Source organism: Paracoccus alcaliphilus (assembly GCF_028553725.1).
Lineage (GTDB): Bacteria > Pseudomonadota > Alphaproteobacteria > Rhodobacterales > Rhodobacteraceae > Paracoccus > Paracoccus alcaliphilus.
On sequence record NZ_CP067124.1, the window covers coordinates 446,855 to 558,642 of the forward strand.

Annotated in this window: 102 protein-coding genes and 13 pseudogenes (2 of these 115 running past the window's edge); 65 read left to right on the top strand and 50 right to left on the bottom strand. The window is 62.7% G+C overall.

From position 1 onward, the window contains the following. From JHW40_RS02385 to JHW40_RS02395, 3 genes are all read right to left on the bottom strand, one after another. Window positions 1-1,210, bottom strand: the 5' portion of a protein-coding gene (locus JHW40_RS02385) for a vWA domain-containing protein (RefSeq protein ID WP_170851964.1). Its footprint begins 1,073 nt before the window's first position; 1,210 of the gene's 2,283 nt are visible here — the first part of the coding sequence; it begins with the start codon at window positions 1,208-1,210; its stop codon lies off the left edge, out of view. A 23-nt stretch (window positions 1,211-1,233) separates the two neighbouring features. Continuing rightward, window positions 1,234-2,172, bottom strand: coding sequence for a hypothetical protein (locus JHW40_RS02390; RefSeq protein WP_244519373.1), 939 nt, complete (start codon window positions 2,170-2,172; stop codon window positions 1,234-1,236). A gap of 146 nt (window positions 2,173-2,318) precedes the next feature. Then, window positions 2,319-3,284, bottom strand: a complete 966-nt coding sequence (locus JHW40_RS02395; RefSeq protein ID WP_211657434.1) for a helix-turn-helix transcriptional regulator — start codon at window positions 3,282-3,284, stop codon at window positions 2,319-2,321. A 352-nt stretch (window positions 3,285-3,636) separates the two neighbouring features. On the opposite strand from JHW40_RS02395, the gene tnpA reads away from it, so the two are divergent. The 3 genes from tnpA to tnpC all read left to right on the top strand — a co-directional run bounded on the left by tnpA (window position 3,637) and on the right by tnpC (window position 6,040). Further along, entirely contained in the window at window positions 3,637-4,053 is a 417-nt protein-coding gene (tnpA, locus tag JHW40_RS02400) for an IS66-like element accessory protein TnpA (protein ID WP_119752218.1), read from the top strand. After that, window positions 4,053-4,406 (top strand): IS66 family insertion sequence element accessory protein TnpB, encoded by a 354-nt coding sequence (gene tnpB, locus JHW40_RS02405; RefSeq protein ID WP_119752217.1) that lies wholly within the window; start codon window positions 4,053-4,055, stop codon window positions 4,404-4,406. The genes tnpA and tnpB overlap by 1 nt, the downstream gene beginning before the upstream one ends. Before the next feature lie 68 nt (window positions 4,407-4,474). Continuing rightward, window positions 4,475-6,040, top strand: a complete 1,566-nt coding sequence (gene tnpC / locus JHW40_RS02410) for an IS66 family transposase (protein WP_272848971.1) — start codon at window positions 4,475-4,477, stop codon at window positions 6,038-6,040. A 413-nt stretch (window positions 6,041-6,453) separates the two neighbouring features. Here the strand turns inward: tnpC and JHW40_RS02415 are convergent, their stop codons facing one another. From JHW40_RS02415 to JHW40_RS02445, 7 genes are all read right to left on the bottom strand, one after another. Next, window positions 6,454-9,786 carry a DUF499 domain-containing protein gene (locus JHW40_RS02415; protein WP_090617184.1) on the bottom strand — a complete coding sequence of 1,111 codons (3,333 nt, stop codon included), beginning with the start codon at window positions 9,784-9,786 and terminating at the stop codon, window positions 6,454-6,456. A 12-nt stretch (window positions 9,787-9,798) separates the two neighbouring features. Then, the gene (locus JHW40_RS02420) at window positions 9,799-12,594 is read right to left on the bottom strand and encodes a DUF1156 domain-containing protein (protein ID WP_090617186.1); all 2,796 of its coding nucleotides are present in this window, start codon (window positions 12,592-12,594) and stop codon (window positions 9,799-9,801) included. Then, window positions 12,591-12,998 carry an ASCH domain-containing protein gene (locus tag JHW40_RS02425; RefSeq protein ID WP_090617188.1) on the bottom strand — a complete coding sequence of 136 codons (408 nt, stop codon included), beginning with the start codon at window positions 12,996-12,998 and terminating at the stop codon, window positions 12,591-12,593. The genes JHW40_RS02420 and JHW40_RS02425 overlap by 4 nt, the downstream gene beginning before the upstream one ends. Then, window positions 12,995-16,495: a protein NO VEIN domain-containing protein gene (locus tag JHW40_RS02430; RefSeq protein ID WP_090617190.1), complete on the bottom strand. Its 3,501-nt coding sequence runs from the start codon at window positions 16,493-16,495 to the stop codon at window positions 12,995-12,997. Before JHW40_RS02430 ends, JHW40_RS02425 begins: the two co-directional genes overlap by 4 nt. Window positions 16,496-16,549: 54 nt before the next feature. Further along, a complete protein-coding gene (locus JHW40_RS02435; RefSeq protein ID WP_170851957.1) occupies window positions 16,550-17,422 on the bottom strand; it encodes a WYL domain-containing protein in 873 nt (290 codons plus the stop codon). A 61-nt stretch (window positions 17,423-17,483) separates the two neighbouring features. Next, on the bottom strand, window positions 17,484-17,897 hold the full coding sequence (locus JHW40_RS02440) for a hypothetical protein (protein ID WP_170851958.1): 414 nt from the start codon (window positions 17,895-17,897) through the stop codon (window positions 17,484-17,486). A gap of 223 nt (window positions 17,898-18,120) precedes the next feature. Then, on the bottom strand, window positions 18,121-18,768 hold the full coding sequence (locus JHW40_RS02445; protein ID WP_090617194.1) for a TetR/AcrR family transcriptional regulator: 648 nt from the start codon (window positions 18,766-18,768) through the stop codon (window positions 18,121-18,123). A gap of 189 nt (window positions 18,769-18,957) precedes the next feature. Here JHW40_RS02445 and JHW40_RS02450 point away from each other — a divergent pair, with 189 nt between their 5' ends. Beyond that, a complete protein-coding gene (locus JHW40_RS02450; protein ID WP_090617196.1) occupies window positions 18,958-19,653 on the top strand; it encodes an O-methyltransferase in 696 nt (231 codons plus the stop codon). Between the two features lie 168 nt (window positions 19,654-19,821). Here the strand turns inward: JHW40_RS02450 and JHW40_RS02455 are convergent, their stop codons facing one another. The 7 genes from JHW40_RS02455 to JHW40_RS02485 form a co-directional block, all read right to left on the bottom strand. Further along, complete coding sequence (locus JHW40_RS02455) at window positions 19,822-20,781, bottom strand: sugar phosphate isomerase/epimerase family protein (RefSeq protein ID WP_090617198.1); 960 nt, start codon at window positions 20,779-20,781, stop codon at window positions 19,822-19,824. Next, window positions 20,778-21,797 (bottom strand): Gfo/Idh/MocA family oxidoreductase, encoded by a 1,020-nt coding sequence (locus tag JHW40_RS02460; RefSeq protein ID WP_090617201.1) that lies wholly within the window; start codon window positions 21,795-21,797, stop codon window positions 20,778-20,780. Before JHW40_RS02460 ends, JHW40_RS02455 begins: the two co-directional genes overlap by 4 nt. A 28-nt stretch (window positions 21,798-21,825) precedes the next feature. After that, complete coding sequence (locus JHW40_RS02465; protein ID WP_090617203.1) at window positions 21,826-22,800, bottom strand: ABC transporter permease; 975 nt, start codon at window positions 22,798-22,800, stop codon at window positions 21,826-21,828. Continuing rightward, a complete protein-coding gene (locus tag JHW40_RS02470) occupies window positions 22,800-23,576 on the bottom strand; it encodes an ATP-binding cassette domain-containing protein (RefSeq protein WP_090617204.1) in 777 nt (258 codons plus the stop codon). Before JHW40_RS02470 ends, JHW40_RS02465 begins: the two co-directional genes overlap by 1 nt. A 17-nt stretch (window positions 23,577-23,593) precedes the next feature. Beyond that, a complete protein-coding gene (locus tag JHW40_RS02475; protein ID WP_090617206.1) occupies window positions 23,594-24,550 on the bottom strand; it encodes an ABC transporter permease in 957 nt (318 codons plus the stop codon). 87 nt (window positions 24,551-24,637) lie between these two features. Next, on the bottom strand, window positions 24,638-25,111 hold the full coding sequence (locus tag JHW40_RS02480) for a type 1 periplasmic-binding domain-containing protein (protein WP_211657427.1): 474 nt from the start codon (window positions 25,109-25,111) through the stop codon (window positions 24,638-24,640). A gap of 84 nt (window positions 25,112-25,195) precedes the next feature. Further along, window positions 25,196-26,128: an IS5 family transposase gene (locus tag JHW40_RS02485; protein ID WP_272849102.1), complete on the bottom strand. Its 933-nt coding sequence runs from the start codon at window positions 26,126-26,128 to the stop codon at window positions 25,196-25,198. 240 nt (window positions 26,129-26,368) lie between these two features. On the opposite strand from JHW40_RS02485, the gene JHW40_RS02490 reads away from it, so the two are divergent. Beyond that, a complete protein-coding gene (locus tag JHW40_RS02490; RefSeq protein WP_090616541.1) occupies window positions 26,369-28,459 on the top strand; it encodes a 3'-5' exonuclease in 2,091 nt (696 codons plus the stop codon). A gap of 248 nt (window positions 28,460-28,707) precedes the next feature. Here JHW40_RS02490 and JHW40_RS02495 read toward each other — a convergent pair. After that, a protein-coding gene (locus JHW40_RS02495; RefSeq protein WP_090616544.1) for an IS3 family transposase occupies window positions 28,708-29,897 on the bottom strand; the annotation gives its coding sequence in 2 pieces (ribosomal slippage) (window positions 28,708-29,645 and window positions 29,645-29,897; 1,191 coding nt in all). A 308-nt stretch (window positions 29,898-30,205) separates the two neighbouring features. Here JHW40_RS02495 and JHW40_RS02500 point away from each other — a divergent pair. From JHW40_RS02500 to JHW40_RS02515, 4 genes are all read left to right on the top strand, one after another. Further along, window positions 30,206-31,468, top strand: coding sequence for a site-specific DNA-methyltransferase (locus tag JHW40_RS02500; RefSeq protein ID WP_090616605.1), 1,263 nt, complete (start codon window positions 30,206-30,208; stop codon window positions 31,466-31,468). Beyond that, window positions 31,465-32,796: a site-specific DNA-methyltransferase gene (locus JHW40_RS02505; protein WP_090616546.1), complete on the top strand. Its 1,332-nt coding sequence runs from the start codon at window positions 31,465-31,467 to the stop codon at window positions 32,794-32,796. The genes JHW40_RS02500 and JHW40_RS02505 overlap by 4 nt, the downstream gene beginning before the upstream one ends. Before the next feature lie 330 nt (window positions 32,797-33,126). Next, window positions 33,127-33,804: a hypothetical protein gene (locus JHW40_RS02510; protein WP_139208238.1), complete on the top strand. Its 678-nt coding sequence runs from the start codon at window positions 33,127-33,129 to the stop codon at window positions 33,802-33,804. Beyond that, on the top strand, window positions 33,768-34,343 hold the full coding sequence (locus tag JHW40_RS02515; RefSeq protein ID WP_139208239.1) for a hypothetical protein: 576 nt from the start codon (window positions 33,768-33,770) through the stop codon (window positions 34,341-34,343). Before JHW40_RS02510 ends, JHW40_RS02515 begins: the two co-directional genes overlap by 37 nt. A 166-nt stretch (window positions 34,344-34,509) precedes the next feature. Here the strand turns inward: JHW40_RS02515 and JHW40_RS02520 are convergent, their stop codons facing one another. After that, window positions 34,510-35,058, bottom strand: a complete 549-nt coding sequence (locus JHW40_RS02520) for a DUF3489 domain-containing protein (RefSeq protein ID WP_090616550.1) — start codon at window positions 35,056-35,058, stop codon at window positions 34,510-34,512. Continuing rightward, the gene (locus JHW40_RS02525) at window positions 35,055-35,288 is read right to left on the bottom strand and encodes a hypothetical protein (RefSeq protein ID WP_090616552.1); all 234 of its coding nucleotides are present in this window, start codon (window positions 35,286-35,288) and stop codon (window positions 35,055-35,057) included. Before JHW40_RS02525 ends, JHW40_RS02520 begins: the two co-directional genes overlap by 4 nt. Before the next feature lie 119 nt (window positions 35,289-35,407). On the opposite strand from JHW40_RS02525, the gene JHW40_RS02530 reads away from it, so the two are divergent. From JHW40_RS02530 to JHW40_RS02570, 9 genes are all read left to right on the top strand, one after another. Next, window positions 35,408-35,944, top strand: coding sequence for a hypothetical protein (locus JHW40_RS02530; protein ID WP_090616554.1), 537 nt, complete (start codon window positions 35,408-35,410; stop codon window positions 35,942-35,944). Then, the gene (locus JHW40_RS02535; RefSeq protein WP_090616556.1) at window positions 35,892-37,931 is read left to right on the top strand and encodes a phage terminase large subunit family protein; all 2,040 of its coding nucleotides are present in this window, start codon (window positions 35,892-35,894) and stop codon (window positions 37,929-37,931) included. The genes JHW40_RS02530 and JHW40_RS02535 overlap by 53 nt, the downstream gene beginning before the upstream one ends. Beyond that, window positions 37,931-38,146 (top strand): phage head-tail joining protein, encoded by a 216-nt coding sequence (locus JHW40_RS02540; protein ID WP_090616558.1) that lies wholly within the window; start codon window positions 37,931-37,933, stop codon window positions 38,144-38,146. The genes JHW40_RS02535 and JHW40_RS02540 overlap by 1 nt, the downstream gene beginning before the upstream one ends. A gap of 3 nt (window positions 38,147-38,149) precedes the next feature. Continuing rightward, window positions 38,150-39,661, top strand: a complete 1,512-nt coding sequence (locus tag JHW40_RS02545) for a phage portal protein (protein ID WP_090616560.1) — start codon at window positions 38,150-38,152, stop codon at window positions 39,659-39,661. Continuing rightward, entirely contained in the window at window positions 39,661-40,986 is a 1,326-nt protein-coding gene (locus JHW40_RS02550) for a S49 family peptidase (RefSeq protein ID WP_090616562.1), read from the top strand. The genes JHW40_RS02545 and JHW40_RS02550 overlap by 1 nt, the downstream gene beginning before the upstream one ends. Before the next feature lie 95 nt (window positions 40,987-41,081). Beyond that, entirely contained in the window at window positions 41,082-41,462 is a 381-nt protein-coding gene (locus JHW40_RS02555; RefSeq protein ID WP_090616564.1) for a head decoration protein, read from the top strand. A gap of 57 nt (window positions 41,463-41,519) precedes the next feature. Further along, entirely contained in the window at window positions 41,520-42,542 is a 1,023-nt protein-coding gene (locus JHW40_RS02560) for a major capsid protein (protein WP_090616565.1), read from the top strand. Between the two features lie 12 nt (window positions 42,543-42,554). Beyond that, window positions 42,555-42,869, top strand: coding sequence for a head-tail joining protein (locus tag JHW40_RS02565; protein WP_090616567.1), 315 nt, complete (start codon window positions 42,555-42,557; stop codon window positions 42,867-42,869). Further along, complete coding sequence (locus JHW40_RS02570; RefSeq protein ID WP_090616569.1) at window positions 42,866-43,492, top strand: DUF6441 family protein; 627 nt, start codon at window positions 42,866-42,868, stop codon at window positions 43,490-43,492. The genes JHW40_RS02565 and JHW40_RS02570 overlap by 4 nt, the downstream gene beginning before the upstream one ends. Window positions 43,493-43,507: 15 nt before the next feature. On the opposite strand, the gene JHW40_RS02575 is transcribed toward JHW40_RS02570, so the two are convergent. Continuing rightward, window positions 43,508-43,798, bottom strand: coding sequence for a type II toxin-antitoxin system RelE/ParE family toxin (locus JHW40_RS02575; protein WP_090616571.1), 291 nt, complete (start codon window positions 43,796-43,798; stop codon window positions 43,508-43,510). After that, on the bottom strand, window positions 43,786-44,070 hold the full coding sequence (locus tag JHW40_RS02580; protein WP_090616573.1) for a CopG family ribbon-helix-helix protein: 285 nt from the start codon (window positions 44,068-44,070) through the stop codon (window positions 43,786-43,788). The genes JHW40_RS02575 and JHW40_RS02580 overlap by 13 nt, the downstream gene beginning before the upstream one ends. A gap of 89 nt (window positions 44,071-44,159) precedes the next feature. Here JHW40_RS02580 and JHW40_RS02585 point away from each other — a divergent pair, with 89 nt between their 5' ends. The 7 genes from JHW40_RS02585 to JHW40_RS02610 all read left to right on the top strand — a co-directional run bounded on the left by JHW40_RS02585 (window position 44,160) and on the right by JHW40_RS02610 (window position 49,254). Continuing rightward, on the top strand, window positions 44,160-44,582 hold the full coding sequence (locus tag JHW40_RS02585; protein ID WP_090616575.1) for an acyl-CoA transferase: 423 nt from the start codon (window positions 44,160-44,162) through the stop codon (window positions 44,580-44,582). A 26-nt stretch (window positions 44,583-44,608) separates the two neighbouring features. Beyond that, the gene (locus JHW40_RS02590) at window positions 44,609-45,553 is read left to right on the top strand and encodes a phage tail tube protein (protein ID WP_090616577.1); all 945 of its coding nucleotides are present in this window, start codon (window positions 44,609-44,611) and stop codon (window positions 45,551-45,553) included. A 3-nt stretch (window positions 45,554-45,556) separates the two neighbouring features. After that, complete coding sequence (locus JHW40_RS02595) at window positions 45,557-45,994, top strand: hypothetical protein (RefSeq protein ID WP_090616578.1); 438 nt, start codon at window positions 45,557-45,559, stop codon at window positions 45,992-45,994. A gap of 98 nt (window positions 45,995-46,092) precedes the next feature. Then, window positions 46,093-46,227 carry a DUF7697 family protein gene (locus tag JHW40_RS02600; protein ID WP_272849035.1) on the top strand — a complete coding sequence of 45 codons (135 nt, stop codon included), beginning with the start codon at window positions 46,093-46,095 and terminating at the stop codon, window positions 46,225-46,227. Next, the gene (locus JHW40_RS24005) at window positions 46,220-47,215 is read left to right on the top strand and encodes a tape measure protein (RefSeq protein ID WP_336390100.1); all 996 of its coding nucleotides are present in this window, start codon (window positions 46,220-46,222) and stop codon (window positions 47,213-47,215) included. The genes JHW40_RS02600 and JHW40_RS24005 overlap by 8 nt, the downstream gene beginning before the upstream one ends. A 12-nt stretch (window positions 47,216-47,227) precedes the next feature. Then, window positions 47,228-48,628: a phage tail tape measure C-terminal domain-containing protein gene (locus JHW40_RS24010; protein ID WP_336390101.1), complete on the top strand. Its 1,401-nt coding sequence runs from the start codon at window positions 47,228-47,230 to the stop codon at window positions 48,626-48,628. Continuing rightward, window positions 48,628-49,254, top strand: coding sequence for a DUF2460 domain-containing protein (locus tag JHW40_RS02610; protein WP_090616582.1), 627 nt, complete (start codon window positions 48,628-48,630; stop codon window positions 49,252-49,254). Before JHW40_RS24010 ends, JHW40_RS02610 begins: the two co-directional genes overlap by 1 nt. A gap of 2 nt (window positions 49,255-49,256) precedes the next feature. Here the strand turns inward: JHW40_RS02610 and JHW40_RS02615 are convergent, their stop codons facing one another. Together JHW40_RS02615 and JHW40_RS02620 are read right to left on the bottom strand one after the other, a co-directional pair. Further along, window positions 49,257-49,772: a GNAT family N-acetyltransferase gene (locus tag JHW40_RS02615; protein ID WP_211657400.1), complete on the bottom strand. Its 516-nt coding sequence runs from the start codon at window positions 49,770-49,772 to the stop codon at window positions 49,257-49,259. Continuing rightward, window positions 49,769-50,062, bottom strand: coding sequence for a type II toxin-antitoxin system TacA family antitoxin (locus JHW40_RS02620; protein WP_090616586.1), 294 nt, complete (start codon window positions 50,060-50,062; stop codon window positions 49,769-49,771). Before JHW40_RS02620 ends, JHW40_RS02615 begins: the two co-directional genes overlap by 4 nt. A gap of 78 nt (window positions 50,063-50,140) precedes the next feature. Here JHW40_RS02620 and JHW40_RS02625 point away from each other — a divergent pair, with 78 nt between their 5' ends. From JHW40_RS02625 to JHW40_RS02655, 8 genes and pseudogenes are all read left to right on the top strand, one after another. Next, entirely contained in the window at window positions 50,141-51,025 is an 885-nt protein-coding gene (locus JHW40_RS02625; RefSeq protein ID WP_090616588.1) for a DUF2163 domain-containing protein, read from the top strand. After that, window positions 51,022-51,483 carry an NlpC/P60 family protein gene (locus tag JHW40_RS02630; RefSeq protein WP_090616590.1) on the top strand — a complete coding sequence of 154 codons (462 nt, stop codon included), beginning with the start codon at window positions 51,022-51,024 and terminating at the stop codon, window positions 51,481-51,483. Before JHW40_RS02625 ends, JHW40_RS02630 begins: the two co-directional genes overlap by 4 nt. Before the next feature lie 3 nt (window positions 51,484-51,486). Beyond that, a pseudogene (locus JHW40_RS24080) lies at window positions 51,487-53,400 on the top strand (baseplate multidomain protein megatron); the annotation flags it as partial. A 525-nt stretch (window positions 53,401-53,925) separates the two neighbouring features. Further along, window positions 53,926-56,073: pseudogene (locus JHW40_RS24085) on the top strand (baseplate multidomain protein megatron); the annotation flags it as partial. Window positions 56,074-56,086: 13 nt separating this feature from the next. Continuing rightward, a complete protein-coding gene (locus tag JHW40_RS02640; protein WP_090616593.1) occupies window positions 56,087-56,830 on the top strand; it encodes a DUF2793 domain-containing protein in 744 nt (247 codons plus the stop codon). A 25-nt stretch (window positions 56,831-56,855) separates the two neighbouring features. Further along, window positions 56,856-57,095: a hypothetical protein gene (locus JHW40_RS02645; RefSeq protein WP_090616595.1), complete on the top strand. Its 240-nt coding sequence runs from the start codon at window positions 56,856-56,858 to the stop codon at window positions 57,093-57,095. 70 nt (window positions 57,096-57,165) lie between these two features. After that, window positions 57,166-57,834, top strand: coding sequence for a YcbK family protein (locus tag JHW40_RS02650; protein ID WP_244519324.1), 669 nt, complete (start codon window positions 57,166-57,168; stop codon window positions 57,832-57,834). Beyond that, entirely contained in the window at window positions 57,831-58,070 is a 240-nt protein-coding gene (locus JHW40_RS02655; RefSeq protein WP_090616597.1) for a hypothetical protein, read from the top strand. Before JHW40_RS02650 ends, JHW40_RS02655 begins: the two co-directional genes overlap by 4 nt. A 409-nt stretch (window positions 58,071-58,479) precedes the next feature. On the opposite strand, the gene JHW40_RS02660 is transcribed toward JHW40_RS02655, so the two are convergent. From JHW40_RS02660 to JHW40_RS02670, 3 genes are read right to left on the bottom strand one after another with little or no spacing between them, the layout of a single operon-like run. Further along, window positions 58,480-59,415 (bottom strand): plasmid partitioning protein RepB C-terminal domain-containing protein, encoded by a 936-nt coding sequence (locus JHW40_RS02660; protein ID WP_090616599.1) that lies wholly within the window; start codon window positions 59,413-59,415, stop codon window positions 58,480-58,482. Beyond that, complete coding sequence (locus JHW40_RS02665) at window positions 59,412-60,245, bottom strand: ParB/RepB/Spo0J family partition protein (RefSeq protein WP_211657401.1); 834 nt, start codon at window positions 60,243-60,245, stop codon at window positions 59,412-59,414. The genes JHW40_RS02660 and JHW40_RS02665 overlap by 4 nt, the downstream gene beginning before the upstream one ends. A 53-nt stretch (window positions 60,246-60,298) precedes the next feature. Then, window positions 60,299-61,798, bottom strand: a complete 1,500-nt coding sequence (locus tag JHW40_RS02670) for a recombinase family protein (protein WP_090616613.1) — start codon at window positions 61,796-61,798, stop codon at window positions 60,299-60,301. A 203-nt stretch (window positions 61,799-62,001) separates the two neighbouring features. On the opposite strand from JHW40_RS02670, the gene JHW40_RS02675 reads away from it, so the two are divergent. The 3 genes and pseudogenes from JHW40_RS02675 to JHW40_RS02685 all read left to right on the top strand — a co-directional run. Then, window positions 62,002-62,385, top strand: coding sequence for a hypothetical protein (locus tag JHW40_RS02675; protein ID WP_090616603.1), 384 nt, complete (start codon window positions 62,002-62,004; stop codon window positions 62,383-62,385). A gap of 86 nt (window positions 62,386-62,471) precedes the next feature. Next, window positions 62,472-63,695: a Fic family protein gene (locus JHW40_RS02680; RefSeq protein ID WP_244519325.1), complete on the top strand. Its 1,224-nt coding sequence runs from the start codon at window positions 62,472-62,474 to the stop codon at window positions 63,693-63,695. A 383-nt stretch (window positions 63,696-64,078) separates the two neighbouring features. Beyond that, a pseudogene (locus JHW40_RS02685) lies at window positions 64,079-64,243 on the top strand (transposase); the annotation flags it as partial. A gap of 35 nt (window positions 64,244-64,278) precedes the next feature. Here the strand turns inward: JHW40_RS02685 and JHW40_RS02690 are convergent. After that, window positions 64,279-65,094 (bottom strand): annotated as a pseudogene (locus JHW40_RS02690) (IS3 family transposase); the annotation flags it as partial. 205 nt (window positions 65,095-65,299) lie between these two features. After that, window positions 65,300-66,037 (bottom strand): annotated as a pseudogene (locus JHW40_RS02700) (phage tail tube protein); the annotation flags it as partial. A gap of 105 nt (window positions 66,038-66,142) precedes the next feature. Between JHW40_RS02700 and JHW40_RS02705 the strand changes: the two are divergent. Further along, entirely contained in the window at window positions 66,143-67,030 is an 888-nt protein-coding gene (locus JHW40_RS02705) for a GIY-YIG nuclease family protein (RefSeq protein ID WP_090616658.1), read from the top strand. A 1-nt stretch (window position 67,031) separates the two neighbouring features. On the opposite strand, the gene JHW40_RS02710 is transcribed toward JHW40_RS02705, so the two are convergent. Beyond that, complete coding sequence (locus JHW40_RS02710) at window positions 67,032-67,454, bottom strand: acyl-CoA transferase (protein WP_090616656.1); 423 nt, start codon at window positions 67,452-67,454, stop codon at window positions 67,032-67,034. A gap of 97 nt (window positions 67,455-67,551) precedes the next feature. Here JHW40_RS02710 and JHW40_RS02715 point away from each other — a divergent pair, with 97 nt between their 5' ends. Beyond that, the gene (locus JHW40_RS02715; protein WP_090616654.1) at window positions 67,552-68,475 is read left to right on the top strand and encodes a hypothetical protein; all 924 of its coding nucleotides are present in this window, start codon (window positions 67,552-67,554) and stop codon (window positions 68,473-68,475) included. 19 nt (window positions 68,476-68,494) lie between these two features. On the opposite strand, the pseudogene JHW40_RS24300 reads toward JHW40_RS02715, so the two are convergent. Continuing rightward, window positions 68,495-68,617, bottom strand: a pseudogene (locus JHW40_RS24300) (DUF6441 family protein); the annotation flags it as partial. Window positions 68,618-68,922: 305 nt separating this feature from the next. On the opposite strand from JHW40_RS24300, the gene JHW40_RS02725 reads away from it, so the two are divergent. The 4 genes from JHW40_RS02725 to JHW40_RS02740 all read left to right on the top strand — a co-directional run bounded on the left by JHW40_RS02725 (window position 68,923) and on the right by JHW40_RS02740 (window position 74,155). Further along, entirely contained in the window at window positions 68,923-70,533 is a 1,611-nt protein-coding gene (locus tag JHW40_RS02725; RefSeq protein ID WP_244519331.1) for an AAA family ATPase, read from the top strand. Between the two features lie 858 nt (window positions 70,534-71,391). Then, the gene (locus JHW40_RS02730) at window positions 71,392-71,835 is read left to right on the top strand and encodes a hypothetical protein (protein WP_272849036.1); all 444 of its coding nucleotides are present in this window, start codon (window positions 71,392-71,394) and stop codon (window positions 71,833-71,835) included. A gap of 352 nt (window positions 71,836-72,187) precedes the next feature. Then, on the top strand, window positions 72,188-72,403 hold the full coding sequence (locus tag JHW40_RS02735) for a hypothetical protein (RefSeq protein WP_085502599.1): 216 nt from the start codon (window positions 72,188-72,190) through the stop codon (window positions 72,401-72,403). A gap of 3 nt (window positions 72,404-72,406) precedes the next feature. Continuing rightward, window positions 72,407-74,155, top strand: a complete 1,749-nt coding sequence (locus JHW40_RS02740) for a recombinase family protein (RefSeq protein ID WP_090616651.1) — start codon at window positions 72,407-72,409, stop codon at window positions 74,153-74,155. Between the two features lie 337 nt (window positions 74,156-74,492). Here JHW40_RS02740 and JHW40_RS02745 read toward each other — a convergent pair whose 3' ends face one another. Then, entirely contained in the window at window positions 74,493-75,497 is a 1,005-nt protein-coding gene (locus JHW40_RS02745; protein ID WP_244519329.1) for a LysR family transcriptional regulator, read from the bottom strand. 428 nt (window positions 75,498-75,925) lie between these two features. On the opposite strand from JHW40_RS02745, the gene JHW40_RS02750 reads away from it, so the two are divergent. The 3 genes from JHW40_RS02750 (at window position 75,926) to JHW40_RS02760 (ending at window position 78,949) form a co-directional block, all read left to right on the top strand. Continuing rightward, window positions 75,926-77,284: an MFS transporter gene (locus JHW40_RS02750; protein WP_090616649.1), complete on the top strand. Its 1,359-nt coding sequence runs from the start codon at window positions 75,926-75,928 to the stop codon at window positions 77,282-77,284. A gap of 75 nt (window positions 77,285-77,359) precedes the next feature. After that, on the top strand, window positions 77,360-77,893 hold the full coding sequence (locus JHW40_RS02755) for a DUF5943 domain-containing protein (protein ID WP_090616647.1): 534 nt from the start codon (window positions 77,360-77,362) through the stop codon (window positions 77,891-77,893). A gap of 69 nt (window positions 77,894-77,962) precedes the next feature. Beyond that, window positions 77,963-78,949, top strand: a complete 987-nt coding sequence (locus JHW40_RS02760; RefSeq protein ID WP_090616664.1) for a membrane dipeptidase — start codon at window positions 77,963-77,965, stop codon at window positions 78,947-78,949. A gap of 274 nt (window positions 78,950-79,223) precedes the next feature. Here JHW40_RS02760 and JHW40_RS02765 read toward each other — a convergent pair whose 3' ends face one another. From JHW40_RS02765 to dsbD, 8 genes and pseudogenes are all read right to left on the bottom strand, one after another. Next, window positions 79,224-80,183, bottom strand: a complete 960-nt coding sequence (locus JHW40_RS02765; RefSeq protein WP_090616645.1) for an IS481 family transposase — start codon at window positions 80,181-80,183, stop codon at window positions 79,224-79,226. 52 nt (window positions 80,184-80,235) lie between these two features. Then, window positions 80,236-80,923, bottom strand: a pseudogene (locus JHW40_RS02770) (transposase); the annotation flags it as partial. Between the two features lie 30 nt (window positions 80,924-80,953). Then, complete coding sequence (locus JHW40_RS02775) at window positions 80,954-81,583, bottom strand: DsbA family protein (protein ID WP_090616643.1); 630 nt, start codon at window positions 81,581-81,583, stop codon at window positions 80,954-80,956. A gap of 68 nt (window positions 81,584-81,651) precedes the next feature. Then, window positions 81,652-82,209, bottom strand: a complete 558-nt coding sequence (locus JHW40_RS02780) for a L,D-transpeptidase (protein WP_090616641.1) — start codon at window positions 82,207-82,209, stop codon at window positions 81,652-81,654. 85 nt (window positions 82,210-82,294) lie between these two features. Then, on the bottom strand, window positions 82,295-82,936 hold the full coding sequence (locus JHW40_RS02785) for a DsbA family protein (protein WP_090616639.1): 642 nt from the start codon (window positions 82,934-82,936) through the stop codon (window positions 82,295-82,297). Continuing rightward, window positions 82,933-83,676 (bottom strand): L,D-transpeptidase, encoded by a 744-nt coding sequence (locus tag JHW40_RS02790; protein WP_244519328.1) that lies wholly within the window; start codon window positions 83,674-83,676, stop codon window positions 82,933-82,935. Before JHW40_RS02790 ends, JHW40_RS02785 begins: the two co-directional genes overlap by 4 nt. 2 nt (window positions 83,677-83,678) lie before the next feature. Continuing rightward, window positions 83,679-84,479, bottom strand: a complete 801-nt coding sequence (locus tag JHW40_RS02795) for a TlpA disulfide reductase family protein (RefSeq protein WP_090616635.1) — start codon at window positions 84,477-84,479, stop codon at window positions 83,679-83,681. After that, entirely contained in the window at window positions 84,476-86,263 is a 1,788-nt protein-coding gene (dsbD, locus tag JHW40_RS02800; RefSeq protein ID WP_090616633.1) for a protein-disulfide reductase DsbD, read from the bottom strand. The genes JHW40_RS02795 and dsbD overlap by 4 nt, the downstream gene beginning before the upstream one ends. A 97-nt stretch (window positions 86,264-86,360) precedes the next feature. Between dsbD and JHW40_RS02805 the strand changes: the two genes are divergently transcribed. From JHW40_RS02805 to JHW40_RS02815, 3 genes are all read left to right on the top strand, one after another. Further along, window positions 86,361-87,026, top strand: coding sequence for a winged helix-turn-helix domain-containing protein (locus tag JHW40_RS02805; RefSeq protein WP_090616630.1), 666 nt, complete (start codon window positions 86,361-86,363; stop codon window positions 87,024-87,026). Next, window positions 87,023-88,393 (top strand): ATP-binding protein, encoded by a 1,371-nt coding sequence (locus JHW40_RS02810; protein WP_090616628.1) that lies wholly within the window; start codon window positions 87,023-87,025, stop codon window positions 88,391-88,393. The genes JHW40_RS02805 and JHW40_RS02810 overlap by 4 nt, the downstream gene beginning before the upstream one ends. A gap of 390 nt (window positions 88,394-88,783) precedes the next feature. Beyond that, complete coding sequence (locus JHW40_RS02815; RefSeq protein ID WP_090616626.1) at window positions 88,784-89,281, top strand: hypothetical protein; 498 nt, start codon at window positions 88,784-88,786, stop codon at window positions 89,279-89,281. Between the two features lie 154 nt (window positions 89,282-89,435). Here JHW40_RS02815 and JHW40_RS02820 read toward each other — a convergent pair. Then, window positions 89,436-90,762 (bottom strand): annotated as a pseudogene (locus tag JHW40_RS02820) (IS3 family transposase). Between the two features lie 93 nt (window positions 90,763-90,855). On the opposite strand from JHW40_RS02820, the gene JHW40_RS02825 reads away from it, so the two are divergent. Beyond that, on the top strand, window positions 90,856-90,984 hold the full coding sequence (locus JHW40_RS02825) for a transposase domain-containing protein (RefSeq protein WP_272849037.1): 129 nt from the start codon (window positions 90,856-90,858) through the stop codon (window positions 90,982-90,984). 134 nt (window positions 90,985-91,118) lie between these two features. Here JHW40_RS02825 and JHW40_RS02830 read toward each other — a convergent pair whose 3' ends face one another. After that, on the bottom strand, window positions 91,119-91,562 hold the full coding sequence (locus tag JHW40_RS02830; RefSeq protein ID WP_139208243.1) for a hypothetical protein: 444 nt from the start codon (window positions 91,560-91,562) through the stop codon (window positions 91,119-91,121). Window positions 91,563-92,233: 671 nt separating this feature from the next. On the opposite strand from JHW40_RS02830, the gene JHW40_RS02835 reads away from it, so the two are divergent. The 3 genes and pseudogenes from JHW40_RS02835 to istB all read left to right on the top strand — a co-directional run. Next, on the top strand, window positions 92,234-93,604 hold the full coding sequence (locus tag JHW40_RS02835) for a hemolysin family protein (protein ID WP_090616624.1): 1,371 nt from the start codon (window positions 92,234-92,236) through the stop codon (window positions 93,602-93,604). Then, window positions 93,601-94,629, top strand: coding sequence for a CNNM domain-containing protein (locus tag JHW40_RS02840; RefSeq protein ID WP_090616622.1), 1,029 nt, complete (start codon window positions 93,601-93,603; stop codon window positions 94,627-94,629). The genes JHW40_RS02835 and JHW40_RS02840 overlap by 4 nt, the downstream gene beginning before the upstream one ends. Window positions 94,630-94,779: 150 nt before the next feature. After that, a pseudogene (istB, locus tag JHW40_RS02845) lies at window positions 94,780-95,328 on the top strand (IS21-like element ISPve1 family helper ATPase IstB); the annotation flags it as partial. 42 nt (window positions 95,329-95,370) lie between these two features. On the opposite strand, the pseudogene JHW40_RS24090 reads toward istB, so the two are convergent. Then, window positions 95,371-95,460 (bottom strand): annotated as a pseudogene (locus JHW40_RS24090) (hypothetical protein); the annotation flags it as partial. Continuing rightward, window positions 95,457-95,846, bottom strand: coding sequence for a transposase (locus JHW40_RS02850; RefSeq protein WP_244519327.1), 390 nt, complete (start codon window positions 95,844-95,846; stop codon window positions 95,457-95,459). The gene JHW40_RS02850 and the pseudogene JHW40_RS24090, both read right to left, overlap by 4 nt. A gap of 3 nt (window positions 95,847-95,849) precedes the next feature. Between JHW40_RS02850 and JHW40_RS02855 the strand changes: the two genes are divergently transcribed. Beyond that, window positions 95,850-96,077, top strand: a complete 228-nt coding sequence (locus JHW40_RS02855) for an IS66 family transposase (protein ID WP_170851931.1) — start codon at window positions 95,850-95,852, stop codon at window positions 96,075-96,077. 347 nt (window positions 96,078-96,424) lie between these two features. Here the strand turns inward: JHW40_RS02855 and JHW40_RS02860 are convergent, their stop codons facing one another. After that, window positions 96,425-98,311, bottom strand: coding sequence for a glucose/sorbosone family PQQ-dependent dehydrogenase (locus tag JHW40_RS02860; protein ID WP_244519326.1), 1,887 nt, complete (start codon window positions 98,309-98,311; stop codon window positions 96,425-96,427). Between the two features lie 163 nt (window positions 98,312-98,474). Here JHW40_RS02860 and JHW40_RS02865 point away from each other — a divergent pair, with 163 nt between their 5' ends. Continuing rightward, window positions 98,475-99,086, top strand: a complete 612-nt coding sequence (locus tag JHW40_RS02865) for a hypothetical protein (RefSeq protein WP_090616617.1) — start codon at window positions 98,475-98,477, stop codon at window positions 99,084-99,086. 218 nt (window positions 99,087-99,304) lie between these two features. On the opposite strand, the pseudogene JHW40_RS02870 reads toward JHW40_RS02865, so the two are convergent. Further along, window positions 99,305-100,340: pseudogene (locus tag JHW40_RS02870) on the bottom strand (IS3 family transposase); the annotation flags it as partial. After that, a pseudogene (locus tag JHW40_RS02875) lies at window positions 100,331-100,576 on the bottom strand (hypothetical protein); the annotation flags it as partial. The pseudogenes JHW40_RS02870 and JHW40_RS02875, both read right to left, overlap by 10 nt. Before the next feature lie 175 nt (window positions 100,577-100,751). On the opposite strand from JHW40_RS02875, the gene JHW40_RS02880 reads away from it, so the two are divergent. Further along, window positions 100,752-101,684: an IS5 family transposase gene (locus tag JHW40_RS02880; RefSeq protein ID WP_272849038.1), complete on the top strand. Its 933-nt coding sequence runs from the start codon at window positions 100,752-100,754 to the stop codon at window positions 101,682-101,684. A gap of 305 nt (window positions 101,685-101,989) precedes the next feature. Here the strand turns inward: JHW40_RS02880 and JHW40_RS02885 are convergent, their stop codons facing one another. Then, the gene (locus tag JHW40_RS02885; protein WP_090617702.1) at window positions 101,990-103,018 is read right to left on the bottom strand and encodes an IS110 family RNA-guided transposase; all 1,029 of its coding nucleotides are present in this window, start codon (window positions 103,016-103,018) and stop codon (window positions 101,990-101,992) included. A 136-nt stretch (window positions 103,019-103,154) separates the two neighbouring features. Between JHW40_RS02885 and JHW40_RS02890 the strand changes: the two genes are divergently transcribed. The 4 genes from JHW40_RS02890 to JHW40_RS02910 all read left to right on the top strand — a co-directional run bounded on the left by JHW40_RS02890 (window position 103,155) and on the right by JHW40_RS02910 (window position 105,499). Further along, entirely contained in the window at window positions 103,155-103,592 is a 438-nt protein-coding gene (locus tag JHW40_RS02890; RefSeq protein ID WP_272849039.1) for an ATP-binding cassette domain-containing protein, read from the top strand. After that, window positions 103,552-104,376 (top strand): phosphonate ABC transporter, permease protein PhnE, encoded by an 825-nt coding sequence (phnE, locus tag JHW40_RS02895; protein WP_090617698.1) that lies wholly within the window; start codon window positions 103,552-103,554, stop codon window positions 104,374-104,376. Before JHW40_RS02890 ends, phnE begins: the two co-directional genes overlap by 41 nt. Window positions 104,377-104,580: 204 nt before the next feature. Next, complete coding sequence (locus JHW40_RS02905; RefSeq protein ID WP_170851982.1) at window positions 104,581-104,748, top strand: hypothetical protein; 168 nt, start codon at window positions 104,581-104,583, stop codon at window positions 104,746-104,748. Beyond that, window positions 104,741-105,499 carry a glycosyltransferase family protein gene (locus tag JHW40_RS02910; protein WP_090617696.1) on the top strand — a complete coding sequence of 253 codons (759 nt, stop codon included), beginning with the start codon at window positions 104,741-104,743 and terminating at the stop codon, window positions 105,497-105,499. Before JHW40_RS02905 ends, JHW40_RS02910 begins: the two co-directional genes overlap by 8 nt. Window positions 105,500-105,714: 215 nt before the next feature. Here the strand turns inward: JHW40_RS02910 and JHW40_RS02915 are convergent. Then, window positions 105,715-106,746 (bottom strand): annotated as a pseudogene (locus tag JHW40_RS02915) (IS110 family RNA-guided transposase). Window positions 106,747-107,660: 914 nt separating this feature from the next. Between JHW40_RS02915 and JHW40_RS02925 the strand changes: the two are divergent. From JHW40_RS02925 to JHW40_RS02940, 4 genes are all read left to right on the top strand, one after another. Continuing rightward, window positions 107,661-108,101, top strand: a complete 441-nt coding sequence (locus JHW40_RS02925; protein WP_272849040.1) for an SRPBCC family protein — start codon at window positions 107,661-107,663, stop codon at window positions 108,099-108,101. Then, entirely contained in the window at window positions 108,101-109,285 is a 1,185-nt protein-coding gene (locus JHW40_RS02930; protein WP_090617692.1) for a zinc-dependent alcohol dehydrogenase, read from the top strand. Before JHW40_RS02925 ends, JHW40_RS02930 begins: the two co-directional genes overlap by 1 nt. Window positions 109,286-109,375: 90 nt before the next feature. Further along, complete coding sequence (locus tag JHW40_RS02935) at window positions 109,376-110,296, top strand: NAD(P)/FAD-dependent oxidoreductase (RefSeq protein WP_090617690.1); 921 nt, start codon at window positions 109,376-109,378, stop codon at window positions 110,294-110,296. A 186-nt stretch (window positions 110,297-110,482) separates the two neighbouring features. After that, window positions 110,483-110,641: a hypothetical protein gene (locus tag JHW40_RS02940; protein ID WP_170851981.1), complete on the top strand. Its 159-nt coding sequence runs from the start codon at window positions 110,483-110,485 to the stop codon at window positions 110,639-110,641. 73 nt (window positions 110,642-110,714) lie between these two features. On the opposite strand, the gene JHW40_RS02945 is transcribed toward JHW40_RS02940, so the two are convergent. Continuing rightward, window positions 110,715-111,011, bottom strand: a complete 297-nt coding sequence (locus tag JHW40_RS02945) for a PRC-barrel domain-containing protein (protein ID WP_090617688.1) — start codon at window positions 111,009-111,011, stop codon at window positions 110,715-110,717. A gap of 211 nt (window positions 111,012-111,222) precedes the next feature. Between JHW40_RS02945 and JHW40_RS02950 the strand changes: the two genes are divergently transcribed. Continuing rightward, window positions 111,223-111,450, top strand: a complete 228-nt coding sequence (locus JHW40_RS02950; RefSeq protein ID WP_090617686.1) for a hypothetical protein — start codon at window positions 111,223-111,225, stop codon at window positions 111,448-111,450. Window positions 111,451-111,489: 39 nt separating this feature from the next. After that, window positions 111,490-111,788, top strand: partial view of a cysteine hydrolase family protein gene (locus tag JHW40_RS02955; RefSeq protein ID WP_244519393.1) — the 5' end (the start) only. 307 nt of this gene lie beyond the right edge of the window; 299 of the gene's 606 nt are visible here — the first part of the coding sequence; the start codon lies at window positions 111,490-111,492; its stop codon lies beyond the right edge, outside the window.

Below are 111,788 nucleotides of genomic sequence, written 5' to 3' on the forward strand. Positions count from 1 at the left end.
CGGCCTCGACCACCTCCACCGGGATCGAGGCCAGCGTCCTCGACCCCTCATTGAGCACATAGCGCACTTCGTAGAGACCAGGTTCGGCTGGAGCCACCAGTCTGTTTTCGGTGGTCTCGCGCACCCGCTGGTAATTGGTGTAGCTCCCTTCATCGGCGCCAGCCGGAACGATGGTAACGTAGTCCTGCGGATGGATAGAGGATGACCAGGAGACGATAAAGTTGGCACCCGTCGTGACTTCATCGGGTGCAGAGATGGTGACTTCGGCCTCGACAATTTCCATCGGGGCAGTGCCAAGCACGCGCCTGCCGTCGTTCAGCACATACCGCACCTCGTAAAGCCCGGGCTCGGCGGGCGCAGTCAGGCTACCCTCTGTGTCGCCGCGCACCCGCTGGTAGTCGCCACGGGAGTTCTCATCCGCCCCAATGGGAACGATGGTGACATAATCCTGCGGATCGATCGCGGACGACCACGAAACGGCGAAGCTGGCGCCGGTGACGACCGTAGCGGGCGCTTCGAGCTCGATGTCGGCGTCGACCTGGTGTTCAGGCTCGGGCTCCGGTTGGGATGGCAAGAGCGGCTCAAGGTGCACGGCGCTCTGCACCAGGGCGAGGGCATCGCGCAGGTCATCGGCGTCTTGCGCGGGAACAAAGACCCCGCCGGTATTTTCTGCAATGCAGGCAAGGCCTGCGTGTTCTTCTTCGGTCAGATCAAAGCCGACCACATGGGCGGTGAAGTTGACGCCCTGCTGCGCCAGTTCCGCCGACAGCGCGCAAGGATCGGCTTGGCAGGTTTCCAATCCGTCCGAGATCAGGATCACGGTCGCCTGTGTGTCGCGATACGAAAGCAGTTCGGCGGCCTGACGAACGGATTCGGTGAGCGGCGTACGCCCGCGCGGCGTGACCCCGTTGACCGTCGAAACGAAGGCGGACCGGTCCAGCGGGCCCGGTGCAATCAGGGTCTCGATGTCGGAGCAGTCACCTTCGCGCCGGTGCCCATAGGCCATGAGCCCCACATTGGCGTCCTCAGGCCAGGTGGCGATGAGATCCCCAATGACCTCGCGCGCTATCTCGACCTTGGCGACTCCATCGATCTGCCCCCACATCGATCCGGAACCGTCGTAAACGATCACCACATCCTCGGCTGCCGATACAATCGACGGCTGGGAGAGCGTGGCGAGCGCCAGCGACAAGACGGCGAACAGTCTCATGACGAATTCCTCATATTGTCCTGTCAGGCAGGTTGGGCACTGGCATCGGGCTGAGGCTGGCTGCCAGCTGCACGCGCCTTGAGTTCGCGGAACTTCTTGGACATCTGCTCCAGTCGTGCATCCCATTCAGGATCTGGCTGCTGGCCTTCGATGGTCTTGAAATAGACCTGCATCAGGCAAGCGATGGCGAACGGCTCGAGCAGCGCCGCCTTGAACGCCCAGGCGAACAGAAGCGCGAAAACGAACCCGCCAGCCGCCCAAGCGCCGGGCATCAGGTAGACAATCAGCGCCGCGGGCGCGAGCATTACCAGGAAAACCACAAAGCTCAGGAGATAGACGATGATAGCCAGCCAGGCGGCATTCTTGAGCATCACCTTGTAGTTCTGCCCATAGAGCACCAGCGCGTCCTTGGCCGAGCCCCAGGGATTGGTCGAGCCGGTCCGGATCGCGTAGGCAAGGATCACCTCGTCGATGAACCCGACGGCCACTTGCAGAAAGGCATGCAGAATGCCAACCAACTGCCGGGTGCCCGGTATCGGCAGTATGGAGAGGATGCCTCGGACCAGGCCGGTAATTGCCCCCAGCACGCCCTTGATGAGTTGATCGACCGCGAACAGCACGCTGGCCTGGGCGAACCGCTCCGTCACGACGACTCTGCCATGCTCAATCTGCGAGCGCCCCTCAGGCATCGGCTTGCCGTCGATCAGTTCGACCAGCACGGCGATATGGCCAGCCTTGACGATGTAGAGGATGTATTCGCGCGCCCAGTACATGACGGCTCCGACAAGGCCGAAACCGATCAGGCCGCCCCAGAAGGTCGAACCTGCCTGAAATCCGGAATCGCCAAATGCGCCGACCCCGAACCCGATCCCGGCACCCGCTCCCGTCACAAGAATATAGGCCAGCGTGATCCCGAAATAGACCGCCATCCTGAGCACGACGAAAGGCAGGGTCTGCATCATCAGACCCATCGCCCTGCCAACACTAAAATCCCACATGCATCCTCCGTTTACGCCCGCTCTTGTCTGGCGAGCTTCCTGAAGGTATCCCAACTCTAGGCTGGATTGAGAATAGAGCATTTGCTCTATTGACAGAGCAGAATGGGCAGTTACTTCCCGCCAGCAAGTGTCGCGAGCTGCGCTTTACTGGAAATGCCGAGCTTTTCGTAGATACGAACAATCTGATTGCGCACGGTGGAGGGCGATGTGCCCAAGACACGCGCGACTTGCTTGGTGGTCATGCCCGATGCGAACAATTCGGCGACCTCACGCTCTCGGTGAGATAGGCCTGAAAGGCCCAGGTGGATCGACAGGTGGACGAAATAATTGCTGCCGAATGGGGACAATCGAACATCCAGCATTTCGCCCCGCCAGCGCTTGCCACGTCTAAGCGTGCCCATGACGTGAGCGGGTAGGTGCACTATGCGTCCACCCCATTCGTGTTCGGCAAGATCGTGGAACGGACCGTGAGCCGAAAGCACGTAGCCCTCCCGGTCCACCAGCGCGACAGCTTCATGCTCCATGGCAGCGCGCCCAGCCCAGAGCTCCCGATTCATACGCAGCGCCTGGGACAGATGCGGCATAAGCATCTGCTTGAACATGCGCTCGGTGTCGGAGAAGGTCATCGGCCTGTCATCCGCGCAAAGTCCCACGAAGCTGACATAGCCGTCAGTTTTTTCACCGACGATGGTGGCCATCATGTGCGAGGCGTCGAAGCGCCGCCAATGCTCGTTGTAGGCCAGACTTGTGCGATAGTCCGGAACGTCATCGAAGCGGGCCGTCGCGCCTAGACGATTGAGTGTCAGGTCGCAGAAGGCGTCCTCCTGGGCGACAGAGTCCCACTCGCCCAATATCGCCTCGCTTTGGTTGAGAACGGTGAGGTCCGTGACCAGTCGGCCATCGGCCCAGCCACCACCCCACACCCCGAAATCGAAGGGAATGAAGCGCTGCAGGTTTTTCAGCACGCGGAGACGGAGTTCGTCGGGCGTACATTCCGAGGCGTCATGGTAAAGTTCCAGCAGAAATTCGCTGACTTCTAGTGCGTTCCCCGTTCCCCCCATCGCGACCGGCGCCACTCCCTGTAAATGCTCTGTGCCAGCAAGCATATACAGAAGACGGAAAAATCTAAATGCTCAGGAGGAAGAAAGAGCCCGATGCGGTTGGTCTTCGTGACAAACTCTCGCGCAGCACTCCAAATGCCCGAGCCTGCCGCCGGACGGCCGGACCATGGCGCTGGCCGATGTTGGCGAAGTTGCCAAGCAAGTCAAGGCGGTTACGGGGATCATATCGACCAGTCGGGGGCGCAGAAGATCGTCCTGTTCAGGGGTAAGCGCGACGCCGATCCCCTCCTGCCATTTTTGAGTTGATGCCTTCATTCTCCGCTGGACATGTGCAGCGGAGGTTTTGGATTTGGAGAGAGACGGCAAAATGGGCGTCCAATTGGACGGCTCTATAGGCGTCGGGGTCTCGCGGCTTGAGGTGATCGGGGGGCCAAGCGGTCGTCGGCGGCGGACGAAGGCAGAGCGGGCGCGGATCGCGGCGGAGAGCATGATGCCCGGGGTGACGGTCGCAGATACTGCGCGCAAGCACGGCACGACCCGCTGGCAGATTTACGATTGGCGCAAGCAGATACGCAAAGGTAATTTGGTGGTGCCCGAAAGCGTGGCGGCCTTGCCGTTCTTCGCGGAACTGGTGGTTGATGACAGCGCGACTGAGGCTTCGGCGGCCGTCCCCGGGTCTGATCTCGAAATCGTGGTGGGCGACATCGTCATCCGCGCGGGTCCTGGTGTCGACGAGGGCCAACTGACCCGGGCAATCCGCGCGGCACGGGCAGCGGCGTCGTGATGTTCGGCCAGGGCGGCCCGGTGAAGGTCTTCGTGGCGACCCGGCCTGTCGACTTTCGCAAGGGGATCGACGGTCTGGCACTGGCGGTGCAGGAGATGTTCGGGATGGACCCGTTCTGCGGAGCCGCCTTTGTGTTCCGAGCGAAGCGGGCGGATCGGATCAAGCTCTTGATCTGGGATCAGACCGGGATGGTGCTGGTTCACAAGCGGCTCGAGGGCGGCAAGTTCGTCTGGCCACAGGTGCGCGACGGGGTCATGCGCATGTCCGGAGCGCAGTTTGCAGCGCTGTTTGAGGGCGTGGATTGGCGGCTGGTCCGACCCGAACGGGCGCGGCGCCCGCTGGCGGCGGGGTGACTGGCAGGCTGCGTCGAAACGCCTGTTTTTGCTGGCCTGCAAGGGCATCCTGTGATTCACTTCCCGCCATGGAAACAGCTGATCTTGCGCGCGAAAACGCCCTGCTGAAGGCCCGCCTCGCCGAGGTGGAGGCGACGCTGGCCGAGACGCAAGAGGCCAATCGGCGGCTGCAGGATATCCTGCACGCGGCGCAGCGCGAGAAATTCGGCAAGCGCTCCGAAAAGCTCTCGCCCGACCAGTTCAACCTGCCCCTGGAAGATGCCGAATTTGCTCAAGGTGTGCTCGAGGCAGCACAAGAAAAGGCCGAAGCGGCGATGCAGCGGGCGCGCGGGGAAACACCCCGCAAGCCCAAGCGCAACCGCGGGCATCTGCCGTCCCATCTGCCTCGGGTTGAGCGCGTGATCGAGCCTGCCAGCACGCTCTGTCCCTGCGGTTGCGGCGAGATGTCCAGGATCGGGGAAGACGTGTCCGAACGTCTCGACGTGATCCCCGCCCAGTTCCGGGTGCTGGTCACGCGGCGCCCGAAATACGCCTGCCGCCGTTGCTCGCAAGCTGTCGCGCAGGCCCATGCCCCCGAGCATGTCGTGCCCGGCGGGCTGCCCACGGAACTCTTCATCGCCTGGATTATCGTCTCGAAGTTCGGTGACCACCTGCCGTTTTATCGGCAGGCCGAGATCTTCAAGCGGCAAGGGATCGATCTGGACCGCGGCACACTCGGCAACTGGGTCGGGCGCGCCTGTTTCCACCTGATGCCCGTCATCAACCAGATGCGTGCCCATCTGCGTGGCGCAGACCGCATCTTCGTGGATGAAACCCGCGCGCCGGTGCTGGAACCGGGCCTGAAACGCACCAAGAGCGGATTCTTCTGGGCCGTCGTATCCGATGATCGCGGCCATGGCGGGGCTGGCCCACCCATCGTGCTCTTCCACTATGCCCCTGGCCGGGGTAAGGCGCATCCGCTGAACTTCCTCGCCGGATACCACGGCCGCTTCCTGCAATGCGACGCCTACCAGTCCTACAACGCGATGACCGAGATCGCGCGCGACAATGGCCCGTGGCAACTGGTCTATTGCTGGACCCATGTCCGCCGCCGCTTCGTAAAGCGCTTCGAGAGCGATGGCTCACCCATTGCCGAGGAAATGCTGCGCCAGATCGCGCTGCTTTATCAGATCGAGAAGTCCGTGCGGAGCAAGGAGGCCGCTATGCGCCTTGCTGCCCGGCGTGAGCATTCGGCCCCGATCATCGCGGCGCTGAAACCCTGGCTGGAAGCCCAACTCTCGCGCATACCGCAGAAATCCCAGCTTGCCGAAGACATCCGCTACTCCCTCGCGCACTGGCCCGGACTGATCCGCTTCCTCGAGCACGGCATGCTGGAGCTCGACACCAACCCGGTCGAGAACCAGATCAGGCCGATTGCCCTGACAAGAAAAAATGCACTCTTCGCCGGGAATGAAGTCGGCGCCGAAAACTGGGCTATGCTCGCCTCGCTGGTCGCTACCTGCAAGATGTCCGACGTGAACCCGGTCGACTATCTCGCCGCCACACTGCGCGCCATCCTCGACGGTCACCCACAAAGCGGTATCGAAGACCTCATGCCATGGCGCTTCAACCAGCCGTCAAGCCTCGCAGCATAGGGCCGCAACGTCGCGCTTACGTTCAGGGGTGGGAGAATGGGGCTTCATCGGTGACCTGAAATTGCAAGGTTTCTGGCCAAAGCATACGAAACCCTGCAATCCAAAGCGAACAAAACCGAAGCTTCAGCATGCAAAATCAATGCCGTAAGGGTTATTCAGACCGGACTGATTAGCGAGAGGCAGCTTTGATCTCTGAGCGGTCATATGCTGCATCACGCGCAAAGGTCTGTTTTATTGTTTTAGCCAAACATCCGCGTCATTTAGTGCTGAAGAAGACGCGCCAAATAGCGCTGGAGGTCACACATTTCCGTGTAACGCCGGACTGTATCCTATGGGTGTACCCAAAAGATACAGCACTACGGCAGGCTGCCTTCAGTCGACACGGAAAATTGTTCCTTTGCTCGACAAGGTGATCAACTGATCACCTTGTCGATGAAGCCCAATGTTGAAGCGTTTTCTGTCAGCGTTCTGACCTTCGACCGATCTAGGCCAGAAGGTACCTCGGCATCGATCTCCAGGCGGAGTGTGACCTCGGCGCCAGGGACCGTTGTCAGCTGCTCCACGATCGCCTCAACGATTTGGGCCATATCTCTCGCAGGGCGGTCAGCCGAGATCATGACAGTGCCTTGGAACCTTGTTGGGTCTTTGGGCGCTTCGGGGGCTGGACCCACTGGGTCCGTGGTCCCGCCTTCACGCTCCCCGTCGGCTGTTGTTGGCGAGACTGGGGCACCAGATGAAGTTATCGAGGTGCTGGTGGTCCTTTCCGCTTGAGCAGGTACTTGTTTTGCTCTCGCGGCTTCAGCGACAGTCGGCCTTACAATGACGCTGTCAGCGTCGATCGTGACGGCCGCGCTTCCTGCGCTTTCGATGGAAAGCCCACGATATTCGCTCTGAGCTTCATCGTAAGTTTCAGCATACGCGAAGGGGCCCGCCACCATTTGCGCAATCGAAGAACGAACGCAGCGGATCAGGGTATCCCGATCTTTCAGCCTGGGCAGGTAAGTGTATCGGTTCAGGTATTCCCAAAGGTCTTTGAGATGCAGGTGGTCGCGATCGTTCCAGATATATTTTTCCAGCTCTCGGTTCAGGCGCTCCGGGCCAATCTCCGGAAGAAGAGCCTCTTCGCTGACGAGCTTCTTGCTTGCTCGGCTCAAAAGGCCATCCTGAGCGGGAATACGGGCCGATGAGAAGCCGACGTCGGTCTGGGCGCTGTCCTGATAAGGATAGATCAGGAAAGCCCATGTTTCCTTGAGCCTTGTCTGAACGGTCTCCTTGGCTTCCTGAGCCTTGTCTTTGGCGAGAGACATCTCGCTGGACTTGAGGTCCAGGCGTCCGCTGTTCGCATCTCGAACGATCCCATCCCATGCCAGAAGAGAACGCATGGCGTCTTTCAGGTTATCGAGCTGACGGGCGTCCGCAGCCAGGAAGACCAAGGTATTGCGATAGACGCGGGGCGTTGAGCCACGTTGAAGCAGGATGTCCTTCACTTCCGTCATCGCATCCGAGTTGTCTCGGCCATTGTGCGGATGCGCCACGCCAAGAACCACGGCACGGACACCGCCCGCCTCATCTGGCACAGCTGCGGAGCTGTCCGGGGCAACCTGGACGGCATCGAAGTTTCCACGATCGGCAATGCCGTTGATGTAGGTCGACAGGGCCTTGTCGATTTCGACAAGGACAAGCGCCTCTTCGAGTTGACCCGCGCGATCCGCAGCTGCGCGATTTAGGCTCGGCGACATCGAGTACCAGTATCGACCGAGGTCACCATGCATGAACTTGGCTTGGTTGGTCAGACGGCGCAGTGCATCGCCGAAAATTGCAATCTTCTCGCCTGGCTGCACGACCCCCAAGTTAATCTGTTTATCATCGAGGCCTTTATTCTCAGAAGAATACAGTGGGGCAGTCCCCATGAACACAGTCCGCGCAACTCTGCGAGTGGCCGAGTACTTGTTCAGGTTCGGAGCGGCCTGATCGACCCTGTATGGTGTCGAAGACGTGCCATCAATGTCGCCCGCAATGATCGCCTGCCACGACGGGTCCAGATAGTGCAGAAGCTCGGGCTCCACCCGTTCAGAACTGATGGACACACTGCCCGGCATGATCATGACGGAAGGATCGCCGGACATCCAAAGCTCATGGATGACCTGGGCCATGAGACGCAGAACACCGCGTGTCCGCTGGAATTTCTCAAGCGACCCCCAAGCGGTGTAGAGCTGATCGAACAGGTCCGGATGGATCGGATAGGCCTTCTCCAGTTTCCGGCGGTAATCTTCGTCCGCACAGCCGAGCGGGAAGTCATTCGGGCTCTCTCGATACAGCTTCGCAAACTGCTTCAGGGTGTTATCGCGATGACGATAATTGTCACTCGGGATTTCCCGGAACAGGCGACGCCGGACGATCTCGTAGCTTTCTTCCTGCGACGCCGGTCGCCATGAGCTTTCGACACGGCTGAAGGTCTGTTTCAGACGAGCCAGAGCTTCCTGCCCCCCCTCACCGCCGACCTCGATCTGAGAGGCAGGCAAGGAGGCGACCAACAGCGTTTGCGGTGCGGCTTTCACCGCCTCGGTCAGCGCTTGGACAAAGGACAGGTTCGCGTCGAACGAACCGGACGGCAGCCCCTCGATCTTGTATATCTGGCGCAGGTAGGCGACCCATTCGTCGATCAGGATCAGACAGGGGGAGAATTTGTTGAAGATCTCTTCCAGCAGGTTCGAGCCTGGTGCGATACCGCGGGCATCGTTTTCCGCGATCATGTCGAAGCCAGCTTGACCGCCAAGCTGCCATGCCAGCTCGCCCCAAGTTGTCTTGATGACCTGCCCACCTTCCAGAGTGATGACGTCCTGCGGGCCGCGCGACGTTCCGACCAGAACGGCGCGATTGACCTTCTCGGGGACATCCAGCCCGTTGCGCGACAGCAGCTGATCGAGGCCCGGCAGATCGCCGACACGGGTTTGCCCGGCCATGTGATAGAGCGCCAGCATCGAGTGCGTCTTGCCACCGCCGAAGTTGGTTTGCAGCTCGACCACCGGATCACCACCGGCACCCGACAGGCGCTTAGCCGCGCCTTTGAGCAGGGCGCTCAGGCCCTCGGTCAGATAGGTCCGGCTGAAGAACTCGCGCGGATCACAGTATTCCTGCGCCGCCGTCCCTTTGTGGACCTTGGCAAGGTCAGCGGCGAACTCGGCCTGCTGGAACTCGCCGGTCGCCACGTCCTGATGCGGCTCCACCACTTCGCGCCAGGGCAGCAGGCCCGAAACGGTCTCGGTCGAAATCGTTGTGGAACTGCTCCTCTTGCGCTCCTCGTTCCGGGCAAGCTCGGTGAACTTGGTCCGCAGGATCGACTCCCGCATCTTGCCGATCTCGTCGGCGCTGTCCCCGGCGCTCACCGCGTCGAGGATGCGGCGCATGCTGTCCAGCGCCCGTTCCGCATCGTCGTAGGAGAACTTGCCATCATGGGCGAGCTTGTTGCGGACGTCGATCAGCTCGTTGACGATCGAGCGGTGCGTCCGGTCCAGAACGTCGCGAAATGCCTCGTTCCAGAGGCGCTCCATGATCTTCAGAAGCTTCTGCGTGTCGAGCGCGAACTTGCCGTTGGATTCCGGCCGCCATTCGGGGAAGCGCGAGATCACATCTTGCGGCCATCCCTTGCCCATCCCCGCTTCGAGCCGTTGCATCACGAAGGGCTGAAGGCCCTTCTGCATATGCTCCATCCCCTCGAACACATATTGGCGCGTGCTTTTTGCCATCTCAAATCACCTTCAAATATCCATGCGGGTCTGGCGGTTCTTGTCGGTCACGTGAATCGTGGCCGCCAGCCGGGTCAAATCTGTCCAGACGGCGATCAGGCCGTTGTAGGAGGTCGCCTCCTTCGCATCCTGGCGCTTGTTGCCGCAGACGTCGTAGAGGTAATAGGCAAGGTCCTTGACCGTCTCGGCCCGCTCGCTGCCGATCTTCTTCAGCAATTCTGCAGCCGCATATTCGCCGTCATTTTCCAGCGTGCGGATCAGGTGCTGGCAGGCCTCCCAGATCGTAAAATGATCATCGGTCTCGGGGTCCCACTCGGGGTCGATCTCGTCGCGCTTGAAGATGCGTACGCTCCCGGCCGAGCTCTCGACGATCCCGGCATGTTTGACACTTTCGACCGAGATGCCGCGCGCCGTGGCGATGCTGTTGGCGGTGCCATACTCGCCCTTGTCGAACCCGTGCTGCTGGAACCAGGTCGCGGTAAAGCGTGTCTCGGCATCGAACTCGCCATGCAGGTCGTTCAGATATTCGTCCAGCTGGGTGTTGATCAGTTGCAAGGCCGTCTTGACCGTCATCGGGCTGTCGTCTGCTTCAAGCACGGCGGCATACCGAGAGAACACACCCATGCCGGGGCCGATAGCCGATTGCGGCATGTCTGCGGGAGAGACGTTGGCAGCCTGAAGCTCGGCAATAGCTGGCGGAAGCTCTCGCTTCAGCGTGCGGATGAACTCGGCCCGAGTAACAGATTCAGCAGTCGCGTCCTTTTTGCGACAGACGAGGACTACTGAGTTGGCTAGGGCATTAGTGCCTTTGGCAATTAGGCGCCCTGGACTCTCTGTTCGAATTGGCCAAGTGCCAAGTACTGAAAACCCCGCGGAAATAACTGCCTGCAGAAAAGTGGCCCAACCCGTTGAGCTAACCCCCTCTTGATCAACCTCGCTTTGCTTGAATGCGTAATAGATCGTAGCGGGGATTGCTGTGGAGCTTCGCTCTGCCATACGTGCAATCGCTGCCGTCATCCCTTCCAGAAAGAAGCGCTCAGCGGCATCATTACCCCCATGCCGGTATGGAGTGGCTACTAACTCTTCAGTCTTCGGTGTAGCCAAGACGCCAAAAAGATCTGGAAAGGTGGGTTTCAAAGACTGCTTCAGCCAGCAGTAGAAGAAGTCTGAAAGGTCAGCATAACCAATATTGTCATAATATGGCGGATCAGACGAAATAACGGTCCCAAACTCATACTGAACCTCTCCGGCGTTTATTTGATTCACTGATCCGAAACCACGAGCGGGAAAGTCAGCGACAGATTTGCTGATTTTCTCTATTGGTGTGAGCCAGTTTCCTCCTGAATTGGAGAAAAAATTTACTTCCGCATAATCCCAAACCATTGGGATAGCCTGCCGAGCAAATGTCTCACGCAATGCACCGCGATCACTCATCCAGCTTGTCACAGTTGATCCGAGGTTGGTCAATTTTGATATCGCAAATGCCAAGTAGACACTCACGGCTTCGGCGTAGGCCTTCCCTCCCGTCCCCCCGTCTCTTATAGGGGTAGGATCGGAGCCATGGTATTCTATGGCATCATTTTCGATCTGTTCGCGCGCCAGATGTACTAGATCGGTGAAGGTATTGAGCGCAACAAGTTGGCGATCAGTAAATAAGTCTCCAAACGTTTCCATTCCGTAGGCTGGCGGCGAAAACCATCGCGGATTTTTCGGTTGAAGTTGTTCTGGCTTCCAATCGGGAACTGCACATCTTGCAATGTCCTCATGGGTCTTGGAAGGCGAAAAGTAAAGGCGCCCACCTTTGCCTTCCCCGACGATGGCGATGAGTACTTGGCCTAGCTTCCCGGCTTTACCTGCAGAAGTAATATGTTTTGCGGTAATCGCAGTATCCGACATCAAACAACGAAAGTTACTTCCGCGACCTGCCTTAGTTCCCGATTTTGCTGTAGCTAACTCCGCCTTGGTCCCACCATGACGAACATTGTAGGAAATTGTTTTGGTCTTGCGGTCCACAACTGGTTCGATCCAGGCTTCCTTTCCGCTTCTCGAGCTGAGCAAAAAGCTTGACGTAATGGGAACCTGTACGTCTGAAAACGCAGGATCTGGGCTCGGAACAGTGCGCGCCCAAATCCAAGCAATTACAGTTGCCGTTCCACCACCTTGTTCTTTTGGTAGGTCCACTTTGGGGTAAAGATGTCCTATGCGCTCCCAAGCCTTCTCGCGCATCCATTCCCCATAGTATTTCACATCCTCGGCCAGCCCTTCGGAGTTGCGATAGAAGGACCGGTCCTTGATGCCCGGATGGATCGGCTCCAAGTCCTTGAACTTCGGCGGGATCTCGATCATCGCCTTGCCGATCATCACCGCCACCGGGTTCAGGTCCGACCCATAGGCGGGCAGGCCCAGGCGCTGCGCCTCCAGCGGGATCGACCCACCCCCCGAGAATGGGTCATAGACCGGCGGCATCTCACCCCCGCAGCTGCGTCGGATTTCCGCCCGCGCCCGCTCCAGAACTTCCTCGTTGGTCGAGTTCTCCCATTTCACCAGCTCCTCGATGATCTGGAACAGGCGCTTGCGCTCGGCCTCCACCGCCTCTTCGGTCGGGAACTGATCCGGGTGGCTGGAGGGGTCATCCACCAGCTGCGCAAATAGCACCGCCCGACACGCCGCCAACGGCCGCCGCGCCCACCACTGGTGCAGCGTGCTGGGATGCCCATGCCGGATCGACTTCTCCCGCGCCGAAGCCGCATTGATCGCTTCCAGCGGGATCGCGACTTCGATCAGCTTCTTTTTATAAGTTTGGGTCATGCGAGTGCCTTTACAGCTTCGTCTTCTGCTAGGGCATCAGATACGCGTTGATCGAGGGCGACCCAGATGACGGCGCCGCTCTTGTGGGTGTAGGGAATAGGCCGGTGAAGTCTGACGGCGTTCGACATGATCCAGGCATGTCGGTGTCGCGCGAATTTACCGGACAGGAATGTCTCGGGCGGGATGTGATGCTTGTCCTGGTTGTCGAGCATCTTCTGATCCGACAGCGGGCCATCCGCGCCTACCATGCGAGCCACGCCGACGACATGGCCGCTGCCTTTCTTGACGAGACCGATCCAGCCGCGCTGCTTGGCAGAGGTGCTCCGCATCTCCCATGTTTTCTCTCCCCTCATGATCTTGCTGATCCAGGGTTCGTCGATGATGAGAGCTTTTTCGATTTTCATGCCGGCGCCTCTGCCCGCTCCAGCAGGCGTTTGATATTAAACTGAATTGCGTTCTGATCGAACGGCGGTTCACGCGAGTCAAGCGCACCGCGGACATACCTCGGGGCTGCGGTGAACCCCTCTTTGACCTGCACGATGGCGAGAATGAATTTCTCGGGTTCGTGGAGCGATGTGATGATCTCCTGCCGGGTCAGCATCACCGTGTCCGCACCGTCGATCCGGCCTTTGACCTCAATGAACCGCATGTGGTTGGTGGCGGGGTCGAATGACGCGATGTCGTAGCCGATCTTTCGGGCCGACACGTCCTCGGGTTCGTTTCCAAGAGCGCGCTCGGCTGCCATGACGGCACTCATTGCCTTCAGCTCGATCGCGCGGCGGGCCTCAGGATCTTCGGAGAAGCCACTGGGCTTGGCCGAGCTGCCCTTGCTCAGGAGCAAGCCTCTCGGGACCACGACCATGCCGCCCCGGACGCGCGGCGGCTGGGACGTGATGAACCGCTCCTGTTCGATCAGCTCAAGACGGCGGCGCAGGCGTTCGGCGAGGTCCTCCGCCCTGCGTTCTGCGTTGCGCCAGTTGGACCGGACCTTCTTGCCCGCCTTTTCCTCTTCCTTCAGTTCGGCTGCGCGAGAATCCCAATAGTTGATCTCTTTCTTCAGCCGGGCTTTGACCTCGCTCTCGACCTTGTCGATCTCCGGGAGGCGCCGCTCGCGTACTTCGGCGACATGGCCTTGGGCAAGCTCGATGGTCGCGTATTGGACCACGCGCTTTTCCAGATCTGCCGTGAGCCAGGGGGCACTGATCTCTGTCTGAACAGACGCAATCTCTTCCGGTGTCGCGGCCCGCAGGTTCAGGTGCGGCGCGATCCCGGCATCATGGATTTCGCCTGCCTGATTGACCGTTGCGAACTGAAGCTTCTGCGAGACGAGGTTGGCATTGCCTGCGTGACCAGGACGCCCGTCCTGCACCGAGTGCTCCAGCAAGAAGAGGGCTTCGACTGCCGTACCGTCGTCCGTGTCGTCGACCAGCACAGCCCCTTGCTTCATCAGATGATCGTTCTGCTCGCGGACGATACTGATCACCGCGTCCAGCAAGGGGTGCCCCGGATAGACGAAAGCCGCCACCGGCTGCTGGTTGATCTTCGACTTCTCGAAGCAGATCCGTTCGTACTTCTTCTGGATCGGTGCTCCTCCACCGATCTGGCGGTCCCGTTCCCGGATGATGAGCGGGACGTGGGTGATTTCCCAACGGCCTTCTTCGCGTCGCTTGATCTGCCCGCCAAGGCGCTGGAACGCCTCGACAAAGAAACTCTGGATGTGGTGCGGTTGGAGACGTTGCGCTTCGGCCTTCTCCATCGCGATCCGGAGCTCCTGGACTTGAGCCGCTGGCATCGTGTCGTTGGTGAGTTGCCGCTTCTGGAGAAGGGTCAGAAGGTGGCTCTGATCGACTGCGCCGTCGACTGCCTTGTAGAGGCGGGCCTTAACGTCCTCATCGTCGTTGTACTGGATCGCTTCCAGCAGCAGGTCTCGAAGCGGGCGATCCTCGAAAAGCTCGCCCAGGACGTCATAAACCCGTCCGCCCAGAGCCTCACGGGCGGCTTCCAGTTTTTCGAGCAGGCGGGCATAGACGTCGCCTTCGCGGGTGTCCTTCGCGACGAGGTTCCAGAGGTGGCATACCTCGGTTTGCCCGATCCGGTGGATACGGCCGAACCGCTGCTCGATCTTGTTCGGGTTCCACGGCAGGTCATAGTTCACCATCAGGTGCCCGCGCTGAAGGTTGACGCCTTCCCCCGCAGCATCGTTCGCAATGAGGACAAGCATGTCCCTGTCCTGCATGAAGCGCTCGACGACCTTGCGGCGCTCTTCCCGCGTCACTCCCCCGTAGATCACGTCCACTGCATCGGGTTTGCCGAGGCGCGCGGTCACCTTGTTGCGGAGGTATTCGAGCGTGTCCTTCGGCTCGGTGAAAATGATCAGCTTGCGACGATGCCCGTCAGGATCGAGCATCAGATCATCATCAAGGATCTTGTCGAGTTGCTGCCATTTGGTGTCGTGCCCGGAATGCAGGACACGAAGAGCCATGCCCTCCAGACCTTTCAGGGTCTCGACCTCGATTTCCAGCTGCTCGGCCGTCTCGGCACTGGTAGCGCTGGTCGAGATCAGGTCTTCCATCTCGTCGATTTCGTCCTGACCATACTCATCCATATTGGTCAGCAGGTCTTGGTTGACCTTGGGCTGTGCGAAGCCCGCTCGGTCACTCTTGGCCGCAAGTCGCACTTCGCTCAGCTCTGCCTCAAGCCGTTCACGGCGACGCTTCAGGGACTGGTAGATTGCAGCGGGGCTTGAGGCCAAGCGCCGCTGAAGGATCTGCAACGCGAAGCCGACGTTGTTCTTCTTGCGTCCATCGGTTTCGGCGAACCGCAAGACGCGGTTCATCTCGTCACGGACGTAGTCCGTCACGGCGGTATAAAGTTCAGCCTCTTCAGGGGAGAGGTCGTATTTGACTGTGTAGGCGCGGCGCTCGGGGAAGAGCGGCCGACCGTCAAACCGTAGCAGCTCTTCTTTGGTCAGGCGGCGCATCATGTCCTCGACGTCAGCGACATGGACACCGTCCCGGAAGCGACCTTCGAACCGGTCGCCGTCCAGGAGAGCCATGAATAGCTGGAAGTCGCGTTCTTTGCCGTTGTGCGGTGTGGCCGACATCAGCAAGAAGTGACGGCAGACATGTCCCAGCTTCTGCCCAAGCTGGTAGCGCTTGGTGTACTTCGCCTCACTGCCGAAGAACGTCGCGGACATTCGATGGGCTTCGTCGGCGATGATCAGGTCCCATTCGGTCGACTTAAGGAGCTTTTCTTGAAGCTCTTCATTGCGTGCCAGGACATCCAGTCGAGCGATCATCCTGTTGCAGTCGTTGAATGGATTACCCGATCGGGAGCTCTCGATCATGTCTCGGCTCAGGATGTCGAATTCCAGGCCGAACTTCTCTCCCAGTTCATCTTGCCACTGTTCGACAAGACTGCCCGGAGCGACCACCAAGCACCGCTCCAGATCACTGCGAGCGATAAGCTCCTTGATCAAGAGGCCAGACATGATGGTCTTCCCGGCACCGGGATCGTCGGCCAGTAGGAAGCGCAACGGTTGCCGAGGCAGCATCTCCCCGTAGACCGCAGAAATCTGGTGGGGAAGAGGATCGACCTGGCTGGTATGGATCGCGAGATAGGGGTCGAAGAAATGGGCTAGTTTGATGCGGTTTGCCTCGGTCACCAGACGCAAGAGAGCGCCATCGGCATCGAATGACCAATTCCGACCTGCGGATTGGACATCAAGGCGATGTTCATCGTCGCGATAGATTGTCGTTTCAGCGACCGATCCGCTTGACTGCCGATATACGACGTTGACAGCTTGGTTGCCGATCCATTCGACAGAGACCACTTCCACGGCGCCGCCGGGCATGATGCCAGAGACACGCCCGCCAGGTTTTATGTCTTCAAGTTTTATCATGGCAGGTCGTGTCCGGTTTCAAAAGCGTTTGATGCAGAGTGTCATGGCCTAGCGTCATGTGGTGCCCCTCATCTGTTCGAGGAGTTCGGAGGGGCCGGTGAGAATGATGTGTTGCTGATGAGCCGGTCGAGCGTTGGCAGGCGTATCAAGACCCAGCCGCTTCAAGGTGTAGAACAGCATACTTTTGCGAACTTCGAGTTGAGCGCGGCCGCCGGTCATTTCGTAGTCAAGTTCAACAGCTCGCCGTTGTGCATTGGACAGATCGGGATGAGGGCCGACTTCCAACATGATGCTCATGCACCAGTCGAGATCGCTGGAAGGATCGACGCCGTCGTCATCGAGCGGTTGGACTTCGAGTATCCGACTGATCACGAAGTCCCGGAAGCCGTCCGCAGAAAAGCAAAAGGCGCGGCAGTGCCATCGGAAGCCGTCAAAGCAAAGAGCGTGGGGTGAGATGGATCGCTCTTTCGGTTCGTCGGCTGACATCGACTGGTAAGTGATCTTTAGCCGCTTCTTCGCGTCGATTGCTCTCAAAATGGGGCGCAATGTCTCAGGCTTCACGCCGCGCGATGGGATGGGCGGGGAAAATACATCTGGGATCAGGGCATATCGTTCAGCATTCTGGATGCAGGCGCCGCGTGAAATCCCCATTAGATCATTGAGGTAGAGTGAGGCGTCTGGTGTTTCGTATTGAGGGATGAACATCGTTCCCATGGCATAGGTTTTGGCATGGGGATCGTAGACGATGTTATCGGGATGGTCCCGTTTGTATGCGTTAATTTCTTTGGATGCCTGTGCCCTTGAGAGGTCAAAAGCTCCCATCAAGTCTGGCAGCCCGAGCTGACCTACCCAATAGAGGCGGTGCTCGATGAAAGCGCGACGGCGCTGTGACGTCCACTGTGTTCGGTTATGCTGCGACTGTTCCATTACCACGCCACGATAGATGTCATCTTGAGATGGGTCTACATTTAAGATCCATTTTTCTGTGTTATGCTGCACAGTGTTTCGTCCCCTTGTGAGCATCAGCGCCTCGGGCTGCTTGAAAGTGTGCCCATCCTGAAAGGCCACGAGATCGTGCCCATTCAGGACCATCTTCCGGAGACAAGGTGACGATGACGAATTCGCCTTCCCGACTTCTGTCCGCCGGATCAGTCGAGTTTGCCGCATAGACGTCGGTAACCGTCCGATCCTCTACGGTGAAATCGGCGGTCGGCAACGCATCATCCGGGATCGTGCCGGAATAGCGAATTGCCACCGCAACGAAGCGTAACCCGTCCCCGAAAACTTCGGTGATGGCGGTCGCCTCCTGCGCGCTGATATCGCGCGCCAGAACCGGTGCACCCATCGTGACAAGAAGCCCGGTCGAGGTCAGGCCGAGAACAAATATACGACGCGACGGCATGGCTGTCCTTTCGATTCGGTCCGGTTGGAGGACTATGCCCCTAATTATGGTACTATATTGGTATCGTAAATAGTAAATATGTCGGGAATGCCCGCGACCCCGCCCGCCAACAATGTCTCACCGCGGCGGTATCGCCCGAAAGCGCATCTGGATGACGTGCGAAATCGAGTGCCGACTACCGCGACGTTCTCGGAATCCTTCGAGAGATTGAGCAATTCGACGGTCAGCGCTGGTCTTCCGTACGGATGCCTCGCAGGAAAATCGCCAGGCGCTTCTTGATGTGGTCGATTCTCATCACGCGCTCGCTACGATTGGCTAGCCTCCGGCGCGGCAGCAACGCACCAAAAACGATGTCCATCAACATGCCCGCGTGAACGAGAGGATCGTCCACGACCATCCGGCCCTGTCGTGCCTGCACCAGCAGCCATTCGATCAACTCTTCACGCGCGCGCAGGATATTGTTTTCGTAAAGATAATCGGAGAGATCGGGGAACTGCGTCGATTCCCTGGCAATAAGGTTGAGAATAGCTTCCCGTTCCCGTTCGGCCTGCTCATCGATGTCCAGACGGAATATCCTGACCAGCGTGTCGAGCATCGGCAGCTCCTCCTCCGCGGGCCTCGGCAAATCAAGAATCAGATGCCGGTTTCCCTGGATGACGGCCGCGAACAACTCTGTCTTGTCGTCGAAAAACTCGTAGATCGATCGCTTCGAAACCCTGGCTCTGGCGGCGATGATCGCGGTGGTCGTTCTGGCGAAACCCTGTTCGACGAAAGCCTCGTGCGCTGCTTTCACGATAGTGCGACGGCGCTCATCATCGCTGACGCGTCTGGGTCGCCCACGCCGGGGCGGCTCGTCCGGGTTGTAGTTCATTTCCCTCTCCTGAATGGCAGATGGCAGATTGACAAGGGCATCTCGCGGGAATCTCGGTACTTATTTAGTACCATATATCGGAAGTTGACGGTTCTCAAGTCTGCCGCTTTGCAAATGCAGCGCCCGGTATAACTGCGCGACTTGCCCCTTCCCGCGAAAAAGGCAGCCGATCAACACAAGGAACACGACATGCATCAAGATTCCACCCCCTCCACACGCGGTTCAAGCCCGATCCGCGACAATCGCATCCGCTCTGTCATCGAGCGCATGAACGCCTCGCGAAACAGCCCACCACGCGCCGGATCAAGGCCAGGTTCGGGCTCCACACGCAATCCTGAGGATTTTGCGGATATCGGATTTTCGATCCATCCCGACCAAGGCGACCTCATTTACCTGCTGTGCAGGGGTATGGGCGCCCATCGGGTGGTGGATTTCGCCACTTCCGTCGGCATGTCCACGCTCTATTTTGCAGCCGCGATGCGCGACAATGGCGGTGGGCATGTGATCGGCGCCGAGCTGGTGCCGGCCAAGGTCGATACCGCGCGGCGAAACCTTGAGGAAGCCGGGCTTGCCGAATATGCGGATATTCGCGTGGGCGACGCGCGCGAGACCCTGCGCGACCTCGGCGGGCCAGTCGATTTTGAATTGATCGACGGCTGGCCGCTGCCCGATGGCCCGTCACTCGCCCGTCAAGTTATCGAGATCGTCGCGCCGCAACTGCGCGTCGGTGGCTATGTCATGAATGACAATGCCGAACCTGATTTCCTCGACTATATCCGCGATCCCGCGAATGGCTTCATCTCGGTCACCCTACCGATCAAGCGCGGGACGGAACTGGCCCTCAAGATTGCCGAACCGGCGCTGGTCGAGCCCCGGAAGACGTAAGATGCCATCCCTGCGGGCGATGTCCGACCGACGCGGCGATGCCGTGCGTATCTGGGTTCACGCGCGTTTGCCCGCGCCAATCCGGATGCGACCGGGGATATTGGCTTTGAACACTTCATCCGCGTCGGGAATCCGAGGCATCTGAACGCGGCGTCCGTGGGCGGCCGCTCAGATGGTCTGTGGTTGGTAATCGCTGGCCGCGACGGGCATGACCGATTTCAACAGGGCGATGGATTTTTCCAGACCTTCGAGGCTGTTGAGCAGAACGTCCTCATGTTCGACCGACAACCAGCCGTCATAGCCGCTCATCCGCAGCCGATAACAGAACTGACGCCACCATTCTTCGCCATGTCCGAAGCCAAGCGTGATGAAGGACCAGCTTCGCGCCGGAATATCCATCAGCGAGCCGCTTTCCAACAGCGAGGTCGTCGCCTGCACGGGCGCGTTCAGGAAGGTGTCCTTTGCATGGACGTGATGGATCGCATCGCCCAGGACCTCGGCGGCAATCAGCGGATCGGCCCCCATCCAGAACAGATGCGACGGGTCCAGATTGGCGCCGATGACCGGCCCCACCGCCTCGCGCAGCTTCAGAAGCGTGGGAACATTATAGACGCATTGGCTGCCATGCAGTTCCAGCGCAATCTGCTCGACGCCGCAATCCCGGGCCAACGTGGCGATCTCGGACCAGAAAGGCAGCAGCTTGTCCTGCCACTGATAGCGCAGGATATCCTGCGTTTCAGGCGGCCATGAGGAGACGACCCAGTTCGGCATCAGATCACCTTCGCGCCCGGCAGGCAGGCCCGACATGGCGCAGATCTTCGTAATGCCCATCTCACCCGCGATCCGGATCGTATCTTTCAGGCATTCGGCCTGTTGCGGCTGCGTGGGGTGCAGCGGATTGCCATTGGCGTTCAGCGCGATGATTTCCAGCCCGCGATCTGCGAAAGCCTTGGCAAAGGTCCGGCGCGCCTCGGCGCTGGTTTTCATCGCGGCCAGATCGAAATGCGGCGCAGTGGACCAGCCGCCGGTATTGACTTCGACACCAGCCAGACCCATGCGCGCGGCATGGTCCAGTACCTCGGAAAAAGACAGGCCACCAAGGCTGTCGGATACAAAGCCAAGCTTCATGTAAAGTGTTCCTTGCGATAGAACGACGGCCTTTCAGCCATTTCGACAGTGGTCCGGCAACCTCGGGACAGCGCGCGCATGCCTGTCTCGGCGACAATGGCGGCGGCATAACCGTCCCAGCAATCCGCAGCCGAGGCGGGAAATTCGCCGGTCTGGACAAAGGTCAGAAAGGCCCGGTTCTGGCGGCGATACGCCTCGCCATAACGTGGGCGCCAGTCGGGGGCGTGGGCGATGATCTGCGCCAACGGCAGATCCAGACGGCTGTGGCTTGGCGTATTCAGGGCAATACTGCCCTTTTCTCCGACCAGCTCGCCGCGCACGTCATAGCCGTAAGCCGCATTGTTGTTGATCTCGATATTGACCAGTTGGCCATCATCGGTCTCCAACACCATGAAGACGGGCGCCACCAGCGCGTCGGACCGCTTGGGCTGGAATGCCGAGATCGCGGTGAAGTCGATCCCGAGGACAAATCGCGCCACGTCGAATTCATGCGGGGCCGAATTGGTGATGGCCATCGCGGCGGTGAAATCCGCTGCGGGGTTTTCCATATTGCGGTGGAAATTATGCATCATCAGCGCCCGCCCCAGCACCCCCGTCGCCAGCGCCGCCTTCATTTCGACATAGGATTGATCGAAACGCCGCATGAAGCCCAGCTGGACGAGGCGACGACCTGCGGCGATTTCGGCAGCGATCACCTCAAGACATTCCCGCGAGGATTGCGACAGCGGCTTTTCGCACAGCACCGGCTTTCGGGCACCGATACAGGCCAGCGACAGCGTGGCATGGGTGCTGTCGGGGCTGGCGATGATCACCGCATCGACATCGGCGCGATCGACCACCGCCCGGGCATCGGTGGCGGTGTGCAAGGCACCGCAGGCATCCGCAACCCGACCGGCGCGTTCAACGGAGGGGTCGCAGATGACCTGCAAGGTCGCGCCGGGCAGATCCTCGGCCACGATCCGGGCATGGTCGGCGCCCATGATGCCGGCGCCGATCACGGCAATTCTGACTGTCATGCCTGTTCTTTCCCCTCAAGATGCGCCCTCAGCGAGTGATGGCCCATTTGCGCAGCCGACGGTCGCCATAGGCCGCCCCCACCACGATCAGGCCCAGAAGCAGCATGAACCACTGCGGCTTGACCCCCATCACCACCAGATAGGACTGGATCGAGGACAGCACGAACGCCCCCATCAACGCCCCCAGCAGCGAGATCCGGCCCCCGGCCAGCAGACAGCCGCCCAGGACGCAGGAGGCGATCGCCTGCAGCTCCATCAGCCGCCCCATCGAACCGTCGGCAAAGCCCAGCTTGCCCGCCTCCAATGTGCCCGCAAAGGCCGCAAGGACGCCGCAGACAATGAAAACCGACAGCTTGATCCGGTCAACGCGAATGCCGCGCGAATGGGCGCTGGCGGCAGATCCGCCAACCGCCAGCAGCCGGTTGCCGAAGGGCGTCATCTTCAGCACGACCGACAGCACCACAAGGATCACCAGCAGCCAGATCAACGCGGTGTTGAAACCCAGAACATCGCGCCCGCCAAGCACCCCATAGATGAAGCCATCCCGCGCATTATAGGGAACCGAAAAGGAAAACCCTTCGGTCAGCGCAATGGCAATACCGCGAAAGATCATCAGACTGCCAAGGGTGATGATCAGCGACGGCGTGCCGGTGCGGGTGATCAGCAGCCCGTTGAACGTGCCAATGGCCGCGCCGACCGCAACGGCAGCCAGCATCGCCAGCCAGGGGTCGATCCGGACCGCCAGCCACAGATAGACCAGCGCTCCCATCCCGAAGGTCGATCCGACCGAGATGTCGATCTCACCCGTGCCGATGACCAGCGCCACACCAAGCGACATCAGCCCCAGCGTCGCCGTGACCTGAAGGATCGAGGCGATGTTGTAGATATTGGCCCATCGCCCGTCCGAAGTGACTGCAAACAGCAGTACCAGCAACACCGCAATCAGGAAAATGCCGATCTCGGTATGTCGCAGGACAATGGGTTTGAGAGCGGAAAGAGCCATCAGACCGCCCCCCGCTTTTCGACCTTGCGACCACCCTGCCGGATCACCTCCTCCAACTCATCTGCGGTCATGGAGTCGGTCGAGGCGTCCTCGATCTTTTCGCCGTTCTCCATGATGACAACGCGGTCGGCCAGTTTGTGGACCTGAAAGATGTCGTGGGTGATATAGATCACCAGCAGACCCTGTTCCTTCAGCTGCACGGCCAGTTCGTTCACATGCTCGCGCTCGCGCACGGACAGGTGGTTGGTCGGCTCGTCCATGATGACGACGCGGTTCTTGAACTCGACCGCGCGGCCGATCTTGACGGATTGGCGTTCGCCGCCCGACAGGCGTTCCACCTCGTCATCGGCGGACACGTTGTCGCGCAGGCCGAATTCGCGGATCACGCGGGTGGACATGTCGCGCATCTTGCCGAAATCGAGGAAGGGGATGCCCAGCACCTTCTTCACCGGCTCTCGTCCCAGATAGAAATTGCGGGCGATGGACAGGTTGTCACACAGGCCGACGGATTGCTGGATCGTCTCGATACCGTTGTCGATGGCCAGCTTGGGGTGGAATTCCTTCACCTGCTTGCCGTCGAACCAGACTTCGCCCGATGAGGGCTTGTGAATGCCGCACAGCACGCGGATCAGCGTCGTCTTGCCCGCGCCGTTGTCGCCAACCAGCCCGACCAGCTCGCCGGAATGGAAATCGACGGAGACGTTCTTCAGCGCATGAAACGCGCCAAAATAGAGGTCCAGGTTCTTGACCTGAATAAGGGGTTTTTGCGGTGCCATTCGGAGCTCCTCCCGTGTCAAACGCTGCGCCCGAAACGGCGCGCCAGTTTCTGGTTGAAGATCACCGCCACGATCAGGACGATGCCGACGAAGGTGATGAACCACGAGGACGGTGCGCCCAACGCGATCAGCTGATAGCGAAAGCCGGTAACGATGAAGGCGCCCATCACCGCACCCACCAGCGAGCCGCGCCCGCCCGACAACAGACAGCCACCAATGACCGCCGCCGCAATCGCCTCCAGTTCCAGCAGATCGCCCAGAGTGACGTGGGTCTGCGGACGGTCCGCCAGCGTGACGATGCCCGCAAAACCCGCCAGCAGCGAACACAGCATGAAGGCCGCGATCTTGACCCGGTCCGTGCGCACGCCGCGCGATTCCGCGCTGTCCTCGCTGCCGCCGGTGGCCAGCAGATGGTTGCCAAATCGGGTTGCCAGCAACAGAAGATTCAGGGCGATGCAGATCAGGATAAGCCAGAAGATCGCCGCCTCGATACCGAACAGCTCGCCTCCCAGCAGCCGCGTGACCGGATGCATCCGTGCCTCGGGTGCGAAGTTGTGAACCGAGCCTCCGGTCCAGACATAGATTATCCCGCGCACCGTAAAGAGACCGCCCAGTGTCACGATCATCGACGGCAGCTTGCCCTTGACCACGGCGACGCCCTGCAGAAACCCGATGACCAGAGCGATCAGAAGCGCCGCGACCATCGCACCGGAAACACCCAGATCGGGGGTGAGAGTGATGAAGGCCACCCCCGTCAGCCCATAGACCGAACCGACCGAGAGGTCGATTTCCTTGGAAATGATGACCAGAGCCTGGCCCATGGCGATCAGGCCCAGAATGGACGTGAAGTGAACCACGTTCGCGATGGTCGCCCGCGACCACCATCCGGAGAAGTCGATCAGGGTAAAGGCCAGAAGCATGACGGCGACGCCGATGAGCGCGCCGAAGCCCTGACCGTGCGTAATCTTGTGCATGGTAGGGTCCGTTCTTTCATGGGGCGCGAAGGCGCCGTGAGGATCGGTCAGGGGCGGCCGTCAGGGCCGCCCCCTCGATGCGAAACCTTACCAGGTGTTCTGTTGCTCATACGCCTGATCGCCGAAGACGCTGCGCACCAGATCGGCCCACTGATCGGCTTTTTCGCTGTCGATGATATTCGGTCCGGTCAGGATATCGCTTTGCGGCGCATAGCCGAAACGCTTGTTCCAATAGAGCCATTCCATCGGCGCATAGCCTTGCAGCCAGAACCCCTGACTGTTGGTCGCCAGCACATGACCCTCGCGGACGCCCTCGATCGAAACCGGCCCCTCATCGACGGTCAGAATGGTCATGCCCTCATCATCGACATCGGGGCTCAGCCCCATGTCGTTGGCCACGCCCCAGGCCCAGGGGGCCGACCAGCCCGCCACGGTAAAGATGTAATTGGTATCCGTATTCGCCTGCAGGAAGGATTGCAGCGTATTGCGCGCGGTTGCGGGCTCGGCGCCGATGAACAACTCGTCAAACTGTGCGCCTGCGGCCTCCATCGCGTCCTTCATGCCTGCGCAGCGTTGCTTCAGCCCCTGATGGGCTTTGTTGCGCAAAAGGTGCTTTGGGTATAGTTCCCCTTTCCTTGGATAGACTTATCCTGCTGGCATTGTCATGGGCGTGCCGAGAGCTGTGTAACGGTTCATGACGGCGCAGCGGATTTGGATCTCCGCGACCTGCCGGTCGAAGTCCCGCGCCATGAGGCTCTGACCCAGACGTTTTACACAATGCATCTTTGCCTCGATGCGGCTTCGGCGGTGATACCCGCTCCATCGTCGCCAGATCGCCGGGCCGAGGTATTTGACGGCCCGGAGGATTTCGTTGCGGGCGCGGGCGCCGGCAGTTGTCGGCTTCCAGGGTTGGGCATTCTTGCGCGGCGGGATGATCGCCTCTGCCCCTCGATCTGCAATTGCGTCATGGCACTTGCGGGTATCAAAAGCCCCGTCGCCAGTCACGGAGCCGATATCCTCATCGGATGGGATCTGGCTGAGCAATTCCGGTAGCATCGGCGCATCACCGATATCGCTCCCGGTCGCCTCGACGGCCCGCACCTCCAGCGTTTCCTCATCGACCGCGATGTGAACCTTGCGCCAGATGCGCCGCCTGGTGCCACCGTGCCTGCGGGCATTCCACTCGCCTTCGCCCTCCGCCTTGATGCCGGTGCTGTCGATCAGCAGGTGTAACGGGCCGTTGCCACCCCGATAGGGAATATCCACCGTCAGGGTCTTCTGTCGGCGGCATAGCGTGCTGTAATCCGGAACCGCCCAGTCCAGCCCTGCCAGACCGAGCAGACTTTCGACAAAGCCCGTCACCTGCCGCAACGGCATGCCAAACTGCACTTTCAGCGTCAGGCAAGCCTGGATGGCCGCATCGCTGTAAGCTTGCTGGCGGCCTCGTTTGCCGCTCGGAGGCGGCGACCAGATCATCGACGGATCAAACCAGATCGTCAGCGAGCCACGTCGCTTCAGGGCAGAATTATAGGACGACCAGTTCGTGGTCTTGTATCTCGTCGGGGTCCAGCTGCTCATGCCCAAAGGTATCACGCTGGATTCGCAAGATGAATCCCGTCAGCCATTTGCGCAACAAAGCCTACGTCTAGCACCACGAGTCGGCGAGCCGCAGATAAGAGCCAAGCGCAGCGGCACGGCAAACGGAAGCGTACCCAACAGCAGTTTCAGGACCCGACCGCTGATGAACCTCTCGGAATTGATGACCTGGTGCGAAAACTGTCACGTCTCGGGCGCGTCACGCGGCAAGGAGATTGAGATTTGGAATTTCGCATCGCCGATACCTTCACCGACAGCCTCGCCCGTCTGACTGCGCAAGAGCAGAAGGCGGCCAAGACGACCGCGTTTGACCTGCAACTAGACTCAACCTCGAACGGGCTGTCCTTCCACAAGCTCGACCGCGCCAAGGACAAGAATTTCTGGTCGGTACGGGTGAATGCCGACATCCGGATCATCGTGCATCGGACACCCGCCAGCGTCCTGCTGGTCTATGTCGATCACCATGATGACGCCTATAAATGGGCCGAACGGCGCAAGATCGAGCGTCACCCGACCACCGGCGCGATGCAACTGGTCGAGGTGCGCGAGCGGGTTGAAGAGGTCGAGATCTTCAAGCCGAAGGACGTGATCGCCACTCCGGAGGCGATCACCAAACCCGACGCCCTCCTCTTCGACAACCTGCGCAAGTTCGAGCTGATGGCCTTTGGTGTGCCCGAGGAATGGGTGAACGATGTCCGCGCTGCGACCGAGGACACGCTGTTCGACATCATCGAGCATTTGCCGCAAGAAGCGCAGGAAGCGCTACTGAAACTCGCCGTGGGCGAGAAACCGCAGCCGCCCGAACCTGTGCCGGCCGAAGCTGATCCCTTTGCCCATCCCGACGCCCAGCGCCGTTTCCGCGTGCTGACCAATGCCGAGGAACTGAAGCAGGCGCTGGATTATCCTTGGGACAAATGGGCGGTGTTCCTGCACCCGGCCCAAGCCGACCTCGTCGAGCGGAACTTCTCGGGTCCGGCGCGGGTTTCGGGCTCGGCCGGGACAGGAAAAACCATCGTGGCCCTACACCGGGCGGTCCATCTCGCGCGCGCCAATCCTTCCTCCACCGTTCTGCTGACCACGTTTTCAAAGCCGCTGGCGAATGCTCTGCGCAGCAAGCTGATCAGCCTTGCGGGCAACGAGCCCCGAGTCTCGACCCGGATCGTCGTGAACGCAGTCTCGGCGGTTGGCTATGACCTCTATTCCGAGCGGTTCGGGCAGCCCCAGATTGCCCCTGCCTCCCTGATCAAGTCGCTGATCACCAAGGCCGCTGCCGAGGTCGAAGGGCACCGGTTCTCGACCCATTTCCTGATCGGAGAGTGGAACGACGTCGTCGATGCCTGGCAACTGCGCTCCTGGGAAGAGTATCGTGACGTGTCTCGGCTGGGCCGAAAAACGCGAATCGGTGGCAAGCAGCGCGAAGCCCTGTGGTCCATCTATGAGCGGGTCCGTGCAGGGCTGGCAGAGCGGGGTGTTGTGACCTGGTCGGATATCTTTGGTCGCCTGGCGGACAGCTTCATCCAGAGCGAATCACGGCCCTTCGACTTTGCCGTGATTGACGAGGCACAGGATCTGGGTGTCGCCGAAGCACGCTTCTTTGCCGCGATGGCGTCCGGGCGCAATGATGGGCTCTTCTTTGCGGGAGATCTTGGACAGCGCATCTTTCAGCAGCCATTCTCGTGGAAGGCGCTTGGCCTTGATGTTCGCGGCCGCTCTCACACGCTGCGGATCAACTACCGCACGTCGCACCAGATCCGAACCCATGCTGATCGGCTTCTTCCCTCAACCGTTTCGGATGTGGACGGCAATACAGAAGGGCGGCGTGGCACGGTGTCCATGTTCGACGGACCGCCACCCATGGTGTTGGCCTGTAGCGATGTCGATCACGAATGCCGCGCAGTTGCAGGCTGGATCTCGGATCGCCTGAAGGAGGGCAGTACGCCTCACGAAATCGGCCTCTTCGTGCGATCAAACGCGGAACTGAAACGTGCACGCACTGCGGCGAAGGCAGCGGGCGTTCGGTTTGTCGAGCTGAATGAGAAGATCGAAGTAGAGGACGGCGCAGTCGCAATCAGTACGATGCACTTCGCCAAAGGACTCGAGTTTCGGTCTGTAGTGGTCATGGCCTGCGACGACGAGGTGATCCCGGAATCCGAGCGGATCGAGTCCGTTGCCGATGACGCCGACCTCGAGGAGGTCTACAATACCGAAAGACACCTGCTCTACGTGGCCTGCACGAGGGCCAGAGATCACTTGCTGGTCACGGGCGTTGCCCCGGTATCGGAGTTTGTCGACGACTTCCTCGAGGATCGCTGAGCAAAGCAGCAGCCTCCCCCCTCGGCATGGTTCCTCCCCGGCGCTGACCCTCTACGGGGGGGCGCAGCGCGGCATTTCGCTAGCGACAGGCAGTTTCACCGGGGAATCCAGGCGGAAGCCACCTGCCGCGCGGCCTTCGGAAAAGCGACTCATTATCAAAGGCTTGCGGAATCACGATCGGGACTCGCTGGATTCTTTTGCGGAATCCAGGGAAGCCAGTTCGGGGAAGCTGACCTGCCACTGAACTTTCATCCAACGGCGACCTGAGCCCGGTTTTTGTTTACGCCTGTTGGCGCGGGTTGAGCAATCGCCCGGCGCGCGGAGCTTTCATCTCGCGCAGCGGGTCGGGCGATTGCGGCGGTCAGGGTCCGCGCGTAGTCAGCCGGGGCCTGGTAGTCCAAGGCCGAGTGCGGGCGTTCGGTGTTGTAGTCGGCAGCCCAGGCGGCGATCACGATACGGGCATGGGCCAGGTTGCGGAACATGGTCTCGTTGAGCAGCTCGTCCCGCATCCGCCCGTTGAAACTTTCCACAAATCCGTTCTGCATCGGCTTGCCCGGGGCGATGTAATGCCACTCAATGTCGCGATCGGCGGCAAAGGTTAAGATCGCGTTACTGGTCAGTTCGGTGCCGTTGTCAGAGACGATCATCCCGGGCTTTCCGCGGCGTTCGATCAGGGCGGCCAGTTCTCGCGCCACGCGCCGCCCCGAGATTGAGGTGTCCGGGATCGCCGCCAAACATTCCCGGGTCACGTCATCGACGATGTTCAGCACCCGGAATCTTCGCCCGCAATCGAACTGGTCATGGACGAAATCCAGCGACCAGCGTGCATTGGGCCGCGCCTCGACCAGGATAGGGGCCCGTGTTCCGACCGCCTTGCGCCGCGCCTTCCGCTTGCGCACCGTCAGCCCTTCTTCGCGGTAGAGCCGATAGATCCGATTGATCCCCGAGGGCTCGCCCTCGCGGCGCAGCAATACGAACAAGCGCCGGTAACCGAACCGCCGGCGCTCGTTGGCCAAGTCCCGCAACCGACCGCGTAACGCCGTATCCGGCGCGCGTCGGGATCGATAGCGGATCATCGTTCGATCCGCGCCGACGATGTGACAGGCCCGCCGTTCCGAGAGGCCATGCTCGGCCCGAAGATACGCAACGGCTTCACGCTTCACGGCGGGCCCTACCACTTTTTTGCAACCAGGTCCTTCATCGCCGCCAGATCCAGCATCTGCTCGGCCAGCAGCTTCTTCAGCTTGGCGTTCTCATCCTCGAGCCCCTTCAGCCGCTTCGCCTCCGACACCGTCATGCCGCCGAACTTGGCCTTCCAGTTGTAGAAGGTGCCTTCCGACATGCCGTGCTTCCGGCACAGGTCAGCGCACTTCGCGCCTGCCTCATGCTCTGCCAGGATGCCGATGATCTGTTCGTCCGTGAATCTCGTTCGCTTCATTGTCCGTCCTCAAGTTGGGCCGGACTCTAATCGCATCTGGAGGAAAAATCCCGGGGCAGGTCAAAGCCACCCCGCCGGAAGCCAGCCAGTGGAAGCCACCCTCCAGGAAGTCGTTGAATCCGCGGTCATTTTCTATTTGACAGACCTGCCCCCGTTGACCTACCCCTTGATCATCGAAGAATTGCGCCCGGAGGAATCCCCTCGCGGGCGTTTTTGTTTTCCTGCCATTGCGGATCCCGATCCTGATGCAGCCCTTTCCGGCCGCGCGTCTCGGCATGACCGCCCTTCCCCCGGATGAGACCCACCCCATGGACCTGGTGTTTTCACCAAGCCAGATCGAGACCTGGCCTCTCGACCGGCTGCGCCCCTATGCCCGCAATGCCAAGATGCACGGCACCGACCAGGTGGCCAAGATCGCCGCCAGCATGGCGAAATTCGGCTGGACCGTGCCCTGCATGGTGGCCGATGACGGCGAGCTGATCGCGGGCCATGGCAGGGTGCTGGCAGCCACCATGCTTGGGCTGACCGAGGTGCCGGTGATCCGGCTGGGCCATCTCGACGAGGCCGAGCGCCGGGCCTACCGGATCGCCGACAACAAGCTCACCGAACTGGGCGAGTGGGACGAGGCCATGCTGCGCGACGAGATCGCTGGGCTGTTGGCCGAGGATTTCGACCTGACGCTCTTGGGCATCAGCGACGATGACCTCGACGCGCTGCTGCGCGATCCCGAGGCGCTGGGCGGCGATGATCCGGTCGAGGGCGAGGACGATGTGCCCGAACCGCCGGTCACGCCGGTGTCGGTGCCGGGCGACCTGTGGCAGCTGGGCCCGCACCGGCTGATCTGCGGCGACAGCACCGCGGGTGATGTGGTCGGGCGGTTGCTCGGCGATGTGAAGCCGCTGCTCATGGTCACCGATCCGCCCTATGGCGTGGAATACGACCCAAGCTGGCGCAATCAGGCGGGCGCGGCGAAGACCCGGCGCACCGGCAAGGTGCTGAACGACGACCGCGCCGACTGGCGCGAGGCATGGGCACTGTTCCCCGGCGACGTGGCCTATGTCTGGCATGGCGCGCTGCATGCAGCGACCGTTGCCGACAGCCTGGTGGCGGCGGGTTTCGCCATCCGCTCACAGATCATCTGGGCCAAGGATCGCCTCGTCCTCAGCCGCGGCGATTACCACTGGCAGCACGAACCCTGCTGGTATGCGGTGCGCGCCAAGGGCAAGGGTCACTGGGCCGGCGACCGCAAGCAGACCACTCTGTGGCAGATCGCCAATCGCGATCAGGACGCGGACACCGTGCACGGCACCCAAAAGCCGGTCGAATGCATGCGCCGCCCGATTCTGAACAATTCCAGCCCCAGCCAGGCGGTCTATGAGCCCTTCATGGGATCCGGCACCACGCTGATCGCGGCCGAGACCACGGGGCGGGTCTGCTTCGGCGTCGAACTGAACCCGACCTATGTCGATGTCGCCGTTGAACGCTGGCAGGCCTTCACGGGCGAGGAGGCGGTGCTGGCGGAAGCCGGCGAGAGTTTCGCCGCCCTCAAAGCCAAGCGGCTGGCGGCATGAACGCGCCCCTCCTGCCCGGGCGGATCGAGCATTGGTCGCTCGCGCGCCTGCGGCCTTACGCCCGCAACGCCAAGATTCATGACGCCGACCAAGTGGCGAAGATTGCTGCCAGCATGGCCGAGTTCGGCTGGACCGTGCCCTGCCTTGTCGCCGCCGATGGCGAGTTGATCGCGGGTCATGGCCGTGTCCTGGCGGCCGCGCAGCTGGGGCTGGCCGAGGTGCCGGTCATCGTGCTCGGCCCTCTGACCGAGGCGCAGCGGCGGGCCTATCGCATCGCCGACAACAAGCTGACGGAACTGGGTGGGTGGGACGAGGCCCTGCTGCTCGAGGAACTGCGCGGGCTGATGGCCGACGACTTCGATCTCGGCCTGATCGGCATTCCCGAGGATGAGCTGAACGCGCTGCTGCACACTGCCGATGACGACCGCGCGCCGATCGACGATGACACGGCCGACAGCATCCCCGAGGCCCCGGCCGAGCCGGTCACCCGCCCCGGCGATATCTGGCAGATCGGGCATCATCGGCTGATCTGCGGCGATGCCACCGACCCTTCCGTGGTCGCGCGGCTGATGGTGGGTGCGCAGGCGTCGCTGCTGTTCACTTCCCCGCCCTATGCACAGCAGCGCGATTATGGCGCAGCCAAGGAAAAGATCGGCGATTGGGATGCGCTGATGCAGAGCGTCTTCGCCGCCGCGCCGGTCAGCGCCGATGCCCAGCTGCTGGTCAACCTCGGCCTTGTCCACCGCGATGGCGAATGGATCCCCTATTGGGAAGGCTGGATCGACTGGATGCGCGCGCAGGGCTGGCGGCGCTTTGGCTGGTATGTGTGGGACCAGGGGCCCGGCCTGCCCGGCGACTGGAACGGGCGGCTTGCCCCCTCACACGAGTTCATCTTCCACTTCAACCGCGCGCCCCGCAAACCCAACAAGACGGTCCCGTCCAAACACGCGGGCGAGATCCTCGGCGGCGGCGGGCTGCGCGGCGCCGACGGTCGGGTGAACGCCAAGACCGGCGCCGGCAACGCCATCCAAAGCCACCGTATCCCCGACTCGGTGCTCCGGATCATGCGCCACAAGGGCGGGCTGGGCGCGGCGGGATCGCATCCGGCCGTTTTCCCCGTGGCGCTGGTCGAGGCCGTGCTGGAAGCCTTCACCGATCCGGGCGATCTGGTGTTCGAGCCGTTTTGCGGCTCCGGCACCCAATTGGTGGCCGCCGAACGCGCCGGGCGGCACTGCTTTGCGGTGGAACTGGACCCCGCCTATTGCGACGTCGCAGTACGGCGGTGGGAGCTGGCGACGGGACGGAAGGCCACAATGGCCACGAATTGACGCCCCGGAGGAAGTGCCCGAGTGACTGCTATGCGGACGAAGCGGTCATTCGAGCGGTGATCTGAGGAGGCCGCAAACTGCGCTGAGGTGCCTGTGTAGGCGAAAGTCTGTGTGCGGGACGGAGGCGCATCCGACAGCTTGCCGCTTTGGTCTAGTACAAGTCCTTGTGCGTCATGATATTCTGAAACCCGTGAGTGGCAGGAAAAACCAAGTGCTGTGTATACTGGTAAGACGAATCGGCTAGCGCCCGAGGCGATCGGTCGAAGCGGTTGCGCTGCCGCTATTCTTAACTGGAAATTTTTCGGCACAACTGCCACGAAAAAAGAAACCATGATTAGAAACTATTCTGATGTTATTGTTGCGGTCTCGGCCGCTCTAGTTGCGGTCGGCGCGACGTTTGAATCATGGATCGGACTACCCCTATGGCTCCGTCTTGTCACAATTGCTGTCGTCGGCGTACTTGTCGTTTGGTTCTCCGCACCCAGATTCCTGCCCGCCATTCCTGAGCAAACCGCCGGTTTCCGGCCTCCGAACGCTGCAAAGGCCGAACCGAGCAAGAAGAAATGGATACCCGCAGCAATAGTATTTTTTCTGATTAGTTGCGCCCTTGGTGGAATGGCGTGGCTGTCAACTGCACGGCTTGCGATTGTCGCCACGTCTTTCAAACGCGGCGATAGCGCCTATCTCAAACTTGAACCCGCCTATGTTTCATCTGATGTGATTGTTAATCTCAGGAGCGGCTGCGAGTACTCTGAACAGTCAGCAAGAGTAATTCGAATAAACGAAACCCTGTCGAACGAGCAGCTTCTGGTCTCTGGTTTTTCAGGCGGTCAACTGGTCGAAATAAACTGCACCTCCAGCCGCATCTTCGACGCTCGCGACATCGAGATCAGTAAAGGAAATGCGTCTTTGATGTTTGCGGCGGAGCGAACGAAGCTAAGATTTATGGTCGTACTAGGAGGACTTTTGCTATGGGTATTCGGATTGTTGCGTTTACGGGCCTTGTAGCTTTCTCTTGCGCGCATTCTGCAAATGCGCAGAACTGGCACCCGGGAAGCGTGGTTGATCGTACATCAAACGCAGGTATTGAGGCGGAAGTTTCTGCTTGGAGTCCGGCCACGAAGTGGGTGAAAGACGCCAATCCTTGTCCGCTACTTGATGGTGAGCTTGTTGATTCGACTCAATCCACTGGCGGCGAATTCCAAGTCGGAATTCCATCAGATCGATCACTATATTCTGTTGTCTACTGCAGTAACGATTACCATCCGGCGATTATGATCCATCTGAGGAACGGCCCATCGGGAAGCCCAACCTCCCCTCGCCCTATGAGATTGCAAGGGATTTCCAATGATGTGGTTGCAATCGACGCAACGGATCTGGCGATTTTTGCTCTGAACCAACTTGCTTATCTGCGAAGCATTGATCCCGAGAGCTTTGATTCCGCGATGGGCGACTATGCCGAATTGATCGCAGAGATCGACGGTACCTCGGCGGAAGCCTTTTCCAGTTTGTCCGCTGTTGTTGCTAGCTGGGCGACCGAGTTCTAAGTGGAGCCATCTCTCGATCTTAGTCGCAACATCTGAAGTCGACATTCACCGCGCATGCAGGATAAACGACGGGGGAACAACCCAGTCTTTTGACGAACGAGTGGTATGTGAGCGTTTGCCCGTAGATTGCGCCTACGGCATCGGTAGCAATGGGCTCTTCGCGACGTCAACAGATCCGATAAACTGTCCCCCGACCCTCGACCTTTTCCGTAGTGATGGACAGGCCCAGCTTCTTCTTCAGCCCGCCCGAGATCATCCCTCTCGCGCTATGCGTCTGCCAACCCGTCGCTTCGACGATCTCAGCAATGCTGGCACCCTCGGGGCGCTGCAGCATGGCGATGATCTGCGCCTGCTTGGTGCCAGCGCGGATGGCGACGGGTTTCGCGGTGCCGGCCGTCTCAGACGCCGGCGTCGGTTTCACCTTGCGCGCGCTGGCAACGGCGCTGTCAGCATTCGGCTCGATGCCGATGACCTCCAGCCCGGCCTCGGTGGTGATCAGCGTGGTGCCATGGCCATCGCCGGTCTCGCGCCAGACCGGTTCGCCGCGGCGCAGATCGGCTTCGACCTCCTCGAGCCACCCATGGGCCATCATCCGCCCGACAGCCATCTTCGCGGCGGCCCCGGCCAGCCCCTTGGGCAGCGGCAGGGCCAGATTGCCGGGGCGGGCGGCGGCGCGGGTCAGGATCAGCCGCTGAGTCTCAGTGAGGGCGGTCATTCTGTATATTCCCCTTCGTGGAAGGCGGCGTCGGTGATCTGGCAGAGCAGGCTGGCGTAATGTTCGAGTGTGCCGACATGGCCCCAGTTCACCTCGTCGGGGCTGGCGATGAAGTGGTCGGCGCTGAGGGCGGCGATACGGGAAATCATGGCGTCAATCTCGGCCTTCTTCGTGATGAAGGCGGCGAGGGCGGCGTCGCGGTTGCGTTCGGCTCTCTCGGTGCGGGTCATGGGCTGGCGTCCTTGGGGCTGGGTTGCATCTCTTCCGTGCCATCAGAATCGCTCTACCGTGAAGTGTAATCAACTGAATAAACAGCAATATCATTGCTTTGATCGGATTGGACAGCGCCATGGAGGGAATGAGCGAACGCGAATACGCCGCCCATGCCGGCCTATCGCGCGGGGCGATCCAGAAGGCGCGCAAAAGCGGGCGGCTGGTGATCTATGGCGATGGGTCGATCAATGCTGCCGCGTCTGATGTGCGGCGGGCGCAAATGACCGACCCCGACCAGCAGCGCCGCAGTATCGGTGGTGATTCCGGATTTTCCGGCCCAGCCGACAGTTCGTCCTATCTGAAAGCCCGCACCGCGCTGACCGTCTATCAGGCGCAGGAACGCCAGCTGGCGATCCAGAAGAAGAAGGGCGCGCTGGTCGACCGCGCCCGGGCGGAAACGCTGGTGTTTCGCCTCGCGCGGCAGGAACGCGATGTCTGGGTGACCTGGCCGGCCCGGGTGGCGGCATTGATGGCGGCCGAAGTGGCGGCGGAGGTGGAACAGCAATCCGGCGAACCGGTGACGATCGAGGCGGCGATCCTGCAGAGGGTGCTGGAAACCCATGTCAGAGCGCAACTCGACGCCCTCGCCGATCTCCGGGTTTCCCTCGGATAGCAACGATCTGACCGAAGGCCTCGACCTCGGCTTCGACGGCGCCGAGGACATCCTGCGGGTCTGGCGCAGCGGCATGCGGCCCGATCCGGACCTCACCGTGTCGGAATGGGCGGATGCGCATCGCTGGCTCAGCTCGCGCGCCGCAGCCGAACCGGGGCACTATCGCACCGCGCGCACACCCTATCTGCGCGGCATCATGGATGCGCTGTCGCCCAGCCACCCGGCGCAGCGGATCAGCTTCATGAAGGCGGCACAGGTCGGCGCGACCGAGGCCGGCAACAACTGGATCGGCTTTGTGATCCATCATGCGCCGGGGCCGATGTTGGCGGTGCTGCCAACCGTCGAAATGGCGAAACGCACCTCGCGCGGCCGGATCGACCCGCTGATCGCCGACAGTCCGGCCTTGCGCGAAAAGGTCAGCCCGGCCCGGTCGCGCGACGCCGGCAATTCGATGCTCTCGAAGGAGTTCCCCGGCGGCATTCTGGTGCTGACCGGGGCGAACTCGCCGACTGGGCTGCGCTCGATGCCGGCGCGTTACATCTTCCTCGACGAGGTAGATGCCTATCCGGCCTCGGCCGACGAAGAAGGCGATCCGGTCACGCTGGCCGAGGCGCGCACCACCACCTTCGCGCATCGGCGCAAGGTGTTCATGGTCTCGACGCCGACGATCCGGGGCCTGTCGCGCATCGAGCGCGAGTTCGAGGCCAGCGACCAGCGGCGCTATTTCGTGCCCTGCCCGCATTGCGGTCATATGCAATGGTTGCAGTTCGAGCGGCTGCGCTGGGCGAAAGGCCAACCCGACACCGCCGCCTATCATTGCGAGGGCTGCGAGACACCCATCGCCGAGCATCACAAGACCCGGATGCTGGAGCGCGGCGAATGGCGGGCGACCGCCATGTCCGCCGATCCGCATGCCATCGGTTTCCACCTCTCGGCGCTCTATTCGCCCTTGGGCTGGAAGAGCTGGGGCCAGATCGCGCGGGAGTGGCTGGCGGCACAGGGATCGGAAGAGATGCTGCGCGCGGCGCGCAACACGCTTCTGGGCGAGACATGGGTCGAGTCGGGCGATGCGCCGGAATGGCAGCGGCTGGCGGATCGCCGGGAAGTCTATGGCGGCGCGCAGATCTCGGCGGGCGGCTTGTTCCTGACCGCCGGCGCCGACGTGCAGAAAGACCGGATCGAGGTCGATGTCTGGGCCTGGGGCCGGGGTCTGGAAAGCTGGCTGGTCGATCACATCGTCATTCCGGGCGGGCCCGACAATCCGGCCTGCTGGGACAAGCTGACGGCGTTGCTCGGCCAGACATGGGCCTGCGCCAATGGCGCGGTGATGGTGATCGGCAAGCTGGCCATCGACACCGGCTATGAAGCCCCGGCGGTCTATGCCTGGGCGCGCAAGGCAGGGTTCGACCAGGTCGCACCGGTCAAGGGTCTGGAAGGCTTCAACCGCTCGGCCCCGGTGTCGGGCCCGACCTTCGTCGATGCCACTATCGGCGGCAAGCGATTGCGGCGCGGCGCACGGCTGTGGTCGGTGGCCACGGCGACGTTCAAGACCGAGACTTATCGCTTCCTGCGCATCGAACGGCCGAGCGACGAAGACCGCGCGGCTGGCATGCTGGACGCACCCGGCACGATCCACCTGCCCGGCTGGGCCGATACCGAATGGCTGAAGCAGCTGGTGGCCGAACAGCTGGTGACCGTGCGCAACAAGCGCGGCTATGCCCATCAGGAATGGCAGAAAATGCGCGAGAGGAACGAGGCTCTGGACTGCCGGGTCTATGCCCGCGCCGCCGCCTGGATCATGGGCGCGGATCGCTGGGACGAGGCCACCTGGCGGCGGCTTGAGGCGCAGGCCGGGGTGGCGACCCGCCTGCCTGCGGCCAACCCGGTTGATGCCACACCACCCGATCCGGCCCGGCCCAAGGCCGGAACCCTGACCACGCCGCGCCGGAAGCGGCGGGCCTATACCCCGAACTTCATGAGGGACTGATGGACCTGGAACGTATGCAGGCCCTGCTCATCGCGCTGCAGGAAGCCCGCTTCGCCGGGCTGCGCAGCGTCAGCTATGACGGCAAGACCGTGACCTATGGCTCGGACGCGGAACTGGCGGCGGCGATCCGGGATCTGGAAGCCCGCATCGCGGTGGCCAGCGGCGCCTCTGCACGTCGCCGCCGCTGGGGCACGGTCGCGGCGAAGGGGTTGTAAGCCATGGTGTTCGACGCCTTCCGCGCCCGCCTCGGCACGATCATCGGCGGGTTCGATGCCGCGCAATCGCATCGCCGCCTGCGCAGCTTCCGTGCCAGCCGCGCGCATGTGAACACGCTGATCGCCGCCTCCGGCGAGACCATCACCGCCCGGGCGCGCTGGCTGGTCAGGAACAACGGCTATGCCGCCAACGCCGTCGATGCCTTCGCCAACCATGTCGTCGGCGACGGCATCAAGCCCTCGTCGAGGATCGCCGACGCTGCCTGGAAGGAGGCATTGCAAAAGCTCTGGCTCGACTGGACCGACGAGGCCGATGCAGAGGGGCTGACCGATTTCTACGGCATCCAGCGCCGGGCGGCGCGCGAGGTGTTTCTGGCCGGCGAGGTCTTCCTGCGCATCCGCACCCGTCGGCCCGAAGACGGGCTCACTGTGCCGATGCAGCTGCAGATGCTGCCCTCGGAAATGCTGCCGATGGACATGAATCGTAGCCTGCCCGGGTCGGGGTCGATCCGGGCAGGGATCGAGTTCGATGGCATCGGGCGGCGGGTGGCTTATCACTTCCTGCGCCGCCACCCGGGCGACCTGACCGATCCGGGGCTGGCGGGCGAAACCGTCCGGGTTCCGGCCTCGGAGGTGATCCACATCCTCGATCCGGTCGAGGCAGGCCAGCTGCGCGGCGTCTCGCGCTTTGCCGCCGCCGTGGTGAAGCTCTTCACCCTCGATCTCTACGACGATGCGGAACTGGAGCGGAAGAAGACCGCCGCCATGTTTGCGATGTTCATCACCTCGCCCGCCCCCGAAACCGCCCTCGACCCAGCCGAAGACGATCTCGAGGTCGAGCCGGGCCAGGTGGTGCGGCTCGACCCGGGCGAGGACGTGACCACGCCCTCGACGCCGGACTCGGGGTCAACCTATGAGCCCTTCCAGTACCGCACGCTGCTGCAGATCGGCGCGGCGCTGGGCGTGCCCTATGGCTATCTGACCGGCGACACCGCGAAGGGGAATTTCTCCAACACCCGCATCGCGCTGATCGACTTTCGCCGCCGCATCTCGGCCTTCCAGCACTCGGTGATGGTCTACCAGCTTTGCCGGGCGGTGTGGACGCGCTGGATGGACATGGCGGTGCTGGCGGGCGTCCTCGACCTGCCCGGTCATGGGCGGGATCGGCGCGCATCCCTCGCCTGCGACTGGCTGCCGACCAAATGGGACTGGATCGACCCGGCCAAGGATGCGGCGGCGGAAATCCTGCAGATCGAGGCGGGGCTGAAATCCCGCAGCCAGGCCATCGCCGAGCGTGGATTTGACGCCGAACAGGTCGACCGGGAAATCGCCGCAGAACGCCAGCGGGAGGCGGAGCTGGGACTCGACTTCCGGCGGCCGGGATCACCGGCGCAGGCGGCTGGTCGCGGCTCTGGGACGGGCGACACGGAAGACCAGCAGGCCGACGCGCAGGACAATGACAATCAGGACGATGAGGGCGAGGACCGGAAACCCCCGCGTCCGGAGGAGGGATGATGCACCACATGCAAATCGCCCAGCGCGTCTTCAACACGCCGCTGATGGTCGATCCCGCCAAGGCGCTGGCCTTCCTCGCCGGCCTCGGCCCCCGGATCACCGGCAGCGAGATCAGCGTGGCAGGGCTGGAGATTGCAGCCGAGGATCAGGTTGAAGCCACCCTGCCCGCCCGCGCCTCGCTCTTCGGAGAGGACCTCGCCCAGCGCCAGGCGCGGAACGGCAGCCAGCCCTTTGCCGTGGTGAACGGCATCGCCGTGATCGAGATCGCCGGCACGCTGGTCCATCGCGGCGCCTGGATCGGGCAATCCTCGGGCTTGACCTCCTATGAAGGCATCGCGGCGCAGCTTTCGGCGGCGCTGGCTGACCTCGCCATTCGCGGCATCGCGTTGGATATCGACAGCTTCGGCGGCGAGGTGGCGGGGGCCTTCGATTTGGCCGACCGCATCCGGACGGCCCGGAGCGTGAAGCCGGTCCATGCCTTCGTCGCCGATCACGCCCTCTCCGCCGGCTATGCCCTGGCCTCGCAGGCCGATCGCATCATCCTGCCCCGCACCGGCGCGGTGGGCAGCATCGGCGTTGTCGCCATGCACAGCGACATGAGCGGGGCGTTGGATCAAAAGGGCATCGCCGTGACGCTGATCCATGCCGGCGCCCGCAAACTCGATGCCAACCCGTACCAGCCGCTGCCCGAATCTGTGCGCGCCCGGATCGCGGGCGAGCTCGAGGATCTGCGCCAGCTCTTTGCCGAGACCGTGGCCGAAGGTCGGGGCCAGCGCCTCGACACCCAACGCGCGCTGGGCACCGAAGCGGCCGTGTTCCGGGGCGAGGCGGCGGTCTTTGCCGGTCTCGCAGACGAGGTCGCCGATCCGGTCACCGCCTTCCGTGCCTTCGCCGCCGCGTCCCGCGGCACATCCACCCCCAGAGGAAAGGCTTTCCTGATGACCAATATTCCCGAAGACCATGCCGCACCAACCGCCGCGCCGGCCGCAAATCCTGCGCCGGCCGCCAGCCTCGCGCCGGAACCGGCGCCGAAACCGGCGGTCTCAGCGCCCCAGGCGGAAGCGGCACCCTCGCCCGAAGCCATCCGCGCCGAGGCGGCGGAAGTGGCGCAGGTCTGCGCGCAGGCCGCCCGCCTCGGCGTCAGCATCGACGCCGCCGATGCGCTGACGCGCGGCATCAAGCCCGAGGCCCTGCGCGCGAAGGTCCTGGCCGATCTCGCTGCTCGCAGCGATGCCGCCGGCATCATCGCCACCGCCCCAGCGGCCGGGGCGAAGGAAAGCCCCATCGTGGCGGCGGCAAGGAAATCGGCCGCAACGTCGCGCTGATCCCGGCCCCCGCGACGACAGCGGAAATTACCGTCGCGCAGATCGCCGCGCGCGCAGCGCAGCGCCCCACTCCTCATCAACCCGGAGACCGAACCATGGCCGTCCTGACGCAACCGCCCGGTATGGGCGATGTCCTCAAATACGAGCTCAACCCGAACTACACCCGCGAGGTGGTGACCCTGCTTGCCGGCGCCAGCTACCCGGTCGGCGCGGTGCTGGGGAAGATCACCGCCAGCGGCAAATACACCCTCTCGGCCGCCACCGGCGCGGACGGGGCCGAGACCGCCGTCGCGGTGCTGCTTTACGCCTCCGACGCCACGCTGGTCGACGCCACCGGCCTCGTCCTTGCCCGTGGTCCCGCCATCGTCTCCCGCGCTGGCCTCGTCTTCGACGCCAGCATCGATGACGGCACCAAGACCGCCGCAAAGATCACCGAACTGGCCAGCGCCGGCATCATTGCCCGTGACAGCGCCTGACACCGGTCACCCAGCCTGGCCCTGCCGCGCCTTCCCCTCATTCCCCGGAGTCTTCCCATGACCATCACCCGCAACCCGTTCGATGCCGGCGGCTATTCGCTGGCCGAGATGACGCAGGCGATCAATATCCTGCCCAATCTCTACACCCGCCTCGGCCAGATTGGGCTGTTCCGTTTCGAAGGCGTCAGCCAGCGCTCCGTCATCATCGAGCAATATGAGGGCATCCTCAGCCTGCTGCCCTCTGTGCCCCTCGGCGGTCCTGCGACCGTCGGCACGCGCGAAGGCCGGTCGATGCGTTCCTTCGCACTGCCATGGATCCCGCATGACGATGTGATCCTGCCGGCGGACATTCAGGGGGTGCCGGCGCTGGGGGTCTCGGACGCCGCCGATCCGCTGGTTGGCGTCATGAGCCGCAAGCTGATGCTGATGCGCCGCAAGCACGCCCAGACCCGTGAATACATGGAGATGAACGCCCTGCGCGGCATCGTGAAGGACGGCGCCGGGACGACCCTCTACAACTACTTCACCGAATTCGGCCTGACCCAGATCTCGGTGGATTTCCTGCTCGGCACCGCCGGCACCAATGTTCAGGGCAAGGTCCGCGAAGTGCTGCGCGCCATCGAGGACAATCTTTTGGGTGAGGCGATGACCTCTGTCCACGCGCTGGTCAGCCGCGAGTTCTTCGACAAGCTGATCAGCCATGCCAAGGTGGAAGAAGCCTACAAGTTCTATGCCGCCACCGGCGCCCAGCCCTTGCGCGAGGACATGCGGCGCAATTTCCCCTTCGCGGGCATCCTCTTCGAGGAATATGCCGGCGCGGTGACGCTCTCCACCGGCGCCCCAGAACGGTTGATCCCTGCAAGCGAAGGTATCGCCTTTCTCTTGGGAACCATGGACACCTTCACCACCTATGGCGGCCCGGCGAACCTGCTGGAGGCGGCCAATACCATGGGCCTGCCACTCTATGCCCGCCAGCATCTCGACGAGAAGGGCCGCTGGATCGACCTGATGACCGAAGCCTCAATCCTGCCGGTCAACAAGCGCCCCCGGCTGGCCGTTCGTCTGCACACGTCGAACTGACGGGCAACGCCCATGTCCGTCTTTGCCGCCGCCATGGACCGCATCTTCGCCCATGCCGCCATGGCGGTCCCCGCGCTCTGTATCTCGGCCAGCACGTCGGAGGAGCGCCCTATCCGGATTATCCCCCGCGCCCCGGATCGCGTCACCGATTTCGGCGCCGGCCGCTTTGTCAGCGATACGATGGCGGTGGATGTGCGCGTCGCCGACCTGCCGGAACCGCGACCGGGCGATCTGATCGTCATCGGCACGGACAGCCATGTCATCCAGGGAGAGCCACTGCGCGACCGCGAACGGCTGATCTGGACCTTGGACCTGCGACCAGCATGAAGCTGAAGCTCGAGATCACCGATATCGCCAGGCTGATGCAGGCGGAAATCGCCGCTGGCGAAAAGGCTGTGTCTGCCGCGATCAAGGATGCCGGCACCGGCCTCAAGACCGCCTGGCGCGGCCAGATCAGCGGCGCGGGGCTTGGCCCGCGACTTGCGCGCACCATCCGCTCCGAGACCTATCCGAAAGCGCGGCCCAGCCTGAACGCCGCCGCGCTGGTCTGGTCGAAGGCCCCGGTGATCATCTCCGCGCATGATACCGGACCCCTGATCCGGTCCCGGGGCGGGCTGTGGCTGGCAATCCCGACCGAGGCCGCCGGCAAGGGCCGGCGCGGCAAGCGCCCGACCCCGCAGAAATGGGAGGCCAGGACCGGGCTGAAGCTGCGCTTCATCCCCCGCCGAACCGGCCCCAGCCTGCTGGTCGCCGAGGGGCGGCTGAACAGCAAGGGTCGCGCCGTGGCATCCCGTTCAAAGACCGGGCGCGGGCTGACCAGCGTGCCGATCTTTCTCTTGGTCAGGCAGGTCAAGCTGCGCAAGCGGCTCGATCTGGCAAGGGAGGCGGAGCGGGCGGTGAATGGCCTGCCGGAGAAAATTGTGGCCGGATGGCTCGACGGAAAGGTCTGACCCTCCCTTACCTCGTCAATAACCCGCCTCGCGCTGATGGCGCACGGCCAATACCACCGCCGTTTCGCCATCAAACCGGTAGAGAGAAACGTAACCGCTGTCGCCAAAGGCGATGAGCCATTCACGGAATTCCGGCTCCATGTCCTCGACCGGTCGCCCGACGCCAGGTTGATCGCGCAGGATGTTCATGCCCTCGCGGATGGATTTGGCCGCACGGCGGGCGGCATCGGGATTCTTGTCGGCAAGGAAGCGGTAAAGCCGTTCGACATCTCGCAGTGCCGCGGGCGACCAGATCAGTTGTGGCATTCAGGAGCTGCCGCGTCTTCGCCTGCTTCCAATCTGGCGAGCCAAGCATCGGCTTCGTCATGGGTGACATGCTTGCCAGTCGCCTGATATTCCTGCCACGCCTGAAGCCCCGCCTGACGAAACGCCTCACGCTTCTCTTCGCGCTCGACGAACTGCGACACGGCCTCGCGCAGCATCCAATGGGTGGAGCGATCCTTCGCATCCGCCAGCCGCTTGAGGCGGTCGCGGGTATCCTGATCGAGCTTCACGGCAACGGGGCGGACGGCATTCATCGGGGCGGCTCCGAATGAGTATTCACAGGTATTACCTTTAGCATATCCGTGATGCCCGCAGAAGTCACAATCAAGCCAAGGCCTGAAAAATGCCCACCATCCGTGAAACCATCGTCGCCACGCTGCATGCGCGGCTGCTGCCGCTTGCCGCCACCGTCCTGCGTGACGAGGTGCTGCCAGAACGGATCCCGCCTTCGGGGCTGATCATCCTGCGTGACGGCGAGCCGGGGGAACCGGAAGTCACGCTGTCGCCGCTGCGCTACCATTACCAGCACCGGGCCGAGCTTGAGGTGATCGTGCAGGCCGGAACCGGCCGGGCCAGCGCCTTTGACGCACTGATCGCCGCCATTGGCGCAGCGCTGGCGGCTGACCGGACGCTGGGTGGGCTCTGCGACTGGGTCGAGCCGGAGGCCCCGGCCTCGGTCGATCTACCCGTCGAGGGCGCTGCGGCGCTGAAGGCGGCGGTGATCACCGTCGTGTTGCATTACACCACCACCGGCCCCCTGGCCTGACTCCCCACATTGACAAGAGGTTCCCCATGGCACGCGCACAAGGCGCGCGGTCGCAACTCGCGGCTGCGTTCGAGACTGTCTATGGCACGGCCCCGGCCGGCGGCTTCACCCGCATGCCCTTCGCGGCATCCACGCTCAGCGCGGAACAGCCCCTGCTCAGTTCGGAACTGCTGGGCTATGGCCGCGATCCGCTGGCCCCGGTCAAGGATGCGATCACCGCGGATGGCGATCTGACCATCCCCATCGATGCCGAGGCGTTCGGCTTCTGGCTCAAGGCCACCTTCGGTTCCCCCGTCACCACCGGGGCCAGCCCCGGCCCCTACACGCACAATTTCGAGACCGGCAACTGGACCTTGCCCAGCATGGCGATCGAGACCGGCATGCCGGAGGTGCCGCGCTTCGCCATGTATTCCGGTGTCATGGTCAACCAGCTTAGCTGGACCATGCAGCGCTCGGGCCTGCTGACCGCCAGCGCGCAGCTTGTGGCGCAGGGTGAGGCGGTCGCCAGCACTTCGCAGGCGGGAACACCCACCGATTACGATTTGCGCCGGTTCGGGCATTTCAACGGCTCGATCGAGCGCGACGGGGTGGCGCTGGGCAACGTGATCTCGGCCCAGATCACCTATGCCAACAATCTCGACCGGATCGAGACCATCCGCAACGACGGCATGATCGACGGCGCTGATCCGACCATCGCCGCGCTGACTGGTCAGATCGAAGTTCGGTTCGCCGACATGGTGCTGATGAACCAGGCCATCGCCGGGACGCCTTGCGAGTTGGAATTCGCCTACACGCTGGCTTCCGGCGAGAGCCTGACCTTCACCGCTCATGCGGTCTATCTGCCCCGTCCCCGCGTCGAGATCAGCGGGCCGCAGGGGGTGCAGGCCACCTTCGACTGGCAGGCCGCGCGCGATCCGATCACCAGCCGCATGGCGACCATCACCCTTGTCAACAGCATCGAGGAATACTGATCCATGATCCGCCTGAACCTCTCGACCGCCCCGCGCTGGATCGACCTTCTGCCCGGCCTGCGGCTGGAAGTCGCCCCCGTCACCACCGCCATCATGGCCTCGGCGCGATCCGATGCCAGTCTCGACAACCTCGACCCGGATGCGCCGAAGGAGGTGCTGGCCGTGGCGATGGCAAAGGCCGTCGCGCGCCAGGTGGTCACCGGCTGGGAAGGCGTCGGCGATGATGCCGGGGATCCCGTGGGCGTCACGCCCGAGGGCATCGACGCGCTGCTGGATATCTGGCCGGTGTTCGAGGCGTTTCAGGCCGAGGTTCTGGGGCCGCATCTGGTTCTGGATTCGGAAAAAAACGGCTCCGCGCTCTCGCCGAATGGCACTTCGGCGGGGGCGACCGATACTGCGAATCCTGCACCGGACGATGTGCTGACTGCCCACAGCGCCTGAACGCGCCCGAAACGCACGAAGGCTGGCAGGTCTGGGATCTGACCGGGCGTCTCAGCGGGCAGACACGAGCAATCCCCGGCGCGGTTCTCGGCTGGGATATGGGCGCGGCTCTGGAAATGGGCCGCGCCCTCGGCATTGCGCCGGTGGCGGTCGCCGAACTGCTGCCAGTGATCGAGGCCGTGATGATCCGAAAAACCAACGAACAGATCGAAGAGAGCGGCAGGGATGGCTGAGAAAAAAGTCTCCGTTCGGCTTGTGGCCGAGAACGGCCGGCAGGTCCGCGCGGAACTGGAAGGCGTCGGCGATGGCGGCGCGCGCAGCTTTCAGCGCCTGTCGGCCGAGGTGGACAATACCGGCGTCATGCTGCGCCGTCTCGCCAGGATCGCCGCCGGGGTGCTCAGCATCCGGCAGGTGGCGCAATATGCGGACACATGGACCGACCTGCGCTCACGCGTCGATCTGGCGACCGGGTCGCAGGAGCGCGGCGTGGCCGTCATGGACCGCCTCGCCCAGATGGCCCGGCGCACCTATTCCAGCCTCGAGCAGACCACCGAGTCGTGGCTGGCGAACAGCACCGCGCTGCGCGAACTCGGCCTCTCGACCCGCGAGAGCCTCGATTTCACCGAAGCGCTGAATAACGCCATGGTGGTCTCGGGCGCGAAAGCCGAGCGAGCGGCATCGGTCCAAAACGCGCTGTCCAAGGCGATGGCGCTGGGGTCGCTCCAAGGCGTCAATCTGAACACCGTGATCCAGACCGGCGGGCGGGTGGCGGAACTGCTGGCCGAGGAACTCGGCACCACGGTCTCGGGCCTGCGCGAAATGGGAAAACAGGGCCTGATCACCGGCGACGTGATCCGCACCGCGCTGGTCGGCAATCTCGAACTGCTGCGCGAGGAAGCCGACAGCATGCCCGCCACCATCGGCGATGCCTTCACCCTGATCGGCAACGCCGCCCTGCAACTGGTCGGCACCTGGGATCAGCTTCTGGGCGCATCTTCCATGGTCGCCGATGCCCTGATCCTTCTGGCCGACAACCTCGACCGGCTGGCGTCGATCGGGATTGCCTTCGCGGCCTTCATGGCCGGGCGCTGGGTTGCCGCTTTCGTCGCGGCGCGGCTGGCGACCTTCTCGCTCGCCACCGCTCTGACCGTCCTGCGCACCGCCATCATCCGCACCGGCATCGGCGCGCTGATCGTCGCGGCGGGCGAGTTAATCTATTAGTTTTCCTCACTGGTGAAATCGGTAGGCGGCATCGGCACCGCGTTCAAACTGCTGTGGGGTGTGGCGAAGGAGAGCGCTGGCCGCATCGGCCTAGCGTTCCAGGCGGCATTCGCCCTGCTAAGCGCGGCATGGGAGGGCTATCGCGCGCTGGTGTTCACGGTTCTGGATGCCATCGTGAAGGGCACGGTGACCGCCGTTGACCGATATATCGCGGTCTGGGCTGGCGCGTTCGAGTCGGTCAAGGCGATCTGGGGGGTGCTGCCCGGCACCATCGGCGATTTCGCCTTTCAGGCCGCGAACGGCCTGATCGCCGGCATCGAGGCGATGCTGAACGGCGTCGCCACCCGCATCAACAATTTCATCGGCGGCATCAACGCCGCCCTCGCCATGCTGCCGGAATGGGCCGTCGGCGAAGGGGGCGCGCAGATCGGCCTGCTGGACCCGTTCAACCTCGGCCGGATCAACAATCCCTTTGAGGGCGGTGCGTCCGCCGCCGGCGCTGCTGCCGCGGACGCCTTCGCGACGGCCTTCGATCAGACCTATGTTCGGTCCCCCGAACTGTTCGGCAATCTCGCAGATGAGGCGGCTGCGGCGGCCGCCGGATATCTGGACGCAGCGGGAGAACTCGCCGCCGCCACGGTCACGCCGCTGGAAAGCTGGCAGGCCCTGAAGGATGCCGTCATCGCGGTGGGCGAGAAAGGTGCGGATGCGCTGGATGACGCGGCCGATGCCGCCGACCGCGTGGCCGATGCGATGGACAAGACCAGCGGCGCTGCGGGCCGCGCGGGCACCGCCGGGCGCAAGGCGGGCAAGGACGCGAAGGACGGCGCGGACGAAGCTCTGCGAAGCTGGGATGCGGTGGCTAAATCGCTGGCCGACTATGCCGAGAAGGCGCGCAATATCGGCGGCGATATCGGCAACGCACTCGTGAATGCCTTTCAGAGCGCCGAGAACGCCATCGGCGATTTCGTGAAGAGCGGGAAGCTGAACTTCCGCGATCTGGTCACCTCCATGCTGGCCGATCTGGCCAAGCTGGGCGCGCGGCGATTTTTGCTCGGCCCCCTGGCTGGTGTTCTGTCCGGGTTCATGCCCGGCCTCGGGGGCATGTCAGCCAGCGTCATGCATTCCGGCGGCATGGTCGGCGCGGGCGGGTCGAGCCGCATGGTGCCTGCCATGGCCTTCGCCAATGCGCTCCGGATGCACAATGGCGGCTGGGCCGGCCTGCGTTCGGACGAGGTGCCTGCGATCCTGCAGAAGGGCGAGCGGGTGCTGTCCCGACGCGAGGCCGCCGGTTACGGCAATTCGGTCACCGTCAACATCACCGCCCGCGATGCTGAGTCCTTCCGGCAGTCACGCGCCCAGATCGGGGCCGATATCGCCCGCGCGGTCGCCATGGGCAGGAGAGGCATGTAATGGCGTTTCACGAGATCAGATTCCCGGACAATATCAGCCGGGGCGCGCGGGGCGGGCCGGAGCGGCGCACCCAGATCGTAGAGCTGGCCTCGGGCGATGAGGAACGCAACGCGTCATGGGCGAACAGCCGGCGGCGCTATGACGTGTCCTATGGCATCCGCCGTGCCGATGATCTGGCGGCGGTTGTCGCCTTCTTCGAGGCCCGGAATGGGCGGCTGCACGGGTTCCGGTTCAAGGACTGGTCGGATTACAAATCCTGCGCACCATCCGGCACCCCGGCTACGACAGATCAAGTGATCGGCACCGGCGACGGGACCGAGACAGCGTTCCAGATCGCGAAACGCTACACCTCCGGGGCGCAGTCATGGGTGCGGACGATCACCAAGCCCGTCGCCGGATCGGTGCGGATCGCGCTGGGCGGGGTCGAACAAGCTGCGGGCTGGGTGATCGATCCGGCCACCGGGATCGTCACCTTTGCCGCCGCCCCCGGCCCCGGCATCGCCATCACCGCCGGGTTTGAATTTGACGTTCCGGTGCGCTTCGACAGCGATGCGCTGGACGTGACCCTCAACATCGAGCGGCTCGGCTCGATCACCTCAATCCCGCTCGTGGAAATCCGCCGGTGATATCAGCCCTCGCCAATCAGCGCCCGCGCGTCCTTGATGCGCAGAAACAGCGTCATCGGCTCCAGCACCGTCTCGGCAAAACCGGCCCCGACATAAAATGCCTTGGCACGCTCGTTCAGGGCGTGAACCAAAATGGCCGCGATGCCGACCTCATGCGCCGCCGCCGTGATCCGCAGCACGGCATCGCGCAGCAGTGCCCGGCCGAGACCATTGCCCTGCTCAGACACATCCACCGCCAAACGCCCCAGAACGATGACCGGGATGGGGTCGGGCATATTCTGCCGCAGCCTGCGGGGTGCCAGATCGTGGCTGACCGATCCGGCCGCCAGCGCATAGAAACCGACGGCCCGCTGGCCCCGGCACAGCACATAGGCCCGCGACGCGCCAGACACCTGATTGGCGCGGGCTTTGCGCTTCAGCCAAGTATCAAGCGTCGTTGCCCCGGATGCGAAGCCGTCGATCAGATGATCGTCACTCAGCGGCACGGGCGCGCGTAAGGGCTGCATACCCTGCGTCATCTCTCCCATGGCGCGGGCGTGGCCAGCAGCTTGCCCAGCCGTTCATTCGGCGCAGGCGGTGCATCGAGCTGTGCCATGAAGGCGCTGAACTGCTCGGCATCCAGTCGGAATGCGGTGCGGTCGAGCAACGCATCCTCAGCCGCCTGTCGGCTGGCCTCCATCATGAACTCCGAGCGGTTCTTGCCAAGGGCTGCTGCGGCACGGTCGATCAGATCGCGGTCACGCGGGGTGACGCGAAGATTGATCAGTGAACGACGCGGGGCGTCCTCCTTGGATGTTACGGCGGCCATGGCGCGCCCTCCTGCGATGAATTGAACCATAATGTAAAGACACATGCTTTACATTTCAAGCTGCGACTGGACCAGACGATGAAAAGCCTCGCCCCTGACCTGCAATCGCATCTGGACGATGGCACAACGACGCTGGCGTGGTGCTGGCGGATTACCCGCGCCGACGGAATGACCCTCGGTTTTACCGATCATGACCGGGCGCTGGCCTTTGGCGGCACCGATTTCGAGCCGGAAAGCGGGCTGTCGGCTTCGGAGATCCGCGCCGGGTCCGATCTGTCGGCGGATTCGCAGGATGCAGAGGGCGCGCTGACCTCGGATCGGATCACCGAGACCGATATCCTCGACGGGCGCTGGGACAATGCGCTGGTCGAGGTCTGGCGGGTGAACTGGGAAGCCCCCGGCCAGCGGGTGCTGATCCGGCGCGGCTCGATCGGCGAGTTGCGGCGCGGGCGCGTGGCCTTCGTGGCCGAGGTCCGCAGCCTGGCGCATGTGCTGGGCCAGACGGTCGGTCGGGTATTCCAAGGCACCTGCGATGCCGCGCTGGGCGACTCCCGCTGTGGCGTGAACCTGAACGATGCCGCCTATACCGGGACCGGCGCGGTGGTCGATAGGGTCCGCGACCGGGCCTTCACGGCTTCGGGCATCGGCGGCTTCGCCAGCGGATGGTTCGCCTTCGGCTATCTCGAATGGACCTCGGGGCCGAACAGCGACCGGCAGGCCGAGATCATGCTCCATGAACTGGCATCCGGCATCGTCACCATCACGCTGCTGGAAGCGCCGGTGCGCCCCGTCGGAGGCGGCGATGCCTTCACCATCCGCGCGGGCTGCGACAAGCGCAGCGCGACCTGCACGGCGAAGTTCGCCAACATCCTCAACTTCCGCGGCTTCCCGAACATCCCCGGCCAGGACGCGGTGATCCGCTATGCCACCGCCGATGGCGGGCATGAAGGGGCGGTGCTGTGAGGCCCGCCAGCGCAAAGAAGGTGGTGGCCGCCGCGCGCGGCTGGCTGGGCACCCCGTATCACGATCAGGCCAGCGTCCGGGGCGTGGGCTGCGACTGCCTTGGCCTCGCCCGCGGCATCTGGCGCGAGGTGGTCGGCTCCGAGACGCTGCCGGTGCCGCCCTACAGCCGCGATTGGGGCGAGACCGGCACCCGCGAGGTACTGGCCGACAGCGCCGCGCGGGTGATGATCCGCATCGACCCAACTGATGCCGGTCCCGGCGCGGTGGTGCTGTTCAGGATGCGCGCCGGGGCCATCGTCAAGCATGTCGGGATCCTGACCGGCGAGGGCAGATTCATTCACAGCTACGAGCGGCTCGGCGTGATCGAGGAACCGCTCACCCCCGCATGGCGGCGGCGCATCGCCTTCGCCTTCCTGTTCCCGCGCCCGGCACCTGCCCGTCGCAAGAAGAAGTCTTGATCCATGGCAACCATTGTTCTCGGCGCGGTCGGCACCGCCATCGGCGGCGGATTCGGCGGCGCGGTTCTGGGGCTGTCCGGCGCGGCCATCGGCGGCATGATCGGATCCGGCATCGGCTCGATGGTCGATAGCTGGATCGTCTCGTCCCTGATGCCGGGCCAGCGCATCGAGGGGCAGCGCATGGACAGCCTGCGCATGGTCTCGGCGACCGAGGGCGTGGTGATCCCGCGCCTTTACGGGCGGATGCGCATCGGCGGCAACATCATCTGGGCGACCGATTTCCGCGAGGAAGTGAACACCCATCGTCAGGGCGGCGGCAAAGGCGGCGGGCCGAAGGTCACCACCACTGAATACCTCTATTACGCCTCCTTCGCGGTGGCGCTGTGCGAGGGCTCCGAAGCCGGTCCCGCAGGGACCATTCTCTCCAGTGGAGAGAATGGAGGCGGAGGAGGCCCGGCAGGGCGGGGAATCTCCGGCATCGGGCGCGTCTGGGCCGATGGCGAGGTGGTCGATCTCAGCGAGGTGACATGGCGCTGGTATCCCGGCAGCGAGACGCAGCCCCCTGATCCGTTCATTTCCGCGAAGATGGGCGCGGCGAACACGCCGGCCTATCGCGGCACGGCCTATGTCGTGTTCGAGGAACTGCCGCTGTCGCGCTTCGGCAACCGCCTGCCGCAGCTTTCCTTCGAGGTGTTCCGCCCGCTCGATGATGACGACACCGCCGAGGGCCTTGCCCGCGCCGTGACCATCATCCCGGCTTCGGGCGAATTCTCTTATGCCACCCAGATCGTGCGCAAGAATGAAGGCGGCGACAGCAGCGCCGAGAACGTCAACGCCATGGCCGAGACCGCCGACATGGTGGTCTCGCTCGATCGCCTGGAAGCGATGGTGCCCTCGGTCGAGAGCGCCTCGCTGGTGGTCTCGTGGTTCGGCGACGATCTGCGCGCCGGGCAATGCTCGATCCGGCCGAAGGTCGAAATGCCGCAGAAAAACACGACGCCTGCATGGATCGTCAACGGCGTGAACCGCGCCAATGCACTGGTGGTCAGCGAGGACGATCAGGGGCGGCCGGTCTATGGCGGCACCCCGGCCGATTTCTCGGTGGTGCAGGCGATCCGCGAGATGAAGGCGCGCGGGCTGCGGGTCACCTTCTATCCCTTCGTGATGATGGACGTCCCGGCCGGCAACACGCTGCCCGATCCCTACAGCGACAATGCCGCCACCATCGGTCAGCCGGTGCTGCCGTGGCGCGGTCGGATCACCTGCTCGCCCGCTGCCGGCTTCGCCGGGACGGTGGATAAGACCGCCACCGCCGCTGCGCAGGTCAACGCCTTCTTCGGTAATGCGCAGCCATCGGATTTCAGCGTCAGCGATGGCGTCGTGACATGGACCGGCCCCGCTGGGGATTGGGGTTTACGCCGCATGATCCTGCACTACGCCCACCTCTGCACGGCGGCGGGCGGCGTCGATGCCTTCCTGATCGGCTCCGAAATGCGTGGGCTGACCCAGATCAGGTCCGGGGCCTCGACCTATCCGGCTGTGCAGCAGTTCCGCGATCTGGCCGGTGCCGTGCGCGCGATCCTCGGCCCCGACACGAAAATCAGCTATGCCGCCGACTGGTCGGAGTATTTCGGGCACCACCCGAGCGATGGCAGCGGCGACGTGTTTTTCCACCTCGACCCGCTCTGGGCGGATGCGAATGTCGATTTCATCGGGATCGACAATTACATGCCGCTCTCCGACTGGCGCGTCGGCTGGGACCATGCCGACGCGCAGGCCTGGCCCTCGATCCATGACCGCGCCTATCTGCAATCGAACATCGCCGGCGGCGAAGGGTTTGATTGGTTCTATGCCAGCGAGGCCGACCGGATCAGCCAGACGCGGACCCCCATTCTAGACACCATAACGCCGCAGCCTTCGCATGAGGCCATTTCCGCCATGCCTGGCGGATCGCCGACGCTGACCCGGAATCCGGGTGCTACATCGCCGGCCATCCCTGTGGGTGCCCGCAGGGACAGCATGACTCTGGCCTGCACCGTTCGATTCCCCGCGACCATTACGGATGGCCTGATCTTTGAGGTTGGATTTGCACAAGGGATATGGATTGGCGTCTTTGGTGGCACCCTGCGTTTTCTGGTTGATCGGAACCCCGATCGAGAGGTCCAATACGTCGATTATCCTGCAGCGGGTCTTGCCGGCCAAGCTGTCGAAATCGTCGCTGTGCTGGATTATCCGGCAGCAGAAATCTGGCTGGCGATCAATGGTGCAGTGGTCGGGAGAAGTTCGTTTTCCAGCCCCTTCATCGACCTCTGGGCCGCAAACGGGGGGATGGGATATGGCGTCGTCAACGGCGTGAATTTTGGTACGGGTCTAGTCTCTCTGCTTCCATGGCCAGGAGTGCTCTTGTCAAACGCTCAATGGTGGCAGGGAAGCATCCCAACAACAGCGATTGCGCCTCCAGTTGTGGCTGAACCGTGGATCTGGCGATACAAGGATATTCACGGATGGTGGTCGAACCCGCACCGGAATCGTCCGGGCGGGGTTCCCGCATCGGGACCGACCGCATGGGTGCCGCAGTCAAAGCCGATCTGGTTTACCGAACTTGGCTGCCCGGCGGTCGATCGCGGCACCAATCAGCCCAATGTGTTCTTCGACCCGAAATCCTCGGAATCCTTCGTGCCGTATTTCTCGCGCGGCTGGCGCGACGACGCGATCCAGCGGGCCTATCTCGAAGCCACCTGGCTGTTCTGGCGCGATCTGGCCAACAACCCGGCCTCGACCGGATATGCCGGGCGCATGGTCAATGTCTCCGAATGCGCGGCTTGGACATGGGACGCGCGTCCCTATCCGTTCTTTCCCGAACTGTCGGACCTCTGGGCCGATGGCGAGAACTGGCGGCTGGGGCACTGGCTGACCGGGCGGCTGGGCGCGGTATCATTGGCGGCGCTGGTTCGGCACCTCTGCCTGCGCGCTGGCCTGCCGGAAGCATGGATCGACGTCTCAAACCTGACCGACGCGGTGGACGGATATGTCATCACTGCGCTGGAATCGCCCCGGACCTCGATCACCATGCTCGCCCGGCATTTCGGTTTCGATGCGGTCGAGAGCGAAGGCCGGATCCGCTTCGTCATGCGCGGCCGCGCTCCGGTGGCAGCCATCGCCCCCGACGACATGGTCGCCGCCGCCCAGGGCGATGTGATGGACCTGACGCGGGGGCAGGAGACCGAACTGCCGCAGGCGCTCAAATGGCAGATGGCCCGAGCGGACGAGGCGTATGACACGATCACGGTCGAGTCCCGCCGGATCACAGTCGAGGCAAGCCGGGTGTCTTCCGACAGTTTCCCGATGGCGGTGCCGCCCGAGGAAGCCGACCGGCGCTGCCGCCGGGCACTGATGGAGGCATGGGTGGGCCGCGAGACCGGATCGTTCCGGCTGCCGCCGTCTATGCTGGCGCTGGACCCCGCCGACGTGATCCTGCTCGACCATGACGGCCGGCTGGTGGAAATGCGGATCCTGACGGCCTCGGATGCCGAGGCGCGCGCGATCGAGACCATCCGTCAGGACCGCGCCGCCTATGATCTGCCGCCGGGCAGCCCCCGCGCTGCCCATCTGGCCCGCCCGGTGGTGTTCGGCGCGCCGCTGGCCCTGATCATGGATCTGCCGCAACTGCGCGAGGATCACGTGCCGCACCACCCGTTGATCGCCGCCCATGCCCGTCCTTGGCCCGGCCAGATGGCGGTGTTCCGCAGCCCCGATCAGGACGGGTTCGATCTGGTCACGGTGTTCAGCGGCCGGGCGCGCATGGGGGTGCTGACGTCAGACCTCTATTCGGGGCCTCTCGCGCGCTTCGATCTTGGCAATTCGGTCTATGTGGACCTGCTGACCGGGACGCTGAAAAGCGTGACGGACCTGCGCCTGTTCGGCGGCGAGAACAGCCTTGCGGTCGAGCAGCCCACCGGCGGATGGGAAATCCTGCAGGCAGGCGAGGCCGAACTGATCGCGCCCGGCCGCTATCGCCTGTCCCGCCTCCTGCGCGGCCAGCGCGGGACGGATGCCGACATGGCCCCGATGGTGCCCGAGGGCGCGCGCGTCGTGGTGCTGGACGATATGCTGGCCGACCTGCCGGTTGCCGAGGCCGATCTCGGCCTGCCATGGAACTGGCGTATCGGGCCGTCCTCGCGGCCGGTCAGCGACGACAGCTATGTCGCGCAGACCTTCACCCCGACCGCGATGGGCCTGCGCCCGTTCTCGCCTGTCCATGTCGAACAGCCATGGCGGTGGGCGCGGGTGCCTGGCGATCTGACCATCCGCTGGATTCGGCGCGACCGCTCTCTCGCCGCCGATAACTGGAACGCGGTCGAAATCCCCATGACGGAGACCGGCGAAGCGTGGCAGGTCCAGATCCTCGACGGGGCCTCGGTCACGCGAACCCTCACGGCTTCGACCACCAGCGCCGTCTACACCGGCGCGCAGCAGGTGGCCGATTGGGGCGCACCGCTCGGCCCCGGCGCATCCCTCGATATCCGCATTGCCCAGATCGGGCAGGCGTTCGGCGCGGGGGCTGCCCCCGTCACCACCCTCTGGTTCTGATCAGGAGACACGCATGTCCGAGACAACGGCGCACCTCGCGCTGCCCTTCATCATGGCCGCACAGGCCCAGAAGCATGTGACCCATAACGAGGCGCTGCGCCTGCTGGACGGGATCGTGCAACTGGCGGTGCTGGATCGCGACCGGGCCGCGCCACCCGCCAGCCCGGCCGAAGGTGCGCGCCATATCCCCGGCCCCGGTGCAACCGGCGCATGGGCCGGCTGGGACGGCAGCATCGCCTATTGGATAGACGGAGCCTGGATGCGGATCCTGCCCGCGCCCGGCTGGCTGGCCTGGATCGAGGCCGAGGCGCAGCTGGTGGTCTGCACCGGCAGCACCTGGCTTCCGGTGGTCGATGCCATGGGCTTCATTGCGCAGGCCGCCGCCGTGGCCGTGGCGCGGGAGGCAAACGGCGCCAGCACCGGCATGGCGGTGCTGGAAGAAACCCTGACCGGGCTTTCCGGGGCTTCGGTCGACAGCAGCATCCGGATCCCGAACCGCGCCATCGTCCTCGGCGTGTCGGCCCGCACCATCACCGCCGTGCTGGGCGCCAGCTCCTATGATTGCGGCATTGCCGGCGAGCCGTCCAAATTCGGCGGCTCGCTCGGCGTGGCCGTCGGCAGCAGCAATATCGGCGTCATAGGACCGACCGCCTTCTATGCCGACACGCCCGTGCGTCTGACCGCCAATGGCGGCGCATTCGCCGGCGGCGCGGTGCGCATCGCCATCCATTACCTGACCTGCGGCGCGCCGGGTTGAGGTTGAACTCGTGGGAGAGGACTTCATGGACACGATTCGCGAATGGTGGGGCGCGATTATGGCGGCGACCGGTCTCGGCGTCTGGCTGATCCGCCTCGAGGGCACCTCCAGGACGGCGCTGCGCGAGGTCGAACGGCTGGAAAAGCAGCTCGACGCCGACCGCAGGTCCTCATCCGAGGCACGCCGCGAACAGAACGAGATGCTGCGCGAGATGCGCGCCGACATCAAACGCCTGCTGGAGCGCAGCGGCAGCCCGCGGGGCTGACCACCCCTCACCCCGATCAACCAACCGATCCGCCCCGCCATCCTGCGGGGTTTTTCATGTGGAGATCCCGATGACGTATTATCAGCACTGGCGGAATGTTCCGGCGAAGGAATGGCACTGGCCGAACTTCTCACCGGCCGAAATCGCCTGCCGTGGCACCGGCAAGATCCAGATCAATGAGGATGCGCTGGACAGGCTGCAGGAGCTGCGCGTGATGTTGGGCAAGCCGCTGATCGTCAACTCCGCCTATCGCAGCCCGGAGCACAACAAGCGTGTCGGCGGGGCCAAGGCTTCGCAGCACCTGAATGGATGCGCCTTCGATATATCGATGGCCAATCACGATCCGGTCACCTACATCGCCGCCGCGCGCAAGGCCGGATTCAAGGGAATCGGCACCTATCCCCGCTCCAACTTCGTCCATATCGACACCGGCCCCGCCCGGAGCTGGGGCGATCCGTTCTCGGCCCGGCCAAGCCGCTTCGCCGCCGATGCGGCCCCTGCCCGCGAGCACCTGGCCGACAGCCGCACGATCAAGGGCGGCGGCGCGGCCGGGATCGGTACTGTCGGCGCGGCCGGCGTCGAGGTGGTGCAGTCTGCGCTGGCCGAAGCACAGGGCGCGGTGCAACCGCTGATCGGGCACCTCGACACGCTCCGCTGGGTGTTCGTCGCCCTAGCACTCGGTGGGATCGCGGTGACGATCTATGCGCGGCTGGACGATTGGAAGCGGGGGCGGCGATGATTGCCGTTCTCGCTTCGCTCTGGCGGCGGGCACTCCCTTGGCTCACGCTGGCCGCCGCCATCCTCCTGTTCATCCTCGGTACGCGGCGAACCGGCGAGAAGGCCGGGCGCGCGGCCGAGCGGCTGGAAAACCTCGAAAGGACCAATCATGCACGTCAAAGGATGCTGGAAGCCGGGGCTGATCGCCCTCGGGATCGTGATGATCTTCTTGAGCGGCTGCGCGAGGGCGGCTTCTGACCACGCCGCCTGCCCGCCCGTGGTCGAATACCCGGCAGAGTTCCAGCAGCGCGCGGCGGCCGAGGTCCATGCGCTGCCGCCCGGGTCGGCGGTTGAAGGGATGTTGGCCGATTATCACGTCATGCGGCGGCAGGCAGCAGCTTGCAGGTGAAGGTTGCCTTCGGGCGCGCTCCCCCTCGACTGGCATCCCAAATCCAAGCCGAGCGGCAGCGCACCCGTCAAACATCGCAAGTGTCCAGTCTCACGGCACACCTGCGCGGTCGGCAATATATGGGCCGACCATGGTGAGCTCCGAACGGGTTCGCCGCCATTCCCACCGCCGCGCTTGATCCGGCCCACCGTCCGGCGTCTCCCGCGGTCCCCGCGCTTGTCGGGTCCGGGTCCCCATCATCCGCGAACAATTCGCCCGCTATTCTTCCCTATTGTCCTCGTTTTTCGGAGGCGCACCCGGCCGGGACAGGCCCGCCACGATTTGCTTGAGCTCGCCGAGAATTTCGCCGTGGTTCTTTTCGAGGTAGCGGATGAGACGATCATTCGTGAGGAGCCGTTCGACATAGCGACCTGCCACGACAAGACGCAGGTGATCGGGGCCAAGCGTCTCCTCGATCAGCTTGATGTTCTTTTGCAGGCTGGCCATTTCCGCCTTCATGCGCTCGGCTTGCTCACGGGTCACGCCGACAGGCTCTTTCTTCGAGGCCGGATCGACAAGGTCGTCGGCATCGGTCGCGGCCAGAATGGCTTCGGTATAAGCCACGGTGTAATTGTTCGCGGCGATCATCAGTTCGGCCGCCTGAATCTGGCGCAAGGGCTTCATCTTGCGCAGGGACCGGAAACTGTTGACCGGGCAGTGTTTGGCCTTCAGGAGTTCCGCCGCCTCGGGGCAAATACCGTTCAGAAGGGTCCGCTTTCGCCGGATCAGCGCCAAATCCACATTCAGAGCAGCAGCGATACGGGCCTCGGGCACGCCGCGCTCGATGGCGCGCAGGATCATCTTGTGTTCCTGGATCGTGGCGAGGCGGCTGATGCGCTTGTTATAGGTAAAGGATTCGTCGTCGGTAGCGACCAGGCAGGTGACGACGTCCGCGGCCATTTCCTTCAGGACGTGCAGCCGAACATGGCCGTCGAGCAGGATGAACGTGCCATCCTGACCAGGAGCGCGCGCAACCACGAGCGGTTCGATCAAGCCGGCCTCGCGGATCGATGCGGCGATCTGCGCATATTTCTGGCTCTTGGGAACCGTAATCGGCAGTTGCTTGACCGGCAGGATGGCAGCAACCGGAATCTGTTGCAGGACTGGCTCGAATCCCGGCCCCTTGGGCGGGGGCATTTTGCCCATATGTGTCATGTCCGTGGTTCCTTCAGCCCCTCGACCACCATGCGCGGCAGGGAATCGAGTCCCTCGGCGCGAAGCAGGGTCAGAAAATTCTCATCGTTGAGCAGGGACTGAAACGCTGCGTCAAGAAACAGCAGGCTGCCGCGCGTTGACTGCGCCCTGCGGATCATGTCCTGCTGGCGCTCTGCCTCGATACGATAGGCGCGGACCAGCGCCGCCGAGCTCATCCGAACCCCGGATCGCTTGGTGCGCGTGGCACCTTTTTTCCTGCCATGCCGGTGGCGCAGTTCCACCAGCCGCCGTGCTTCCAGCAGCTTCTTGCCCCGCAACTCACCCGAGGCATAAGCTGCCTCCAGCGCCTTCTGCACATCCTTCTCTTCGGCCCGGGTGATATACAGTGCGACGCTGAGGGGCATCTGGCCGGTCTCGACCGCGATCAGCAATCGCTCCTCGCCGTTGGCGATCAACTCGCCGATTTCGTGGACATAGGACTGTGACAATCCTGTCTTTTCGGCAATCTGGATATCCGAACATCCCCGGTCGCGAAGAACCACGATGTCCTGCATGAGTTCCAGCGGTCGTTGCTGGCGGCGGGCGATGTTCTCGATCACGCTGCGCAGTAGCCGTTCGACCTCGTTTGCATCCACGACGATGGCCGGGATATGGGTTTCGCCGAGGGCAACATAGGCCTCCATCCGCCCCTGACCGCACACCAGGCTATAGGTATCTCCTGACCCAGTGTCATCCCGCGCGACGGTGATCGGCTTCTTCAGCCCCACCTTGCCGATACTGTCCACCAGCGCACGAAAGGTCTTTTCCGACCGCTCGCGAGGATTTTCCACTGTAATCGCTGCAATCGGGATGATCCGCACCTCACCGCGGGGCTCACACTCGCTCACCATGGCGCCACCTCGGAAACGGACACGCGGCGGGCCATGTCGAAGAAGAAATCCAGCGTCTCGAATCGAAATGCGTCCAGCATCAGGCCATTCTCCTCTGCAAGCCCCAGAGGTTTGCTCCGCATCTCGAATTGGGGCAGCAGGTAATAGTCGAGCGCGTCGGTATTTGTGCGGTCCATCCGGATGGCGATGGTGATGTCCGGCGCGAGGCCGGTGTCGAAGCGGATCTTCCAGCGCAAGCTGCCCGAGGAGGTTTCCCGACAGCGGGCGACGACAACGGATGCCGTGAATTCGCCGTTGATCGTCAGCAGGTCCGTCACAGGATTTCTGTCCACGGCACCACCAAGCCGGGTGATTTCGTGGATCACGCGCTCGATCTCGTTGCCGTGAAATTGCCGCAACAGGCGGTTGGCTTCGATGTAGCGATAGTCGCGATCCGGGGTGAACCCGACAAGGGAATAGGCCCGGAGCAGGCTGCCGAAGCGATGGGCATAGGCGCCGCTGGAGGGCATGCCGTTCGCCTCGTCGATCACCAGCCCCGAGATGTAGCCATGGCGCTGGAAGAGCCGGGTGAGCCGATCCAGCATCTCGTCGTCGGAAAAGCGACGGTTGCGCGCCGCGATGATCGCCTGCACCTTCTGGAACTGCTTCGGCTCGACGATGGCCTCGAAGGCGCCATTCGAACGGATCCACATCTCCGGACCGTTGGCGACCCGCTTGCGTTTCAATTTGAACGAGCGTCGGTTGTAGACGTTGTTGCCGATGTATTTCTCATTGGTCAGGATCTGGCGGACGGTCGCACGTGTCCAGGCCCGCCCGAGATCGGTGAGGATGCCACGTTCGTTCAGATCGGTCGCGATTTCGCTTTCCGTCCGGCCCTGCTTCAGGAACCGGCGGTAGATCCAGCGCACAGTCTGAACCTCCTCGTCTGGTCCGGGAACAAGGACGACGCGATCTGTCTGAAGGCTCTTGTGCTCACCGCGCTTCAGCTCGGCCTTCACCTCGCCACGTTCATTGAGCAGGGCGCGGCGCAACCCGAAACCGGCCGGTCCTCCCTGACGATAACCGAGTTCAATCAGGCGGCATTGACCTGCAAAGACCTTGACCGACAACTCGCGGCTGTATTCTCCAGCCATGGCGCGCTTGACGCTCTTGATGATGGTCGAATTTGGTGATCCGTCGTTTTCGAATTGTTCCGCGCAATATGCGACCTGCATCCCCGCCTTGCGGCAGCGGTATTCATAATAGGCCGACTCGTCCGTGTCCTGAAATCGCCCCCAGCGTGTGACGTCATAGACGAGGATCACGCTGAATTCGGCTACGCCGGATTCAACGTCGGAAATCATCTGTTGCAAGGCCATCCTGCCGCCGATGATCAGTCCGCTTTTCGCATCATCCGAATAGGTTTTGACAATTCTGATCCCGCGCCGCTCGGCGTATTCGCGAATGGTCTGTGCCTGGTTCTGGGTTGAATATTGCTGATGCTCGGTCGACATCCGGACATATTCCGCAGCAAACAGTTGCTCGGGCGCGTCCGCCAATTCTCCAGATGAAGGTGTCCTTGCCCGAGCCACGCCCGCCTCCCGATCAAATCACGCAGGCAGCGATGACCGAATGGCCCCACATCGTCCGTGTGGGCGCTGATACGAACTGCCGCTTTGATGTCCTTTCCACCTGATTATCGGAAAGGACCGTGGCAATGCGGGCGAAGATGGGCACAATTGTGCCGAAAAAGGGCACAACTGTGCAGATCCAAGCGGATCGAGCCCGGTATCGCGAGGCTGTCGCTGCCGCCCTCCGCACAGAACTGGGCCAGACCCATCAGGCCATCAAGACGGCGATGCGCTGGACAGGCGCAAGTGAACGCGCCGTAAAATACTGGCTTTCCGGAGAGCGGGGACCGAGCGGCGAGCATCTGATCGCGCTGGCCCAACACTCCGACATGGTGCTGGTGACCATTCTGGCCATGGCCAATCGGCTGACGGATGGCCAGCATAGATGTGCAAGTTGCCCCGATCGGCTTCTCGTGTTGCAAATCCCCGGACAGAAACAGAAATCGTCAGAGGATCTGCAATGCCGATGATGACGGATCCTCTTTGTCACCAGTCTGCCCTCCCACTTCGTCGTCAAACTTCCTTGATAGCAGACCACTGACGGCAAGCCTTCTTGATGACGAAATTCTCACTTATTCTGTTGCCAACGCAGTTAGGGGTGACTAGCTTGACATCAACCCCTCTTGACGACAGAATCGGCGCGAATATGGCCACCAAACCCTATGATCTGACAGACGCAGCGACCTATCATGCCGGCGCCTTTCCCCCCGCCACACTTGATTACGAGGCTGTTCTTGGGCCGTTGGAAGAGGCTGCGGCCTCGCTTGCACGATACGATACCAAGATGTCGGGGATGGTTAACGGCGAGTTGTTCCTCACACCCCTTCGGCGTCAGGATGCCGTCACCTCGTCCCGAATGGAGGGAACGATTTCGACCATCGAGGAACTCTATCGCCTGGAGGCAGAAGAGGACGCGGGTAGCGTCGATCCCTATCGGGAAGCGCGCAACGACGATATCGAGACCTACCTCTATTCCCGCGCCCTCCGGAATGCCCAGCAAGCGCTCGCCGAGGGCGCGCCGCTTGGTGAACACCTGATCAGAACCGCACATCAGCAGCTTCTCTCCTTTGGTCGTGGAGCCCGGAAAAGGCCCGGCAGCTACAAGGTCGAGCAGAACTACATCGGGGATGAGAAGCGCGGAAAAATTCATTATGTGCCGATCGCTCCAGAGCACTTGGCGCCCGCCATGACCGATCTGGTCCGGTTCATGAACGAAAGCGCGATGCGACCTCTGATCCGCACGGCCATCGCGCATGTAGAGTTCGAAGCCTTGCACCCTTTCGAGGACGGTAATGGCCGGATCGGCCGGATGCTGATCACGCTGATGCTGTGGAAGCTCGGGATCCTGAGCCAGCCAAACTTCTTCGTGTCAGGTTACTTCGAAGCCAACAAGGACGAGTATATCGAACGGATGCGCGCCGTCTCGACGACAGGCGACTGGACCGGCTGGGTGGTCTTCTTCCTCCAGGCGATGCACGAGCAGGCCACGGTCAACATCCAGACCGCCGATGCGATTTTCCATCTCCACACCGAGATGCGGGAGCGGTTCCGCGAGGTGCTGAATTCGCAGTTCCATGACCAGGCGCTGGATTTCGTGTTCGCGAGCCCGGTGTTCCGCAACGACCGTTTCGTGGATCGATCGGGGATCCCGGCATCTTCGGCACGTGCCCTGTCGAGGCGGCTTGTCGAAGCAGGCCTACTGCGCACCATGGAGCCGGCAGCAGGTCGTCGAGCCGCGCTTTACGCATTCGATCCCCTCCTCGACCTGCTGAAGGTCTGACGGAGCCATTCTGCGCCGCCCGCTGCCGTTGAATATCGGCGGCTGCGGCTGGATACCGTTTTTCTGTCTCGGTGTTGATGTGGCGTTGATGTAACCTGCGAACGCAGAAAGCCCCGCTTGGGTGCGGGGCGTAAGGCGTTGTATTCTTTGATGTTTTTGGTTGCGGGGGCGCACAACCACCGTAACCTACCTGAGCTCAGATGCGCCGTTTAATTTTCCCCTCACCATAACATCAGCATCCGGGGCGCAGTATAGGCTATCCCGGCTTTGTTGCGCAAATGGCTGACGGGATTCATCTTGCGAATCCAGTGTGCTAGGACGTGTTGACAAAAGGGGTTCCAGCGGTCGGCATCCTGTGATTCAAGCTCATCTCTGCTTTGGAGATGATCTTGGCACGCAACCTGATATCCGACGATGAGTGGGCCTTTTTCGCGGGTTTCATTCGTGCCGTCAGGCACCCGAATGGGCGCAAGGCCTCCAACCATCGGCTTGTTCTGGATGGTATTTTCTGGATTGCAAGGACTGGCGCGCCGTGGCGGGACTTGCCCGTGATCAGCCCCACTTGAGTGGTCCATTTTAAAAGTTAGTGCATCGCCGGTCTTTGGTCCATCGGAAGGATGGTTTCCGGGGCTGGCGGGCGATAGCCCAATGCGCTGTGTGGTCGTTTCGTGTTGTAGTGCTTCCTCCATTGCTCGATCAGTATTTGTGCCTCGCGGAGGCTGTAGAAGACTTCTCCATTCAGCATTTCATCGCGGAAGCGGGCGTTAAAGCTCTCGCAATAACCATTCTCCCAGGGCGATCCGGGCTCGATGTAAGCCGTTTTTGCACCGACGGCGCTGATCCAGTCCCGAACGGCTTGGGCGATGAACTCCGGGCCATTGTCGGAGCGGATGAAGGCGGGAACGCCGCGCAAGATGAACAGGTCGGTCAGTGCATCGATCACATCTGTTGAGTTCAACTTGCGCCGCACCCTGATCGTCAGGCATTCGCGGCTGAATTCATCAAGGATGTTCAGCGTTCGAAACACCTTGCCGTCATCGGTGCGGCAATGAACAAAATCATACGACCAGACATGATCCCGGTATTCCGGCCGCAACCGGATACAGGATCCGTCATTCAGCCACAACCGGCCCTTCTTTGGTTGCCTCGATGGCACTTTCAGCCCCTCCCGCCGCCACAAGCGCTCGACCCGCTTGTCGTTCACCTGCCATCCGGCATCCCGCAACAGAGCCGCAATCCGACGATAGCCATAGCGGCCATATTGTCGGGCCAGTTCGATCATGTCGGCGACCAGGCGATCTTCATCCGCTCGCCCTTGCGGCAACTTGCGCTGCGTGGAGCGATGCTGGCGCAGCACCTGGCAGGCCCGACGCTCGGAAACGCCCAACTCACCCCGGACATGGACAGGCGATGGAAGTCGCTTTCCCAAATCGGCTCCATGGCCATCAGCATGGCGCGCTGGACAATGCGGTCTGTCAGGGTCGGTATACCCAGTGGTCGTAGCTTGCCATTGGCTTTCGGGATATAGATTCGCTTGACCGGCTTCGGGCGATAGGTGCCTTTCAGCAGGTTTGTCCGCAGGTCGGCCAGATGGCGATCCAGGCCTCGCCGTTGATCGCCTGCGTCACCAGCGTCTGGTCGGCGAAGCGCACCTCGATCCGGCCGGTGAGCGCGGCGATGGACGGATCCGCCCCGTCGATGCGGCCGTCGCTGCGGATCGTCTCGATCCGGTCGAGGTTGTTGGCATAGGTGATCTCGGCCGAGACCACGTTGCCGAGTGCCGTGCCATTTCGGCTGATCGCACCGTTGAAATGGCCGAAACGCTTCAGCTCCAGCGCGGCCGGCGTTCCGGCGCTGGTGGTTGTGCCGACCGTCTCGCCCTGCGCCACCAGCCGCGCCGTGGCGGTGAGCAGGCCAGATCTCTGCATCTGCCAGGTGACCTGGTCGAGCACGCAGCCGGAATACATCGCATAGCGCGGCACCTCGGGCATGCCGGTCTCGATCGACATGCTGGGCAGCGTCCAGGAGCCCGACTGGAACTCGTGGCTGTACGGGGCCTCCACACCGGTGGTCGTCGGTGTTCCGAAGGCCGCCTTCAGCCAGAAGCCGAAGGCCTCGGCGTCGAGCGGCACCACGACATCGCCATCGGCCGTCACCGCGTCCTTGATCGGCGCCAGTGGATCGCGGCCGTAGCCGAGAAGCTCCGAGTTCAGCAGCGGCTGCTCCGCGCCGAGCGAGGTGCTGGCGAAGGGCATGCGGGTGAAGCCGCTCGCGGGCGGCGTTCCATAGGTCGTCTCGAACGCAAGCGCCATCAGCGCCCGCGCCCCTTGGGCTCGTGCCATGGTGTTCTCCTTTCTCTGCCTCGCTGGGCGGATCACAAAAAGCGGCGTTGCTGCCGAGTTACGCTGGGCTTAGGCTGCACCCAACGGGCTGAGAGCAGAGCTGCTATGGATTTCAAGGACCTATTGCGCCTTCAAGGATACGACCCAGACCTCAGAGAGCGCATTGTCCTGCTGCGCCACCGCCCCTTCGAGACCCGACTTGCCCGCGCGATGCCGTGGATTATCGAAGAACGCCCGGACCTTTTCGAAGTCTACCAGTCCGTCCCCGGCCGACCAAAAGCCGCCTTGCGTCGGGCCGACTTCGTGGCGAGCTTCCTGGGACTCTCGCCCGGCAAAGCGCACTTCGTCGGGCTTTATCGCATCGGCGAGGCGCGCTCGCTCGACCATGATGCCTTCTGGCGCATACCGGAGAACCTTACCCTCAGGGAAATGGGATACGAGGGTTTCACAGCCGATCACGCAGACCGGGTGGGAGCCGAGCTTCAGTTCGACTTGGAGCGCCTTCCTTTCTACAGCAACTGGCGCGGTCGGCTGGTCATCGATTTTCCGCCGCCGGAGCGCTCATGGTTCCGGTGGGTGGACCGCGGGATCTTTCCTGTCAGCACGATCCTCGAGGAAAGCGCTTTCGCAGCCCCGCCGCCTGACTGGCGCGAGATCGATCTCACCTTCGCGGAACTCTTGGCGCTACCGGCGTCTTGGCGGGCGCGGCTCGCTGAATGGCGCGGGATCTACCTCATTTTCGATGAAAGCGATCGTCGGGGCTATGTCGGCTCCGCCTGCGGTCGCGAAAACATTTACGGTCGGTGGCAGGTCTACGCCCGCGATGGTCACGGTGGAAACCGCGAACTGCGCGGCCGCGACCCTCACAATTATCGGTTCAGCATACTCGAACGCCTTGCGCCAGACCTGCCAGCTGAAGATGTCATCGCTCGCGAGAACAGCTGGAAGCTGCGGCTCCATTCGCGGCAACCGTTAGGTCTCAACGCCAACTGAGTCACCCACCAAGAGGATCGTCCGTCGAATAGTGCAAGACGACTTGGATCACGGCGGCCTTTAAGCTGGCCGCGCCCTCGATCGGCAGGTCCACGGGGCGCGGCGCTTCCGCCTCGACCCAGTCGCAGAGGCCGCCCAGCGCGCGGTCGGCGGTGAGCGCTGCGCCGATGCTGGCGGTCAGCGTGTCGAAAGCGGTGTCACGGTCGGCGCCTTGGACCACCGCCTCTATCTCGGCGCGGTGCTGGTAGTGGTAGCGCAGTGGCGACAGCGTCACCTCGGGTTCACCGGGCTCACCGTCTCGGAGGATCAGCAGCCCCTCGGTCGGGACACGCTCGGGCAGAACCTCACCGCGCAGGGCGGTGGCGGGCAGTGCCGAGAGCCGCGCGTGCAGCGCGGCGAGGATGGTTTCGCGAGGGCTGGGCACGGTTCTCTGCCGATCATCACATCAAGAAATGTCGTCTTGTGCGTTTGCACTGACTTCGACACGGTTAAGTTCAGGCGCACTTTTGAGAGGTTCGATAATGCTGTTCAACGTCGACAAGGCTCTCAGTCTCCCGGATATTCGTCACATTGTCGCAAAGCGTGATGAAGTACTCGATCGTTTCGGGCCGATATTCCGAGATCCGCAAAGTCTGACCAAGCAGGACTATCTGGATTTCCTCAGTTTCAAGCACAATCACCACTGGACAGGTTTAGAACGCCTGGGGCGCCGAGCGACAGATGATATGGAAAGTCTACGAGAAGCTATAACCGTCCTAGTAGACGAAACCAAACCGATCGCGGACAGATTTGTTTCCGCCCTTTCCATGGTGAATGGAGCCGGTCCGGCCACTCTCACACCCATATTACTCTTGACATATCCTGATCGCTACGGGGTTTGGAACGGCACCAGCGAACCCGAAATGCGGGAACAAGGTGTATGGCCAGCTTTCCCCCAAGGTACTTCCGAGGGGGAAAGGTATGAAATAATCAATTCCGTGCTCCTTCAGCTGGCAAAAGACTTGAAAGTGGACCTGTGGACACTCGACGCCCTATGGTGGCTGAGCAAGCTGGAACGTCAAAACACTGGCCACTACCTTGGCTCCAAGGACATCGCGATCTGGAACATGGCTGAGCAGGCCAACCAAACGGCGAAGCAGTCCTACGGGCAGACAGTGGAACGAACCATCAAGAACAAGGACCTCCGGCTCTCGAAAGAAGCTCTCATCGCGCATCTTAAAGAGCTGCTGGAGGAAACAGGTGATAGGTGCGCCATTTCAGGAGTTGTCTTGCAGTTTGACGGTCCAGACTTGCAATTGCGACCGTCTTTGGATCGCATTGACAGCTCCGGCCACTACGAACTCGGAAACCTCCAAGTTGTGGCTCGTTTCATCAACTTCTGGAAGCGTGATACCGAGGATTTCGAGTTCCGTCGACTGCTGGCTATTGTACGAGGAGAATCTTAGGCCCGCCCCTTCTGGCCGCTCATGCTCGTGCCTCCACCCAGTTCGCCACGATCAGCCCCGGCACATCGTCCAACACACGATCCGCGTCCCGCGCGAGGTCCAGCCGCTTCGGCAGCTTGACCTGCGGCACCAGCAGGAAGATCTTGACCTTGTAGCTCTCCTTGCTCTCGCCGAGCGTGCCGCGCTTGAACTCGCCGCTCTCGCCGACCTCAAGCAGTTGCGGCGCTTCGCCGAGCTGGACCCGGTGCATCGCCTTGAAGTCGGTCGCCAGCACCTGGCGGCAGAACAGCATGAAGGTGCGGGGATAGGCGATGTCGGTGAAGAGCGCGTTCTCGCCCTCGTGCAGCATGCCGCTGTCGAGCCGGAAGGGCGTCGCCGTCAGCCCGATCACCTTCAGCGCGGGGTTGATCGCCTGTCGCAGCGATCGACCGCCAGGCACCGCTTCTGGTGCTGCTGCCGGTCGCGGCTGCGGCCGCCGCACCCGCAGTCCTTGCCAATCCGCTTATCTGCCGCTTGAAGTTCGCGCCCCTTGATACCGAGATCCTGATCATGGCGCTTCGTGCGACACACAGCGCCACGGGCCGCATCGACGAGGTGGCGGTTCGCGCTGCGCTGCCCAATGACGCAACGCTTGCCGAACTCGACGCGCTCGCGCTGACGATGGCGATGCGGGCACCGGTGGCGAAGACGGTGGCCGAACAGATCACGACCATGACCGCTGGCCCGCAACGATCTGCGGCCGACGGCCCCTGGCTCGAAGATATCCACGGCGACAGTCCGGCACTGCGCGCGGCGCGCCAGATCGTGCGCGATCTGCGCTGCTGGAGGAAAGGCGAGGTCGGCTGGCAGGACCTGACCCGCACCCTGCTGCTCTACGGCCCGCCCGGCACCGGCAAATCGTGGATCGCCCGCGCGATGGGCAACAGCGCGGGGTTCAGCGTGGTGACCGGCACCTTCGGGCAGTGGCAGGCAGCGGGACATCTCGGCGACATGCTGCGTGAGATGCGCAGGACGTTCAGCCAGGCACGCGCGCAGGCACCGACCGTGCTGATCATCGACGAGATCGACGCCGTCGGCTCGCGTGAAGATCGCGATCGGGATCGCCACAATCACAGCTACAGGGTCCAGGTGATCAACGCGTTTTTGGCCGAGATGGACGCCGTCGCGCGGGAGGAGGGCGTGATCGTCATCGGCACCTGCAATCATCCGGACCTGATCGACCCCGCTGTGTTGCGCGCAGGACGGTTCGACATGAAGGTCGCGTTGCCTTTGCCCGATGCCGATGGTTTGTTCAGCGTATTCCGGCACTGCCTGCCCGATTTGCGCGAGGTCGATCTGCGCGATCTTGCCGCGCGGGCTGTCGGCTGTTCTGCCGTCGATATCGATGCCGCGATCCGGCAAACGCGGGCAATCGCACGGGGACAAAAGCGTGACATGACGCTGGACGATCTGCGCCAAGTCTTCATCCTCGACCACGACCCGGCCATCGACCGCCGCGTCGCCCTCCATGAATGTGGCCACGCCATTATCTGCGCCGCCCTGAACCTCGGCCCGGTCCGCCGCATTTTCCTGAACCGCGACGGCGGCGGCGGCACGGTGTTCACCGCCAGAGAGAAGCCCGGACTGCTCAGCGACCTGCAAGACCGGCTGACCCAGATCCTCGCCGGTCGTGCCGCAGAACGCCTCGTTATCGGGGATATTTCGGCTGGCGCAGGCGGCAGTGCGGACTCAGACCTGGCCCAGGCGACGATGATCGCCACATCGATCCAGACACGATATGGACTCGGTGCCCAGGGCCCGGTCTGGACCGCAGATCCCGAGACCTTGATCGCGCTGGACCCCGACGTGCTGTTTCGTGTCCGCCGCGAGCTTGAGGCTGCCGAGAAGCGCGCTGTCCAGATTCTCAGCGTCCACCGCAACCTGCTCGAAGAGATGGCCGAGGCGCTGATGGCATCGCGCGACATGGACCGCACCGAGGCCCAGGATCGGCTCGCGCGGGTGCGCCATACCGCGCCGGACGACGATCATAACGCGCGCCCCGCGCCGCAACCGGAGTAGAGACTGAAGGGGTGACGCCCAACCGGCGATCACGCGTCACCCTGTCACACCACGCCCGCACAAATAATAGAGACAAAAAACAAAAGAGCGGCAACGCCGCCAAACAAGCCCTCAAAACCAAAAACCGTGCTCCCTGCGGCGGGCCCTGCCCGCCGCCCCCTCCATTCCCCAGCGGAATAATAAGGAGAGAGCAAAAGACCGAGAACAAAAAACAAAAGATCAAAAAAACGCTTCGGGCATTTCGGCGCCGCAGTGCGTCCAATTCAAAGAAGAGAAAGATCAGGCGCAAAAGAACAACGTGATATGGCGCGGCACAATCAAATCCTCCGCCCGTGATGTCCTGACCCCTCTCCCCCCGGATATTCTCCCAGATGAGGAAACCAGCCATGCACCACCACCCCGCCCCCGCGGCATGGATCCCTCCGGTGATCCGCTTCATCGAAGCCAACCTGCCTGTCCTTGATCGCAAGGGCGAGGAATGGACCATATGTTCACCACCGCCTTTCAGTTCGGCTGCGAGACACTATTCGCCCTCGACAGGCGGAGGAGACTGGGCGCGGGGCCCGGCCGTCGGCCCACCCTCGCCTGCCGGATATTCTCCCCAGATGGGACGATATCTGCGTCACCGTTCTCAGCCTCGCCCATCAACGCGGGCAATTATCATACCGGCTGCCGGACGGGTGCGAATCCCCCGAGGCTGCCGCGTGGTGGGGCCGGCGCGCGGGCGAGGTCCTGCCGCAGCCGAACATCACGGCCGCGCATGGGCTTGGCCCGGCCTGGGCCACCACGCAGGTGCTTTCGGTCCTCTGCGCGCTTGGTCTGGTCGGATCCGGTCAATGGGCCGCAGCCGCGGAACCGGTGCTCTGGCGCGAGGAGCCGCCGGAATGGGGTCTCGACATCGCCGCCGATCCGCGCTTCCGGCAGGCGCTGGACCGGGCCATCATCGAGATGCCCGCAGACATCCGCCACGAACTGGACCGGCTGGTCACGATCACCGAGGCGGACGTGACCGAGGGACTGATCCGGCGCGAGGCCCATCAGGAGGGGCTGAGCGCGGAATACGGCGCCAGCCGGGTGATCGGCCTGCCGCTCACCCGGGAATCGGTAAAACAGGGCCTGATCTTCATCAGGATCCATGATCTGGATTGGCTATTCTTTTCGAACTGGCGGTGGCCGGACGGCTGGCTCCCCCCGTCAGAACGGAAACGGACGATGGAGATCTTCCACGACAGCCTCGCCATCCGCATGCGCAGGGCAGTCGTCAGGCGGCTATACCCGGACCGGCCGGAGTTTTCCGGATGAAGCATCGGGGCGATCTGGAAGCTGGATCATACGCCCTGCCCCGTAAAATCCGGATAATTCGCGCCCGATGTTCCGCTTCGCCCCAGCTCTCGCCCCGCCCGGCGATCAGGAGGCGGTCGTCGCGCGCTCCCAATGAGCCGCAGTCGTCCCTCGTCACCCCTCTTGAGGGTGAGATTTGCGTATTTTCAGGTGGTTATCCACATTCACGAGACACGAGAACCCAGTTTTCAGCTTAGAGAGCCGTTCCCATGCCCTATGATCATTCCAACAGCAGCGGGACCACCCGCACACAGGATCATCATCAGCGAACGCCGATGGGCCATGTCCCACGGCGCAGGGAGCAGCTCGGCCCATGGCGCGAGACCGGAGAGATATTGCCAGGAAGGACGGCGCCGCACAGACGGCGGCCGCCGCTTCGGCCCCTTCGGCCGATAGCACCGACAAAGCCCTTGCCCAGAATCACGAACCGCCGCACCCTGACCTTGTTCGCCTCGTCCAGCTGCTGGCGCGCCACGTCGCCCTGGCCGACATTGCCGCGCAGAAGGCAGCGCATCGCCCGAAGGAGTAACGCATGATCCAATCCCCCGCACTGCGCGCCGCGATCTATGCACGCTATTCTTCGGACAATCAGCGCGAGGCCTCACTTGAAGACCAGATCCGCATCTGCCGACGCCTGATCGCGCAGAAGGACTGGACCATTGCCGAAGTCTATACCGATGCCGCCATCTCCGGCGCATCGGCTCTGCGCCCTGGTTACCAGAAGTTGCAGGACGACGCCCGGCGCCGCCGGATCGACGTCATCGTCGCCGAAAGCATCGACCGGATCAGCCGCGATCAGGAACATATCGCCGCCTTCTACAAACAGGTCAGTTTTCTCGGCATCCCCCTGATCACCGTGGCCGAGGGCGAGATTTCCGAACTGCATATCGGGCTGAAGGGCACGATGTCGGCGCTCTACCTCAAGGACCTGGCCCAGAAGACCCATCGTGGCTTGGAGGGCCGGGTGCGCGACGGCAAGAGTGCCGGCGGCATCAGCTATGGCTATCGCGCCCGGCGCGAGTTGTGTGCCGATGGAACGCTCACCACCGGCGAACGGATGATCGACCCCGATCAGGCTGCGATCGTCACCCGCATCTTCACCGAATATGCCTCGGGACGTTCCGCCCGCGCCATCGCGGCGGCGCTGAACGACGAAGGCATCGCGTCGCCCGACAGCGGCAAGGGCGCGGGCACCTGGGGACCATCCACGATTTCCGGCAACTGGAAGCGCGGCACGGGGATCCTGAACAATGAGCTTTATATCGGCCGCCTCGTCTGGAACCGACAGCGTTTCGTGAAGGACCCGGCGACGCAGAAGCGTCAGGCCCGGCCGAACCCACCCGAGGACTGGATTATCGAAGAGGTGCCGGACCTGCGGATCATCCCCGATGACCTCTGGCATGCGACCAAGGAACGGCAAGGCGCGATCCGCGCCGATATGAACCCGGCGGGCGTCCAGTCTGCCCGGCCCCGGCCCGAACGCGCCCGCCGCCCGGACTACCTGTTCTCTGGCCTCGTCAAATGCGGCTGCTGCGGGGCGAGCTATACGCTGATCAACAAGACCCGTTACGGCTGCGCGGCGGCGCGCAACAAGGGCCACAGCATCTGCAGCAACCGTGCGACAATCCTGCGCGAAGAGGTCGAGGCCCGGGTGCTCGACGGGTTGCGCGAGAAGCTCCTGCACCCCGATCTGATCGCCGCCTTCGTCGAGGAATACCGCAAGGCGTTCAATGCCGCAGCGGGCGACCGCAGCAGCGACCGGGATAATGCCAGGCGCGACCTGAAGCAGATCGAGAAGAAGATCGCCGGCATCCTCGCCGCCATCGAGGACGGCATGTATCACCCGTCGATGAAGACGAAGATGGCGGATCTTGAAGCCCGGAAAGCGCAGCTCACGGCCTTCCTCGAAGATACCCCGGAGCCTCCGGCCCTGCGGCTGCATCCGCGCCTGTCGGATCTCTACCGCGAGAAGATCGCAAACCTTTCAGCAGCGCTTCAGGAACCGGGGATGAAGCTGGAAGCAACGCAGATCCTTCGGAGCCTGATCACCGAGATCCGGATGGTGCCCGAACCCGATGCGCCCGGCGGACACGAGATCGAACTGCTGGGCGAACTGGCCGGGATTCTGGCGCTTTCGGAGGCGGATACGACAAAGCCCCCGCGCTTGGCGAGGGCTGGTAAATCAGTCGAGTCGGAAACGATGGTTGCGGGGGCACGATTCCAGAAATACTCGTCTTTGTATGCAGGAGTCTCGCCCGGCCCTTCAATGCTTGCCGCCTAGACCAGCCCATGTCGCAGCCCCGACCCTCCCTACCAGGCCACTGGTGCTTGTCCGCTTCTCCTGCCCGGCCCCCATACGACGCGAAGGGCGGAAGGACTAAGCCGCTCACGCGGCATTGGTGCCTGTGGCTGGCGATCTGTTCTCATTCTACGGTTATTGTATATGTGAAGCCGTTCCGGGCTGACAATTGGGGTCTTTCGCAAACGCTTCATCGGGAACATGCTGGCGCGGTGCATGATGCCGACTTCGCCGCAAGTTGCTTTGCCCAGATCGAGGGCTTCGGCAGCTAAGGCTTATGGACTCAGGTCACCCCGTGACATCTGGCCCGCGGCTGATACTACCCACCAACATTCGAAGAGCCAGAGGTCTTCCCACGCGACACATCGGTGGCGACGGTACTGTCCAGTGTGTCGAGGCCGGGTTTGCCCTTCGCCTTGCCGTGCGGCTTTGCGGCCAGCGTTCGAAAGCGGCGCAGAAACCTTAAAAAAATAGTCAGTTCTTCCGAACTGTTGCCACGCTCCCAAACTGCGGTGATCGGCAGTTTAGCAGGCATGTCGACCAGTTGGCGGATCGCGATGCCTTGCCGTGGCATATTGCCGATCGCGCTGGAGTAAATCGCCACACCGGCCCCTGCGATGACCAGTCCGAAGATGCCATCGCTATTGGTTGCTTCCAGCGATATCTCGGGCAGAAACCCGCGTTGTCGGCATTCCGCGAACACCTGGTTGCGGAAGATCATCCAGCTGTCTCCGGTACCGAACACGAATTTCTCGGCCCTCAGGTCGCTCAGCGCCAGTTGGTCGCGCTGCGCCAGATGATGGTTTACCGGCAGAATCGCAACGTAATCGTTCTCGTCAAAGGGCAGGCTGCTGATCGGCTGTTGATTCGAGACCCCGTAAAGAAAGCCAATGTCTATGCGATGACGCAGGATCGCTTCATGCTGATGGATCGTCGGCATGAAGATCAGGTCCAGATAGATATCGGGATGTGCCTCGTTGAAACTGCGCAGGAAATGCGGCAGGGCTCCGTTGATCGCAAAATCGGTATAAGCGATGCGCAATTCGCCCCGGACACCGCGCGCAGCCTTGCGGGCGCGTTCGACCGCCCGGTCGATTTGCGCCGTCACAGCGGCTATCTCGGCCAGAAAGACCCGCCCCGCCTCGGTCAGTTCAACCCGGCGCGTCGAGCGCACCAGAAGCGGCGTGCCCAGATATTCTTCCAACTGCTGGATCGTCTTGGTCAGCGCCGGTTGCGCCACCCGCAGGCTCTCTGATGCGCGGCGAAAATGCAGTTCCCGTCCAAGTGTGGCGAAGGCCCGCAGATGTCGAAGATCAAGGCTCATGTCGGGCAATCTGCATTATTTCCCCGTGGTTATCAATAAGGCTAAATTCGATATTTTACAACGAGCGCTCAGCGATGGATCATCCAAGTATCGCAGGCGACAGAACCTGTGGGAAATCAGTTCAACAGCTTCAGGGAGTGCATGAATGACAGGCGATCACATGTCGCTGCATGTCCGGCGCACGATATCGGAGGTTTGCGCGCCACAAGCTGAGGCAAGCTAGAGGCGACCCGAAAGGGATCCGCTTTTAGCCATAACCATAGGCAGGGTGACAACCGCTGTCTCGGGCACGGATGCCATTTGCTGCACAGGCCATCCGACCCGTTTCACAGCTTTGGCCGTGAAATGCGCAGACTCCGCATCCCGGCCAGTTTGCGCGGCTTCCAATGCCTTCCGTCCTCGTTTCTCAAATGAACAATGGATCAGACATGACAGCACGACTTCAGAATCAGACATCGACGCCGGCGCTGCGCAAGGTGATAAGCGCCGCCGCGATGGGCAATTTCGTCGAATGGTTCGACTTTGCCGTCTACGGATTTCTGGCGACGATCATCGCCAGCCAGTTCTTTCCCAGCGACAGCGTCAGTCTGGGCTTGCTCAAGACCTTCGGGGTCTTCGCGGTCGCGTTTGCCATGCGCCCGCTGGGAGGGATCTTCTTCGGGGTTCTGGGCGACCGGCTGGGCCGCAAGGGCGTCCTGTCGCTGACCATCCTGCTGATGTCCGGGGCCACCACCCTGATCGGTCTGTTGCCGACACATGCAAGCTGGGGCGTGACCGCAGCTGTCCTGCTGACCTTCCTGCGCTGCTTGCAGGGCTTTTCGGCAGGCGGAGAATATGCCGGTTCGATCGCTTATGTCATGGAGCATGCGCCAAGCGACAAGCGCGGCTGGTATGGCAGCTTCATCCCGGTATCGACCTTCATGGCCTTTGCCTCGGCCGCGCTGCTGGTCTTTGCGCTGGAAAGCAGCCTGTCCTCGCAGGTCATGGCTGCGTGGGGCTGGCGTGTGCCTTTCCTGCTGGCGGCGCCCCTGGGACTGGTCGGCCTTTATCTGCGCTGGCGCATGGAGGAGACGCCGGCCTTCAAAGCGATGGCTGCCGAGGACAATACCCATGCCCATTCGCCCCTGCGCGAAACCCTGAAAAGCCAAAGCCGGTCGATGCTGCGCCTGGGAGCCTTCATCTCGCTGACCGCGCTCTCCTTCTACATGTTCACCACCTATTTCTCGACCTTCTTGCAGGTTGAAGGCGGGCTCACCCGGTCGCGTGCCTTGCTGGTGACGATGATCGCCCTGGTCTTCGCCGCCCTGTTCTGCCCGGTTGCGGGGCGCATCTCCGACCGGATTGGCCGACGCAACACCATCCGCTTCGTCTGTGCATGGCTGTTCGTGATGGTGGTGCCCGCCTATCTGCTGGCCAGTTCCGGCGCGCTGTGGAAGGCCATCCCCGGTGTTCTGCTTCTTGCCATTGGTGCGCTGACCGCCAATGTGGTGACGGCGACGCTGCTGTCCGAGAGCTTTCCGACGCGGACACGCTATACCGCCTCGGCCTTTACCTACAATGTCTCGTATACGATCTTTGGCGGCACGGCCCCGCTGATGGCGACCTGGCTGATCGACACGACCGGCAATAACCTTGCCCCAGCCCTCTACCTGATGGTCATCGCGGTTCTGGCGGGCATCGGCGGACTGGCGCTGCGCGAAACCTCGCGAATCTCGCTGATGGACGATACCGCGCACCAGCCCGATGCCGACCTGCCCCCTTACCCGGCGCGGCAAGCCGCAAGATGACCCGGCCGGCCCCCCGGTTCCGGCCAGGGGGTCGCACTTTTCCCAATGCCAACCCCAGATCCAAGGAAGAATGACATGCAGCCCACTATTCAGATCGACGTGGACGAAGCCAGTGGCATCTGGCGCACCGATGGCCTGCCCATGGTCTATGTCCCGCGTCATTTCATGGTGAACATGCACAAGGAAATCGAGCAGACCCTGGGGCGTGAAGCCTATGAGGCAATGCTGGGCCGCTCCGGAGAAAAATCGGCCTTTCACTGGTGCAAGCGCCAATCCGAACTGCTGGGCGCATCCGAACGCGATGTCTTCGCATTCTATCTTCAGCGGCTGTCGGAACGTGGCTGGGGGCGTTTTTCCATCGAACAGCTGGATCTGGATCGCCTGACGGCCCGGATCACGCTGAGGGATTCGATCTATGTGCTGGAGGCGGAATCGCCGACGGCTGCATCCACCTGCTACATGTTTGAAGGTTTTCTGATCGGCGCCATGCAGTTTGTCTGTGCCATGCGTGGCGTCAATCCGCGCGCAATCATCTGCCGGGAAGTGCAATGCGCGGCCATGGGCGCCTCCGAATGCCGCTTCGAGGTCTCTTGCGACCTGACGGACTGAACACGCGCATCGGGCTGTCCAGCACGCGGCCCAGCCCGGCCCTTATATCCTGACAAAATGGAAGATATCATGAAGGACAACGCCAACACGATCTATGAGAACGCGGTGGTCATCGACGGCCTCATCATCTCGAAATGGGGCGGCGAACTGTTCAGGGAAATGCAGGAGGCGGGGCTGACGGCCGCGAACTGCACCTGTAGCGTCTGGGAGAATTTCAGCGATACCGTCAACAATATCGCGCAATGGAACAGTTGGTTCCGCGAGTTCGGCGACCATATCGTCAGGGCCGAAAGCGCAGCGGATATTCGCCGTGCAAAAGCTGATGGAAAGACGGCGATCATTCTGGGCATGCAGAATACCTCGGCTTTCGAGGACAAGATCGGTCATGTCGAGATCCTCAAGACCCTGGGGGTCGGGATCGCCCAGATGACCTACAATACCCAGAACTGGGTCGGCAGCGGCTGCTATGAAAGCTGCGACAGCGGCTTATCGGATTTCGGGCGCGAAGTTGTGGCCGAGATGAACCGCGTGCGGATGCTTTGTGATCTCAGCCATGTCGGGCCGAAAACGTCGCGGGATGTGATTGACAGCTCGACGGTGCCGGTTGCCTATTCGCATTGCCTGCCTTCGGGGCTGAAGGCGCATCCGCGCAACAAGTCGGACGAAGAGCTGCGCTATATCGTCGATAAGGGCGGTTTTGTCGGTGTGACGATGTTCCCGCCGTTTCTGGCCAATGGCGTCAATTCGACAATTGCCGACTATATCGCGGCGATGGATTACGTCATCAATATCGTGGGAGAGGATGCGGTGGGCATCGGCACCGATTTCACCCAAGGCTATGACCGATCGTTCTTCGACTGGATCACCCATGACAAGGGATTTGGCCGCCGCCTGACCAGCTTTGGCGAGATCGTCAATCCGGCGGGCTTCCGAGAGATCCGCGATTTTCCGAATATCGCGGATGCCATGGCCGATTCCGGCTGGACCGAGGCGCGAATTGAAAAGGTTCTGGGCCTGAACTGGCTGAACCTCCTGGGAGAAGTTTGGGGAAAATAATCTGATCGTCCTCCAACGGCGGGCCGATCTGCAGCGGTCATTTCCGGTGGTCCTGCAGCCCGAGCTCCGCCCACATCCTGCCGAAGTCATACTCGGAAATCGGACCAACTTCATGCCCGGCGCTGCGATTTTCCAGCAGCTTCAGCCAGTCGATCACCTGCTCTCGCCCCGCCGCGGTGCGCACCGCGGCGGGGCGGCGACTTGCCACTCAATGATCTGACGTTCAGCGACCGGACCACGCGCTCGGCCGGAAGCGAGAAGTCGACCTCGATGCCTAGGTGTTCAGTCCCGGCATCTGGTGGATCGGGTTTAGGATGAATCTGTCTGGCTCTGATGTCCAGATCTTGCAGATGTATTCGTATGGGGTGAGGCCTCCGAGTGTCTTGAGCCTTCGTGCGAAGTTGTAGGCCGCCATGAAGTCCCCCAAGTGGGTGCGGAGCTGGTCATGGCTTTCGTAATGGAAGCGCTTGACCGTGGCCTCTTTGATCGTGCGGTTCATCCGTTCGACCTGGCCATTAGTCCATGGATGGTTGGGCTTGGTCAGCCTGTGCTCAATCCCGTTTGTCTCGCAGATCATATCGAAGCGCATCGGCCGGGAGTAGATGGTGTTCCTGTTCCGAGGTTGCTCTGCGAACTGAATACCGTTGTCGGTGAGAATGGTGTGAACCTGGTAAGGCACGGCTTCCAGCATGTGCTGGAGGAATTCCCAGGCTGTTTTCCGGTCGTCTTTATCGACGAGCTGGGTCACGGCGAACTTGCTCGTGCGGTCGATGCCAACGAACAAATATAGTTTGCCTTCAGCGGCCTGCACCTCGGCAATGTCGATGTGGAAGAACCCTATGGGGTAGCGTTTGAACTTCGCCCGCTTCGGCTTGTCGCCCTCCACATCAGGCAGGCGCGAGATGCCATGTCGTTGCAGACAGTGGTGCAGCGCAGATCGCGTCAGATGCGGGATCGAGGGCTGCAGAGCGTAAAGGCAGTCGTCCAACGGCAGCAGCGTATGGCGCCGAAACGCCACGATCATCGCCTCCTCATCCTCGGACAGGACGGTCGAACAGGGCTCTGTCGGCCCTGTCTTCATGTCTTCGACCGTCGCGCGCTTGCGCCACTTCGCGACGGTCTTGGGGTTAACACCCAGTTCCCGGCTCAGCTGCGCGATCGTAGCTTGCGATCGCTGTATTGCTGCTCTGACAGCGTGCGTGGTCGTGGCGCTGCCGTGACGAATTTGTCCCATAGGGCCTCCTTCCATTCCAAAGAAAGGATCGCACCATCAAACCGTGGGATCAAACACCTAGGCCTTCGCGGTTGAAGTCATCCAGCACATTCAAAAGCCGGAATTGGCGGCCATCGGCCAAACGATCGGCCATGAAGTCCATCGACCAGACCGTGTTCGGCGCCTCGGGAACGCTGAGCTCTTCAGGCTTTTCACGCTTGATCCGCCGCCGCGGCTTGATCCGCAGGTTCAGCTCCAGCGCGCAATAGATCCGATGGACGCGTTTATGGTTCCAGGGATGCCCCTGGACATTGCGCATGTGCAGAAAGCATAGCCCAAAGCCCCAGGTCCGGTGCGCCTTTGTCAGCCCCTCCAAAAGGTCTGCGATGAACTCATTCTCGGCATCGCGCTTCGGGCTGTAGCGAAAGCAGGTCTCGCTGACACCAAATGCCCGACAGGCCAGCGCGATGCTGACCCCCTTCGTCGCCACTGCCTTCTCGGCCAGCTCGCGGCGTTGAGCTGGCCGCGTCATTTTTTTCCAAGGGATTCTTGAGCAACTCGGCCTGCATACTCAGGTCCGCAAACATGCGCTTCAGCCGCCGGTTCTCGTCTTCAAGCGCCTTCATCTGGCTCATCATCGACGCATCCATGCCGCCATACTTCGAGCGCCACTTGTAGAAGCTCGCCGTGCTGATCCCATGCTCCCGGCAAAGCTCAGGCACGGCCACACCGCTCTCTGCCTGGCGAAGCACAGCTATGATCTGCGGTTCCGTGAAACTGAGGCCGCAGCTCTACCTTCCTATCGTCTCCCTCGCGCGCTGGACCAGCCCGCGCAACTCGTCGAGACTGTATTCGCCGAAGGCACCCTCGTCGCCGGCGATGAAGCTTGGGGTACCCATAAGGCCCATGTGATCGGCCAGCATGTGGCTGTTGGTGATATGGCGCTCGATCTGATCAGCCGCCATGTCGCGTTCCAACCGGGCGGTGTCCAGGCCGACCTCGCGGGCGGTCCGCATCGTGGCCTCTTCGGATACGCGGCCCCGCGTGCGGAACAGCGCGGTATGAAACTGCCAATATTTGCTCTGTTGCAACGAGGCCAGCGAGGCACGCGCTGCGAATTCGGAATCCTCGCCGAAGACCGGCCATTCACGGAACACCACCCGCAGGTCCGGGTCAGATAAGATCAGCCGGTGCATCGGCTCGACCATCTTGCGGCAGAATGGGCAATTGTAGTCGAAGAACTCGGTCAGGGTGATGTCGCCCTGCGCGTTGCCCAGGACTGGCGCGGTCGGATCGCGTTCCAGCGATTTGCGCAGTTCCTGGGGCATCGGGTTGGCGCGGTCCTGCGCAAGGGCGGTTCCGCCCAAGACCGGAATCGCCAGCAGGCTGGCGCCGGCAAGGACCAGGTGACGTCGTTGCATGTTTTCTCCTTCATGTTCGGCAGCGGGGGGGCCGGTTGCGGCGGAGGCCTTCCCCCGCCGCGCCTGTTTCAGATGATCCGCACCTGGGTGCCGACCGGGCACAGCTCGAACAGCTCGGCGATCTTCTCGTTGTAGAGCCCGATGCAGCCATCCGAGGACAGCCGTCCGATCTTGCGGGTGTCGTGGGTGCCGTGGATCAGATAGGCGGGCCAGGACAGATACATCGCATGGCTGCCAAGGGGGTTCGCCGGATCGCCGTCCGCCACCGGCTTCCAGTCGGGGTAACGTTCCATCTGCGAGGCGGTGGGGGTCCAGCTTGGTCCCTCTTTCTTGCGCGTGATCTCGGTATAGCCGCGCTTGGTCAACTCGTCCGAGATCGGGACCGAGGTCGGGTAGGTCCGGTAGATCGTTTCGTCCGCGCTCCAGTAGTGCAGTGCGCGCGAGGTGGTGTCGGCGACGATGGCGCCTTTGCCCAGTTCGTCGAAATGATCGCGCCAGTCCTGCATGGTGAAACTACTGATATTGTGGCGTGGGCCTTCCTGCGCCCGCAGGATCGACGGCATTGCCAAGCCGCCAACTGCGATCACGCCCAGTCCCAAAGCGCGGCGACGGTTGATGTCGCTCATCTTGCTGCTCCTTTCGTTGCATGCGGGATCACATCCCGCGAATCCCTGCTGCCGCTTCCGGCTTAAGGCAGGCTTAAGGCGGGTTTCACGACGCTTCCCGCGCCTCGGCGATGGCCGTGCGCAGGCGGGTCTCGTCCAGCGCACCAGGATAGATCCGGGCGCCGATGATGAAGGCGGGCGTGCCCTGCAAGCCCAGTTCGGCGGCTTGCCGGGAATTGCGCGCCAGCAGCCCGTCCCATTTGCCGCGCTCAGCGCGATAGGCCGCCAGCGCCGCATCGGTGTCGATACCGCCATCCCGCAGCACCTGCCGGACCTGGTCCTCGGTCAGCCGCGCCTCGGTCGCCATCAGTGCCTCGTGGGCCTGTTCGTAGCTGCCCATCGAGACCGCCCCAAGGACAAGCTGGCTGGCCAGAACCGAGGGTGCGCCGAAGATCGGCCAGTCCTTCATCACCAGCCTGATGTCGCCCTCTTCGGCGACTATATCGATCAGCATCGAATGGCCCATCTTGCAGTAGGGGCATTGATAGTCGAAATATTCCACGATGGTCAGCGCGCCCTCGGGATTGCCCAGGGCCGGGTTGTCGGGATCGTGCAGAACGTCGTCGATGGTCATGGCGCTGTCATCGCCGCGGCTGCCGGGGCGCAGCGTGATGAAAGCCCCGCCGGCGATAGCTGCAAGGCCAAGCCCGGCGGAAACGCCCAGAACGTCGCGTCGGGTGATGCTCATGTCGTTCCTCCTGTCTGATCGGTGGCAGTCATGGCGGGCTGTGGCATCGGCTGGCCCGACGGCACAGTGCCCTTGCCGGATTCTGCCTCGCTCAGCACGATCACCTTGGTCATGCTGCCGGTCTGTCCGGCCAGATGAATGATGTCCTGGTTGAACAGCCGGATGCAGCCCGCCGAGGTCGCCTGCCCGATCGAGGCCGGGTCCATCGTGCCGTGGATGCGGTAATAGGTGTCGCCCCGGCCGTTGTGCAGATAGAGCGCGCGGGCGCCCATCGGGTTGTCGATGCCGCCTTCCAGCCCTGCCTCCACCGGGCCGTAAAGCTCTGGCTGGGTCGCGAACATGTTGTCGGTGGGCTTCCAGCTTGGCCAGTCGCGCTGATAGGGGATATGCGCCACACCCGTGAAGCCGTAGCCCGCCGCGCCCACCGCCACCGCATAACGCATCGCCTTGTTGCCGCGCTGCACCTGATAGAGATAGCGCGCATGGGGATCGACGATGATCGTGCCGGGTTTCTCATCGCTCCAGTAATCCACCACCTGCCGGGTCTTGTCCCCGATCAACAGGTGGGGATCTATGGCGGGAATGTGGTGGCCGTTGTCGTCTACCGCGCCATACATCGCAGCAACCTCGGGGCTGACGGCGGGCGGGGGCGGGTCGGCGGGGGCCGCCGGTTCGGTCGAGGCGCAGGCCGCCAGCGTCAGCAGCGCCGCACCCGCCAATGAGGTTCGTATCGGGTTCATCTTCACTCTCCTGTCGCTTGCGCGATCATCCGGGTCAGGGCCGCGCGAGAGATCTCGCCCGTATGCGCCGCGACCATCCGGCCCTTCGCATCAAAAACCAGTGTCGCGGGCAGGCCGATGGCGTCCAGTTCCGCCATCAGCCGGTTGCGCGGATCGCGGATCATGCCCTCGGCGGGCAGGCCCTCGGCCTCCAGGAAGGCCAGGACCTGTCCGGCATCCTCGCCCTGGTTGGCAAAGACGAAATCGACTCCGGGTATATTGGCGGCCAGTTCGGTCATCATCGGCATCTCGCGACGACAGGGCGGGCACCATGTCGCCCAGAGGTTCAGCACCACTGCCCGGTGGCGCCCGGCCAGTTGCACCGCGCCGCCGTCCAGCGCGATCAATTGCATGGGCGGCAGCGTGACCGCCGGGCGCATCAGCGCGGCGGTCACGGCCAGATGCGCGGCCAGCGCCGCCACGCCGCCAAGCGCCAGCGGCAGAGCTACGCCCCGCGCCTTGCGCAGCAGCGCCGTCAGCAGGACGGCAATGCCTCCCGCCCAGCCCGCAGTGGGCAGAAACCCACCCTGCCAAAGCTTCAGCGTGTCCAGCGGATGCGCGGCGAAGGCGGGCCAGTTCGCAGCGACGAAGCCCACGCGCGCGGCGGCGATCCAGGCCAGCACGGCGAATCCCGCCCATCGCGCCGCATCGCTCTTTTGCAGCCGCGCCATGATCTCGGCCACGGCGAAGAACGAGAGCAGGCCCACCACTGCCGCAAAGCGCGCCCCGTCGAAGACCAGCGGCCCGATCGAGATCGCATTCATGGGCTGACCTTGCCGATCGAGGCCAGCAGCGCCGCGCTGTCCAGATCGCCGACCAAGCGGCTGCCCGCAGCCTCGGCGCGGGCGGCATCGAGGAAGATCATCGTCGGCGGCCCGGCGGCGGCCAGATCCCGCATCAGCGCCTGCGCCTCGGCATCGAAGGTGCTGACGTCCAGCTTGATCGCCGCCATGTCGGCCAGCGCGGCATGAACAGCCGGGTCAGCCAGCGGACCGCGCTCGATGGCGCGGCAGGTCACGCACCAGTCGGCGGTGACATAAAGCAGCGCTGGCTCGCCTCCCGCAGATGCCAGCGCCCGGTCCAGCCCCTCGCGGGTGGTGACCTCGGCGAATTGCGCCTCAGAGGCCGGCGCGGTGGCCGTGGACCCCGCCAGTGGCGCCAGCGGGCGCAGCGGATCATGCGCCCCAAGCGCCGCGCCGAAACCCTGCACCAGCCCGGTAAACAGCAGCAGCACCCCCAGCGCAGCGCCAAGACGGCGGTTGCGGGAAGCAGCGCCGTCCAGCCGGTCCAGCGCGCCCAGGAATACCGCCGCACTGATCAGCAGCGCGGCCCAGAGCGCCAGCGTGACCGGACCCGGCAGCACCCGCCCGGCCAGCCAGATCGCAAAGCCCAGGAAGATCACCCCGAAAGCGCGCTTCGCGCCCTCCATCCAGCCGCCGCTGCGGGGCAGGATCGCCGGACCGAAGATTCCGATGCCCAGCAGCGGCAGCCCCTGCCCCAACCCCAGCGCGAACAGCGCCGCCGCCCCCAGCATCACGTCGCCGGTCTGCGCGATATAAAGCAACGCCCCGGCCAGCGGCGCGGTCACGCAGGGCCCGACGATCAGCGCCGAGGTGAAGCCAAGCACCATCGCGCCACTGAGCGAACCGCGCTTGCCCGCCACCCGGCCAAGGCGGTTTTGCAGGGCCTGCGGCATCTGCAATTCGTAAAAGCCGAACATCGACAGGGCGAGCAGCACGAAGATGGCGGCGATGATCCCGATGGCCATGGGCGATTGCAGCACCATCTGCAAATTCGCCCCCGACCATGCCGCAGCGATGCCCAGCAGCCCGAAGGCGGCGGCCATCGCCAGCACATAGGCGCCCGTCAGGGCCAGACCGCGCCGGGCGGTGAGGCTCCCGCCCTGCCCAGCCAGCATTCCGGCGACGATGGGGAGCATCGGAAAGACGCAAGGGGTAAAGGCCAGCAGCAGCCCGAAGCCGAAAAAGCCCGCGATCACCAGCGCCCCGCCGCCGCGCGCGGCCAGCCCCTGAACCAGCCCCTGATCCTGCGCCAGCAACAGCCTGGACGAGGTGCCGACCGCTTCGCCGGCCTCTCGGGAACTTGCAGCTTGGGGGCTCCAACCCGGCGCGCTGGCGGCGGCGTCATCCGCCAGCACCGTGCCATCGCCGTCCAGCCTTGCGCTTTGTGGCGCATAGCAGATCCCGTCCTGCTGACAGCCCTGCCAATGCAGGGTGACCGGCTGGCCCGTATTCTCAAGCCTTGCGGTGACCTCCTCGCGATAGATCTGGCCTTCGCCGAAATAGGGGTCCTCGTAACTCTCGCCCTCGGGCAGGGACAGCGGCAGGCTCTGGCCGCCCGCCTCCGCCGCGAATGTGCTGCGATAGAGGTAATAGCCCTCGGCGATGCGCCAATTCAGGATCAGCACGCCATCCTCACCTTGACTTACGCTCAGGGCAAAGGCGTCCTCGGGTTGCAGGGGTTGCGCCTGCGCCACCGTCAGGAAACCGGCAAGCAGCAACAGGGCAGAGATCAGGGAAGCAAACATTCTCGTCATCATGCCGGGCTGGCTAGAGACGCCACCTTAAGCCCAGCTTAAGCTTGATAGACGAAAGCGTGATCGATGAGGTCAAAAGGGACACGCCATGCGCCTGCTGATTGTCGAGGACGACCCGGTCCTGTCCGATGGAATCTCCGTCGGGCTGGGCCTGTCGGGCTTCACCGCCGATGCGGTGGGCACGCTGGCCGATGCCCGCGCGGCGCTGGCGACCGGCGGCTTCGCGGGGGTCGTCCTGGACATCATGCTGCCCGACGGCTCGGGGCTGGACCTGCTGGCCGAACTGCGCGCGGCAGGCGAGCGATTGCCGGTCCTGCTGCTGACCGCCCGCGACCGGGTGCGCGACCGGGTCTCGGGGCTGGACGCGGGGGCGGACGACTACCTGGGCAAGCCCTTCGATCTGGAGGAACTCGCCGCCCGTATCCGCGCCATGCTGCGTCGGCAGGAAGGCCGCGCGGCGGCGGTGATCGAATGGAACGGGCTGCGGCTGGATCCGGCGACGCAGACCGGGCGCATCGGGCCCCACGAATTGCGCTTTTCGCGCCGCGAATTCGCCGTCCTGCATGCGCTGGCCGAGCATCCGGGCCGTATCCTGTCCAAGGCGCAACTGGAAGAACGCCTCTATGGCTGGCAGGAGGATGTCGAAAGCAATACCGTCGAGGTCCATATCCACCACCTGCGCGCCAAGCTGGGCCGCGACTTCATCCAGACCCTGCGCGGGGCAGGATATCGGCTGGCGGAGGGAGGTCCATGAGTTCGATCCGCAAGCGGCTGCTCATCATCCTGCTGGCCGGGACCGGAGCGATCTGGCTCTGCGCCGTCATCTGGATCCAGCATTCGACCCGTACCGAGGTCGGCCAAGTGCTGGACCGCCGCTTGCAGGAATCGGCGCAGATGGTGGCTTCGCTGATCCGGCGCAATGGCGGCATCGCCGGGCCGGACGCCACCGCCTTGGTGGGTGACGCCCCCGCCCTGCCCGATACCGGCCGCCACGACTATGCCCGTCAGCTGATCTGTCAGGTCTGGGGCTTCGACGGCCAGCTGAAAAGCGAATCCGCCGGCGCGCCGTCCGGACAGCTTGCCGATCAGGCGGGCTTTACCGAACGCGAGGTCGATGGCGAGGTCTGGCGCGTCTATACCCATGTCGATGCGGATCTGGGCATCCGCGTCATGGTCGGCGATGCGCGTTCGGTGCGCGACCGGCTGGTGAATGGCGTGGCGATGGGGTTGCTGGCCCCGGCTCTGCTGATCCTGCCGCTGCTGGCGGCGCTGATCTGGCTGGCGGTGCGCAGCGGGCTGGCGCCCATGGACCGGCTGGCGCAGGCGCTGGCCCGCCGCCCGGCAACCGACCTTGGCCCGCTTGAGGCCCGCGCGCCCTCGGAACTGCGCCCGATGATCGAGGCGCTGAACGGCCTCTTCCACCGCGTCGAGGGGCTGCGCGAGCGCGAGCGCAGCTTCACCGCCTTTGCCGCGCATGAGTTGAAAACCCCGCTGGCCGGTCTCAAGACCCAGGCGCAGATCGCGACGCTGGCCCCCGATACCGCAACGCGCGAGCATGCGCTGGCGCAGATCGCGCAGGGCGTCGACCGCACCGACCGCATGGTGCGCCAGCTTCTGGACATGACCGCGACCGAGAACCCCATCGACAACACCGCCCCGACCGAAGACGGCGCAAAGATCCTCGCCGATGTGGCCGACGCGCTTGGCAGGCTGGCCGGATCGCGCGGCGTCACCCTGCACCTGGAAACCGGCGGCGCCGAATGGCGCAGCACGCAGGCGGCCCTGCTGGCCCCGGCGCTGCGCAACCTGCTGGAAAACGCCATCCTCGCCTCGCCCGCAGGTGCCACCGTCGAGGCGCGGCTGACGCGCGACGAAGGCAGTGTCCGTTTCAGCGTTCTGGATCGCGGTCCCGGTATCGCCGAGACCGACCGTCCACATGTCACCGAACGCTTCTATCGCGGCGCGGCCAGCCCTGCAGGCGGTGGGAGCGGGCTGGGCCTCTCCATCGTTGCCGCCGCCGTCACGGCAATGGGCGGGGAATTGCGCCTGTCGCGCCGCGAGGGCGGCGGCGAACAGGCGGAAATCATCCTGCCAGGTGGGGCGCAACCGTCACCTTCGTAACGACAGGGCTGGCTGTTCGGACCGGCAATATTCCGGGAGAGGCGGCGACGAACGGAGCCGCCCGACTTCAAGCACGGATATATTGCCACCCGGCGGCCTGCCGTTCTGCCAGATGCAGAACCGCCGCAGGCACCGTCTTCAGGCCAGCCGGAGCCTCCAGATCCTTGTTGCGCAGGGTATTGCCGCAAAGCCTGACAAGGCTGTCGGTCGCAGGATCGCGTAGATTGCGCGCCGCGACGACCTTCGCCTCCAGATCGGCGATGCCCGAGGCCTTCTCGGCATGGGCAGCCGGGCGCGGCGCTTGCGCGGCAGGGGCAGCCCGACGGAACCGAGGACCTCCTTACAGCCGGCGGGCAGATCATCCCCTGCGCAGGCGAAAGCCTGGCCATCATGCCGCCCGGCGCATCAGCCATCCACCTGCCCAAGGGCGGGCGCATTGTCCGCATCTTCACCTCGCGCGTCACGGATCTGGCGGCGCTGGCGGTGAACGCAAGGGATCATGCCGGCCAGCCCGACAGCGACGTGGCCCCGCTGAGTGACTGGCCCTCGCCGCCCGACGGGTTCCGCATCCGGGTCCATGATCTTGCGCGCCACCTGGCGGTCGATGGTCCACGCATCCAGCCAAGGGTGTTCCGCTGCACCAACCTGATGGTGAACGTCTTCGCGCCCTGGCACGACCGGCGCTATCCCGCCTCGCTCAGCCCGCATTGGCACGAGAATTTCGAGCAGGCATCGCTGGGATTGCAGGGCCATTTCCTCCACCATATCGGCTACCCTTGGGGCAGCGATTCCACCCGCTGGCAAGCGAACGAGCATATCGCCTGCGCCAGTCCCTCGGTCGCGATCATCCCGCCCCCCGCCATCCATACGACGCAGGACGTGGGCTAGCATTACAGTTGCGTTTTCAGTTTGATATGTGCCTGTCTGGCTGCGGCCTGTTGCGCCCTTCGCCACATCGACCATGCGATGATGTGTGCGGGCTGGATTTGGCGCTGTGCCATGCGATTGGCGATGCGGCGGATTTCCTGGACAGACCATCGGATCAGGGGTGGCGATGGGGCCTGCGCATCGTTTTTGGGGGCGACGCGGCATTGGCATGATGGCGGATGACGGCCATCATGGCGAAGGCCAGCATGACCAGGGAGACATGGCGGTGCCAGCCGTGCCACGAGCGCGTCTCGTTGTGGTCGAGGCCAAGCTCGTTCTTGGCGGCCTCGAAACTGTCCTCGATCGCCCATCGGTGACCCTCGATCCGCACCAGTGTTTCCATGGGTGTGCCCTGAGGGCACCAGGTCGAGAAGAAAGCCAGATCGCCGTCAGAGATATTGCGGCGGATCAGCAGACCTCGGGTCCAGAGCCCGCCAAAATCCGCGTCGAAATCCGCGGCATCGAGATCGGCCAGTTCGATATAGGTCCAGTCATGGAGCCGTTCGCCCTTGGTTCCTGCGCCAGCCGACAAGCGCTGCCAGGCATCCGGAGGCACATTGTTGGCAATGTCTTTTGCCGTCCCTGCAATGGCATAGGGCTTGCCCCAGGAGTTGAACGCATGTTTGGCGCTGACACCCAGCACATATCCCTTGCCGGCACCATCTCGATATCGCCGACCCCATAGACGCTGTCCGCCGCTACCCAGGAAAACGGCACCCCTGCTGTGACCGCCAAATAAACCCAGCCCTCGCGCGTGCAGACATAAGTGATGTCACCTGCCCACTTCTGGTTTGGCCCGCTCGCCGAGAAGTCCTGTTGCAGGAGATTCGGCGCGATATTGAAGGCGTGATCGCTGTCGGTCGTGCGCTTGAACTTGCGGCTGCGAACGATGCGAATGCCGTTCTGGCGCATCAGACGGCCCACGCGGCGCTGGCCGACCCGCAGGCCAAGCTCGTTCAGCTCCTCGGTCATGCGCGGCCTGCCATAGCTGCCCAGGCTCAAGCGGTGTTGCTCGCGAATATGGGCAAGGATGACCATGTCGCGTCGCTGGCGGATTGACGGGGGCCTGTGCCGCCATGCACGCAGCCCGCGATCCGTCACGCCCATCAACTGGCACAAACGGCTGAGAGGAAGGGCACCACGATAGCTCGCAATGAACTGAAACCTCATGGCTTTTGCGCCGCGAAGAACTGAGCTGCCTTTTTTAGCACCTCCCTCTCCTCCCGAAGAATGCGGTTCTCTTTGCGCAACCGCTCATTCTCGCGGAGAAGATCGCCATCACCTTCTGGCGCCTTCGCTTCTTCGGAAATCGCCCGGATCCACTTGCCGAGCGTCGAAAGCCCGACCCCAAGATCAGACGCAACCTGACGCCGTGTCAGACCACTGGTGAGCGCAATGCGAACCGCATCCCGCTTGAACTCGTCACTGTGTATCGCTGCCATATTCGGTCTCCATTTTGGCGAGCATCGCTCTCTGAAGACCGGAACGGAACCGGTGCAGGTCCAGATCTGGCCGAGTAGGTCGCTACCTGCAAGATGTCCGACGTGAACCCGGTCAACTATCTCGCCGCCACCCTGCGCGCCATCCTCGACGGTCACCCGCAAAGCGGTATCGAAGACCTCATGCCATGGCGCTGCAACCAGCCGTCAAGCCTCGCAGCATAGGGCCGCAACGTCGCGCTTACAGAAAAGGCGCGTCGAGGCGCGACCGACCGCATAGCCCCGTCGGAGCGTCGGGTGGGTCGGCCGAGACCGGCGAAGCCCTCGGATGCCGCGGCGCGGCATGTTGCTCGGAGCCCTTAGCGGACGGTCGGCACCGTCACTTGGTCCAATAGCTGGAGATCAGGATTGTTCGCCAAATAGTCGCCAAGTCTTGCGTCCTCGGCGTAGCGCGGCTGTTCGTCTAGAATGTTGTAATCCCCTCCCAACTCCTGACGCAAAAGCACAAGCAGCCGATCCACATCAGCATTGAACTGATCGCAAAGAGCCTGTGACCAAAGGCTTGGATCGGGCGGATACAACGGGTTGAGATAGCAGGAATGCTGGAAATCGAGTTGATCCCTGAGACGATGAACGGTTTCCGAGAGCCGCAGCTTGGAAGACGATAGTGCGAATCCGTGTAACCCGAAAGATCCGGCATCAAGCGGTCCGACACCCAGACTCGCGCACGTTTCTGCATCACCCGCCCACAGGCAGCCGCCAGCGCCGTAATCGAAGAAAAACCTGAGGGCGCCTTTTGTCATGTCGAGAGGTTACGCGTTTGGCAGACGGCAGGAAAGTCCGCAGAGCTGCCTCCCAATCGCGGATTTTTCTGCGGTACAGTTGAGCGACTGCTTCGGCGGATGCGACTCTGCGGCATTTGTCGTCGGCAACCGACCGCTGTGGGCCGACATTTCGACCACGCCGCCGCGTGTTCGCGACCGAGATCGGACAGCCGGAACTGACGCCCGCCGCAAGGTGACTGCTGGCCTCGCCGATTTCGCGCAGCGAATACTGGCAAATACGGGAAGAAACTGTAACATGAACTGGCCTGTTGATGTCGCGATGTCGCAGCACTCGAAAATATTGGAAGGAGTTCTGGTGCGTTACGTATCAGACAACCGCGCGTAATGCCCGACCCCAGCCGAAGACCCGCAGAGGACGATAATCCGCCCTGTTGGGCGCATCGCTCCTCTGCAACTGAACAGATACAGCCTGCGCCGGTGAATATGTCGGATATGTCTGCGGTGCCGGGAATCCGGCACCGCAGTAGCCTCCCTCATATTTCGCACCGTGGTTTTGCGATGTGCGCCGGTCCTGTCATCGGCGCGCGGCAGAGTGTGCTGCATTCCGATGCCTCCCTCTTCCTCACGCGTAATGTAGGGCTGCCGGCAGACTCCGGCGCGCGACCTTTAACTACGAGACGACATCCCTCATGATCGAAGCTCTCTTACTTTTGCTCGCAGGCCTGGTGGTGGTCCTCGTGATCATTGCGGCCGGCGCCTATTTCGTGGCCCAGGAATTCGCCTATATGGCGGTGGACCGAACCCGCCTTGCCGCACAGGCGGCGCAAGGGGATGTCGCGGCCAAGCGGGCGTTGGCCGTGACCAAGCGCACCAGTTTCATGCTGTCGGGCGCGCAGCTCGGCATCACGGTGACGGGGCTGATGGTCGGCTATGTGGCCGAGCCGATGGTGGGCCGGGCGCTTGGTGTGCTCCTCGGCGGGGTCGGTGTTCCACAAGCGGTGGGTGTCAGCGTTGGCACAATGCTGGCACTGCTGTTCGCGACCATCGTCCAGATGATCCTCGGCGAGTTGTATCCCAAGAACCTCGCCATTGCGAATTCCGAGCCGATGGCCAAAAGGCTGGCCGTATCGACGACGGCCTATCTGAAGATCTTTGGTTGGCTTATCACCTTCTTCGACAAGGCCGCCAACCTGTTCCTCAGGCTCTTGCGGATCGAACCGGTGCATGACCTCGACGTCAGCGCCTCAGCCAAAGACTTGCCGCATATTATCGCGGAATCTCGCGACAGCGGTGATTTGCCGGTTGAGCTCTCGCTGATGATGGACCGCATCCTCGATTTCCCGCAGCGCGATGTCGAACACGCCACGGTGCCGCGCGCGCAGGCCGACTGGGTCGATCCCGACACCACCATCGCCGAGTTGCGCAAGATGATGGCGCATGGCCACACCCGCTATCCGGTCATCGACGATGATGATGTGCCGATTGGCATCGTGCATCTTGCCGATATTCTGCCGCAGATCCGGGCGGGCGATCTGGGGGCGCCAGCCACCTCGGTGATGCGGCCGGTCTCCATCGTGCCGACGCTGATGCCGCTACCTGCGGCGCTCGATGTGCTGATCAAATCCGGCAACAAGATGGTCTGTGTGATCGATGAATATGGTGGTTTCTCGGGGGTTCTGACCATCGAGGACATCGCCATGGAAGTGGTGGGCGAGATCACCGACGAATTCGACAGAAACGCGATTGTACCCCTGCGCGAGGAAGCCGATGGCGTCTGGATCATGGAGGGCGACGTGCATCTTGATGAGCTCGAGCGGGCGGTGAACCACGACCTGCCGCGTGGCGATTTCGAGACGATCTCGGGCCTGCTGATCGCCCAGCTTGGCCGCCTGCCGACCAAGGCCGACACGATCCTGATCGAACTGCCGACCGACGGCGCAGATATCGTGTCCGAAGACCCGGCGCGCCGCCAGCTTGAAGTCAATGTTCTGCGCATCGCGCGCTATGTGCCGACCCTCGTGCGCGTGAAACTTGTGGAAAAGCAGGAGCAGGACCAATGACCGATCCGCTCGTTGTAACGCTGGCGACGATTGCGCTGATCATACTCAGTGCGTTTTTCGTCATCATCGAATTCGCCCTGCTGGGTGCACGCAGGCACCGGCTGGAAGAACTGGCCCCGAACAACGCTTCGGCGCGGGCGGCGCTTCGTGGGATGAACGACCTGACGCTGATGCTGGCGGGCGCGCAGCTTGGCATCACCATCTGCACCTTCGCGCTTGGGGCGGTCACCAAACCAGCAGTGCATCACGCGCTCGGGCCGCTGTTTCTGGAATGGGGCGTTCCGGTCTGGGCGGCGGAGGGGTCTTCCTTCTTCCTGTCGCTGCTGGTCGTGACCTTCCTGCATCTGGTGGTGGGCGAGATGGCCCCGAAATCCTGGGCCATCGCCAATCCAGAACGCTCCGCGATGGCGATCGGCATCCTTGCACGCGCCTATATCTGGCCGTTGCGACCGCTCTTGCACTGGATCAACGTGATCGCCAACCGACTGGTGCGCGCAAGCGGTGTTGAGCCGGTCGAGAGCGCGGCCGTCGGCGGACAGGACGCGGCGACCATCCGTCAGCTTGTCGAACACTCGGCCGAGGTCGGCACGCTGGAGCCGGGCCTGCGCGGCCAGCTTTCCGGGCTGATCGACCTTGGCACCATGCCGGTCGAAAGCATCATTGCGGCGGGCCATACCGTGACCACCGTGCAACCCGGTGCCAGCGTGGCCGAAGTGCGCGACATCGCCTCGAAAACCACGCATATGCGGCTGTTGCTGGGGGGTGAGGGCACGCCGCGGGTGATCCATGTCCGCGACCTGCTGCTCAAGGACGAAACCGCCCTGGCCGAAAGCCTTGCCCGTCCCGCCTTTGTCCTTAAGGCTAAGACTCCGATCTACGAGGCTCTGGCTAGCATGCGCGCAGCCAGCGTGCAGATCGCCGTGGTGACGGATGGGAGCCGGATCACCGGCGTGGTGACGCTGGCCGACATCCTGAGGCGGGTCCTGCCGATATCGCCCAAACCTGAGCCGCGCGGACTCGCATGACGTCAGGGGCCTGGCCACAGCGACTATAGGGGTTCATGCGGGCTTACTGCCTGTGACTGCCTTTTGCGGGTACCTGCCCAGGGCTAGGGTCGAGAAGACCGAGGCCCGCTCCTACATGCGGCTGCTGTCTGGCAATGCGGAGGGCACGGCATGAGCGACGCCCCGGAAATCCTGCTTGCCCATCACCTCAAGGCGCTGAAACTGCCGACCTTACTGCGAGAACACCAGAAACTGGCCCGGCAATGTGCGGCGGAAGGCGTGGACCATGTCCTATATCTCGCCCGGCTCGTCGAACTGGAACTGATCGACCGGGAGCGGCGGATGGTCGAGCGGCGCATCAAGGCCGCCAGGTTCCCGGCCGTCAAAAGCCTGGACAGCTTCGACTTCGCGGCCATCCCGAAGCTCAACAAGATGCAGGTGCTGGAACTGGCCCGCTGCGAATGGATCGAGCGGCGCGAGAACATTATTGCCCTCGGCCCCAGTGGCACGGGCAAGACGCACATCTCCCTCGGCCTTGGTCTGGCCGCCTGCCAGAAGGGCCTTTCCGTCGGCTTCACCACCGCCGCGGCTCTGGTCAGCGAAATGATGGAGCCCCGCGATGAGCGCCGCCTGCTGCGCTTCCAGAAGCAGATGGCCGGATACAAACTCCTCATCATCGATGAACTCGGCTTCGTGCCGCTGTCGAAGACCGGCGCTGACAAAGACCATGCCGGTAAAGGTATCCTTGCGCAGCATGGATGATACCAGCGACGCCAACCCGTCATGACTCTTCCTGCAGTCGACGGGCCTGGTCGCGACCATGATCCTCACCCGGTTCGACGGGAACATCATGGGCTGGTCGCCAAAGCACGCACGACCGAGGCAATCCGATCCGCCGTGGCCCCGGCTTCCAGGCGGGTCACCACCGCGCCCGCGATGATCTCCGGCCGGGCCTCGCCACCAACATCAGCGCGCGGCGCATCCTCGGTGGAGCCGACCATCAGCGCCGCAAATTCCACCGGATCCTCCGGCGCGGGTAGGACCAACCGCCCTTTCCGCGCCAGCGTCCGCCACGACGAAACATGGTTCGCGCACACCCCGTGCCGGCGCGCCACTTCGTTCTCCGTTGCGCCCGGCAGCAGCGTTTCTGACACGCAGAACATAACCACTGGATGGGTCAGATCTCGGTGACAATGCCGGGTCAATTCTCGGTGGCAATCAACAGTCATGGCCACCATGCGATGGACATCCTGACAGGCTTCGAGGGCATTTTGCAGGTCGATGGATATACCGGCTATGACGCCTTGGCCGAACCAAAGCGCATGGGCGGCATGCCTCTGACGCTGGCCTATTGCTGGGCCCATTCCCGGCGCAAGCTGCATGACATCTATCAGAAGGACGGTTCCGAGATCGCCGCCGAAGGCCTGCGCCGTATCGCCCAGATCTATGAGCTGTCAACTACGGCGTAAATTCACGCGACGGGGTGGCGCAAAATTGGCCAGTTAGCGGCGCAAGCACGGAGCGCCGGGAGTTCGTAGCCCGACCAGATCCTGCTGCTTGTAGCGGATGGTTGCGCAAATATCTCGTCAAAGCGTTGGGCGAGGGCGGGACCGCTCACAGCAGACGAATTTCTCTTACAGAGCTTCAGATCGCACCTGATCGCAAGTCATGCCAAAAAGGCCGACCGGTGATTGAAACCATTATCTGAAACAATCGCAGTATTCGCGCGGTCGTCACGTCCTCGCGAAAAGCCACGCATCGCGATATTCCGGTGATCAGCCGGCAACCGTTCATTGTCGGCTGCCGACCAAGGAATTTATCGAACTGTTTGAACCTGCTCAGTTGTCAAGACGCCGAACTCATTACCCCAGCTATTACGGATAAAGGTGCTGATCTCGGCGATATCATTATCGTTAAGCTGGCTGCCGAAGGAGGGCATATATCCAAAGCCGTGGACTATAGAGTTTGCAACGAACTGGATATCGTCAAGTTGCTTGTTACCAGCCAGAACAGCTCCGGCCCCTCCGCCTCCCGCGGGTCCATGGCACATGGCGCAAGAGTCTGCGTATTTGGGTGCCCCCAATGCAGCAACCTCCGCGATATTTGAATCCTCGGTGACTGATACGTCCGCCTCACCGGTTGTGACGGCGGCGCTTTCCGGGCGCTCATCGCTTCGTGTCGCCGGATCCTCCCATTCTTGTGGCGCGTCAGTCGATGATGACGCCAGTTGCGCCTCATCCACGGTAATAGGCGCTTCAGCAAATCTGGTAACGTTCCCATCATCGCCATAGGTGAAGGTCAAAATTGCACCGGGGTTGTGTAGCACCGAAGTATTAAGCCCTTGCCCGTATTTCTGTGATGCCGAACCGAATGCGTCAGTAGCAATAAAGACTGTGCGATTATCCGGCCCGACAATAACGTCACGATAACGATTCTGGGTGGATAGCCAAGCTATGGGCGCACTGGCAGCCTCCGTTCCGTCCTCGGACAGAGGTTGAACATAAAGCGCACCATGTTTGAGCGTCGGGATCAGCACGGAATTATCCCATTCTGCTATCCCGTCTTCACTGGCTTCGTAATAATAAACCGAAGATGGCGCGATGGTGGGATCGCAAATATAACCGCATATCTCGCCGATCGGATAGCCATCCTCGACAGTCCAATACGTCGCGACTGGTTCAATTATTTCTCCGTCGAAATCACTTTCTGGAAATTGAGGAACGGTATCAGGGACGGGAATCGCATTGACGTTCACGTCGTCCGGCGCCTCGCTCCAATTGACATAAAGATAGGCGGAATCATCCATCTTGCCGGCAACCCACGGCCAGCCATAGTTGCCGCCCGCCTCGATGATGTTCAATTCATCGTCAGTGGCCGGGCCATGTTCGGTTTCATAAAGCTTGCCGTTCGAACCAAAAGCCAGCCCTTGAGGGTTTCGGTGACCATAGCTGTAAACGTGACTGCGCACACCCACGAGCTCGGGGTTATCGTCAGGGATGGTCCCATCCAGATTAAGGCGAAGTATCTTTCCCGAATAGGTCCGCCAATTGCTATCGTCAACTTCCTCTTGCGTGGGAAGCGTCGATGCCAAGTTCTCGCGGCGTTGATTACGGCCGAAGTTCGCGCCCTGGTCGCCTATCGAGTAATACAACATATTGTCCGGGCCAAAAACGACCCGACCGGCATTATGATCGTTCCACGCGGGCAGCCCCTCGATCAGAATTACTGGGTCCACAAGTTGCTGAAGCTGTTCATCATAGCTGTAGCGCACAATCTGCGCCGTGGGGTCTGGATCATCAGCAGAGCCATTGTTGATCGTATAGCTAAGATAGACATGATCATTGTCCTGTCCCTGCATCAGTTCGGGATGTAGAGCCATACCCAACAGTCCCTCGTGCTGCGGTCCGATATAAACACCGTCAATGGCCAGCAATACTTGCTGCGCGCCGGTCGTAGGGTCAACCCGTGTCACCTCGCCGCTCGTGCGCTCTGTCACCCAGATCATGTCATCCGGTCCCCACCGCATCGCCCACGGATTGCTTAGGCCGGAGGACAGTACCCGCGAGGAGAACAATGCGTTATCGCCTGTCTCAACTTCACTTGGCACCACCTGCGAAACCGCTGGCGCACTGAACAGCATCGACATGGCGGCAACACTGACCCCAACCATTACGGCTGATCTTGCTTTGCTTACATCGTCCACGCTGCGTCCTTTCCGATGCTTTGACGGCCAAAAAGCGCTCAGCAAGTTCATGCGCTCGTCGAACTGTAACGTATCTCGGTGGGCCCGGTTCCAACCCCGCCAAAGGTCGGGTGCCGATCCACCTTGTTCTTGTTTGCCGCGTTTCCGTCCTTAGATTAACCCCATGTGGGATCTGGTTCTCAAGCATGCCGCTGTCGTTCAGGCCCTCGTGGGTCTGCTTACCGCGCTTGTCTGGATAATCTACCTGCACATGTTCGTATCCGGTATGCGGCGTCAGCGAAGGACCGAGATCTTGATTACGCTCGGCGGCGATTGGGGACTGCAAGGCCGGATCATCATCAGCAATCTGGGGTTGGAACCGATTTATGTCCTCGATGTCTTGCTCAAGAACTGCGTAGACGAGCAAGAGACGACGATATCTGTCACGGACCGGGCAGAACTGCATCCGTCGGACCATCCCTCGCTGGAACTTGCGACATTGCAGCGGCCTTTGAAAAGCGGCGAGCATGTAGAAATCGGTTCGCTTGACGAACTGCTGGAGCGCGCCTCTCGGCACGGGGCATTCGATCGCAACGATTCCGAGCTTTCTCATATCGAGATTACCGTGGCTGCCGTAACTGCAGCGGCATCGAGCATTGTCGGGGCACGACGCGTATTTCGGGTGCAGCTTGCTGACGGATTGGCTCAGATGCGGCCGACGTCTCTGTGGGCAGAACAGATCCGCAGCGGACGCGGCAAACGCGACATTGTGAAACAGTTGACCGGTAATCTGTAAAGACGGTCTGCACAGCCCGAGCCATGCGAAGGAATGGCGCAACCGGGCGGCTTTGATGATGGCGTGGATGGGCCCCCGACGGCATCGTAATGTGCCAACGTGATGTTGGTTGAAGGTGACATGCCCCCCGGTCGTCCCTCGTTCATAACGAGAGTCCTTGGGGTTGTGCCCTGCTCCCCGGATTTGGACCGCCGCGCTCTGGAGTTTCGCGGCTGTGCTCACGGGGGCGGGCTGGAGGCGCCACCGGGAATGTGCAGGTCGATCGGCACGTTGTAACCGATCGCGCCGTGAGGTCTGACCTCGTTGTAGTCTCTGCGCCAAGCCTCCATCTTTTCGCGGGCATCTGCAAGATCCATGAACCAGTGGGCGTTCAGGCATTCCGCCCGCAGCTTACTGTTGAACGCTTCGAGAAGCCGTTGTCGGTGGGCTTGCCGGGTCGGGAAAAGTCCAGCGTGACGTCGTTGGCATAGGCCCAGAGATCCAAGTCGCGGGAGATGAACTCGGTGCCGTTGTCGACCCTGATCGTCTGCGGATAGCCAACCTGCCGACAGACCCGCTCCAGGGTCTGAACCACGTCCTCGCCCCGGTAAGCAAACCGTGGATCCGTCGCCGGGCAATAGCGGGAATGGATATCCACGATGGTCAGAATCCGCAGCTTCTTGCCCAAAGCGAGCTGATCATGGACAAAGTCCATCGCCCAGACCTCATTCGGCCCCGTCGCCTCTTGGCGGTCCTCGCGCAGCTTCGCCTTCACGCGGCGCTTCGGATGCTTGCTGCGCAGCTGCAAGCCCAACTCATTGTAAATTCGACGTGTCTTCTTGATGTTCACCTGCCAGCCCTCCCGCCGCAGCAGCACATGGATGCGCCGGTAGCCATAGCACACACGCGTTTCGCAGATCTCGCGGATCCGCAGTTCGAGGCCGGCCTGTCCGGTTCGACGGGACTTGTAATGATAGCTCGAAGTGTCGAACCGAAGTGCCTGGCAGGCACGCCGGATCGAGACACCCCAATCGACCAAAAGCCCGTCGACAAGCTTGCGCATCCGCACAGGCCTCAGAGCTTTCGGCGGATCACGTCCTGCAGCATCTCGCGGTCTAAAGTCAGGTCTGCCACGATCTTCTTCAGTCGTGAATTCTCGTCCTCGAGCGCCTTCAGTCGACGCATCTCGTCGGGCAGCAAACCGCCATAGCGCTTCTTCCAATTGAAATAGGTTGCCTGGCTGATCCCCGCCTTGCGGCAGATCTCCGCAACCGTGCATGGGCGATGGCCTTCACCCGCAGCGGGTTCGCGATGACGACCCGCGCCACGAAAGGTGCCAGAAGTCTGACGGTGGCCGCGGTATTGCCGGTCGCTTCCAGAACGACCTTGTCATCTGAACGCAGGGCCTGCCCGAAGGCCACCACCGCATCATGATCAAGATCGATCCTGATCTCTGTCGTCTTTCCACCCTCAAGAATCGCGACCTGCGCGAAGCTTCGGTGGACATCCATTCCAATGGATCGCATGCAAAATCCTCCCTGTTGCCGATGGGGAGTGCGCGGGCTGTGCGACATCTACGGATACGCGCTCGCAGCGCAGACGGGATAGTCGCAGGGGCGGCCAGGGTTTTGTTGCGCAAAAGGCTGACGGGATTCAACTTGTGAATCCAGCGTGCTAGCAGGGAGCATGAGCAACTGGACCCCGACGAGATACAAGACTACGAACTGGTCGTCCTATTATTCTGCCCTGAAGCGACGTGGCTCGCTGACCATCTGGTTTGATCCGTCGATGATCTGGTCGCCGCCTCCGAGCGGCAAACGAGGCCGCCAGCAAGCTTACAGCGATGCGGCCATCCAGGCTTGCCTGACGCTGAAAGTGCAGTTTGGCATGCCTTTGCGGCAGGTGACGGGCTTTGTCGAAAGTCTGCTCGGTCTGGCGGGGCTGGACTGGGCGGTTCCGGATTACAGCACGCTATGCCGCCGTCAAAAGACCCTGACGGTGGATATTCCCTATCGGGGTGGCAACGGCCCGTTACACCTGCTGATCGACAGCACCGGCATCAAGGCGGAGGGCGAAGGCGAGTGGAATGCCCGCAAGCACGGTGGCACCAAGCGGCGCATCTGGCGCAAGGTTCACATCGCGGTCGATGAGGAAACGCTGGAGGTGCGGGCCGTCGAGGGGACCGGAAGTCATGTCGGCGATGCGCCGATGTTACCGGAATTGCTCGACCAGATCCCATCCGATGAGGACATCGGCTCCGTGACCGGTGACGGAGCTTTTGATACCCGCAAGTGCCATGATGCGATTGCGGATCGAGGGGCAGAGGCGATCATCCCGCCGCGCAAGAATGCCCAACCCTGGAAGCCGACAACTGCCGGCGCGTGCGCCCGCAACGAAATCCTCCGGGCCGTCAAATACCTCGGCCCTACGATCTGGCGACGATGGAGCGGGTACCACCGCCGAAGCCGCATCGAGGCAAAGATGCATTGTGTAAAACGTCTGGGTCAGAGCCTCATGGCGCGGGACTTCGACCGGCAGGTCGCGGAGATCCAAATCCGCTGCGCCGTCATGAACCGTTACACAGCTCTCGGCACGCCCATTACAATGGCCGCAGGATAAGTCTGTCCGGGGAAAGGGGAGTTATATCCAAAGCACCTTTTGCGCAACATGTATAACCGCCCCTTGCGCAAGAGGGTTTTGGAGCAATTTGGCGCGGTGTCGGGTGCTGACATGTATCCGGCCTCGTGATGCGGCCATAGTCATGCCGCGGGCCCGCATGGTGTTCGCGGGTCGGAACCAAATCAAAGCCGCGTGCTCGATGGCACTCTGTTGCGCTCTGGTTTTCCGACCTTGTCTTGCGACCGTTGCGCCAAGTTGCTCTCAGCCCTCCTCCGCTCCGACGACCTCGCGACCGCTGACGGACTTTACGCCGCCATGGCCGGAGCCCGGTAGACCTCTCCGCTCTTCATCAACGCCCAGACGATCCGCGCCATCTTGTTGGCCAAGGCCACGCGCACCAGCATCGGCGGCTTGCGCTCCAGCATCCTTGCCAGCCAGGTGCCGGCGCGCGCTGACGCATGACTATGGCGCTTGATGATGACACTGTTGGCGCCGATGATCAGCAACCGGCGTAGGGAACGCTCACCCATCTTCGTCGTGGCTCCCAGCCGTTGCTTTCCGCCCGTCGAATGCTGCCTGGGCGTGAGCCCAAGCCATGCCGCGAAGTCTCGGCCCTTCCGGAACGCTTCCGGCGGCGGAGCCAGTGTGGCGATGGCCGTGGCGATCAACGGGCCGATGCCCGGGATCGTCATTAGGCGCCGGGCGACTTCATCGGTCTTGGCGCGCCGGTCGATCTCGGCATCCAAGGTCTCGATCTGACCGTCGAGCTGGACAAGCGTTTCAGTCAGGACCGTCAGGGATGCCCGCGCCGTGGCGGGCAGGCCCGATTCTTCATCCGCGACGAGGGCAACCAGGCGCCGGGCATTCGTCGCACCCTGTGGCACGACCCAGCCATACTCGGTGAGATGTCCGCGGAGCGCGTTGATGGCCTGGGTACGCTGCCGGATGAGCAACTCCCGGACGCGGAAGACGCTGGCCGCTCCTTGCGTTTCCTCGCTCTTCACGGGAACAAAGCGCATGTTCGGTCTTTGCGCCGCCTCGCAGATCGCCTCGGCATCCGCCGCATCATTTTTTTGCCGCTTGATGAAGGGCTTCACATAAGCGGGCGGGATGAGCTTGATGTCGTGGCCGAGCTTGGCCAGCTCCCGACCCCAGAAATGCGCGCCACCGCAGGCCTCCATCGCCACCAGGCAGGGCGGCAACTTGGCGAAGAACTCAAACACCTGAGCCCGTCTGAGCTTCTTGCGTAAGACAGCACTGCCTTTGCTGTCAGCACCGTGGACCTGGAACACATTCTTCGCCAGATCCAGTCCGACCGTGATAATCTCCGACATGACCGCCTCCCAATACGGATTGTTGCGATCCCACCTTGGCACGTCGATGCCGTCGGGGGGCGGTTACAGCATCAAAGCCTTCCAGAAGCATTGTCTCGTCCGCCGGCGCAGGGTTCTGTCGAACGTGGTTCACGGCATGCTGTCCGAACCGGGAAGCTGGCGCGGCTTTGCCCATTGCCTCGCGCCCGACGCGTGGCGGCGCGCCGCGCTGGATGCGCTGGCGGATGTGAACCTTGCCGACCGCGCCAACGCGCGTGCGGACGCACTGTCGGGCGGCCAGCAGCAGCGTGTCGCTATCGCCCGCGCGCTGGTCCGTCGCCCGCAACTTCTGATCGCAGACGAACCCGCCGCCAGCCTCGATCCGGTATCCGGCCATGACGTGATGGCATTGTTCACACGTCTGTGCGCCGGACATGACATCACCATGCTGTTCACCTCGCACGACATGGCGCATGTGCGCGACCATGCGGACCGCATCGTCGCCATGAAGGCGGGCAGGATCCTGTTCGACAAACCCTCGGCCACCACTACCGATGCCGACCTGGAGGAGACGTTCCGTGTCGAGACCCGCTGAGCTTCCTTCGCGGCTGCCGCGCCTGTCGCCGCTGTCTTTTGCACTCACCATCGGTGTCGTCGCACTAGTGCTGGTGTCCATCGGTCAGGTCGCTCCCTCGGTCGGACAGATGACCGAAGGTGTGCCGAACCTTGTCAGCCTCGTCTCGCGCATGATGCCGCCGAATACCGATCCGGCTTTCCTGCAACGCATCTTCTGGCGCATTCTCGAGACGTTCCAGATCGCGCTGGCTGGGGCGGTGATCGGCATTGCGATCAGCCTTCCGATCGCCTGGATCTCGGCGCGGGGTATCGGGCCATTCGGCAATATTGGTGCGTTCCTGACCCGGGCTTTCGTCTCGTTCCTGCGCACTGTGCCCGATCTGGTCTGGGCGCTTCTGTTCGTGGCGACGGTCGGCCTGGGTGCCGTCGCGGGCACGATGACCATCGTTGTCGACACCATCGGCTTTTGCGGCCGCTTCTTCGCCGAGGCGATGGAGGACAGCGACAAGGAACCGCAGGAGGCGATCTCGGCCATCGGCGGACATCGCCTGTCGATTCTGCTCGGCGCCATCATACCGGACGTGATGCCGTCGCTGATCAACTCTTCCCTGTTCGCGCTGGAAAAGGCCGTGCGCTCGTCCGTGGTCCTCGGCCTCGTCGGCGCGGGGGGCATCGGGCAGGAACTCAAGGTCGCCTTCGACATGTTCCAGTATCGCAATGCCTCAACGATCATCCTCGTGATCTTCGTGATCGTACTGGGAATGGAGCGGCTGACCGACCGACTGCGCCGGAAGCTGAAGTGATTAAAGGGTTGGGGACCGGTGTGCTCGTGGACGCCCGTGTGCACGATCCGGTGCACATAGTTGCCGGCAAGTGGATCAGGTCGGGATCAAGCCTATCCCGCGGCACGATCTCCTCGACCCTGGCCACGCAGGCACGCCCGCACATCGTGGCGGGCGGCTTGAAGTGGCAGGCGGCTGCGGGTCTGGCGGCAGATCGAGACCTGGTTGTCCGACCGCAGCGTCGCGCCCTGCCCCGTGGATCTGCCGCCCGGACTGATCGCCTCGGCCACCAATCCCGGCTGTCTTGTCCTGTCGGACGCCCTTGCGTCGCCCCCGACCCGGGCATGGATCGCGGCCTTTCTGAAGGCCGGTTCCGAGGCCGACCATGGCTGAGCCGGCGCTGCTGTTCGTCGATACCTGCGCGCCCCGCGCCTATGACAGTCTCGGGACCGGCCTGCACGGGTTGGGCGGCACCGAGGCCACGATCCTGCGCGTGGCTTTCGGGCTGGCGCCGGACATGGCAATCTCCATCGCCCAATCCCGCCGGACCGAGGCCGTGACGCGGCAAGGGGTCGATTTCCTTCCCTGGCCCGGCCACGTGACAGGCAGGGCGATTGTGGTCATCAATTCCTGGAAGCTGGCTGTGAAACTGCGGCGGCGGCATCCGCACAGGCGGGTGGCGCTGTGGCTGCATGTCTTCCCGGGCAGGCACAACCGCGCCATGGGGGCGGAGCTGGCCGAGGCGGGGGTCGAGGGAATCGCCGTCTCGCACAGTCATCACCGTTGGCTTTGCTGCTTTTTTGCTCCGGCAGCGCCGCCTGTCGGGGTGCTTTACAATCCCGTCGCCGACGCGCTGACCCCCGATGCGACGCCCCGCGACCCCGATCTGCTGCTGTTCGCCAGCGCGCCCCATAAGGGTCTGGATCACGTGATCGCGCGCTTTGCCCTTCTGCGCCAAGAGATTCCTTCGCTGCGGCTGGAGATCGCCGATCCAGGCTATCTGCACTGGCATTCGAGGCATTACGCGACGGACAATCTGCGGTGGCTGGGGATATTGGATCAGGATCGCCTGATTGGGTACTACCGCCGCGCGCTTCTGTGGTTGCCGCCCATTGTGCAAGGCCTCTTCTCTTGGGGCAGGTGATCGAGTGCGGTCTTCTGTCAGGCCTGTATGTGCGGCAATTTTCAGAAGCCGCTGGCCGGGATGGTGATCAGCGAAGCGGGTCCACATCTGTGTCTCGAGCTCGATTGCTCGCAGTTGCTATCTGGTTTTCCCGATCCGGATCGTTTCGATCTTTTGCCCATGGAGTCGTCGGCTTCTTACACCTCTTCGCCCTGTGCCGAATGCGTGCGCTACGTTCAAGCCGTAGCGGCAGCAGGCACAGGGATCCTGTAGTCCTGTTGTTTTGTCATCATGGCCCAGATGGCGCGCGCCATTTTGTTAGCCAGGGCGATCGCTACCAACATGCGCGGCTTTCTTGCCAGCATCCGCTCCAGCCAGGACCCTTGCGGGATACGTGATCGTCCCAGCCAGTTCAGCCGAGACATGGCGCCGATGATCAGGAGACGCCTGATATCCGCCTGACCTGCTTTTGTGATCCGTCCCAATCGCTCTTTTTCTCCGGAAGAGTGCTGACGCGGAACAAGTCCCAACCAGGCGGCGAAGTCGCGACCACGCCTGAAGGTTTTCATGTCCGGTGCGAAAGCGTCAAATGCCAGTGCTGTGATTGGGCCAACCCCCGGCAAGGTCTGCAGGCGCCTCGCCGTTTCGGCGTCATCCGCTAGCTGGTGTGCCTTCTGAGTTTTCTCGTCGATACGAGCCGTTTGCTCTGCGATCTGTTCCAGAAGGTTCCTGCATTCCTCGCGCACGAGCCGAGGGATAGCTCTTTCATCTGTGTCGAGAATAGCCTTCACGCGACCGATCTGCCTGAGGCCTACCGGGAGCACGTGGCCGAACTCATAAAGAATGGCGCGCAACGCATTTACGAGCTCGGTTCCTTGGTGAACAAGACGTTCCCTGGCTCGGAACAGCACAGCACGAGCCTGCTGCTGGTCGGTCTTCGGAGGCACAAAGCGCATCCCGGGCTGGCGAGCCGCAGTGACAATTGCCTCGGCATCGGTGGCGTCATTTTTCTGGCGCTTAACAAACGGGCGCACATACTGCGGAGGGATCATCAGAACTTGATGGTTGCGGCTGATCAACTCCCGCGCCCAAAAATGAGCGCTGCCGCAAGCTTCCATGGCGATGATCGCCCCAGGATACGCAGCCAGGAAACGCAGAAACTACTGGCGGGGCACCTTCTTGCGGAAAGCCGGCCTTCCATCGGCTGTGGCACCGTGAAGCTGGAAAACAGTTTTGGCCAGATCGACGCCGACTATCATATCATTCATCTTGCCGTCCTTTCCGGTTGGGGAGGGCTGTGCTTCTAACGCTGGCACATTGCGATGCCGGTTGGGGAGGGCGGCAACCATCCCATCTGTAGTCGACACCGGGATCCGGTAGTCCTCCTGTTTTATCGTCATTGCGCAGATTACGCGCGCCATCTTGTTGGCCAGAGCGATCGCCACCAGCATGCAAGGTTTCCCTGCCAGCATCCGCTCCAGCCAAGACCCTTGTGCGATACGTGATCGCCTGAACCGGTTAAGCCGCGACATTGCGCCGATGATGAGCGGGTGAAGAGCCTCTCGGACTACTCCCGGATCTGTCAGGAACATTTCTTCCAAATTGCCGTTTAACCCAGTGTTCCCACTGCTGGCTGCGGTCGGACAGCTACCGAACCCGTCGCCCCTGACGTGGAAGGTAGCCGCGGAGCGGGTTTCTTGTGCACGGCAATTACCCGCTCCGCCCCTCGTAAGTGAATAATGCCCTCCAGATGCTCTCCTTCAAACTGGCCCAAGCGGAACATTTCAGGCCGTCGTGGGTTACGGATCGGTCTCCGGTCGTGCTGGCAGCAGCGGAGGCTGGCGGGGCGGGTTCGTCAGATGGGTTTGACTCGCCCCGTTAATTTTGAGCGGTTTATGCGCCCGAGGAGATCATCGAAATGGTGACGAGACCCTACCAGAGATCGCGCTGAACCCCTAAGGCATCCGCGCGCTACGACGCGCGCTCACATCGGAAAGGAAGACCGATGCACCGTCGAGAGTTCCGCCTATCTGCCGCAGTTACCGTATTTTCGCTGTTCGCGGCTGCCGGTTTGCTGGCCAGGGTTCTGCTACAATCGCCGCCGAAAGGTCGGCCCGACAGCGCGCCAGGGCGAACCGCCCGACGGCTGAGTTTCGGCGGTTACATGGTCGCGGGCCGAACGGTGACCATCGCCGTGCCCCGTCACCGCATCTATGAAATGTGGCGAGACCCGCAAAGGCTAGCCGACTTCATGCAGGATCTGACGGGCGCGGAAGTCTCGGATGACCGCGTCACCTGGATTATAGACTCGCCCGACGGGCGCTACCGGGTCGACACGCAGCTGGTCCTGGATCGCAAGGACGAAGCCCTGGCCTGGCGGTCTGTCGAGGGCGCCGACATCCAAATCGAAGCCAAGGTTCAGTTTCGCGATGCCGCCGCCGGCCGCGGCACGGAGGTCGAGGCCCATGTCGCATGGCGCCCCCATGGCGGCATCGTAGGCCATTGGGCGTCAGCGCTGCGCCGCACCGATCCAGCGGTCCGTGGCAGGCAGGAGTTGAAGCGGCTGAAGATGCTTCTTGAAACGGGCGAAATCGCCACCTCGGCAAACCGGAGGGACCCCTGATGCGCGCATTGACCTGGCATGGCAAACATGACGTTCGCGTCGATACGGTTCCCGACCCCGAAATCATCAATCCGCGCGACGCCGTCATCGAGGTGACGGCCACCGCCATCTGCGGATCGGACCTGCATCTCTATGACGGCGTGATCCCCGGATTGCGCGCAGGCGACATTCTGGGCCACGAGTTCATGGGCCGGGTGGTCGAGAGCGGCCCGAAATCCACGCTGAAAAAGGGCGACCGGGTGGTCGTGCCCTTCACCATTTCCTGCGGGGCGTGTTTTTTCTGCCGGCAGGGTCTGTTCTCGGGTTGCGACAATTCGAACCCGGTCGAGACGCAAGAGGCGTCCGAACTGCTTTACGGACACGCGATGAGCGGGCTTTTCGGCTATTCCCATCTGACCGGCGGCTATCCCGGCGGACAGGCGGAATATGTGCGGGTGCCGTTTTCCGATGTGGGGCCGATCGTCATTCCGGATGGCGTGCCCGACGAGCAGGTGCTGTTTCTGTCCGACATCCTGCCCACCGGCTGGATGGCGGCCGGGAATTGCGACATCGGGGATGGCGACACCGTGGCCGTCTGGGGCTGCGGTCCGGTCGGGCTGTTCGCGATTCAGTCGGCGCTGCTGATGGGGGCGGGCCAGGTGATCGCCATCGACCACTATCCCGGGCGGCTGGATCTGGCGCGCAGGCTGGGGGCGCGGGTCATCGACTATCGCCAGACGCATGTGCTGGAGGCGTTGACGGAAATGACCGGAGGTATCGGTCCCGACGCGGTGATCGACGCGGTCGGGATGGAAAGCCACGGCTTTGCCCCCGACAACCTGCTGGACGCGATGAAGCAGAAGGTCGGTGTCGGGGCTGATCGGGCGCATGCGCTGCGCATGGCGCTGACGGCGGTCAGGAAGGGCGGGCGGGTTTCGGTTCCCGGCGGCTATGGCGGCATGGCGGACAAGTTCCCGCTTGGCGCGCTGATGCAAAAGGGCCTTCAGATCCGCACCGGGCAGACGCATGTGCAGAAATATATCCGCCAGTTGCTGCACCGCATTCTGGAAGGGGAAATCGACACGACCTTCCTGATCTCTCACCGTCTGGCGCTGGAGGATGCGCCGACGGGCTATCAGAATTTCCACGGCAGACAGAACGAATGGACCAAGGTGGTGATGACCCCCGGCACAGTGCGGAATTGAGCGCGGGGAATCGGATGCCATGGCAATCTGCCTGCGCCGGTCCGGGCTTTCGGCTACGCTTCGGGGCCACATCGCGCAGGAGGCGGACCTGTGACCGATGACTTTGACTGCGCGATCATCGGCGGCGGGCCGGCGGGAATGACGGCCGCGATCTATCTTGGCCGGTTTCGAAGACGGGTTGCGCTGATCGACAAGGGCGAAAGCCGGGCCGCGCTGATTCCCCGCTCGCATAATCATCCCGGCTATCCCGATGGCATCAGGGGCCGGGACCTGCTGGACCGGATGCGCCGGCAGGTCGGCAAGCTGGGCGTCGTCACGATATCGGGCGAAGCCACGGATATCGGATATTCGCCGGATGGCCGGTTCAGGGTCGTCGCGGGACAGACAGTCATGGCCGATCACGTCATTCTGGCGACGGGAGTCAGGGACCGCCTGCCCCCGGTCGATGATCCGCTGCGCCATATCCGCGAAGGACTGATCCGGCAATGCCCGGTCTGCGACGCCTATGAGCTGATCGGCCAGCCGGTCGCGGTGATCGGCGCCGGGGATTCCGCCGCAGGCGAGGCGCTGTTTCTCAGCCACTATACCCCCGATATCACCCTTCTGACGCTTGGTAAGGCGCTGGAGATGTCTGCAAGGGTGATCGCGAAACTGAAGAAAGCCGGTGTTCGGATCGTCGCGGACAAGGTTTCGGGCTGGGCTTTCGGACCGGCCGGTGTGGAGGTTCATCTGGAGACCGGACAGCGTCGCTTTGCGGCGGTCTATTCGGGCCTGGGCACCGATCCGCAGAATGCCCTGGCCCGCAGGCTTGGCGTGACGCTGGTGCAGGACGCGCGTATCGGCACCGATGAACATCAGCAGACGACCCGAAAAAACGTCTTCGCAGTCGGCGATGTGGTGACCGGCCTGAACCAGATCGCCGTCGCCATGGCTCAGGCAGAGGTGGCCGCCAGCCGGATTCATACCCAGTTGCGCCTGCGCGAGGGCAGATGCGTTCCCGACAGCCTTTGATGCCCCTGACGGCGGTCGCTGGAACAATTGCGCATCGCCATGGTTTCATCCGCCACCGGCAAACTGTCGCCGAGCCATCCGGCGAAGGGGGGGCATAGGCAAAACTCCGCCACCGCCCACCACGAAGGTGACAATGCCGCAAAGAACCCATGCTAAGCTTTTTCCATCATCTGTCAGGAGGTAATCATGGGCCAGAAATTTGTTCCTGAATTACACGATCCCGATTATCGCGGACCTGAGGGACAGGATGACGCGACCTTGACCGACAAGGAGGTCAAGCAGGCGTTCGACGCTATGATCGCCCAAATGGACGAGGAGGCCCGCGCAGAGCGGGGTCGTGATTAAAAAAACGAAGTCGCCCCGCAAGGACTGTGGGGCGACTTCGAATTCATATTCATGGTTTCCGGCCGGTTAACGCTTAATGCCGATGTTCGGGCATCGCCTTCAGTTCGTCCTTCGACCATCGCGACAGGGCGTGGACCGTTCCCGCCTCGTCGCGCATGATGTCCAGATCGCGTGCCTGCACCAGAACCGGCTTGCTGCCGATGCCCAGAAAGCCGCCGACATCAATCACGACCTCGGTGGCCTCGCCCGCGCCGTGGACATGCGAGACGCTGCCGATCGTCTCGTTGTCGGGGCCGTAAACCTTGGCGCCGTTCAGGGTGTCTTCGGTCAGCTCTGCGGGCTGAAGCCGGGGGTGATTGCTGTGGTCCATGACGGAACTCCTTGGTTGAATTGACGTGGGACCAATCGTCTGCGTCCCGATATGTTCCAGCGGTCGGGGCGAAAATGCGGACCGGCCGATACCGGCACCGGGGGCTTTGCCGGGCCCGATGATCGCGCGCAATGATCGCGATCCTTCGGGAACAATCGCTGGTCCGCGCCGTTTCCTGACGACGCCCTTCATATCAGGAAAGGCACGGAAGATGAGACGCACCGACCCGCTGAGTTTCTGTCTGGGCATCGCCGCCGGTATCGGGCTGAAGGCGGCCTGCGACCTGTTCGCCGCATCTTCGCGGCCAAGGCCGAAGGGCACACATTATGTCCGCGCCGCCGGGCAAAGCCAGATGCAGGCCCCGCCGAAAGAGTGGGATATCGTTGACGAAAAGTCCGACGAATCCTTTCCCGCCAGCGATCCGCCCGGCAATTACTGACCCGGGACCGACAGTGATGACAGCAGGCGAGGCCATGTCGTGACCGGGATCAGGTTCGGCGCGCCCGGCACCGAGGCGCTGCACCTTTGCGTGGACATGCAGCGGCTGTTCGGGCCGGGCTCGTCCTGGGCGGTGCCGTGGATGGAAAAGATCCTGCCCGCGGTGGCCGAACTGACCGAGGTCCATGCCGCGCGCACGATCTTCACCCGCTTCATTCCTCCCGCCGATCAGGGGGCGGCCATCGGGTCATGGACGCGCTATTATGCGGTCTGGCCGCAGATGCTGCGCGACCGGTTGCCGCCCGAATGGCTGGAACTGGCGCCGCCTTTGGCCCGCCA

Excerpts from the sequence above, each read along its gene's own strand:
- JHW40_RS02620 (WP_090616586.1), bottom strand. The coding sequence starts at position 50,062 with ATGGCCGCCGTAACATCCAAGGAGGACGCCCCGCGTCGTTCACTGATC.
- JHW40_RS02550 (WP_090616562.1), top strand. The coding sequence starts at position 39,661 with ATGCACCACATGCAAATCGCCCAGCGCGTCTTCAACACGCCGCTGATG.
- JHW40_RS02390 (WP_244519373.1), bottom strand. The coding sequence starts at position 2,172 with ATGATGCAGACCCTGCCTTTCGTCGTGCTCAGGATGGCGGTCTATTTC.
- JHW40_RS02680 (WP_244519325.1), top strand. The coding sequence starts at position 62,472 with ATGACGAAATTCTCACTTATTCTGTTGCCAACGCAGTTAGGGGTGACT.
- JHW40_RS02520 (WP_090616550.1), bottom strand. The coding sequence starts at position 35,058 with ATGACCGCCCTCACTGAGACTCAGCGGCTGATCCTGACCCGCGCCGCC.
- JHW40_RS02765 (WP_090616645.1), bottom strand. The coding sequence starts at position 80,183 with ATGGGACAAATTCGTCACGGCAGCGCCACGACCACGCACGCTGTCAGA.
- tnpC (WP_272848971.1), top strand. The coding sequence starts at position 4,475 with ATGGAAACAGCTGATCTTGCGCGCGAAAACGCCCTGCTGAAGGCCCGC.
- JHW40_RS02740 (WP_090616651.1), top strand. The coding sequence starts at position 72,407 with ATGATCCAATCCCCCGCACTGCGCGCCGCGATCTATGCACGCTATTCT.
- JHW40_RS02610 (WP_090616582.1), top strand. The coding sequence starts at position 48,628 with ATGGCGTTTCACGAGATCAGATTCCCGGACAATATCAGCCGGGGCGCG.
- JHW40_RS02515 (WP_139208239.1), top strand. The coding sequence starts at position 33,768 with ATGGGTATTCGGATTGTTGCGTTTACGGGCCTTGTAGCTTTCTCTTGC.
- JHW40_RS02675 (WP_090616603.1), top strand. The coding sequence starts at position 62,002 with ATGCGGGCGAAGATGGGCACAATTGTGCCGAAAAAGGGCACAACTGTG.
- JHW40_RS02435 (WP_170851957.1), bottom strand. The coding sequence starts at position 17,422 with ATGGAACAGTCGCAGCATAACCGAACACAGTGGACGTCACAGCGCCGT.
- JHW40_RS02530 (WP_090616554.1), top strand. The coding sequence starts at position 35,408 with ATGGAGGGAATGAGCGAACGCGAATACGCCGCCCATGCCGGCCTATCG.
- JHW40_RS02830 (WP_139208243.1), bottom strand. The coding sequence starts at position 91,562 with ATGACAAAAGGCGCCCTCAGGTTTTTCTTCGATTACGGCGCTGGCGGC.
- JHW40_RS02795 (WP_090616635.1), bottom strand. The coding sequence starts at position 84,479 with ATGAATGCGATCTCGATCGGGCCGCTGGTCTTCGACGGGGCGCGCTTT.
- JHW40_RS02850 (WP_244519327.1), bottom strand. The coding sequence starts at position 95,846 with ATGGTGGCCATGACTGTTGATTGCCACCGAGAATTGACCCGGCATTGT.
- JHW40_RS02810 (WP_090616628.1), top strand. The coding sequence starts at position 87,023 with ATGAGTTCGATCCGCAAGCGGCTGCTCATCATCCTGCTGGCCGGGACC.
- JHW40_RS02890 (WP_272849039.1), top strand. The coding sequence starts at position 103,155 with ATGCTGTCCGAACCGGGAAGCTGGCGCGGCTTTGCCCATTGCCTCGCG.
- JHW40_RS02535 (WP_090616556.1), top strand. The coding sequence starts at position 35,892 with ATGTCAGAGCGCAACTCGACGCCCTCGCCGATCTCCGGGTTTCCCTCG.
- JHW40_RS02840 (WP_090616622.1), top strand. The coding sequence starts at position 93,601 with ATGACCGATCCGCTCGTTGTAACGCTGGCGACGATTGCGCTGATCATA.
- JHW40_RS02625 (WP_090616588.1), top strand. The coding sequence starts at position 50,141 with ATGAAAAGCCTCGCCCCTGACCTGCAATCGCATCTGGACGATGGCACA.
- JHW40_RS02755 (WP_090616647.1), top strand. The coding sequence starts at position 77,360 with ATGCAGCCCACTATTCAGATCGACGTGGACGAAGCCAGTGGCATCTGG.
- JHW40_RS02545 (WP_090616560.1), top strand. The coding sequence starts at position 38,150 with ATGGTGTTCGACGCCTTCCGCGCCCGCCTCGGCACGATCATCGGCGGG.
- JHW40_RS02945 (WP_090617688.1), bottom strand. The coding sequence starts at position 111,011 with ATGGACCACAGCAATCACCCCCGGCTTCAGCCCGCAGAGCTGACCGAA.
- JHW40_RS02950 (WP_090617686.1), top strand. The coding sequence starts at position 111,223 with ATGAGACGCACCGACCCGCTGAGTTTCTGTCTGGGCATCGCCGCCGGT.
- JHW40_RS02590 (WP_090616577.1), top strand. The coding sequence starts at position 44,609 with ATGGCACGCGCACAAGGCGCGCGGTCGCAACTCGCGGCTGCGTTCGAG.
- JHW40_RS02855 (WP_170851931.1), top strand. The coding sequence starts at position 95,850 with ATGGACATCCTGACAGGCTTCGAGGGCATTTTGCAGGTCGATGGATAT.
- JHW40_RS02525 (WP_090616552.1), bottom strand. The coding sequence starts at position 35,288 with ATGACCCGCACCGAGAGAGCCGAACGCAACCGCGACGCCGCCCTCGCC.
- JHW40_RS02565 (WP_090616567.1), top strand. The coding sequence starts at position 42,555 with ATGTCCGTCTTTGCCGCCGCCATGGACCGCATCTTCGCCCATGCCGCC.
- JHW40_RS02470 (WP_090617204.1), bottom strand. The coding sequence starts at position 23,576 with ATGGCACCGCAAAAACCCCTTATTCAGGTCAAGAACCTGGACCTCTAT.
- JHW40_RS24005 (WP_336390100.1), top strand. The coding sequence starts at position 46,220 with ATGGCTGAGAAAAAAGTCTCCGTTCGGCTTGTGGCCGAGAACGGCCGG.
- phnE (WP_090617698.1), top strand. The coding sequence starts at position 103,552 with ATGCCGACCTGGAGGAGACGTTCCGTGTCGAGACCCGCTGAGCTTCCT.
- JHW40_RS02455 (WP_090617198.1), bottom strand. The coding sequence starts at position 20,781 with ATGAAGCTTGGCTTTGTATCCGACAGCCTTGGTGGCCTGTCTTTTTCC.
- JHW40_RS02570 (WP_090616569.1), top strand. The coding sequence starts at position 42,866 with ATGAAGCTGAAGCTCGAGATCACCGATATCGCCAGGCTGATGCAGGCG.
- JHW40_RS02585 (WP_090616575.1), top strand. The coding sequence starts at position 44,160 with ATGCCCACCATCCGTGAAACCATCGTCGCCACGCTGCATGCGCGGCTG.
- JHW40_RS02575 (WP_090616571.1), bottom strand. The coding sequence starts at position 43,798 with ATGCCACAACTGATCTGGTCGCCCGCGGCACTGCGAGATGTCGAACGG.
- tnpB (WP_119752217.1), top strand. The coding sequence starts at position 4,053 with ATGTTCGGCCAGGGCGGCCCGGTGAAGGTCTTCGTGGCGACCCGGCCT.
- JHW40_RS02805 (WP_090616630.1), top strand. The coding sequence starts at position 86,361 with ATGCGCCTGCTGATTGTCGAGGACGACCCGGTCCTGTCCGATGGAATC.
- JHW40_RS02865 (WP_090616617.1), top strand. The coding sequence starts at position 98,475 with ATGTGGGATCTGGTTCTCAAGCATGCCGCTGTCGTTCAGGCCCTCGTG.
- JHW40_RS02930 (WP_090617692.1), top strand. The coding sequence starts at position 108,101 with ATGCGCGCATTGACCTGGCATGGCAAACATGACGTTCGCGTCGATACG.
- JHW40_RS02790 (WP_244519328.1), bottom strand. The coding sequence starts at position 83,676 with ATGAACCCGATACGAACCTCATTGGCGGGTGCGGCGCTGCTGACGCTG.
- JHW40_RS02500 (WP_090616605.1), top strand. The coding sequence starts at position 30,206 with ATGGACCTGGTGTTTTCACCAAGCCAGATCGAGACCTGGCCTCTCGAC.
- JHW40_RS02580 (WP_090616573.1), bottom strand. The coding sequence starts at position 44,070 with ATGAATGCCGTCCGCCCCGTTGCCGTGAAGCTCGATCAGGATACCCGC.
- JHW40_RS02505 (WP_090616546.1), top strand. The coding sequence starts at position 31,465 with ATGAACGCGCCCCTCCTGCCCGGGCGGATCGAGCATTGGTCGCTCGCG.
- JHW40_RS02825 (WP_272849037.1), top strand. The coding sequence starts at position 90,856 with ATGTCCGACGTGAACCCGGTCAACTATCTCGCCGCCACCCTGCGCGCC.
- JHW40_RS02940 (WP_170851981.1), top strand. The coding sequence starts at position 110,483 with ATGGGCCAGAAATTTGTTCCTGAATTACACGATCCCGATTATCGCGGA.
- JHW40_RS02780 (WP_090616641.1), bottom strand. The coding sequence starts at position 82,209 with ATGAGCGACATCAACCGTCGCCGCGCTTTGGGACTGGGCGTGATCGCA.
- JHW40_RS02640 (WP_090616593.1), top strand. The coding sequence starts at position 56,087 with ATGTCCGAGACAACGGCGCACCTCGCGCTGCCCTTCATCATGGCCGCA.
- JHW40_RS02450 (WP_090617196.1), top strand. The coding sequence starts at position 18,958 with ATGCATCAAGATTCCACCCCCTCCACACGCGGTTCAAGCCCGATCCGC.
- JHW40_RS02660 (WP_090616599.1), bottom strand. The coding sequence starts at position 59,415 with ATGACACATATGGGCAAAATGCCCCCGCCCAAGGGGCCGGGATTCGAG.
- JHW40_RS02475 (WP_090617206.1), bottom strand. The coding sequence starts at position 24,550 with ATGCACAAGATTACGCACGGTCAGGGCTTCGGCGCGCTCATCGGCGTC.
- dsbD (WP_090616633.1), bottom strand. The coding sequence starts at position 86,263 with ATGTTTGCTTCCCTGATCTCTGCCCTGTTGCTGCTTGCCGGTTTCCTG.
- JHW40_RS02615 (WP_211657400.1), bottom strand. The coding sequence starts at position 49,772 with ATGACGCAGGGTATGCAGCCCTTACGCGCGCCCGTGCCGCTGAGTGAC.
- JHW40_RS02600 (WP_272849035.1), top strand. The coding sequence starts at position 46,093 with ATGGGCGCGGCTCTGGAAATGGGCCGCGCCCTCGGCATTGCGCCGGTG.
- JHW40_RS02560 (WP_090616565.1), top strand. The coding sequence starts at position 41,520 with ATGACCATCACCCGCAACCCGTTCGATGCCGGCGGCTATTCGCTGGCC.
- JHW40_RS02480 (WP_211657427.1), bottom strand. The coding sequence starts at position 25,111 with ATGAAGGACGCGATGGAGGCCGCAGGCGCACAGTTTGACGAGTTGTTC.
- JHW40_RS02510 (WP_139208238.1), top strand. The coding sequence starts at position 33,127 with ATGATTAGAAACTATTCTGATGTTATTGTTGCGGTCTCGGCCGCTCTA.
- JHW40_RS02485 (WP_272849102.1), bottom strand. The coding sequence starts at position 26,128 with ATGAGCAGCTGGACCCCGACGAGATACAAGACCACGAACTGGTCGTCC.
- JHW40_RS02910 (WP_090617696.1), top strand. The coding sequence starts at position 104,741 with ATGGCTGAGCCGGCGCTGCTGTTCGTCGATACCTGCGCGCCCCGCGCC.
- JHW40_RS02670 (WP_090616613.1), bottom strand. The coding sequence starts at position 61,798 with ATGTCGACCGAGCATCAGCAATATTCAACCCAGAACCAGGCACAGACC.
- JHW40_RS02885 (WP_090617702.1), bottom strand. The coding sequence starts at position 103,018 with ATGTCGGAGATTATCACGGTCGGACTGGATCTGGCGAAGAATGTGTTC.
- JHW40_RS02445 (WP_090617194.1), bottom strand. The coding sequence starts at position 18,768 with ATGAACTACAACCCGGACGAGCCGCCCCGGCGTGGGCGACCCAGACGC.
- JHW40_RS02880 (WP_272849038.1), top strand. The coding sequence starts at position 100,752 with ATGAGCAACTGGACCCCGACGAGATACAAGACTACGAACTGGTCGTCC.
- JHW40_RS02430 (WP_090617190.1), bottom strand. The coding sequence starts at position 16,495 with ATGATAAAACTTGAAGACATAAAACCTGGCGGGCGTGTCTCTGGCATC.
- JHW40_RS02735 (WP_085502599.1), top strand. The coding sequence starts at position 72,188 with ATGGCGCGAGACCGGAGAGATATTGCCAGGAAGGACGGCGCCGCACAG.
- JHW40_RS02460 (WP_090617201.1), bottom strand. The coding sequence starts at position 21,797 with ATGACAGTCAGAATTGCCGTGATCGGCGCCGGCATCATGGGCGCCGAC.
- JHW40_RS02745 (WP_244519329.1), bottom strand. The coding sequence starts at position 75,497 with ATGAGCCTTGATCTTCGACATCTGCGGGCCTTCGCCACACTTGGACGG.
- JHW40_RS02645 (WP_090616595.1), top strand. The coding sequence starts at position 56,856 with ATGGACACGATTCGCGAATGGTGGGGCGCGATTATGGCGGCGACCGGT.
- JHW40_RS02415 (WP_090617184.1), bottom strand. The coding sequence starts at position 9,786 with ATGGCAAAAAGCACGCGCCAATATGTGTTCGAGGGGATGGAGCATATG.
- JHW40_RS02835 (WP_090616624.1), top strand. The coding sequence starts at position 92,234 with ATGATCGAAGCTCTCTTACTTTTGCTCGCAGGCCTGGTGGTGGTCCTC.
- JHW40_RS02705 (WP_090616658.1), top strand. The coding sequence starts at position 66,143 with ATGGATTTCAAGGACCTATTGCGCCTTCAAGGATACGACCCAGACCTC.
- JHW40_RS02420 (WP_090617186.1), bottom strand. The coding sequence starts at position 12,594 with ATGACCCAAACTTATAAAAAGAAGCTGATCGAAGTCGCGATCCCGCTG.
- JHW40_RS02440 (WP_170851958.1), bottom strand. The coding sequence starts at position 17,897 with ATGCCGTCGCGTCGTATATTTGTTCTCGGCCTGACCTCGACCGGGCTT.
- JHW40_RS02750 (WP_090616649.1), top strand. The coding sequence starts at position 75,926 with ATGACAGCACGACTTCAGAATCAGACATCGACGCCGGCGCTGCGCAAG.
- JHW40_RS02465 (WP_090617203.1), bottom strand. The coding sequence starts at position 22,800 with ATGGCTCTTTCCGCTCTCAAACCCATTGTCCTGCGACATACCGAGATC.
- JHW40_RS02760 (WP_090616664.1), top strand. The coding sequence starts at position 77,963 with ATGAAGGACAACGCCAACACGATCTATGAGAACGCGGTGGTCATCGAC.
- JHW40_RS02715 (WP_090616654.1), top strand. The coding sequence starts at position 67,552 with ATGCTGTTCAACGTCGACAAGGCTCTCAGTCTCCCGGATATTCGTCAC.
- JHW40_RS02650 (WP_244519324.1), top strand. The coding sequence starts at position 57,166 with ATGACGTATTATCAGCACTGGCGGAATGTTCCGGCGAAGGAATGGCAC.
- tnpA (WP_119752218.1), top strand. The coding sequence starts at position 3,637 with ATGGGCGTCCAATTGGACGGCTCTATAGGCGTCGGGGTCTCGCGGCTT.
- JHW40_RS02785 (WP_090616639.1), bottom strand. The coding sequence starts at position 82,936 with ATGAGCATCACCCGACGCGACGTTCTGGGCGTTTCCGCCGGGCTTGGC.
- JHW40_RS02775 (WP_090616643.1), bottom strand. The coding sequence starts at position 81,583 with ATGCAACGACGTCACCTGGTCCTTGCCGGCGCCAGCCTGCTGGCGATT.
- JHW40_RS02555 (WP_090616564.1), top strand. The coding sequence starts at position 41,082 with ATGGCCGTCCTGACGCAACCGCCCGGTATGGGCGATGTCCTCAAATAC.
- JHW40_RS02425 (WP_090617188.1), bottom strand. The coding sequence starts at position 12,998 with ATGAAAATCGAAAAAGCTCTCATCATCGACGAACCCTGGATCAGCAAG.
- JHW40_RS02815 (WP_090616626.1), top strand. The coding sequence starts at position 88,784 with ATGCCGCCCGGCGCATCAGCCATCCACCTGCCCAAGGGCGGGCGCATT.
- JHW40_RS02595 (WP_090616578.1), top strand. The coding sequence starts at position 45,557 with ATGATCCGCCTGAACCTCTCGACCGCCCCGCGCTGGATCGACCTTCTG.
- JHW40_RS02655 (WP_090616597.1), top strand. The coding sequence starts at position 57,831 with ATGATTGCCGTTCTCGCTTCGCTCTGGCGGCGGGCACTCCCTTGGCTC.
- JHW40_RS02540 (WP_090616558.1), top strand. The coding sequence starts at position 37,931 with ATGGACCTGGAACGTATGCAGGCCCTGCTCATCGCGCTGCAGGAAGCC.